94 protein-coding genes, 2 tRNA genes and 3 pseudogenes (1 of these 99 cut by a window edge) are annotated in these 115343 nt (G+C 61.8%); 53 read left to right on the top strand and 46 right to left on the bottom strand.

Going from position 1 to position 115343, the window contains the following annotated elements; genetic code table 11:
• Together ACI2JX_RS13475 and ACI2JX_RS13470 are read right to left on the bottom strand one after the other, a co-directional pair.
• Positions 1-167: the start of an RHS repeat-associated core domain-containing protein gene (locus tag ACI2JX_RS13475; RefSeq protein ID WP_404690261.1), read on the bottom strand. It extends 718 nt beyond the left edge of the window; the window shows 167 of its 885 coding nt (coding positions 1-167); it begins with the start codon at positions 165-167; the stop codon falls past the left edge of the window.
• Positions 168-314: 147 nt separating this feature from the next.
• Complete coding sequence (locus tag ACI2JX_RS13470) at positions 315-1109, bottom strand: RHS repeat-associated core domain-containing protein (protein WP_404690260.1); 795 nt, start codon at positions 1107-1109, stop codon at positions 315-317.
• Between the two features lie 604 nt (positions 1110-1713).
• On the opposite strand from ACI2JX_RS13470, the pseudogene ACI2JX_RS13465 reads away from it, so the two are divergent.
• Positions 1714-2196, top strand: a pseudogene (locus ACI2JX_RS13465) (SRPBCC family protein); the annotation flags it as partial.
• 157 nt (positions 2197-2353) lie between these two features.
• Here the strand turns inward: ACI2JX_RS13465 and ACI2JX_RS13460 are convergent.
• From ACI2JX_RS13460 to ACI2JX_RS13425, 8 genes are all read right to left on the bottom strand, one after another.
• Positions 2354-3226 carry an RHS repeat-associated core domain-containing protein gene (locus tag ACI2JX_RS13460; protein ID WP_404690259.1) on the bottom strand — a complete coding sequence of 291 codons (873 nt, stop codon included), beginning with the start codon at positions 3224-3226 and terminating at the stop codon, positions 2354-2356.
• Between the two features lie 164 nt (positions 3227-3390).
• Positions 3391-3678 carry an RHS repeat-associated core domain-containing protein gene (locus ACI2JX_RS13455; RefSeq protein ID WP_404690258.1) on the bottom strand — a complete coding sequence of 96 codons (288 nt, stop codon included), beginning with the start codon at positions 3676-3678 and terminating at the stop codon, positions 3391-3393.
• Positions 3679-4405: 727 nt separating this feature from the next.
• Positions 4406-5176, bottom strand: a complete 771-nt coding sequence (locus ACI2JX_RS13450) for an electron transfer flavoprotein subunit beta (RefSeq protein WP_392463917.1) — start codon at positions 5174-5176, stop codon at positions 4406-4408.
• Positions 5177-5186: 10 nt separating this feature from the next.
• On the bottom strand, positions 5187-6419 hold the full coding sequence (locus ACI2JX_RS13445) for an electron transfer flavoprotein subunit alpha/FixB family protein (protein ID WP_404690257.1): 1233 nt from the start codon (positions 6417-6419) through the stop codon (positions 5187-5189).
• Positions 6419-8368: a dimethylglycine demethylation protein DgcB gene (dgcB, locus tag ACI2JX_RS13440; protein WP_264235281.1), complete on the bottom strand. Its 1950-nt coding sequence runs from the start codon at positions 8366-8368 to the stop codon at positions 6419-6421. The genes ACI2JX_RS13445 and dgcB overlap by 1 nt, the downstream gene beginning before the upstream one ends.
• Positions 8369-8558: 190 nt before the next feature.
• Positions 8559-10619, bottom strand: coding sequence for a dimethylglycine demethylation protein DgcA (gene dgcA / locus ACI2JX_RS13435; RefSeq protein WP_186552774.1), 2061 nt, complete (start codon positions 10617-10619; stop codon positions 8559-8561).
• 15 nt (positions 10620-10634) lie between these two features.
• Positions 10635-11165 carry a DUF5943 domain-containing protein gene (locus ACI2JX_RS13430; RefSeq protein WP_264235280.1) on the bottom strand — a complete coding sequence of 177 codons (531 nt, stop codon included), beginning with the start codon at positions 11163-11165 and terminating at the stop codon, positions 10635-10637.
• 213 nt (positions 11166-11378) lie between these two features.
• Positions 11379-12356 (bottom strand): dipeptidase, encoded by a 978-nt coding sequence (locus ACI2JX_RS13425; protein ID WP_186552776.1) that lies wholly within the window; start codon positions 12354-12356, stop codon positions 11379-11381.
• 284 nt (positions 12357-12640) lie between these two features.
• Between ACI2JX_RS13425 and ACI2JX_RS13420 the strand changes: the two genes are divergently transcribed.
• A complete protein-coding gene (locus ACI2JX_RS13420; RefSeq protein WP_186552777.1) occupies positions 12641-13042 on the top strand; it encodes a lysozyme inhibitor LprI family protein in 402 nt (133 codons plus the stop codon).
• 103 nt (positions 13043-13145) lie between these two features.
• Here the strand turns inward: ACI2JX_RS13420 and ACI2JX_RS13415 are convergent, their stop codons facing one another.
• Positions 13146-14093, bottom strand: a complete 948-nt coding sequence (locus ACI2JX_RS13415; protein WP_368972644.1) for a GlxA family transcriptional regulator — start codon at positions 14091-14093, stop codon at positions 13146-13148.
• Between the two features lie 147 nt (positions 14094-14240).
• Here ACI2JX_RS13415 and choX point away from each other — a divergent pair, with 147 nt between their 5' ends.
• The 5 genes from choX (at position 14241) to ACI2JX_RS13390 (ending at position 18352) form a co-directional block, all read left to right on the top strand.
• Positions 14241-15185: a choline ABC transporter substrate-binding protein gene (gene choX, locus ACI2JX_RS13410; protein WP_368972645.1), complete on the top strand. Its 945-nt coding sequence runs from the start codon at positions 14241-14243 to the stop codon at positions 15183-15185.
• Positions 15186-15350: 165 nt separating this feature from the next.
• Complete coding sequence (locus tag ACI2JX_RS13405) at positions 15351-16235, top strand: 3-keto-5-aminohexanoate cleavage protein (protein ID WP_404690256.1); 885 nt, start codon at positions 15351-15353, stop codon at positions 16233-16235.
• A gap of 134 nt (positions 16236-16369) precedes the next feature.
• A complete protein-coding gene (locus ACI2JX_RS13400) occupies positions 16370-17335 on the top strand; it encodes an L-carnitine dehydrogenase (protein WP_404690255.1) in 966 nt (321 codons plus the stop codon).
• A 10-nt stretch (positions 17336-17345) separates the two neighbouring features.
• Positions 17346-17816, top strand: a complete 471-nt coding sequence (locus ACI2JX_RS13395) for a thioesterase family protein (protein ID WP_404690254.1) — start codon at positions 17346-17348, stop codon at positions 17814-17816.
• Between the two features lie 278 nt (positions 17817-18094).
• Entirely contained in the window at positions 18095-18352 is a 258-nt protein-coding gene (locus ACI2JX_RS13390) for a hypothetical protein (RefSeq protein WP_186552783.1), read from the top strand.
• 176 nt (positions 18353-18528) lie between these two features.
• Here ACI2JX_RS13390 and ACI2JX_RS13385 read toward each other — a convergent pair whose 3' ends face one another.
• Complete coding sequence (locus ACI2JX_RS13385; protein WP_186552788.1) at positions 18529-19635, bottom strand: GlxA family transcriptional regulator; 1107 nt, start codon at positions 19633-19635, stop codon at positions 18529-18531.
• Between the two features lie 470 nt (positions 19636-20105).
• Positions 20106-21482, bottom strand: a complete 1377-nt coding sequence (locus ACI2JX_RS13380; RefSeq protein ID WP_368972648.1) for an L-serine ammonia-lyase — start codon at positions 21480-21482, stop codon at positions 20106-20108.
• Between the two features lie 442 nt (positions 21483-21924).
• Between ACI2JX_RS13380 and ACI2JX_RS13375 the strand changes: the two genes are divergently transcribed.
• The 3 genes from ACI2JX_RS13375 (at position 21925) to choV (ending at position 24983) form a co-directional block, all read left to right on the top strand.
• A complete protein-coding gene (locus ACI2JX_RS13375; RefSeq protein ID WP_404690253.1) occupies positions 21925-22872 on the top strand; it encodes a choline ABC transporter substrate-binding protein in 948 nt (315 codons plus the stop codon).
• 87 nt (positions 22873-22959) lie between these two features.
• Positions 22960-23808, top strand: coding sequence for a choline ABC transporter permease subunit (choW, locus tag ACI2JX_RS13370; RefSeq protein ID WP_264235381.1), 849 nt, complete (start codon positions 22960-22962; stop codon positions 23806-23808).
• Positions 23805-24983: a choline ABC transporter ATP-binding protein gene (gene choV, locus ACI2JX_RS13365; RefSeq protein ID WP_186552791.1), complete on the top strand. Its 1179-nt coding sequence runs from the start codon at positions 23805-23807 to the stop codon at positions 24981-24983. Before choW ends, choV begins: the two co-directional genes overlap by 4 nt.
• Positions 24984-25231: 248 nt before the next feature.
• Here the strand turns inward: choV and hisF are convergent, their stop codons facing one another.
• The 6 genes from hisF to ACI2JX_RS13335 all read right to left on the bottom strand — a co-directional run bounded on the left by hisF (position 25232) and on the right by ACI2JX_RS13335 (position 30117).
• Complete coding sequence (gene hisF, locus ACI2JX_RS13360; protein ID WP_264235267.1) at positions 25232-26002, bottom strand: imidazole glycerol phosphate synthase subunit HisF; 771 nt, start codon at positions 26000-26002, stop codon at positions 25232-25234.
• A 9-nt stretch (positions 26003-26011) separates the two neighbouring features.
• Positions 26012-26749, bottom strand: a complete 738-nt coding sequence (gene hisA / locus ACI2JX_RS13355; protein WP_404690252.1) for a 1-(5-phosphoribosyl)-5-[(5-phosphoribosylamino)methylideneamino]imidazole-4-carboxamide isomerase — start codon at positions 26747-26749, stop codon at positions 26012-26014.
• 27 nt (positions 26750-26776) lie between these two features.
• Positions 26777-27037 (bottom strand): DUF2164 domain-containing protein, encoded by a 261-nt coding sequence (locus ACI2JX_RS13350; RefSeq protein WP_186552794.1) that lies wholly within the window; start codon positions 27035-27037, stop codon positions 26777-26779.
• Positions 27038-27676, bottom strand: a complete 639-nt coding sequence (hisH, locus tag ACI2JX_RS13345) for an imidazole glycerol phosphate synthase subunit HisH (RefSeq protein ID WP_186552795.1) — start codon at positions 27674-27676, stop codon at positions 27038-27040.
• Positions 27677-28270 carry an imidazoleglycerol-phosphate dehydratase HisB gene (gene hisB / locus ACI2JX_RS13340; RefSeq protein ID WP_186552796.1) on the bottom strand — a complete coding sequence of 198 codons (594 nt, stop codon included), beginning with the start codon at positions 28268-28270 and terminating at the stop codon, positions 27677-27679.
• A 188-nt stretch (positions 28271-28458) separates the two neighbouring features.
• A complete protein-coding gene (locus tag ACI2JX_RS13335) occupies positions 28459-30117 on the bottom strand; it encodes an OFA family MFS transporter (protein ID WP_264235265.1) in 1659 nt (552 codons plus the stop codon).
• Positions 30118-30537: 420 nt separating this feature from the next.
• Here ACI2JX_RS13335 and ACI2JX_RS13330 point away from each other — a divergent pair, with 420 nt between their 5' ends.
• The 6 genes from ACI2JX_RS13330 (at position 30538) to ACI2JX_RS13305 (ending at position 36056) form a co-directional block, all read left to right on the top strand.
• Positions 30538-32790 (top strand): AsmA family protein, encoded by a 2253-nt coding sequence (locus tag ACI2JX_RS13330; protein WP_404690251.1) that lies wholly within the window; start codon positions 30538-30540, stop codon positions 32788-32790.
• On the top strand, positions 32787-33854 hold the full coding sequence (gene mutY / locus ACI2JX_RS13325; RefSeq protein WP_264235263.1) for an A/G-specific adenine glycosylase: 1068 nt from the start codon (positions 32787-32789) through the stop codon (positions 33852-33854). Before ACI2JX_RS13330 ends, mutY begins: the two co-directional genes overlap by 4 nt.
• A complete protein-coding gene (locus ACI2JX_RS13320; RefSeq protein WP_186552800.1) occupies positions 33851-34123 on the top strand; it encodes an oxidative damage protection protein in 273 nt (90 codons plus the stop codon). The genes mutY and ACI2JX_RS13320 overlap by 4 nt, the downstream gene beginning before the upstream one ends.
• 91 nt (positions 34124-34214) lie before the next feature.
• Positions 34215-34290: transfer RNA gene (locus ACI2JX_RS13315), tRNA-Phe, on the top strand.
• A gap of 214 nt (positions 34291-34504) precedes the next feature.
• Positions 34505-35518 carry a polyphosphate kinase 2 gene (gene ppk2 / locus ACI2JX_RS13310; RefSeq protein WP_264235262.1) on the top strand — a complete coding sequence of 338 codons (1014 nt, stop codon included), beginning with the start codon at positions 34505-34507 and terminating at the stop codon, positions 35516-35518.
• Positions 35519-35612: 94 nt separating this feature from the next.
• Positions 35613-36056, top strand: coding sequence for a hypothetical protein (locus ACI2JX_RS13305; RefSeq protein WP_186553220.1), 444 nt, complete (start codon positions 35613-35615; stop codon positions 36054-36056).
• 155 nt (positions 36057-36211) lie between these two features.
• On the opposite strand, the gene gabP is transcribed toward ACI2JX_RS13305, so the two are convergent.
• Entirely contained in the window at positions 36212-37606 is a 1395-nt protein-coding gene (gene gabP, locus ACI2JX_RS13300; protein WP_186552802.1) for a GABA permease, read from the bottom strand.
• Between the two features lie 672 nt (positions 37607-38278).
• Between gabP and ACI2JX_RS13295 the strand changes: the two genes are divergently transcribed.
• From ACI2JX_RS13295 to ACI2JX_RS13250, 10 genes and pseudogenes are all read left to right on the top strand, one after another.
• Positions 38279-39052: an ABC transporter ATP-binding protein gene (locus ACI2JX_RS13295; protein WP_186552803.1), complete on the top strand. Its 774-nt coding sequence runs from the start codon at positions 38279-38281 to the stop codon at positions 39050-39052.
• 11 nt (positions 39053-39063) lie between these two features.
• Entirely contained in the window at positions 39064-39819 is a 756-nt protein-coding gene (locus ACI2JX_RS13290) for an ABC transporter substrate-binding protein (RefSeq protein ID WP_404690250.1), read from the top strand.
• 55 nt (positions 39820-39874) lie between these two features.
• Entirely contained in the window at positions 39875-40570 is a 696-nt protein-coding gene (locus ACI2JX_RS13285) for an ABC transporter permease (protein WP_264235259.1), read from the top strand.
• Positions 40567-41256 (top strand): ABC transporter permease, encoded by a 690-nt coding sequence (locus ACI2JX_RS13280; RefSeq protein WP_264235258.1) that lies wholly within the window; start codon positions 40567-40569, stop codon positions 41254-41256. Before ACI2JX_RS13285 ends, ACI2JX_RS13280 begins: the two co-directional genes overlap by 4 nt.
• Positions 41257-41356: 100 nt before the next feature.
• Positions 41357-42583: a methyltransferase gene (locus tag ACI2JX_RS13275; protein ID WP_404690249.1), complete on the top strand. Its 1227-nt coding sequence runs from the start codon at positions 41357-41359 to the stop codon at positions 42581-42583.
• Between the two features lie 306 nt (positions 42584-42889).
• Entirely contained in the window at positions 42890-43138 is a 249-nt protein-coding gene (locus ACI2JX_RS13270; protein WP_404690248.1) for a hypothetical protein, read from the top strand.
• Positions 43139-43236: 98 nt separating this feature from the next.
• Positions 43237-43312, top strand: a tRNA-Thr gene (locus tag ACI2JX_RS13265).
• 162 nt (positions 43313-43474) lie between these two features.
• Positions 43475-44794, top strand: coding sequence for a tyrosine-type recombinase/integrase (locus tag ACI2JX_RS13260; protein ID WP_404690247.1), 1320 nt, complete (start codon positions 43475-43477; stop codon positions 44792-44794).
• A gap of 929 nt (positions 44795-45723) precedes the next feature.
• Positions 45724-46705, top strand: a pseudogene (locus tag ACI2JX_RS13255) (integrase domain-containing protein).
• Positions 46702-46977, top strand: coding sequence for a hypothetical protein (locus ACI2JX_RS13250; RefSeq protein WP_404690246.1), 276 nt, complete (start codon positions 46702-46704; stop codon positions 46975-46977). The pseudogene ACI2JX_RS13255 and the gene ACI2JX_RS13250 overlap by 4 nt, the downstream one beginning before the upstream one ends.
• Before the next feature lie 78 nt (positions 46978-47055).
• On the opposite strand, the gene ACI2JX_RS13245 is transcribed toward ACI2JX_RS13250, so the two are convergent.
• The 4 genes and pseudogenes from ACI2JX_RS13245 to ACI2JX_RS13230 all read right to left on the bottom strand — a co-directional run.
• On the bottom strand, positions 47056-48012 hold the full coding sequence (locus tag ACI2JX_RS13245; RefSeq protein ID WP_404690245.1) for a hypothetical protein: 957 nt from the start codon (positions 48010-48012) through the stop codon (positions 47056-47058).
• Between the two features lie 49 nt (positions 48013-48061).
• The gene (locus ACI2JX_RS13240; RefSeq protein WP_404690244.1) at positions 48062-49378 is read right to left on the bottom strand and encodes a hypothetical protein; all 1317 of its coding nucleotides are present in this window, start codon (positions 49376-49378) and stop codon (positions 48062-48064) included.
• Positions 49379-50524 (bottom strand): nucleoid-associated protein, encoded by a 1146-nt coding sequence (locus tag ACI2JX_RS13235; RefSeq protein WP_404690243.1) that lies wholly within the window; start codon positions 50522-50524, stop codon positions 49379-49381.
• Between the two features lie 589 nt (positions 50525-51113).
• Positions 51114-51227 (bottom strand): annotated as a pseudogene (locus ACI2JX_RS13230) (type II toxin-antitoxin system RelB/DinJ family antitoxin); the annotation flags it as partial.
• A 125-nt stretch (positions 51228-51352) separates the two neighbouring features.
• Here ACI2JX_RS13230 and dsdA point away from each other — a divergent pair.
• Positions 51353-52711, top strand: a complete 1359-nt coding sequence (dsdA, locus tag ACI2JX_RS13225; RefSeq protein ID WP_404690242.1) for a D-serine ammonia-lyase — start codon at positions 51353-51355, stop codon at positions 52709-52711.
• 372 nt (positions 52712-53083) lie between these two features.
• The gene (locus ACI2JX_RS13220) at positions 53084-53758 is read left to right on the top strand and encodes an outer membrane protein (protein WP_404690241.1); all 675 of its coding nucleotides are present in this window, start codon (positions 53084-53086) and stop codon (positions 53756-53758) included.
• A 133-nt stretch (positions 53759-53891) separates the two neighbouring features.
• On the opposite strand, the gene ACI2JX_RS13215 is transcribed toward ACI2JX_RS13220, so the two are convergent.
• The 14 genes from ACI2JX_RS13215 to tagH all read right to left on the bottom strand — a co-directional run bounded on the left by ACI2JX_RS13215 (position 53892) and on the right by tagH (position 72524).
• The gene (locus ACI2JX_RS13215) at positions 53892-54308 is read right to left on the bottom strand and encodes a hypothetical protein (protein WP_404690240.1); all 417 of its coding nucleotides are present in this window, start codon (positions 54306-54308) and stop codon (positions 53892-53894) included.
• Complete coding sequence (locus ACI2JX_RS13210) at positions 54308-55198, bottom strand: NAD synthetase (RefSeq protein ID WP_404690314.1); 891 nt, start codon at positions 55196-55198, stop codon at positions 54308-54310. Before ACI2JX_RS13210 ends, ACI2JX_RS13215 begins: the two co-directional genes overlap by 1 nt.
• A gap of 151 nt (positions 55199-55349) precedes the next feature.
• Positions 55350-56276 (bottom strand): type VI secretion system-associated lipoprotein TagQ, encoded by a 927-nt coding sequence (gene tagQ, locus ACI2JX_RS13205; protein ID WP_264235247.1) that lies wholly within the window; start codon positions 56274-56276, stop codon positions 55350-55352.
• Positions 56277-56353: 77 nt separating this feature from the next.
• Entirely contained in the window at positions 56354-58126 is a 1773-nt protein-coding gene (locus ACI2JX_RS13200; RefSeq protein ID WP_404690239.1) for a formylglycine-generating enzyme family protein, read from the bottom strand.
• Entirely contained in the window at positions 58119-59321 is a 1203-nt protein-coding gene (locus tag ACI2JX_RS13195; RefSeq protein WP_404690238.1) for an ABC transporter permease, read from the bottom strand. The genes ACI2JX_RS13200 and ACI2JX_RS13195 overlap by 8 nt, the downstream gene beginning before the upstream one ends.
• Complete coding sequence (locus ACI2JX_RS13190) at positions 59321-60037, bottom strand: ABC transporter ATP-binding protein (protein WP_404690237.1); 717 nt, start codon at positions 60035-60037, stop codon at positions 59321-59323. Before ACI2JX_RS13190 ends, ACI2JX_RS13195 begins: the two co-directional genes overlap by 1 nt.
• Complete coding sequence (locus ACI2JX_RS13185) at positions 60037-63051, bottom strand: serine/threonine-protein kinase (protein WP_404690236.1); 3015 nt, start codon at positions 63049-63051, stop codon at positions 60037-60039. Before ACI2JX_RS13185 ends, ACI2JX_RS13190 begins: the two co-directional genes overlap by 1 nt.
• Before the next feature lie 7 nt (positions 63052-63058).
• On the bottom strand, positions 63059-63778 hold the full coding sequence (locus tag ACI2JX_RS13180; RefSeq protein WP_404690235.1) for a PP2C family protein-serine/threonine phosphatase: 720 nt from the start codon (positions 63776-63778) through the stop codon (positions 63059-63061).
• Positions 63775-64431: a type VI secretion system-associated protein TagF gene (tagF, locus tag ACI2JX_RS13175; RefSeq protein WP_404690234.1), complete on the bottom strand. Its 657-nt coding sequence runs from the start codon at positions 64429-64431 to the stop codon at positions 63775-63777. Before tagF ends, ACI2JX_RS13180 begins: the two co-directional genes overlap by 4 nt.
• On the bottom strand, positions 64428-67931 hold the full coding sequence (gene tssM, locus ACI2JX_RS13170; RefSeq protein WP_404690233.1) for a type VI secretion system membrane subunit TssM: 3504 nt from the start codon (positions 67929-67931) through the stop codon (positions 64428-64430). Before tssM ends, tagF begins: the two co-directional genes overlap by 4 nt.
• On the bottom strand, positions 67928-69235 hold the full coding sequence (locus tag ACI2JX_RS13165; protein WP_264235240.1) for a DotU family type VI secretion system protein: 1308 nt from the start codon (positions 69233-69235) through the stop codon (positions 67928-67930). The genes tssM and ACI2JX_RS13165 overlap by 4 nt, the downstream gene beginning before the upstream one ends.
• Positions 69236-69241: 6 nt before the next feature.
• Complete coding sequence (gene tssK, locus ACI2JX_RS13160) at positions 69242-70576, bottom strand: type VI secretion system baseplate subunit TssK (protein WP_264235239.1); 1335 nt, start codon at positions 70574-70576, stop codon at positions 69242-69244.
• Positions 70577-70591: 15 nt separating this feature from the next.
• On the bottom strand, positions 70592-71089 hold the full coding sequence (gene tssJ / locus ACI2JX_RS13155; RefSeq protein WP_186552830.1) for a type VI secretion system lipoprotein TssJ: 498 nt from the start codon (positions 71087-71089) through the stop codon (positions 70592-70594).
• A gap of 49 nt (positions 71090-71138) precedes the next feature.
• Complete coding sequence (gene tagH, locus ACI2JX_RS13150; protein WP_264235238.1) at positions 71139-72524, bottom strand: type VI secretion system-associated FHA domain protein TagH; 1386 nt, start codon at positions 72522-72524, stop codon at positions 71139-71141.
• Between the two features lie 396 nt (positions 72525-72920).
• On the opposite strand from tagH, the gene tssA reads away from it, so the two are divergent.
• The 13 genes from tssA to ACI2JX_RS13085 all read left to right on the top strand — a co-directional run bounded on the left by tssA (position 72921) and on the right by ACI2JX_RS13085 (position 91861).
• A complete protein-coding gene (gene tssA / locus ACI2JX_RS13145; protein ID WP_368971775.1) occupies positions 72921-73958 on the top strand; it encodes a type VI secretion system protein TssA in 1038 nt (345 codons plus the stop codon).
• A 72-nt stretch (positions 73959-74030) separates the two neighbouring features.
• On the top strand, positions 74031-74546 hold the full coding sequence (gene tssB / locus ACI2JX_RS13140) for a type VI secretion system contractile sheath small subunit (RefSeq protein ID WP_186552833.1): 516 nt from the start codon (positions 74031-74033) through the stop codon (positions 74544-74546).
• Between the two features lie 11 nt (positions 74547-74557).
• Positions 74558-76051, top strand: coding sequence for a type VI secretion system contractile sheath large subunit (gene tssC / locus ACI2JX_RS13135; RefSeq protein ID WP_264235236.1), 1494 nt, complete (start codon positions 74558-74560; stop codon positions 76049-76051).
• A 66-nt stretch (positions 76052-76117) separates the two neighbouring features.
• Positions 76118-76606: a type VI secretion system tube protein Hcp gene (locus tag ACI2JX_RS13130; RefSeq protein WP_186552835.1), complete on the top strand. Its 489-nt coding sequence runs from the start codon at positions 76118-76120 to the stop codon at positions 76604-76606.
• A 123-nt stretch (positions 76607-76729) separates the two neighbouring features.
• Positions 76730-77245 (top strand): type VI secretion system baseplate subunit TssE, encoded by a 516-nt coding sequence (tssE, locus tag ACI2JX_RS13125; RefSeq protein WP_264235235.1) that lies wholly within the window; start codon positions 76730-76732, stop codon positions 77243-77245.
• A complete protein-coding gene (gene tssF / locus ACI2JX_RS13120) occupies positions 77242-79104 on the top strand; it encodes a type VI secretion system baseplate subunit TssF (protein WP_264235234.1) in 1863 nt (620 codons plus the stop codon). Before tssE ends, tssF begins: the two co-directional genes overlap by 4 nt.
• A complete protein-coding gene (gene tssG / locus ACI2JX_RS13115) occupies positions 79068-80120 on the top strand; it encodes a type VI secretion system baseplate subunit TssG (protein ID WP_264235233.1) in 1053 nt (350 codons plus the stop codon). Before tssF ends, tssG begins: the two co-directional genes overlap by 37 nt.
• On the top strand, positions 80113-82788 hold the full coding sequence (tssH, locus tag ACI2JX_RS13110) for a type VI secretion system ATPase TssH (RefSeq protein WP_404690232.1): 2676 nt from the start codon (positions 80113-80115) through the stop codon (positions 82786-82788). The genes tssG and tssH overlap by 8 nt, the downstream gene beginning before the upstream one ends.
• Positions 82789-82799: 11 nt before the next feature.
• Positions 82800-84737, top strand: coding sequence for a type VI secretion system tip protein VgrG (locus ACI2JX_RS13105; RefSeq protein WP_392463989.1), 1938 nt, complete (start codon positions 82800-82802; stop codon positions 84735-84737).
• Positions 84738-84748: 11 nt separating this feature from the next.
• On the top strand, positions 84749-85180 hold the full coding sequence (locus ACI2JX_RS13100) for a DcrB-related protein (RefSeq protein ID WP_404690231.1): 432 nt from the start codon (positions 84749-84751) through the stop codon (positions 85178-85180).
• A gap of 9 nt (positions 85181-85189) precedes the next feature.
• Entirely contained in the window at positions 85190-89617 is a 4428-nt protein-coding gene (locus ACI2JX_RS13095) for an RHS repeat-associated core domain-containing protein (protein WP_404690230.1), read from the top strand.
• A 1-nt stretch (position 89618) separates the two neighbouring features.
• Positions 89619-90050: a hypothetical protein gene (locus ACI2JX_RS13090; RefSeq protein WP_404690229.1), complete on the top strand. Its 432-nt coding sequence runs from the start codon at positions 89619-89621 to the stop codon at positions 90048-90050.
• 140 nt (positions 90051-90190) lie between these two features.
• Entirely contained in the window at positions 90191-91861 is a 1671-nt protein-coding gene (locus tag ACI2JX_RS13085) for an FMN-binding glutamate synthase family protein (RefSeq protein ID WP_404690228.1), read from the top strand.
• Between the two features lie 391 nt (positions 91862-92252).
• Here the strand turns inward: ACI2JX_RS13085 and ACI2JX_RS13080 are convergent, their stop codons facing one another.
• Positions 92253-93572 (bottom strand): OprD family porin, encoded by a 1320-nt coding sequence (locus ACI2JX_RS13080; protein WP_264235225.1) that lies wholly within the window; start codon positions 93570-93572, stop codon positions 92253-92255.
• A gap of 438 nt (positions 93573-94010) precedes the next feature.
• Between ACI2JX_RS13080 and ACI2JX_RS13075 the strand changes: the two genes are divergently transcribed.
• Positions 94011-96113 carry a TonB-dependent receptor gene (locus tag ACI2JX_RS13075; protein ID WP_404690227.1) on the top strand — a complete coding sequence of 701 codons (2103 nt, stop codon included), beginning with the start codon at positions 94011-94013 and terminating at the stop codon, positions 96111-96113.
• A 574-nt stretch (positions 96114-96687) separates the two neighbouring features.
• Here ACI2JX_RS13075 and aguA read toward each other — a convergent pair.
• Both aguA and ACI2JX_RS13065 read right to left on the bottom strand, forming a co-directional pair.
• On the bottom strand, positions 96688-97794 hold the full coding sequence (aguA, locus tag ACI2JX_RS13070) for an agmatine deiminase (protein WP_186552847.1): 1107 nt from the start codon (positions 97792-97794) through the stop codon (positions 96688-96690).
• A gap of 175 nt (positions 97795-97969) precedes the next feature.
• Positions 97970-100870 (bottom strand): aminotransferase, encoded by a 2901-nt coding sequence (locus tag ACI2JX_RS13065; RefSeq protein WP_404690226.1) that lies wholly within the window; start codon positions 100868-100870, stop codon positions 97970-97972.
• Positions 100871-101040: 170 nt separating this feature from the next.
• On the opposite strand from ACI2JX_RS13065, the gene ACI2JX_RS13060 reads away from it, so the two are divergent.
• From ACI2JX_RS13060 to ACI2JX_RS13050, 3 genes are read left to right on the top strand one after another with little or no spacing between them, the layout of a single operon-like run.
• Positions 101041-102855 carry an ATP-binding protein gene (locus ACI2JX_RS13060; RefSeq protein WP_404690225.1) on the top strand — a complete coding sequence of 605 codons (1815 nt, stop codon included), beginning with the start codon at positions 101041-101043 and terminating at the stop codon, positions 102853-102855.
• Positions 102852-104264 carry a sigma-54-dependent transcriptional regulator gene (locus tag ACI2JX_RS13055; RefSeq protein ID WP_404690224.1) on the top strand — a complete coding sequence of 471 codons (1413 nt, stop codon included), beginning with the start codon at positions 102852-102854 and terminating at the stop codon, positions 104262-104264. The genes ACI2JX_RS13060 and ACI2JX_RS13055 overlap by 4 nt, the downstream gene beginning before the upstream one ends.
• Complete coding sequence (locus tag ACI2JX_RS13050) at positions 104261-104716, top strand: YiiD C-terminal domain-containing protein (protein ID WP_404690223.1); 456 nt, start codon at positions 104261-104263, stop codon at positions 104714-104716. Before ACI2JX_RS13055 ends, ACI2JX_RS13050 begins: the two co-directional genes overlap by 4 nt.
• Here the strand turns inward: ACI2JX_RS13050 and cysQ are convergent.
• Both cysQ and nudE read right to left on the bottom strand, forming a co-directional pair.
• Positions 104705-105532, bottom strand: coding sequence for a 3'(2'),5'-bisphosphate nucleotidase CysQ (gene cysQ, locus ACI2JX_RS13045; RefSeq protein WP_404690222.1), 828 nt, complete (start codon positions 105530-105532; stop codon positions 104705-104707). The genes ACI2JX_RS13050 and cysQ overlap by 12 nt on opposite strands.
• On the bottom strand, positions 105529-106095 hold the full coding sequence (nudE, locus tag ACI2JX_RS13040) for an ADP compounds hydrolase NudE (RefSeq protein ID WP_186552853.1): 567 nt from the start codon (positions 106093-106095) through the stop codon (positions 105529-105531). Before nudE ends, cysQ begins: the two co-directional genes overlap by 4 nt.
• Positions 106096-106159: 64 nt before the next feature.
• On the opposite strand from nudE, the gene yrfG reads away from it, so the two are divergent.
• Complete coding sequence (gene yrfG, locus ACI2JX_RS13035) at positions 106160-106825, top strand: GMP/IMP nucleotidase (protein ID WP_404690221.1); 666 nt, start codon at positions 106160-106162, stop codon at positions 106823-106825.
• A 176-nt stretch (positions 106826-107001) separates the two neighbouring features.
• On the opposite strand, the gene lysM is transcribed toward yrfG, so the two are convergent.
• Complete coding sequence (gene lysM / locus ACI2JX_RS13030; RefSeq protein ID WP_264235216.1) at positions 107002-107442, bottom strand: peptidoglycan-binding protein LysM; 441 nt, start codon at positions 107440-107442, stop codon at positions 107002-107004.
• 174 nt (positions 107443-107616) lie between these two features.
• On the opposite strand from lysM, the gene fdhD reads away from it, so the two are divergent.
• The 5 genes from fdhD to ACI2JX_RS13005 all read left to right on the top strand — a co-directional run bounded on the left by fdhD (position 107617) and on the right by ACI2JX_RS13005 (position 113307).
• Entirely contained in the window at positions 107617-108444 is an 828-nt protein-coding gene (gene fdhD / locus ACI2JX_RS13025; RefSeq protein ID WP_186552856.1) for a formate dehydrogenase accessory sulfurtransferase FdhD, read from the top strand.
• An 8-nt stretch (positions 108445-108452) separates the two neighbouring features.
• Entirely contained in the window at positions 108453-110792 is a 2340-nt protein-coding gene (locus ACI2JX_RS13020; protein WP_404690220.1) for an FdhF/YdeP family oxidoreductase, read from the top strand.
• A 215-nt stretch (positions 110793-111007) separates the two neighbouring features.
• Positions 111008-111493 (top strand): glycine zipper domain-containing protein, encoded by a 486-nt coding sequence (locus ACI2JX_RS13015; protein WP_186552858.1) that lies wholly within the window; start codon positions 111008-111010, stop codon positions 111491-111493.
• 229 nt (positions 111494-111722) lie between these two features.
• On the top strand, positions 111723-112535 hold the full coding sequence (locus ACI2JX_RS13010) for a protein-glutamate O-methyltransferase CheR (RefSeq protein WP_264235214.1): 813 nt from the start codon (positions 111723-111725) through the stop codon (positions 112533-112535).
• A gap of 118 nt (positions 112536-112653) precedes the next feature.
• Positions 112654-113307, top strand: coding sequence for a response regulator (locus tag ACI2JX_RS13005; RefSeq protein ID WP_404690219.1), 654 nt, complete (start codon positions 112654-112656; stop codon positions 113305-113307).
• On the opposite strand, the gene ACI2JX_RS13000 is transcribed toward ACI2JX_RS13005, so the two are convergent.
• Positions 113297-113731 carry an acyl-CoA thioesterase gene (locus ACI2JX_RS13000; RefSeq protein WP_404690218.1) on the bottom strand — a complete coding sequence of 145 codons (435 nt, stop codon included), beginning with the start codon at positions 113729-113731 and terminating at the stop codon, positions 113297-113299. The two genes, ACI2JX_RS13005 and ACI2JX_RS13000, sit on opposite strands and share 11 nt — an antisense overlap.
• Before the next feature lie 104 nt (positions 113732-113835).
• On the opposite strand from ACI2JX_RS13000, the gene ACI2JX_RS12995 reads away from it, so the two are divergent.
• Positions 113836-114300: a hypothetical protein gene (locus tag ACI2JX_RS12995; RefSeq protein ID WP_189661656.1), complete on the top strand. Its 465-nt coding sequence runs from the start codon at positions 113836-113838 to the stop codon at positions 114298-114300.
• Positions 114300-114572 (top strand): type II toxin-antitoxin system RelE/ParE family toxin, encoded by a 273-nt coding sequence (locus ACI2JX_RS12990; RefSeq protein WP_404690313.1) that lies wholly within the window; start codon positions 114300-114302, stop codon positions 114570-114572. The genes ACI2JX_RS12995 and ACI2JX_RS12990 overlap by 1 nt, the downstream gene beginning before the upstream one ends.
• Positions 114573-114637: 65 nt before the next feature.
• On the opposite strand, the gene ACI2JX_RS12985 is transcribed toward ACI2JX_RS12990, so the two are convergent.
• A partial coding sequence (locus tag ACI2JX_RS12985; protein ID WP_404690217.1) for a phosphoenolpyruvate carboxykinase (ATP) occupies positions 114638-115343 on the bottom strand: 706 nt, incomplete at its 5' end.

Below are 115343 nucleotides of genomic sequence, written 5' to 3'. Positions count from 1 at the left end.
AAACCTTTCTCGCACAACTGCCCGGTATATCCAATTGCGGGGGATGCTTCAGCAGGTTTGGTATATCCAAACGGGGTGAATTGAATTGCCTCCTGTACGCCTTCTGTGATCGATGTAATGACACTCGATTGGTGATCAGTTTGAAGAATTGATAGTGAACGGGCCATAATAGACTCCATAGGCACGACGAGGGGTCGGCTCAACGTTTGTTAATCGATAGACACATTACATCTTTAAGACTAGGCACCCGTCATATTTGGATCTCAAACTTACTCTTTCTTGCCGGCCTAGCCCCCCAGCAATTTTCTGCTCATTCATAATGACCCCTTTCTCCACGCATAAGCTGGTGGAGTCTCATCAGCTAACCGCTTCTCAATACCGTGGATCGCATCATCATAGCCACTGTCTATTTCGCGAATCTCCCTAAGGGTTCTAGCATTGGACTCTAGTTGCGCGTTCAATCGATTAAACTCAAACTCAAGCGCTAAGAGCTTATTGTCATATTCCGCTCGTTTCATATACAGTTGCGCGAGCTCGGTAAGACGTTTTAAACTCTCACCAGAATGTGGATCGCCGCTAGGAGAGCGGTCAGCTTTAACAAGATATTCAGTATCAACTATTGCGTCGCTCAGTTTATTTACATACTCTTGGAAATTACGCCTCCCTTGATCCACGTCATGAAGCTGCTGATACAGCTTCATATTCATTGAATGCTCAACCGCTAAGCGATTATTTCCATCCGAGATATTCTCTGCGCTCCTAGAAAAACTCCTTTTTCTGGTTCTGTTTCGCCCGGAAAAGTCCTGCCAATTGACAGGGTCACCTTCACAGTAGGCATAGGCATTAATTCCACCCTTTCCAAACGGACTCAGGCGATCCGGCGAATGGAATCGCATCAGTTTCGTATTGAAGGCGCGGTAGCCATTACCTAGCAGATACCAGCCCAGATCAGGCTCACGTAATTGCCCGGTAAACCCGAGCAAGGGGGACGTGGATTTTGCAGGGCAATATCCATAGGGGGTGTAAGCATTACTGGAACGCCCAGTTGCCCCAAGCGCCATAAATGGACTTAAAAGGCGATCTGTCGCTAGCAACTGCTGGGTGGCCATTGCGGAGTCTTCAGGTTCGGAATCTTGCCAGCAGGCTATCAGTGCAACGCTTTTAGCGAACCTGACAAAAATGCCAGGTCGATGGAGTGGGCGGAATGGGCGGCCTCAAAAAAGCCCGTCAGGTTCAGCACCCAAGCCGCTGGTTAAAAAACAGACAAAACTCTGTAGCCCATGAGCGGCAACGGGCCCAGCGGTAACCCAACACCTTATCCACAGAGCAACCAACTGAGTTTGTAGACAACTAGTGCCGCAACTAAACAGTGCTGTGGATAACAGGGATAAGCCCCTATGTGTGCTGGTTATCCAGCCCATTAGACAGAGGCTGTCAATTAATGAACAATCACGCGCACACGTTGATAGCTACGGGCTGTAGGGATCATCGAACAGTTTATCCACAAGGCCGCTAACAGTGTTTGTGGGTAATTACACGCCAACGCACTGAGCGCAAAGAACTAGGGCCCGTAACGGGGGCTGCTTTGCAGCCCAATCGCAGGCTGCGCCAGCTCCTACAGAAAGCTGGGTCAACCACACGAACGGGGTATGCAGATACCTGTGGGAGCAACTGTCTTTCTGTGAGAACCGACCTTGACGGCGATGGATGCTTAACCGCCTCGTGCGCAGGTCGCTGCTCAAGGGCATTGTGTCGATGACCATGGACGGCAAGCAGGCCTGCCAAAAACTGATGGGCCGGATCAAGAACCCCGACCTCGGCTCGATGCGCATCCTGCACCTGCCGCACTCGTGGAACCACTGCATGGGTGATCACATCATCGTCTTCACCGTATGGCCGATCAGCGCGCAGGAAACCATGGTCACCACCAAGTGGTTGGTGCACAAGGATGCGGTGGAGGGGGTGGATTACAACCCCGATGACATGCGCAAGGTGTGGGATGCCACCAACGATCAGGATCGGCGCTTGGCGGAGGAAAATCAGCGGTGGATCAACTCCACCGCCTATCAGCCGGGGCCTTACTCGAAGACTTACGAATTTGGCGTGGTTAACTTTATCGACTGGTATAGCCAGCGGGTACTGGAGAATTTGGAGGCGGAGCCAGCCGCTTATCTAAAAGAAGTAAGTGAACAATAAAAACTACGCCCCAAGGCTACCCGGCCTGGGGCGTATTTAACTAGCTGAAAACAACACGACTTACAATCTCGCGTATCATTTTCAGCTGCCTTCCTATGATCTGAAAACAACGAATACGCACTACGCCTTGTATTCCGCCTTCTGACTGCAAATAAGATCACTGCTCTCTGACCCAAGCCATAGTCGATATAATTTCTTGTTCTGCAAATAGAGCTCTTTGTTGCCAAGCGTCCCTCTCCCGGCGTGTATCATTCAGCTCATTCATTAACATTCTGGCCTCTACAGAGTTCAACGCTGAATCCTGTCTACTATAGGCACGGCTCAAACTCTGGCCTTCAGGGATCGGTGTAAGGGGAGGCGTATACATGTCAATAATGGTCTCCCGTGGAATAGTACCTGCACTGCGTTGCGGCTGGCTAATATCCGTGAATAGCCCGCGACTTGAATTATACATTGATATCCCGCCAGCTATAGTGTTTGCCGTATTCATCAAAGAATCGTATCCTGCAAAGAAGGACCCGGTCGCAACAATTGAAGCCGCGGTTTCAGTAAAGCCAGTCACTGTGATCAATGGATTTTGGGTGTCGGGATTATAGTGTGATCCGATGGCGCTACTTATGTTTCCAATAGCGGGAGCAGCCGACCCAAAAAAGTTGGCTTTAAAACCAACTAACGCCTGCCAAACGCTGGTGAGCATTGACATTAAAGTCTTACCACTCCGGTCATGGAAGTTAACAGGATCCCCACCACAATACGCATAGGAATTGATCCACCCAAGCCCAAATGGGCTCAAACGATCTGGCGAATGAAAACGCATCAACACCGGATTATAGGCGCGGTAGCCATTACCAAGCAGATACCAGCCCAGCTCACGCTCGCGCAGCTGCCCGGTAAACCCGAGCAAGGGGGATGGGGATTGTGCAGGGCGGTATCCGTAGGGGGTGTAGGCACTATGGAACTGGCCGCCTGCACCCAGCAGTGAAAGCGGGGTTTGGAGTTGATCTGTTGCCAGGATTTTAATTTTCGACATAATTTATAATCCGCATCCTGACCATTTTATACAGTACAGGAATATCTCTATCAGCTCTGTACATTGCAAATAAGCTAGCTGCGTGTGATGCCGCATCGTCCCAGATTAATTGGCCTGGAACGGGTTCATCTTGCATTCCGCTGCGGTCATGGCGATTTATTGGATCACCATGGCAAGGCATAAGGATTGATCCCACCTGCACCAAACGGATTTAACTGATCCGCAGAATGAAAACGCATCAGCACTGGATTGTAGGCTCGATGACCGTTGCCAAGCAGATACCACCCTAATGCACGCTCAGGCAGTTGCCCGGTAAACCCCAAAGAAGGAGCGGTATCTTGCGCAGGTCGATAGCTGTATGGGGTGTAAGCAGCCCAGGAACGGCCGCTTGCACCCATCGTCATAAGCGGGCTTAAAAGGCGATCTGTCGCTAGTAGCTGCTGGGTAGCCATTCTGGAATCTCCAGGTTCGGAATCTTGCCAGTAGGCTATCAGTGCAATGTAGTTGGCGAACCTATCAAAAATGCCAGGTCGATAGACCGGGCCGGAGTGGGCGACGCTATCAAAAAGCGCCCAGTGCAACATTGAAGGCGCTGGTTAAAAAACAGACAAAAGCCTCTAGCCCATGAACGGCAATGGCTCCAGTGCTAACCCAACACCTTATCCACAGAGCAACCAACAGAGTTTGTAGACAACTGTTGCCAAGACCCAACGGCGCTGTGGATAACAGGGATAAGCACCTAGTTCCTATTAATATCCAGCCCGTTAGATAGCGACTGATCAATTAATGAGCAATCACGCACACACGCTGATAGCCGGGGGCTGCAGGGATCATCAAACAGTTTATCCACAAGGGCGCTCACAGGGTTTGTGGGTAATTTCAGGCGAACGCAGTTGAGCGCAAAGAATTAGGGCCAGTAACTGGGGCTGCTTTGCAGCCCAATCGCAGGCTGCGCAGCTCCTACAGAATGCTGGGTCAACCACACGAAAGGGGTATGCAGAACCCTGTGGGAGCTGGCGCAGCCTGCGATGGGCCGCGCAGCGGACCCATTGGCCGTAAGTGACAGGCCTTATTTGATCATTTTTTACTCAATCTCCTGAAGGCCCCGTGCTCAGAGGGTTTGAGCAATGCGCAAACACTTTATCCACAGAGGGGCCAACAGTCTTTGTGCACAACCCTTCAGCGTAAGACCCCCTCCTCCACCAGCAGCTTGAGAATAGCCTCGGCCCCTTCCTGTGGAGAAACATCCTTGAGCACCTTGCCGCCGCCGCCACTGGCCTTGGCTGTGGCGGCCTTCATGCGGTCTGCACCGCTCTTGGCCTTGATTACCTTGAGCCGTTTGGGGCGGGGTCTAGCGGGCTGCAGCTCGGCATCGGTTAGCAGCTCATCCTCGACCACAGCCACGTTCCGCGCAGCCAGCACACCCCGTCGCGCCGGGCCAAAAGCACTCTGGCGCGGCTTTGGCGCAGCGTTATCCACAGTCGCCAGCAACGGCAGGCGTACTTTCAGACGACGCCGCTGGCCTCGCGGCAGGGCTTGCAGCACCTGGGCGGTGCCATTGTCGATCGACTCTACTTCTGCGAGCCCCACGATCAGCGGCCAACCGAGCTTCTCCGCCAACAAGAACGGCAACATCCCCGAACCTTCGCCGGTTTCCGCCTGGCTGCCGGTGAGCACCAACTGGGCGCCAGCATCACGCAGGTAATCCCCGAGCACGCCCAGCACATCGGCGCCAGCGGGCTGCTCCAGCACATCCAAGTGGTCCAACCCCATGCCCAGATAGGCGCGCAGTGCCTCTTCCCGAGGGTCGCCGGCATGCACGACCTGCAAGTTATCCCCAGCCAGTTGCAACCCCAGCTCCACGGCGCGCGCATCCTGTTCGGCGCGGCGGGTGCGGCCGGAGCTTGGGTGGGCGCCGATGGAGACCAGGCTGATGACTTTCGTACTCATGCTCATGCCCTTATGCCGCGTCGCGTTGGCCGGCGCTGCGGAAGTTGTCCACAGCCTCGATCAATGCTTGAAGAATCGCCGCGCTGTCGCCAATCACCGACAGGTCAGCCCGTTTGATCATGTCGCAGCCGGGGTCCATATTGATCGCCACCACCTTGTCGCAGGCGCCGATGCCCTGCAGGTGCTGGATTGCGCCAGAGATACCCACAGCCACGTAGACCCGCGCAGTAACCCAGGTACCGGTAGCACCTACCTGGCGGTTACGCGGCATGAAGCCGTCGTCCACCGCCACCCGCGAGGCGCCTTCGGTGGCGCCAAGGGCGGCAGTGGCCCTGTGGAAAAGCGCCCAATCCTTGACGCCGTTGCCGCCAGAGACGATGAACTCTGATTCGGCCATGGCGATCGCAGCAGGGTCGACCGCCACCGGGCCGAGGTCTTCAATCCGCGACAGGCTGCGCGCAATGCTTGTGGACAACTCGACCGGCAGGGCTTCATGGCGAGTCTCGTTGACCGGTTCGGCGCATTCGGCGCCAGCCAGTATCAACCGGGCGATGCCGCGCTGCAGGTCTTGCTGGCCGGAGCCGGCGCGGCCGATGCACTGGCCATCCTTGACCTGCCAAACCCGCGTCGCCGGGCGCTCGCCCAGTGCCGCGCCGAGGCGCCGACCCAGTTCGCCGCCACCGGTACGGCTGTCGGGCAGCAGCCAATGGCGCGGGGTGAACTGGTTATCCACAGCGCGCAGGCCTTGCACCAGTTGCTCAGGGGCATAGCCCTGGAACGCTTCACCGTCGATGACCAGCAGGCGATCAACCCCGGCTGTGGAAAAGTTATTTTCCTTGTGTTCGCCAAAGACGATGGCCAGCACCGCCCCCTCGCTGCCCGCCAGGCTGTGGGCCAGGCCCAGCACGTCGCGGTCGTGGCTGCCGAGGCGACCACCGACCATGTCCGGCACTACGGCGATGTAGAAGGCAGGGTCGGCCACCTGATGCAGCGGCAGCTGCACTTCAGCCGCCGCGCTGCGCCGCCCGCCCACACCTGTGCCGTGCTGGGCACCGCTGCGGTCGAGCCGCTTGAGGCCGTTAGGGCCGATGAACCCTGCGGCAATCGCATGAGGGTTCTTCCGGAGGATGCCGTTAGGCCCCATCCAGCTGGTCTGTTGCGTCTGCATCGCCGCATGCAGCGGGTGCAGGCGGTTGCGGGCGATCCACTCAGCGCGTGGGTCGCGGCGGATGATGTCGCTCATCAGTGCACCTCCGCAGGTTCACGTTTGGCTACTGGGGGCTTTGCGGCGGGGGCGTCGTCTTCGATCAGCACGTCAGCCACCAATTCGGCGAGATCCTTGATTTGTGGACGCGGCTCGACCACGCCTTCGAGCATTGCCGTGCACTGTGGACAACCCACGGCCACCAGCTGCGCCTCGGTCTCGCGGATATCGTCCATGCGCATGTCTGGGATCCGTTGCTTGCCCGGAATGTCAGTGATCGGCGCGCCGCCGCCACCGCCACAGCAACGTGAGCGGAAGCCTGAACGTTGCATCTCGCGCACCTCGATGCCAAGCGCCTTGAGCACTGCACGGGGGGCTTCGTACTCGCCGTTGTAGCGGCCCAGGTAGCACGGGTCGTGATAGGTCACGCTGCCGCCTTTGTGCTGACCGAGGTTGAGTTTGTTGGCGGCAATCAACTCGGCGATATAGGTGCTGTGGTGCTGCACCTGGTAGTCGCCGCCAAGGGCGCCGTACTCGTTTTTCAGCACATGGAAGCTGTGCGGGTCGCAGGTGACGATGCGCTGGAACCGGTACTTGGCCAGCGTCTGGATATTGCGCTTGGCCAGCAGCTGGAAGGTCGCTTCATCGCCCAGACGGCGGGCCACATCGCCACTGTCGCGCTCTTCCAGGCCGAGCACGGCAAAGTCCACACCGGAGGCCTTGAGTACTTTGACGAAGGCGCGCAGGGTGCGTTGATTGCGCATGTCGAAGGCGCCATCACCGACCCAGAACAGCACCTCGGTGCTCTGCACATCCGCCAGCAATGGCATGTTCAGGTCGGCGGCCCAGTTCATCCGCCCGCCCGGGTTGAAGCCGCCAGGGTTGTCGGTGGCGATCAGGTTGTCGAGCACCTCGGCGCCTTTGTTCGGGGTCGCGCCCTTCTCCAGGGTCAGGTGACGACGCATGTCGACGATGGCATCGACGTGCTCGATCATCATCGGGCACTCCTCGACGCAGGCACGACAGGTGGTGCACGACCACAGGGTTTCGGCGTCGACCAGGCCATTGACGATCGGCTGGTGCGGATGGCCGCCATGCTCGCCAATGGGCTTACCTGGATACGGGCTGCCCGCGAACGTGGCATCGGTGCCACCGGCCAGGCCAATGACCATGTCCTGGATGAGTTTCTTCGGGTTCAGCGGCTGGCCTGCGGCGAACGCCGGGCACATGGCCTCACACTTACCGCACTGCACGCAAGCGTCGAAACCGAGCAGTTGGTTCCAGGTGAAATCGACGGGTTTTTCCACCCCCAGCGGTGCGTTGGGGTCTTCCAGATCGAGCGGCTTCAGGCCAGTGGAACGGCCACCGCCGAAGCGCTCGGCGCGCCGGTGCCAGGCCAGGTGCAGGGCGCCAGCGAAGGCGTGCTTCATCGGCCCGCCCCAGGTCATGCCGAAGAACAGCTCGGACACACCCCACAGCACACCCAGGCCAAGCACGCCGACCATCACCCAGCCACCGGTGCCGGCAGGCAGGATGCCGGCAACCGGCAAGGTGGCGATGAAGAAGCTGGCAGCGAACACCAGCAGGCTCTTGGGCAAGCGCATCCACGGGCCCTTGGACAGGCGCGCAGGTGGGTTGAGCCGACGCTTGAAGACGAAAATGGCGCCTGTGAACATGATCACCGTGGCCACCAGCAGCCCGTAGCCGAGGATCTTGCTCTGCAGGCCAAAGCCGTGCACCAGGATCGCCAAAGCCGCCGACAGGACAAAGCCGCCGGCCGTGGCCACGTGGGTCTTGGACATGTACTTGTCGCGCTCGACCACGTGGTGCAAATCGACCAGGTAACGGCGCGGCATGGCCAGCAACCCGCCGAGCAGGTTGACCTTGGACGGTCGCCCGCGGCGCCACATGCGCACCCGGCGCACGGCGCCGAGCACCGCCAGCGCAAGGGCAGCGAACAGCAGGATGGGTAGAAGGGTGTTCAACATGGGAGGCTCCCACAACAGCTGAATGCTTGCGCCAATTCTCATGATGGGCGCGGACCCTGTGGGAGCGGGCTTGCCCGCGAATGCGTCAGATCAGACAACACTGTTGTTCATGCTGACGCTTTCGCGGGCAAGCCCGCTCCCACAGGGGGCCAGTCCCGCCCCGACAGGAGCGGTGTTCATGCCGCCAGGATCAGAAATCCTTGCACAGGCGCAAGGCGTCGTAGATCGCCGCATGCACGTTGCGTTGGGCCACACAGTCGCCGATGCGGTACAGCAAGTAGCCTTCGCCCGGCTGGCTGAGGATCGGCTGCGGCTTGATGGCGAACAGCGCCTCCACGTCGATCTGGCCCTTGTTGCGCGAGTCTTCCTTGAGCGCGTAGTACAGCGCCTCGTCAGGCCGCACACCGTTCTCGATCACCACCTGGTCGACCACCCGCTCCTCTTTGGCGCCGGTGTACTCGTTCTCCAGCACTGCCACCAGCTTGTCGCCCTCGCGGTAGACCTTGTCCAGCATCAGGTCGCCGGTCATGATCACTTCCTTGGGGTACATGCTGCGGTAGTAGGTCGGGAAGCTGGTGCCGCCAATGGCTACGCCCGGCTTGATGTCGTCGGTGACGATCTCGACCTGAGAACCTTTGTCCGCCAGGAAGTCGGCTGTCGACATACCGGTGAATTCGCAGATGGTGTCGTACACCAGCACGTTCTTGCCCGGCGCAACCTTGCCGTCGAGCACGTCCCAACTGCTGACCACCAGCCCTTCGGCAGCGCCCCAGTGCTCGTTCTGCTCGACGAACGGATGACCGCCCACCGCCAGCACGATCACATCCGGACGCAGATCCTGGATAGCCGCCACGTCGGCTGCCGTGCCCAAGCGCAGGTCGATCTTCAAGCGGGCGAACTCCAGCTGATACCAGCGGGTGATACCGGCGATCTGATCGCGCTGCGGAGCCTTGGCGGCAATGGTGATCTGCCCGCCGATCTGTTCTTTCTTCTCGAACACGGTGACGTCATGACCACGCTCGGCGGCCACCCGTGCCGCCTCCATCCCCGCAGGGCCGGCGCCAACCACCACCACCTTGCGTTTAGGCCCGGTGGATTTTTCGATAATGTGCGGCACGCCCATGTATTCACGGGAGGTCGCGGCGTTCTGGATGCACAGCACATCCAGGCCTTGGTACTGCCGGTCGATGCAGTAGTTGGCACCGACGCACTGCTTGATCTGGTCGACCTGCCCCATCTTGATCTTGGCGATCAGGTGCGGGTCGGCGATGTGCGCACGCGTCATGCCGACCATGTCGACATAGCCGCCCTCAAGGATGCGCGTGGCTTGGTTCGGGTCCTTGATATTCTGCGCATGCAGTACCGGGACCTTGACCACCTCCTTGATGCCGGCCGCCAGGTGCAGGAACGGCTCTGGCGGATAGCTCATGTTGGGGATGACGTTGGCCAGGGTGTTGTGGGTGTCGCAGCCCGAGCCGATCACGCCGAAGAAGTCGAGCATGCCGGTGGCGTCGTAATACGCGGCGATCTGCTTCATGTCCTCGTGGCTGAGGCCATCGGGGTGGAACTCGTCCCCGCAGATGCGCATCCCCACGCAGAAGTCGTCACCCACCTCGGCGCGCACCGCCTTGAGCACTTCCAGGCCGAATTTCATCCGGCCTTCGAAACTGCCGCCCCATTCGTCGGTACGCTTGTTGACCCGTGGGCTCCAGAACTGGTCGATCATGTGCTGGTGCACGGCCGACAGCTCAACACCATCCAGGCCGCCTTCTTTAGCGCGACGCGCGGCTTGCGCGTAGTTGCCGATCACCCGCCAGATCTCTTCCGGCTCGATGGTCTTGCAGGTGGCGCGGTGTACCGGTTCACGGATGCCCGACGGCGACATCAAGGTCGGCCAGTTGAAGCCATCCCAACGCGAGCGACGGCCCATGTGGGTAATCTGGATCATGATCTTGGCGCCATGCTTGTGCATGGCGTCAGCCAGGTTCTGGAAGTGCGGAATAATGCGGTCGGTCGACAGGTTGACCGATGACCACCATTCTTGCGGGCTGTCGATGGCCACCACCGACGAGCCGCCGCAGATGGCCAGGCCGATGCCGCCCTTGGCCTTCTCTTCGTAGTATTTGACGTAGCGGTCGGTAGTCATGCCGCCATCAGTGGCATACACCTCGGCGTGCGCGGTGCTCAGCACACGGTTGCGGATGGTCAGTTTGCCGATCTGGATCGGCTGGAACATTGCTTCGAAGGCCATGACGCTCTCTCCGGCTTACAACGGTCTTGTAACGAACAGGCCATCTTCGTGGCCCTCTTCCGAACCGCCATAGACCTGCTCGGCCACAGTGCGGATCGAGCTGCCGCGGGCAGCGAGAATCTGGTCCATGGCGCCGGCAAACCAGCCAGTGAACATGTAGTCGACCTTGCGCCCGACCTTGCCGTACACGTAGACGAACGCCGAGTGCTTGAGCTTGACGCTGCAAGTGCCCTTGTCCAGGTCGATGTCCTGGATCTCGAACAGGCCCCAGCCGCGTTGCGACAGACGCTTCATGTAGTGCTCGAACACCGCCACACCTTCCAGGCCATGGCATTCGGCTTCCTTTTCACACCAGTGCCAGGCCGACTTGTAGCCCGCCTTGTAGAGGATCTCGGCGTAGGCGTCGGCGCCCAGCACTTCCTCGATGCCCATATGGTTGTTGACGAAGAAATGCCGTGGCACGTACAGCATCGGCAGGGCGTCGCTGGTCCAGACACCGGTCTCGCTGTCGACTTCGATAGGCAATTGCGGGGCGATCTTAGCCATGGAAACTTAACTCCATAAAAATGTTCGATTCGATCAAAAGCCGCGTTGGCTCTTGCTTTTATAAACAGCCGCTGTGAGTGCTGTTGGGGCCGTAGCGAGCGCGTCGAGCGCAAGGAAGGGCCGAAGCGAAAAGCGAGACAGTGCCGAGGCACGGCGAGCTTTTCGTGAGGGCCTGACGCAGCGATCGGCGCGCGCAGTAGGCCCCAGCAGTGCTCACTCGCCCCAGACGTCCTTGAGGACACTGACCCAGTTCTCGCCCATGATCTTGCGCACCACGCGCTCGGGGTGGCCGCGCTTGAGCAAGGTCTCGGTGAGGTTGGGGAACTCGCCCACAGTGCGAATGCCCAGCGGGTTGATGATCTTGCCGAAGTTGGTCAGGCGACGGGCATAGCCCTTGTCGTGGGTCAGGTACTCGAAGAAGTCCTGGCCGTGACCCTGGGTGAAGTCGGTGCCAATGCCGATGGCGTCTTCACCGACGATGTTCATGGTGTACTCGATGGCCTCGGCGTAGTCGTCGATGGTCGAATCGATGCCCTTGGCCAGGAACGGCGCGAACATGGTCACGCCAACGAAGCCGCCGTGGTCGGCGATGAACTTCAGTTCTTCATCGGACTTGTTGCGTGGGTGTTCTTTGAGGCCCGAAGGCAGGCAGTGCGAGTAGCAGACGGGCTTTTTCGATTCGAGGATGACCTCTTCAGAGGTCTTGGAACCGACGTGGGACAGGTCGCACATGATGCCGACGCGGTTCATCTCGGCGACGATCTCGCGGCCAAAGCCCGACAGACCGCCATCGCGCTCGTAGCAACCAGTGCCGACCAGGTTCTGGGTGTTGTAGCACATCTGCACGATGCCCACGCCCAGCTGCTTGAACACGTCGACGTAGGCGATCTGGTCTTCGAAGGCGTGGGCGTTCTGGAAGCCGAACAGGATGCCGGTCTTGCCCAGCTCCTTGGCCTTGCGGATGTCGGCGGTGGTGCGCACCGGCATCACCAGGTCGCTGTTGTCGCGAATCAGCTTCTGACTGGAGGCGATGTTGTCGACGGTGGCCTTGAACCCTTCCCAAACCGACACCGTGCAGTTGGCTGCGGTCAAGCCGCCTTTGCGCATGTCTTCGAACAGCTCGCGGTTCCACTTGGCGATGATCAGGCCATCGATGACGATGCTGTCGGCGTGTAATTCGGCTGGGCTCATCAGGCTGTCCCCTTTTATTGACTTGGTCTGCGCCGAACGTTGTGTCGGCGCTTTGGGGCCAGCATATGCCTGCACGACCGGGGAGCCGGATGCAAAAACGACAGGGGGTTTGCCGAAAGCGTCAATCCGCGACAAGTGCCCTGCGCCGCACCCTGCGGTGTTGAGAGCGACTCTCGATAAGGGCATTTTCTGAACTTGATGAACATTTCGTCAGAGAGCTATCGTCCGCGGCCGGGCTGAGCGAGAATCAGCCCCGATTGCTCAGCCGGGTGAGGAGAAAACCGATGAAATCAATGGCATGGCTGGTTCTGACGGCCGTTGCGCTGGGCGCCCACGCCGGCGAGGAAGAAAGCACACCTTGTGACAATGTCGACAGCGACCAGCAAGGTTATGCCTGTGCGGCCTATAACAAGCAGACCGCCGAGCGTGAACTGAAAGCGGCGTTCGACGATTTGATCCAGCGCATTCGCGACCAGTATCCAGATGAAGGCGAGAAGGTCGAGGCGTTGACGGCCCGTTTCCAGGCTGCCGAGACCCTGTGGACGCAGGTGCGTGATGCCGACTGCAAGGTCGAGACCTATGCCGAGAAACAGGGCACCAAGGCGTTCCAGGCGGCTTGGGATACCTGTGTGGCGCAGCGTAGCGATGATCGCTCGGAGTATCTGCAGTCTATTGGTCAGCAGTAGGCTGCGCTGACGCTATCGCGGGGCAAGCCCGCTCCCACGTACTACTGACTCAGCGTGGGAGCGGGCTTGCCCCGCGATAGCGTCAGTGCAGACCACGAGTATCTCATGACACCGCACTGAGCTGCCGATCCTCGCGCGGACAGCGGGCAAACCTGGCCCGATAGCAACGGGTGAAATACGACGCCGATTCAAACCCACAGGCAATGCTCACCTCCAGCACGCTCATGTCGGTCTGGCGCAACAACTGCCTGGCCTTGTCCAAGCGCAGGCGCAGGTAAAACCCGCTCGGGGTGTCTTCCAGGTGCAGCTTGAACAACCGCTCCAACTGGCGCCGGGTAATCTGCACCGCCTCGGCCAGCACCTGGGTATTGAGCGGCTGCTCGGTATTGCGCTCCATCTCGCCAATCACCTTGACCAGCTTCTTGTTGCTGATCCCATAGCGTGAGGCGATCTGCATGCGCTGGTGATCCTGACGCGGGCGAATCCGCCCAAGCACGAACTGCTCGGACACCTGCACCGCCAATTCACTGCCATGGGCCTGGGCGATCAGGTCGAGCATCAGGTCAATCGAAGCGGTGCCGCCGGCACAGGTAATCCGCCGCCTATCTATTTCGAACAGCTCCTGCGTCGCCTGCAAACGCGGATAGCGTTCCTTGAACGCCTCCAACGCCTCCCAATGCAAGGTGGCTCGGTGGCCATCGAGCAAGCCCGCCTCCGCCAGCAGCATGGCCCCGGTATCGATCCCGCCCAGGATCACCCCTTCATGATCGAAGCGACGCAAGCCTTGTTGCAGCCCTGGGCCAAAATGCGCCAATGGGTCGAAGCCCGCCACTACCAGCAGCATCCGCCCCGGCGCCTCTTGCCCCAGCGCCGCATCGGCATTCACCGACATGCCATTGCTGGCCTGCACCGCCCCGCCGTCTAAGCTGAGCACGCGCCAGTGGTACAGCGGCCCACGAAAGCGATTGGCCACGCGCAGCGGTTCCACGGCGCTGATAAAGCCCATCGCCGAAAAGCCCGGCAGCAACAGAAAGTGGATGGTGTCCGGCATCGAATGCTCCACAGCAAAAGGTGGTCGCTTGGGTGCAAGTGTTGGTCGCCAGGGTGCGAATTTCCACCCTGTACGCCGCGTAGCTTATACACACGGCCCGCAGAGGCCGCCCACCATAACAATATGCACTGCCGATGGAGAGCCACCATGCACAGCTTGATCCGCCGCAGCCTGTTATCCCTCGCCCTCACCAGCAGCTTGGCAAGCCCAGTATTCGCCGCAGAGCCTGCGGCCTGTCAGAAGGTGCGCCTGGGCGTGGTCAACTGGACCGACGTCATCGCCACCAGCGCCATGGCCCAGGTGCTGCTCGATGGCCTGGGTTACCAGACCAAGCAGACCAGCGCCTCGCAGCAGATCATCTTTGCCGGTATCCGCGACAAGCGCCTGGACATGTTCCTCGGCTACTGGAACCCGATCATGAACCAGACCATCACCCCATTCGTCGAGGCCAAGCAGGTCAAGGTGCTGGCCGAGCCGAGCCTGAGCGATGCGCGGGCGACCCTGGCGGTGCCCAAGTACCTGGCCGACAAAGGCCTGAAGCGCTTTGCCGACATTCACAAGTTCGACAAAGAGCTGGGCGGCAAGATCTACGGCATCGAGCCAGGCTCGGGGGCCAATACCCAGATCAAGGCGATGATCGCCAAGAACCAGTTCAACCTCGGCAAGTTCCAGCTGGTCGAGTCCAGCGAAGCCGGCATGCTCGCCGCCGTCGACCGCGCTGTGCGGCGCAAGGAAGCGGTGGTGTTCTTCGGTTGGGCGCCGCACCCGATGAACGTCAACATCGACCTGGTCTACCTGGGCGACAGCCAGGATGCCCTGGGCCCGGACGAAGGCCGCGCCACGGTATGGACGGTCACTGCGCCGGACTACGCCGAACGCTGCCCGAACGCCAGTCGGCTGCTGGCCAACCTGACCTTCAGCGCCGAGGACGAGAGCCGCATGATGCAGCCGCTGCTCGACCACAAGGACGCCCTGGAATCAGCCCGCCAGTGGCTCAAAGACCACCCCGAAGACAAGGCGCGCTGGCTCGAAGGCGTGACCACCTTCGACGGCAAGCCTGCGGCGGACAACCTCAAGCTCACTGCCAACTGACCGCCATCGCGGGGCAAGCCCGCTCCCACGAGCGAACCTGAGGGTAGCGCTCACACACCGACCGCGTGGGAGCGGGCTTGCCCCGCGATGAGGCCACTACTGCACCCCCATTTCTTCGTCGCCCTGCAGCCACGAAATGCCTCGACACGCCTGAAGGAAGCCAACATGAACCACGACATCATCATCACCTGCGCCCTCACCGGCGCCGGCGACACCGTAGCCAAAAGCCACCTGGTCCCGGTCACGCCCAAACAGATCGCCGAAGCCGCCGTCGAAGCCGCCAAGGCTGGCGCCACTGTGGTCCACTGCCACGTCCGCGACCCGCAAACCGGCCGCTTCAGCCGTGACGTCAACTTGTACCGCGAAGTCATGGAGCGCATCCGCGAAGCCGACATCGACATCATCGTCAACCTCACCGCCGGCATGGGCGGCGACCTGGAAATCGGCCCCGGCGAACGCCCCATGGAGTTCGGCCCAGGCACCGACCTGATCGGCCCACTGGAGCGCCTGGCCCACGTCGAAGCGCTGCTGCCGGAAATCTGCACCCTCGACTGCGGCACGCTCAACTTCGGCGATGGCAATGCCATTTATGTCTCCACCCCCGCGCAACTGCGCGCCGGCGCCAAGCGCATCACCGAACTGGGGGTCAAAGCCGAGCTGGAAATCTTCGACACGGGCCATCTGTGGTTCGCCAAGCAGATGATCAAGGAAGGCCTGCTCGACGACCCGCTGTTCCAGCTGTGCCTGGGCATCCCATGGGGCGCGCCGGCCGACACCACCACCATGAAGGCCATGGTCGACAACTTGCCACAAGGCGCGACCTGGGCCGGTTTCGGCATCGGCCGCATGCAGATGCCGATGGCCGCCCAGGCGGTGCTGCTCGGCGGTAACGTGCGGGTCGGGCTGGAAGACAACCTGTACTTGGACAAGGGCGTACTGGCCAGCAACGGCCAGCTGGTCGAGCGCGCGGTGGAGATCATCAGCCGCCTCGGTGCCCGCGTCCTGACCCCGGCCGAAGGTCGGGAAAAAATGAACCTCAAGCGCCGTTGATGCCATTGGCAGCAGGCCTGCCCATGAAACAGACAGCGCGCAGATGGCACCGGCTGCGCCGGTGTTCGCGGGCAAGCCCGCTCCCACAGGATTAGCGTCAAGCCAATTTTCTCTGTTTACCCTGAGGACTCGACATGCCTTTCATCACCGAGATCAAAACCTTTGCTGCGCTGGGCAGTGGCGTCATCGGCAGCGGCTGGGTTGCCCGGGCGCTGGCCCATGGCCTGGACGTGATCGCCTGGGACCCGGCGCCCGGCGCCGAAGCGGCCCTGCGCCAGCGCATCGCCAATGCTTGGCCGGCACTGGAGAAACAAGGCCTGGCCCCCGGCGCGGCGCAGCAGCGCCTACGCTTTGTGCCAACCATCGAGGAATGCGTGCGCGATGCCGATTTCATCCAGGAAAGCGCCCCGGAGCGGCTGGAGCTAAAGCTGCAACTGCATGCCAAGATCAGCGCCGCAGCCAAGCCCAATGCGATCATTGGTTCGAGCACTTCGGGGTTGCTGCCAAGCGAATTCTTCGAGTCCGCGACTCACCCCGAGCGCTGCGTGGTTGGCCATCCGTTCAACCCGGTGTACCTGTTGCCGCTGGTCGAAATCGTTGGCGGCCGCAACACCGCACCCCAAGCCATCGAGGCGGCGAAAGCCATCTACACCGCGCTGGGCATGCGCCCGCTGCACGTGCGCAAGGAAGTCCCTGGCTTTATTGCCGACCGTCTGCTCGAAGCGCTTTGGCGCGAGGCCTTGCACCTGGTTAACGATGGCGTGGCGACCACCGGTGAAATCGACGACGCGATCCGCTTCGGCGCGGGCCTGCGCTGGTCGTTCATGGGCACCTTCCTGACCTACACCCTGGCAGGCGGCGACGCCGGGATGCGTCATTTCATGGCCCAGTTCGGCCCTGCCCTGCAGCTGCCTTGGACCTACCTGCCAGCGCCGCAGCTGACCGACAAACTGATCGACGATGTGGTCGATGGCACCGCCGAGCAACAAGGCCAACGCAGCATCGCTGCACTTGAGCGCTATCGTGATGACTGCCTGCTGGCGGTGCTCGATGCGGTCAAGACCACCAAGGCCAAGCACGGCATGGCTTTCGGCGAGTGAGGAGGCAACGATGCCGGCACTGATCACCTATCGCACCCCAGTGTTGCAGGACTGGGTCGACTACAACGGCCACCTGCGCGATGCCTACTACCTGCTGATCTTCAGCTACGCCACCGATGCGCTGATGGAGCGTATCGGCCTGGACGCCGACAGCCGTGGTCAGAGCGGGCACTCGCTGTTCACCCTGGAGGCGCATATCAACTACCTGCATGAGGTGAAGCTCGCCAGCGAGGTGTGGGTGCAGACGCAGATTATCGGGTTCGATCGCAAGCGCCTGCACCTGTATCACAGCCTGCACCGGGCCGGCTTCGACGAGGCCCTGGCGGCCAGCGAGCAGATGCTGCTGCATGTGGATCTGGCAGGGCCGAAGTCGGCGCCGTTCGCTGAGCTCAGCCTGGCACGGTTGCAAACGCTAGTAGACGAACAGCAGGACCTGCCCGCTGCACAATTCGTCGGCCGGGTGATAAAACTCCCGAGTTAAAACATTCACCTAGCCCAAAAAATAACCCCGCAAAGCCGTGAGCTAGCGGGGCCAAGAGCGAGCAACATCCACCGTGACGTGCGAGGGTGACCAAACCCTGCGTTGCCGTGAATGACCCCAGTGTGCTGACTTCCCAGGCAGTTGATTTAGCCGGGAACGACCTGTTCATAGCCAAAGCAGTCATTGCGACATTCTGTCCTTGCCGGTACGCGGGGTTGGTCACAGAATCGACTGACAATCACAGCAGCACTCTCTTAGCGATAAAAGGGACAACAGCCATGATGCATGCGGATTTGATTGATCAGGACGACCTGTTGGGCCACCTGCGCGCGCGGGGCTTCGACATTCCGGCCGGGGCCAGTGCCGAGCAGGCCTGCGAAGCGGTGGTGCGCGGGCTGACCGAGCCTAATGCGCGGGCGCTCAAGGGCATGGTCGAGCAGATGTATACCGGTAGCGCGACGATTCTGCCGGCGGTACGCCAAGCAATCGAGCAGCAGCTGCTGCCAGCGCTGGCGCAGTACAGCAAGCGCGCTTGAGGATTTGCGAGGGCTGCGCCCTCGTTCGCGGGCAAGCCCGCTCCCACAGGGTGTGCGCAGATCTGAAGCCTGCGCAATTTCTGTAGGAGCGGCGGTTGGTGTTATTGACTACAAACCCTGAAACCGCCTCCGGCTCCTGTGGCAGCGGGCGTGCCCGCGAAAGGCACGACGCGCAGTCAGAGCCTCACACTGGCAAACGTCGACTCGTTGCGCGCCTGGCTGAGTGCGGCCAACGGCCCGCTGTGCGGTGACAGCGCCATGGCCTGCGGGATCGGCATCATCGCCACCTGCTGGGCGGTGTTGGAGCCAACGCGCTCATCGCGCGGCGGAATGCCGAAGTACTCGCGGTAGCACTTGGAGAAGTGCGGCGTGGAGACGAAGCCACACACCGAGGCCACTTCGATGATCGACATCGGCGTCTGCTTGAGCAACTGGCGGGCGCGGATCAGTCGCAGCTTGAGGTAATAGCGCGATGGCGAGCAGTGCAGATATTTCTGGAACAACCGCTCGAGCTGCCGGCGCGATACCGCCACATACACCGCGAGCTCGTCGAGATCGATCGGCTCTTCGAGGTTGGCCTCCATCAGCGCCACGATCTCCTGCAACTTCGGCTGATTGGTGCCGAGCATGTGCTTGAGCGGCACGCGCTGGTGATCTTGCTCATTGCGGATGCGCTCGTAGACGAACATCTCGGAGATGGCTGCCGACAGTTCGCGACCATGATCGCGGCTGATCAGGTGCAGCATCATGTCCAGCGGCGCAGTGCCGCCAGAGCTGGTGAAGCGGTTGCGGTCGAGGGTGAACAGGCGGGTGCTCATGTTGACCCGCGGGAAGGCTTCCTGCATCGATGCCAGGCATTCCCAGTGCACGCTGCAATCAAAGCCATCGAGCAGACCGGCACAGGCCAGCGCCCAGCTGCCGGTACACACCGCACCCAGGCGGCGCGACTGGCGGGCCTGGGCTTGCAGCCAGGTGACATGCTCGCGGGTGACGGTGCGCTGGATACCCACGCCGCCGCAGACGATCACGGTATCGATCGGCGGCGCGCTGTGCATCGCTGCATCCGGGGTGATCTGCAGACCGTCACTGGCCCAGACCTGGCCACCATCGACCGTCAGGGTGTGCCAGCGATACAGCTCGCGACCGGAGAGTTGGTTGGCCATGCGCAGCGGCTCGACAGCCGATGCCAGGGAAATCAGGGTGAAGTTGTCCAGCAGGAGAAATCCGATGGACTGGGGAGCTGTGCGGTTCTGGGTTTGGGTCCCGGAGGTGTACGACGTCATCGCGATTTCTCCTCACACAAATGCAGGGTATGCCTCAGGCGGGCACTGTTCTTGTAATGGCCCCAGTTCGTTTGCGGGGGCTTTGCCAATTCCAACGCAAATGGCATGCCTGAAATTGAACGCGCATCCAACAAAATCCAAAAACGACCTTCAAGGCCTGTGGATCCACAGTTTTCCTACAGCGCTGTAAGATGCTCAAACTTGCGTTGTAGGGCTTTTCCTTCGTAACAGTGAGCATTTCGGTAGCAGTGCCTGGGTACATATCAGTGAGCGACATGTGGCCCTGTCACCGCACCAGTATCAGCCTGCTGCACAGTTAAGTTGAAAATGCTGATGACCGGCGCACCAAATTGAGGCGGGTTGATTTCAGCGTGTAACCCAATCGCGGGCAAGCCCACTCCTACAGGGGTTACACCGAACCCTGCAGGAGCGGGCTTGGCCGCGAATCGCAAGCGCGACAGGGTCGCGGATCAACATTCGATCGCACTGACGGCGAGGCCACCGCGCGAGGTTTCCTTGTATTTGTCATGCATGTCGGCGCCGGTATCGCGCATGGTGCGGATGACCTGGTCGAGCGAAATGAAGTGCTCGCCGTCTCCGCGCAGGGCCATCTGCACGGCGTTGATCGCCTTGACTGCGGCAATCGCGTTGCGCTCGATACACGGCACCTGAACCAACCCGCCAACCGGGTCGCAGGTCAGCCCCAGGTTGTGCTCCAAGGCGATTTCGGCGGCGTTCTCCAATTGCCCCGGCGTGGCGCCGAGCACCTGGGCCAAGCCTGCGGCAGCCATCGCGCAGGCCGAACCGACCTCCCCCTGACAGCCCACTTCAGCACCGGAAATCGAAGCGTTCTTCTTGCACAAGATGCCCACCGCTGCGGCGCCGAGGAAGAAGTCCACCACGTTGCTGTCATCGACCACGTCGGAGAAGCGCATGTAGTAGTGCAGCACCGCCGGGATAATCCCCGCCGCACCGTTGGTGGGCGCGGTGACCATGCGCCCGCCTGCGGCGTTTTCTTCGTTGACCGCCAGGGCGAACAGGTTGACCCACTCCATCGCGCTCATGGTCGAGCCGATCACGTTGGGTTTGCCGATCTCTTGCAGGCTGCGGTGCAGCTTGGCCGCACGCCGGCGCACATTGAGCCCGCCGGGCAGCAGGCCCTCGTGCTTGAGGCCGTTGCTCACGCACTCCTGCATGGCCTCCCAGAGCGTGAGCAGCCCGGCGCGAATCTCCGCTTCAGTGCGCCAGACCCGCTCGTTGGCCATCATCAATTGCGACACGCTGAGGTCGTTTTGCTTGCACAGGCGCAGCAGCTCGGCGGCGCTGTTGAAATCGTAGGGCAGCACCGTCTGGTCGGCATCCAGCACGCCGCTGGCGGCTTGCGCGGCATCGACCACGAAGCCGCCGCCGACCGAGTAGTAGGTGTCCTGGTGCAGCTCGCCGTGCTCCCCCTCGGCGATCAAGGTCATGGCGTTGGGGTGATACGGCAGGTTCTGCTCGAGTAGCTGCATGTCACGGGCCCAGATGAACTCGATGGGCAGGCGGTTATCCAGCTTGAGGATATTGGTTTCGCGCAGGTCGGCGATGCGCGGGACGATCTGGCTCGGGTCGATGGCGTCCGGCCATTCGCCCATCAGGCCCATGATAGTGGCGTTGTCGGTGCCATGACCGACCCCAGTGGCGGACAACGAGCCGTACAGGCGCACCTCGATACGTCGCACCTGCTCCAGCTCGCCACGCTCACGCAGGCCCTGGACGAACAGCGCGCCGGCGCGCATGGGGCCGACGGTGTGTGAGCTGGAAGGCCCGACACCGATCTTGAACAGGTCGAACACGCTGATGGCCATTGTCGAATCACCTCTTGATGGGCTTGTCTGACCGCGCCATGTGGGCGGCCCCGCAGCTGCTAGTCTGAAACCGGCGAGCTGCCGCTAATGCACGCATCATCGGGCTTTTACCTTCCCCTTCGCCGTCTGCAACCGACGTACTTTTGTCCGACCGCGCCGCACTGATCCGGCCCTGTTTGCGCCGCTTTCGGGCGATCGAATGACGTAAAAACGCGGCCGTAGGGGTGGAAAAATCCATATGCGACATCGCCCGTACTGGAAGCGACCCATCCTGTACTGGTTACGACCCTACCAGTAGGCGATTGCCCAGCGCTGGAGGATTATCGAAAGCGACTCGTATTGCACGGCCTCGCATCCTGCCCTCTGCAGGCCTGGTTGACCGGACCCTGAGAAAGCTCGGCAACCCTCGCGAACCCGAAGAAAAAACTACAGGAGTCCATCCATGAAAGGTTCACCCTCGCTGTTGCTGGTCGCGTTGCTTGCCGCACCGTTGCTGGCTCAGGCCGCCGAACCCGAACAGTGTCAGACGGTACGTTTCTCGGATGTCGGCTGGACCGACATCACCGTGACCACCGCCGTGACCAGCGTCGTGCTCGAAGCCCTGGGCTACAAGACCCACACCACCATGATCTCGGTACCGGTGACCTACAAGTCGCTGGCGGCTGGCAAGGATTTGGACGTGTTCCTCGGCAACTGGATGCCAACCATGGAGAACGACATCAAGCAGTACCGCGACGCCGGCACCGTCGAGACCGTGCGGGCCAATCTGGAAAACGCCAAGTACACCCTGGCAGTACCGCAGGCCCTGTACGACAAGGGTCTGAAGGATTTCGCCGACATTGCCAAGTTCAAGAGAGAGCTCGGCGGCAAGATCTACGGCATCGAGCCCGGCAACGACGGCAACCGCACCATCCAGAGCATGATCGACAAGGACGCCTTCGGCCTGAAAAGCGCCGGTTTCAAGATCGTCCAGTCCAGTGAGGCGGGCATGCTCTCGCAGGTGGATCGCGCGCAGAAACGCGGCGAGGCGGTGGTGTTCCTCGGCTGGGAACCGCACCCGATGAACAAGCGCTTCAAGATGCAGTACCTGACCGGTGGCGACGAGTTCTTCGGCCCCGACTTCGGCAAGGCGACGGTACTGACCAATACCCGCAAGGGCTATGCACAGGAGTGCAGCAACGTTGGCCAGTTGCTGAAGAACCTGTCGTTTACCCTCGACATGGAAAGCGAGCTGATGGGCAAGGTCCTGGACGACAAGCAAAAGCCCGACGCGGCCGCCAAGGCGTGGCTTAAAAACAACCCACAAGTGCTCGACACCTGGCTGGCCGGGGTGACGACCGTGGACGGCAAACCGGGCTTGGAGGCGGCCAAGGCAAAGCTTGCGCAGTAACCGACACACAGTAGCAGTAGGCACTACCTCGCAGCGGCACCGTGGCCGCTGCGGACTGATTCCAATCTATGCAGGTGGAAGCTCGCTATCATGCTCATTGATCAGAAAATACCCCTGGGACAGTACATCGCGTCGTTCGTCGAATGGCTGACCCAGAACGGCGCCGAGTATTTCGACGCCATCGCCCAAGGCCTGGAATTCATGATCCATGGGGTCACCAGTGCCCTGACCTGGTTCAACCCCCTCGTCCTTATTGCCCTGTTCGCTGCCCTGGCTCACCTGATCCAGCGCAAATGGGCGCTCACCGCCTTTGTCGCCCTGTCGTTCCTGCTGATCCTCAACCTGGGGTACTGGCAAGAAACCATGGAGACCCTTGCCCAAGTGACCTTCGCCACCGTGGTGTGCGTGGCCATCGGCGTGCCACTGGGCATCCTTGCCGCGCACAAGCCGATGTTCTACACCGGCATGCGCCCGGTGCTCGACCTGATGCAGACAGTGCCGACCTTCGTCTACCTGATCCCGACCCTGACCCTGTTTGGCCTGGGGGTAGTGCCGGGGCTGATCTCGACCGTGGTGTTCGCCATTGCCGCGCCGATCCGCCTGACCTACCTGGGCATTTGCGACGTGCCGCAAGAGCTGCTCGATGCCGGCAAGGCCTTTGGCTGCTCGCGCCGTCAGCTGCTGACCCGCATCGAACTGCCCCACGCGATGCCGAGCATCGCCGCGGGCGTGACCCAATGCATCATGCTGTCGCTGTCGATGGTGGTGATCGCTGCCCTGGTAGGCGCCGATGGCCTGGGCAAACCTGTAGTCAACGCACTGAACACCGCCGATATCTCCCTCGGCTTCGAAGCGGGCCTGGCGATCGTGCTGCTGGCGATCATGCTCGACCGTATCTGCAAGCAACCGGAAGTCACGGTAAGGGGTGAGGCATGAGCATCATTCGATTCGAAGACGTCGACGTCATCTTCTCCAACAAGCCGCGCGAGGCCCTGGCCCTGCTCGACAAAGGCCTGAGCCGCGAGCAGATCCTCAAGCAGACTGGCCTGGTGGTGGGGGTGGAAAAGGCCAACCTGGACATCAACAAAGGCGAGATCTGCGTACTGATGGGCTTGTCTGGCTCAGGCAAATCGAGCTTGCTGCGCTGCATCAACGGTCTCAACACCGTCAGCCGCGGCAAGCTGTTCGTCGAGCACGAAGGCAACCACATCGACATCGCCCACTGCACCCCGGCCGAGCTGAAGATGATGCGCACCAAGCGCATTGCCATGGTGTTCCAGAAGTTCGCCCTGATGCCTTGGCTGACGGTGCGCGAGAACATCAGCTTTGGCCTGGAGATGCAGGGCCGGCCGGAAAAAGAGCGGCGCAAGCTGGTTGATGAAAAGCTTGAGCTGGTGGGCCTGACCCAGTGGCGCAACAAGAAGCCCGACGAGCTGTCCGGCGGCATGCAGCAGCGCGTGGGCCTGGCCCGGGCACTGGCGATGGATGCCGATATCTTGCTGATGGACGAACCGTTCTCGGCACTCGACCCGCTGATCCGCCAGGGTTTGCAGGACGAACTGCTGGAGCTGCAGCGCAAGCTGAGCAAGACCATCGTGTTCGTCAGCCACGACCTGGACGAGGCGCTCAAGCTCGGCAGCCGCATCGCCATCATGAAAGATGGGCGGATCATCCAGTACAGCAAGCCTGAGGAGATCGTGCTCAACCCTGCAGACGAGTATGTGCGCACCTTTGTCGCCCATACCAACCCACTCAATGTGCTGTGCGGGCGCAGCCTGATGCGCACGCTGGACAAGTGCAAGCGGATCAATGGTTCGGTGTGCCTGGATCCGGGTGGTGATTCGTGGCTGGACCTGGGTGAAGGCAATTCACTCAAGCGTGCGCGCCAGGGCCAGAATGGCCTGGATATGCAGAACTGGGCGCCGGGGCAGGCCGTTGAGGGGCTGGATCGCAAACCGACCCTGGTGCATGCGGATATCGGCATGCGCGAAGCGCTGCAGATTCGCTATCAGACGGGGAACAAGCTGGTGTTGCAGGAGAACGACAAGGTGGTCGGGATTCTGGGCGATACCGAGCTCTACCACGCGCTGCTGGGCAAGAATCACGGCTGATGCCCGTGGAAACGGGTGCGTGGAAGCAGGCGCGCGGGAGCTTCGTGGGAGCGGGCTTGCCCCGCGATAGCGATGGTGAATGTTCCACTGCAATCGCGGGGCAAGCCCGCTCCCACGCAGCCGGCTCCCAACCAGCAGATCTTACGCCCCACCCTGCGCAGCAGCTCCCACGAAGCAGCTGCGACGCACCCCACCCCACGTAGCAGTCGCACTGCATAGCGCTCTTGCGAGCGCTATGCAGGTCAGTCTTAGCGAACGACGATCCCGCGCGCAGCCATATAGGCCTTGGCCTCAGGCACGGTGTACTCGCCGAAGTGGAAGATACTCGCTGCCAACACCGCGCTCGCATGCCCTTCCAGAATCCCGTCAGCCAAGTGCTGCAGATTACCCACACCTCCCGAAGCGATCACCGGAATCCCCAGCGCGTCGCTGATGGCGCGGGTCACGCCCAGATCGAAGCCATTTTTCATGCCGTCCTGATCCATGCTGGTCAGCAGGATCTCACCGGCACCCAGGCCTTCCATCTTCTTCGCCCATTCCACCGCATCCAATCCGGTCGGCTTGCGCCCACCATGGGTGAAGATCTCCCAGCGCGGCGCTTCGCCCGACGCAGACACCTTCTTGGCATCGATGGCAACCACGATGCACTGCGAACCAAAGCGCTGCGCAGCCTCGCCGACGAACTCCGGATTGAACACCGCAGCAGTGTTGATCGAGACCTTGTCGGCACCGGCATTGAGCAGGTTGCGGATGTCTTGCACGGTACGTACGCCACCGCCGACGGTCAGCGGGATGAACACCTGGCTGGCCATGCGCTCGACGGTATGCAGGGTGGTGTCACGGCCATCGACGCTGGCGGTGATGTCGAGGAAGGTGATCTCGTCGGCACCCTGTTCATCGTACCGACGCGCGATCTCAACCGGATCCCCGGCATCGCGGATGTTCTCGAACTTGACGCCCTTGACCACCCGGCCGTTGTCCACGTCCAGGCAAGGGATGATGCGCTTGGCCAGTGCCATGTCGTGTCCTCAGCCTTGGTATGTGTCGCAGAAGGCCTGGGCCTCGGCGACGTCCAGAGTACCTTCGTAGATCGCCCGGCCAGTGATCGCGCCGATGATGCCCGGAGCCTTGGCGTCGAGCAGGGCCTTGATGTCACCCAGGTTGTGGATGCCGCCGGAGGCGATCACCGGGATCTGGGTGGCTTCGGCCAGGGCCTTGGTGAACGGCACGTTGCAGCCCTGCATCATGCCGTCCTTGGCGATGTCGGTGTAGACGATCGCCGAGACGCCATCGGCCTCGAAACGCTTGGCCAGGTCGATGACCTGCACCGAGCTGACTTCGGCCCAACCATCGGTGGCAACGAAGCCATCTTTGGCATCCAGACCAACGATGACCTTGCCTGGGAAGGCCTTGCACGCCTCGGCGACGAACTCAGGCTGCTTGACCGCCTTGGTGCCGATGATCACGTAGCTGACGCCGGCCTTGACGTAGTGCTCGATGGTTTCCAGCGAGCGAATGCCGCCGCCGATCTGGATCGGCAGGTGCGGGTAGCGCTTGGCGATGGCAGTCACCACGTCGCCATTGACTGGCTGGCCTTCGAAGGCGCCATTGAGGTCGACCAGGTGCAGGCGACGGCAGCCACCCTCAACCCATTTGGCGGCCATGCTCACCGGGTCATCGGAGAACACCGTGGAGTCTTCCATGCGGCCTTGGCGCAGGCGTACGCAGGCACCATCCTTGAGATCGATAGCGGGGATAATCAGCATCTTGGGAACCTGTCTAATCGGTGGATTTCAGGGCTTCTCTAACGCCCACAGGTCGCTTTCGATGCTCTCGAACCGCTCCTTGAGGTGCAGCTGAACATCGGCAATCGCCCTGTTGTAGTAGTGGGGTGCAATTTCCTTGCTGAACAGGTCAAGGACCTCGGCCACCTCGAACGACCCCAGCTCAAGCTCGAAGCGGTCTTCCAGGAAGCGCTTGAGCGTGTCGAGCGCTTCGCGCTCCTGCTCGGGGGCCAGGGTAATGATCGGGGCCTTGGTCCGCGACTTGCTCATTTACCAGCGCCCATCCCAGGCGACGAAGTTCTGCAGCAGCTGCAAGCCATGGGTATGGCTCTTCTCTGGATGGAACTGCACGGCAAACCGCGAGCCCTCGGCCAGCGCTGCGGCAAAGTCGACGCCATAGTGGCCGCGACCGACCACTTGGCCGGGCTTGCCAGCATGGATGTAGTAGCTGTGGACGAAGTAGAAGCGGGCACGATCGGGGATGTCATGCCACAGCGGATGCTCGACCGCATGGCTGACTTCGTTCCACCCCATGTGCGGCACCTTCAGGTGCTCGCCATCTTCTTGCAGGTCTTTGCCGAAGAAACGCACCTGGCCAGGGAACAGGCCGATGCAATCGACACCGTCGTTCTCTTCACTGTGCTCGAGCAACGCCTGCATACCGACACAGATACCGAGGAACGGCCGGTCCTGGCTGACTTCGCGCACCAGGCTGTCAAAGCCCAGGCGGCGGATCTCGGCCATGCAGTCGCGAATCGCGCCGACACCTGGGAACACCACCCGGTCAGCCTCGCGGATCACCGCTGCATCGCTGGTGACCAGCACTTTGCCAGCGCCAACGTGCTCAAGCGCCTTGGCCACCGAGTGCAGGTTGCCCATGCCATAGTCGATTACGGCTACCGTCTGCATTTACAGGCATCCCTTTGTCGACGGCATCTGCCCGGCCATGCGCTCGTCCTGGGTCACGGCCATGCGCAGCGCACGGCCGAAGGCCTTGAACACGGTCTCGATCTGGTGGTGGGTGTTGTGCCCACGCAGGTTGTCGATGTGCAGGGTCACCAGGGCGTGGTTGACGAAGCCTTGGAAGAATTCCTGGAACAGGTCGACATCGAAACCGCCGACCGAGGCGCGGGTGTACGGCACATGCATCTGCAGGCCTGGGCGGCCGGAGAAGTCGATGACCACGCGCGACAGCGCTTCGTCCAGCGGCACGTAGGCATGGCCGTAGCGATAGATGCCTTTCTTGTCACCGATGGCCTGGGCGAATGCCTGGCCGAGGGTGATGCCGACGTCTTCGACAGTGTGGTGATCATCGATGTGCAGGTCGCCCTTGCACTCGATGTCCAGATCGATCAGCCCATGCCGGGCGATCTGGTCGAGCATGTGTTCAAGGAAAGGCACACCGATATCGAATCGGGCCTTGCCACTGCCATCGAGGTTGATCGAGGCCTTCACCTGGGTTTCCAGGGTATTGCGCTCGACGGAAGCCTTACGTTCGACCATCACCAGCTCCGCAAAATCATTGGGCGAAAAGGCTGCCATTATAGGCCTAGAACGCGCCCGCTTGAAACGCGGATGACATATGGCTGTGCAAAGCAGCGCGGGGCAAGCCCGCTGCCACGCCGTCACTCCAGAGCTGAAGCGCAACGTGGCAGCGGGCTTGCCCCGCGATAGAGCTGCTGCTGTCTACATCAATGGAACAGTACAGCGGTCTTCTGCAAGGTCACCCAGATGCCCCAGGCCAGCGGAATAACCACCACGGCCCACGCCACCAGCACCAACGGCAGGCTGCCCGGCGCCGCATGCCATTCCAGCGAACGCGCACCATCGGCGCCTTTGTCATGGCTCAGCGCCCGCTCAGCGGCGAGTTCTGCATCAGTCATGAAGTACTTGTCCGCCACCGGCCGCACCAGTGCATTGCAGATAAAGCCCAGCACCAGCAGGCCAGCGAGGATGTACAAGGTCATGTCGTAGGCCGCAGCCCGCTCCACACCCGCCGCCAGCTGCGATTCACGCAGATAGGTGATCAGCACCGGCCCAAGCACGCCCGCCGCCGCCCAGGCAGTCAGCAGACGACCATGGATCGCACCGACCATTTGCGTACCGAACAGGTCCGCCAGGTACGCCGGCACCGTGGCGAAGCCGCCGCCATACATCGACAGGATGATGCAGAACGCAGCGACGAACAGCGCCACGTTGCCCAGGTGGCCCATGTTCGGCACCAGGCTGTAGAGGCCCACGCCCAGGGCGAAGAAGGCGAAGTAGGTGTTCTTGCGGCCAATGTAGTCGGAGAACGACGCCCAGAAGAACCGCCCACCAATGTTGAACAGGCTCAGCAGGCCGGTGAAGCCTGCGGCGATCGCGGCAATCTGCGCCAGTTGCGCGGCGTTCAGCTCACTGAAGCTCAGCTCGTTGCCCAGCAGCTTCCCGGCGAACACCTCCTGCAACAGTGGCGAAGCCATGCCGAGGATGCCGATACCCGCCGAAACGTTCAGGCACAGCACCAGCCAGACCAGGGCGAACTGCGGAGTTTTCCAGGCCACGCTGACATGCACATGGCGGTCAGTGACCATCGCATTGGCCTTTTTCGCAGGTGGCGTCCAACCCTCAGGCTTCCAGCCGGTCGGCGGCACGCGATAGGCCAGGGCACCAGCGGTCATGAACACCAAGTAGATCACCGCCATGGCGACGAAGCTCTGCCACACGCCGACTTCCTGCGCGCTGCCGAAATGGCCCATCAGCGCAGTGGCCAGGGGAGCACCGACCATCGCCCCGCCGCCAAAGCCCATGATCGCCATACCGGTCGCCATGCCGCGCTTGTCCGGGAACCACTTGATCAGCGTCGACACTGGCGAGATGTACCCCAGGCCCAGGCCGATCCCGCCGATCACCCCCGAACCCAGCCACATCAGCCACAGCTGATGGGTCTTCACCCCAATCGCCGAAATCAGCAGGCCGCCACACCAGCACAGCGCCGACACCAGGCCAGCCTTGCGCGGGCCGGCATGTTCCAGCCAACCGCCCAGCACGGCGGCGGAGCAACCGAGGAACACGAAGAACAGCGTGTAGATCCAGCTCAGCATCGAGATCGGCCAGTCGCACTCGGCGCTGAACAGCCGGGCGACGAAGCCCATGTCAGCCGAGCAGGCAACTGGCGCGGTGATGCCGATGGCCTGCGAAAGTGGCAGCCAGAACACCGAGAAGCCGTAGGCCATGCCGATGCACAGGTGGATCGCCAGGGCGGCCGGCGGTACCAGCCAGCGGTTGAAGCCCGGGCGGGCGATGATGCGCTCCTTCGACAGGAAGCTGGGCGCACGCACCAACTCCCCTGCCGTGATACTGCTGTTCATGGGTTGTTCCTCTTGTAGGTGGGCTGTGCTTTGCGGATGTGACGTGCGGCTCTTATCCAAGTGCACCAAGGCATGGCCCGGCCGTTAACGTGGCGGCATCCGCGACAAAAGGTCGCGTTATGCTCCGAAAGCGGCGCAAGATTACCAGCTGAATCGCTCAATGAAAGCAAACTGATATCGTTATTTTTTCAACAGCTGAGCCCATTCGAGGAACTGTCCGGGTGGCGGCGGTCGAAATCCCGCGCGTTATCCACCCGCGCTGACCCTATCGCGGGACCAGCCCGCGCCTGCACGATCCTGTGTAATCTGCTCAATTAGTAGGAAATGCCCTGTATCTCTAGTCGAATACTCAGGGCAGCTAGTCGCGGCGCTATACTCTGGCGCTTGAATTTTCAAAAATCGGACTACAAGGACTCGCCCATGAAAGCGTTCGGCAAAATCCTGGGGCTGGGACTTCTCGGGTTGCTGCTGATCATCGTGGCACTGGGCTTCGCCCTGACCCACCTCTTCGATCCCAACGACTATAAAGACGAGATTCGCCAACTGGCGCGCGACAAGGCCCACGTCGAGCTGACCCTCAATGGCGATATCGGCTGGAGCCTGTTCCCCTGGCTCGGCCTGGAATTGCATGAAGCCAGCATCGCCACCCTGAACAAGCCTAAGGAGCCGTTCGCCGACCTGCAGATGCTCGGTCTGTCAGTGCGCGTGCTGCCTTTGCTGCGCCGCGAAGTGCAGATGAGCGATGTCCGGGTCGAAGGCCTGAACCTGAACCTGATCCGCGATGAGAACGGCCACGGCAACTGGCAAGACATCGGCAAGCCGCTGCCTGCGCAAGATGCCAGCGCCAGCACGCCCAACGCCCCCGCTGCAACGCCCGCGGGCGAGCCCGCAGCTGCCGACAACGCCAGCGAACGCTCGGTCAAGCTGGATATCGACAGCTTGACGGTGAACAACGCCCGGGTGCAATACACCGATGCCAAGACTGGCCAGAGCGTCAGCGCCGAGAGTATCCAGCTGAGCACCGGCCCGGTGCATGAAGGGGCGAACATTGCCCTGAAGGCCAGCGCCTTCCTCAGCGCCGCGCAGCCGAACATCAAAGCCCGCACTGAGCTGACCGGCGAACTGCGCTTTGACCGTAAGCTCAAGCGCTACAACCTCGAAGACATGCGCCTGTCCGGCGAAACCTCGGGCGAACCGCTGGCTGGCAAGACCTTGACCTTCAACGCCCAAGGCCAACTGCTGGTCGATATGGCGGCCAATGTCGCCTCGTGGAATGGCCTGAAGATCTCCGCCAACCAGCTGCGCGCGCTTGGCGAGCTGAATGTGCGCGAGCTGGACAAGACGCCACAGGTCAGCGGCGGGCTGTCGATTGCCCAGTTCGACCTGCGCACTTTCCTCGACGGCATCGGCCAGCCGCTGCCCGCCACTGCCGATCCAGCCGCTTTCGGCAAGCTGGAGCTGGTCAGCCGCCTGGCGGGTAGCCCTAACAGCCTGGCGCTGGAAGACCTGGCGGTGAAACTGGACGACAGCACCTTCAGCGGCCGCGTGGCAATCGAAGACTTCGCCAAGCAAGCCCTGCGCTTGCAGCTAAAAGGCGACAAGTTCGACGCCGATCGCTACTTCCCGGCCAAGAGCGAACAAGCCAAGGGCGCCACCGCTGCGCGCCAGGCCGAAGTCAAGCAGCAGCAAGCCACCGCCGTGGCCGGCGCTGGCAGTTCACCCCTGCCTAACGCCCCGACCCAGGTGGCCTGGAGCAACGACAAACTGCTGCCGGTCGATCGCCTGCGCGCACTCGATCTACAAGCCGAGCTCAGCTTCGGCGCGCTGACCCTGGACAAGCTGCCCATCACTGACGCCCAGCTCAAGGCCAAAGGCCAGGGCGGCCTGGTCACCCTGGAAACCCTGCGTGGCGGGCTGTACAACGGCAGCTTCGAAGCCAAGGGCACCCTCGATGTACGCCCGGCGGTGCCGCAGATCGGCGTCAACACCAAGATCAACCGGGTGCCGGTCGAGCACTTCATCAAGTCCGAAAGCCCTGACCAGACGCCGCCAGTCAAAGGCCTGCTGACCCTCAACAGCGACCTGACCGCCACCGGCAACAGCCAGAAGGCCCTGGTCGACACGCTCAATGGCAACGCCAGCTTCACCATCAATGATGGTGTACTGGTCAACGCCAACCTGGAGCAGCAGCTATGCCAGGCCATCGCCACCCTCAACCGCAAGTCGCTCAGCGGTGAGCCGCGCGGCAAGGACACGCCGTTCGAGGAACTGCGCGGCAGCCTGGTTGTGCGCAATGGCGTGGCCAGCAACCCTGACCTCAAGGCGCGCATCCCCGGCCTGACCGTCAACGGCCAGGGCGACCTGGACCTGCGCGTGCTGGGCATGGACTACCGGATTGGCGTAGTGGTCGAAGGCGATCAGCGTGCCATGCCCGACCCGGCTTGCCAGGTCAACGAGCGCTATGTCGGCGTCGAAGTGCCGCTGCGCTGCCGTGGCCCGCTGGAGCTTGGCGCCAAGGCCTGTCGCCTGGATCAGGACGGCCTGGGCAAGGTTGCCGCCAAACTCGCCGGCAACCGCCTCAAAGACAAGATCGATGAAAAGCTCGACGAGAAACTCGGAGACAAAGTGAGCCCTGAATTGAAAGACGCACTCAAGGGGCTGTTCAAGCGATGAGCCCCCAGCAGTTCTCCAGCGCAGTGCTGGAGTGGTACGACCAGCACGGCCGCCACGACCTGCCCTGGCAACAGGGCATCAACCCCTACCGGGTGTGGGTGTCGGAAATCATGCTGCAGCAGACCCAGGTCAGCACCGTGCTCAACTACTTCGACCGCTTCATGCAGGCCCTGCCGACCGTGCAGGCCCTGGCTGAGGCGCCGGAAGACGAAGTGCTGCACCTGTGGACCGGGCTTGGCTACTACACCCGCGCGCGCAACCTGCAAAAAGCCGCCCAGATCGTGGTCAACCAGCATGGCGGCGAATTCCCGCGTAGTGTCGAGCAGCTGACCGAGCTGCCTGGCATTGGTCGCTCCACGGCCGGCGCCATTGCCAGCATCAGCATGGGCATCCGCGCGCCGATCCTCGACGGCAACGTCAAGCGCGTACTGGCCCGCTACAGCGCCCAGGGCGGCTACCCGGGGGAGCCGAAGGTGGCCAACGCGCTGTGGGCCACTGCCGAGCGCTACACCCCACACGCCCGCGCCAACCACTACACCCAGGCGATGATGGACCTGGGCGCGACCCTGTGTACGCGCAGCAAGCCCAGCTGCCTGATCTGCCCGCTCCAGCGCGGCTGCCAGGCGCACTTGCTCGGCCAGGAGACTCACTACCCCGAGCCCAAGCCGCGCAAGACCTTGCCACAGCGGCGCACGCTGATGCCGATCCTGGCCAACCAAGAAGGCGCCATCCTGCTCTACCGGCGCCCTTCCAGCGGCCTGTGGGGCGGCTTGTGGAGCCTGCCCGAGCTAGACAGCCTGGAGCAGCTCGATGACCTGGCCTACCAGCACGGCCTGCGCCTGACCGGCAGCCAGGCCCTCGATGGCCTGACCCATACCTTCAGCCACTTCCAGCTGGCCATCGAGCCTTGGCTGGTCCGCGTCGATCCGCTCGGCGCGCACGTGGCCGAGCCTGACTGGCTCTGGTATAACCTCGCCACCCCGCCGCGCCTGGGCCTCGCCGCCCCGGTCAAGAAGCTGCTCAAACGCGCGGCCGACCAATTGATTGCAGGAGAGCCCCGATGACCCGCACCGTGAACTGCCGCAAATACCACGAACAGCTGCCTGGCCTTGAGCGCCCGCCGTACCCAGGCGCCAAAGGCCAGGACATCTTCGACAACATCTCGAAGAAGGCCTGGGATGAGTGGCAGAAACACCAGACCCTGCTGATCAACGAGAAGCGCCTGAACATGATGAATGCCGAGGACCGCAAATTCCTCCAGCAGGAGATGGACAAATACTTCTCCGGCGAGGATTACGCCAAGGCTGACGGCTACGTGCCACCGGCCGAATGACCCAGCAAAATCGTAAGCGACGGAATTAATTTAAAAAATTTTCAAAAAGTCGTTGACGCAAACCTGAAAAAGCCTTTTAATGCGCCCCGTTGCCCAGATAGCTCAGTCGGTAGAGCAGAGGATTGAAAATCCTCGTGTCGGCGGTTCGACTCCGTCTCTGGGCACCAAAACACTAAAACCCTGAATCGAAAGATTCAGGGTTTTTTTATTGCCCGAGTTTTATCCAGCCCCCACCAACCACCCTGTGGGAGCGGGCTTGCCCGCGAATGGCTGCACAGCAGCCACCCCCTCCCATCCCCTCCTTGACCCGAATCAACTAGCCGCTCGCGAAAACGCCTTAGCATGCCAGGTGGACACTCGAATCGACCCGCAAGGACTTCCATGAGCGACGAATCCACCCCGCTTCTTTCCGCCGCGCCAAGCGTCGAGGCCACGCCCAGCGTCACCCCACCCCCGCGCACGCGCCGCCCTCGCCAGCGCAAGCCAGCGGCCAAGGCCACAGGCGAAAGCTCGATCATCACGGTCAGCCAGCAGCCTGCCGCGTTGCAGGTGGCCACTGCGCGCAAGGGCAGCAACGAGGACAGCACCTCGGCGCGCTTGCCGGCCAACTACCCGTATGTCACCCGTCTGCGCCGCAACGACTACGAGAAGGCCAAGCACGCCCTGCAGATCGAGCTGCTCAAGGTGCAAAGCTGGGTGAAGGACACCGGCCAGCGCGTGGTGGTGCTATTCGAAGGACGCGATGCAGCTGGCAAGGGCGGCACCATCAAGCGCTTCATGGAGCATTTGAATCCGCGTGGCGCGCGCATCGTGGCACTGGAGAAGCCTTCCGAGCAGGAAAAGGGCCAGTGGTATTTCCAGCGCTATATCCAGCACCTGCCCACTGCGGGGGAAATGGTCTTCTTCGACCGGTCTTGGTACAACCGCGCCGGGGTCGAGCGGGTGATGGATTTCTGCACGCCGGTGCAATACCTGGAGTTCATGCGCCAGGCGCCTGATTTGGAGCGGATGCTGTGCAACAGCGGGATCTTGCTGTTCAAGTACTGGTTCTCGGTCAACCGCGAGGAGCAGCTACGGCGCTTCATCTCGCGGCGTGACGATCCGCTCAAGCACTGGAAGCTGTCGCCGATCGACATCAAGTCGCTGGATAAATGGGACGACTACACCGCCGCCAAGGAAGCGATGTTCTTCCACACCGATACCGGCGACGCGCCATGGACGGTGATCAAGTCCGATGACAAGAAGCGCGCGCGGATCAACTGCATCCGGCACTTCCTGCATTCGCTGGATTACCCAGGCAAGGACCTGAGCGTGGCGCACGCGCCGGATCCGTTGCTAGTGGGACGTGCATCGCGGGGCTTCGAGGAGGATGAGCCCCCAGCAGCGGCGAGCTGATGTAGCTGGGGCTGGGTAACCCACAATACTTGGGTTTGTACGGCAATTAGGCTTCAATACGCGCAATTTCCAGACTTACCGAAGGATTGCGCCCATGGCCTCTAACAGCAAACAACAGAAACGCGCCAAGCGCGCCGCCTCCAAGGCCAAGCAAAACCGCATGGTGCGTGGCGGCCAAGCGGTCAAGGCCAGCGCTGGCGATAGCGCCAGCATCGAGCAGGTGTTCAACAAGGCCATGGAGTCGGACAGCTACAAGGAGCTGTTCGAGAAGATGAAGGTGGCCCAGGAGAGCGGCCTGGTCGCGATGATCTCGGTGTTCCTGGTCGACCCGCTGCTGGCGCTGGTGCTCAAGGGCCACAAGGAAGAGCACGCCACCGACTACATCGTGCTGGTGTTCACTGCCTATCGCACCTGGCTGGACGGCGCCGACGAAGACACCACCATGGCCTGGCTGGAGAGCGACGAGTTCCAGCAGGCCTACATCGCCGCATCCGAGGTGGTGGCCAAGCAGCAGCAACAGCAAAAACAGTTTGGCTGAAGCGCTTTAACGGCCCCTCCTCGCGGTGTAAGCCCGCTGCCACAGGTAGCATGCAATCCTGTAGGAGCGGGCTTGCCCGCGAACAGGCCCGCACAGAGCAACAAAAAGGCCGCACCCTTCACAGGGCGCGGCCTTTTGCGTTCAAGCAGCCTGGATCAGTTATCCAGCGCCACCCGACCCGCCGCTTCATCAGCCTTGCGCTTGCGATGCACCAGTAGACCCGCTGCCACCACACCAATGCTCAGCAACGCGGTCGCCACGATCTCGGCGCGATGATCCGGACGGATCGCCATCACCACCAGCACGGCAATGATGAAGGCAATGGTCGCCCAGGTCAGGCCGGGGAACAGCCACATCTTGAAGTCGATCTTCTCACCACGCGCTTCGCGCTGGCTGCGCATGCGCAGTTGCGATACGGCAATCACCAGGTACACCAGCAAAGCGATAGCACCGGAACTGGCCAGCAAGAACTCGAACACTTGCGCCGGTGCGACGAAGTTGGCGAACACGCAAAGGAAGGCCGCAGCAGTAGACAGCAACACTGCCCAGTGTGGCGTACCGGCCTTGGTCGTGCGCTGGGCCACAGCCGGGGCGTCGCCCCGCTTGCTCAGCGAGAACAGCATGCGCGAGGAGGTGTACAGCGCCGAGTTCAGGCAGCTGGTAACGGCGATCAGCACGACGATATCAACGATCAGCTTGGCATTCGGCACGCCGATCATGCTCAGCACGGTCTGGTACGAACCGGTCTCGGCCAGGGCTGGATCGTTCCACGGCACCAGCGCGACGACCAGGAAGATCGACACCAGGTAGAACAGGCAGATACGCCAGATCACCGAGTTGGTGGCGCGGCTGATCTGCTTGCCTGGATCCTTCGATTCGGCAGCAGCGATGGTAACGATCTCGGTCCCCATGAACGAGAACATGGTGGTCAGCATGGCTGCCAGCACGGCGCCCAGGCCATTGGGCATGAAGCCTTGGGTGTCGAACAGGTGGCTGACACCGCTGACCTGGCTGCTGGGCACCATGCCGAACATGGCGGCGCAACCGACGACGATGAAGCCGATGATCGCCAGTACTTTGAGCAAGGCGAACCAGAACTCGAACTCGCCGTAGTTCTTCACGCTGCACAGGTTGGTCAGGGTCAGCGCCAGGGTGATCAGCAGCGAGAACGCCCACAGATCGACCGCAGGGAACCAGGCATGCAGGATGGCTGCGGCGGCGTTGGCTTCCAGCGGGATTACCAAGACCCAGAACCACCAGTACAGCCAGCCGATGGTGAAACCTGCCCAACGCCCGATGGAGCGGTCGGCATAAGTGGAAAACGAGCCGGTGTCAGGCGAGGCAATCGCCATTTCGCCCAGCATGCGCATCACCAGCACCACCAGGGTACCGGCGGCGGCGTAGGCCAGCAGTACGGCAGGGCCGGCAGCGGCAATGGCGTGGCCGGAGCCGACGAACAGACCGGCGCCGATCACGCCAGCAATGGACAGCATGGTCACATGCCGTTGCTTGAGCCCCTGAGCGAGGTCGTTGGAATTGTTACCGCTCATAAAACTACCTTTGTAAGGAGGTGGACTACACGAATGACGGCCAGCACGCCTGGGGTGAAAGTCGGCGTCGCTGCATTCAGTGATTTCCAGATGGCAATTACCGGGCCAGGTGAGAATGGCTTTCGTCTGAAATCTTTCAGCAGGCAGATATGGCGCGGCTTGCAGGGCATTCGGCCAGGCTTTGACCGAAAGGCCGCCAAACCCCCATGCCAAGTCCAGATTACAGAAATACCCACTTACAAACGCACCAAAGGTGCTCCTCGGTAACACCTGCGCACAATAACCAGGCAGAAAAGTGCAACCTTCGGCGCAACCCTCAAGTAGGCGTCGAATCCTTCGCGGGCAAGCCCGCTCCCACAGGGTTTGGCGCAATCCCTGAGGTTTATGGGGTATTTGTCAGAGCGGGCTAGCCGCGAAGAGGCCAAAAACGGCTTCCCAGGCTTAGCCAAAGCTGGCACCATCGCGCCTTTTTTCATCAAGGCTCTGGTGCTGGGCGCAAAGGTCTGCGGACATCCTCGCGACGTTGCGCTGCAGCGATGCGACAAACTGTCCCGCCAGCGACCCGAGCCCCCTGCGACCCGGTTGGATGTCACTGAGCCGCTATGCTAGCGTGGCGCTCGCCAGGAAGGCCGCCAACAGCTGGGAACGCACCCGAACACATGAGGACCGCACATGGCCGAGGCCACGCCCGCGCTAGAAATCCGCAACCTGCACAAACGCTACGGCGAGCAGGAAATTCTCAAGGGCATTTCGCTGACCGCCCGTGACGGTGACGTGATCTCCATCCTGGGGTCGTCCGGCTCCGGCAAGTCCACCCTGCTGCGCTGCATCAACCTGTTGGAGAACCCGCACCAGGGGCAGATCCTCGTCGCCGGCGAAGAGCTCAAGCTCAAGGCTGCCAAGAATGGCGACCTGATCCCCTCCGACAACCGCCAGATCAATCGCCTGCGCAGCGAGATCGGCTTTGTCTTCCAGAATTTCAACCTGTGGCCGCACATGTCGATTCTCGACAACATCATCGAGGCGCCGCGCCGGGTGCTGGGCCAGAGCAAGGCCGAGGCGATCGAACACGCCGAAGCGCTGCTGAACAAGGTTGGCATCTACGACAAGCGTCACAGCTACCCCGCCCAGCTTTCCGGTGGCCAGCAACAGCGTGCCGCCATTGCCCGTACCTTGGCCATGAAGCCCAAGGTCATCCTGTTCGACGAGCCGACCTCGGCGCTCGATCCGGAAATGGTCCAGGAAGTGCTTAACGTTATCCGCGCATTGGCCGACGAAGGCCGTACCATGCTGCTGGTGACGCACGAGATGAACTTTGCCCGCCAGGTGTCCAGTGAAGTGGTCTTCCTGCACCAGGGCCTGGTAGAAGAGCAAGGAACGCCGCAGCAGGTCTTTGAAAACCCGAACTCGGCGCGTTGCAAGCAATTCATGTCCAGCCACCGCTAACGGAGCAATACATGCAGACCTACAAGAAATTCCTCCTGGCCGCCGCCGCCACCCTGGTCTTCTCGGCCAACGCCATGGCCGCGGAAAAACTGCGCATGGGTATCGAAGCGGCCTACCCGCCGTTCAACAACAAGGATGCCAGCGGTAACGTCGTGGGCTTTGACAAAGACATCGGCGACGCCCTGTGCGCGAAGATGAAAGTCGAGTGCTCGGTGGTCACCTCCGACTGGGACGGCATCATCCCCGCCCTGAACGCCAAGAAGTTCGACTTCCTGGTGTCGTCGCTGTCGATCACCGATGAGCGCAAGCAAGCGGTCGACTTCACCGACCCCTACTACTCGAACAAGCTGCAGTTCATCGCGCCGAAGAACGTCGACTTCAAAACCGACAAGGCCTCGCTCAAGGGCAAGTTCATCGGTACCCAGCGTGCAACCCTGGCCGGCACCTGGCTGGAAGACAACTACGGCGATGATATTCAGATCAAGCTGTACGACACCCAGGAAAACGCCTACCTGGACCTGCTGGCGGGCCGTATCGACGGCATCCTCGCCGACAAGTACGTGCAGTACGAGTGGCTCAAGAGCAAGGACGGCCAGAACTACGAGTTCAAGGGCGAGCCTGTAGAAGAGTCCGACAAGATCGGCATCGCCGTGCGCAAGGGTGACGACAAGCTGCGTAACGACCTCAACGCCGCCCTGAAAGAAATCAAAGCCGACGGTACGTACAAGAAGATCAACGACAAGTACTTCCCGTTCAGCATCGAATGATTCGCCCCGACCGGCACGCCCTTGCGGCGTGTCGGTCCCTAGAACGCATCTACCCATGAATATCGACCTGCACGGATTTGGTCCGGCCTTGTTGGCTGGCACCTTCATGACCGTAAAACTGGCGCTTTGCGCCCTGCTGCTGGGGCTGGTCCTGGGCCTGCTCGGCGCACTGGCCAAGACTTCTTCGATCAAGCCACTGCAATGGCTTGGCGGCTTCTACTCGACCCTGGTTCGCGGCGTACCTGAGCTGCTGTGGGTCCTGCTGATCTATTTCGGTACTGTTGGCCTGGTCAACAGCCTGGGCGAAGCCCTGAATATCCCCGGCCTTGAGCTCAGTGCCTTCGCTGCGGGCGTAATCGCCCTGGGCCTGTGCTTTGGTGCCTACGCCACGGAAGTGTTCCGTGGCGCGATCCTGGCGATTCCCAAGGGCCACCGTGAAGCGGGCTTGGCCCTGGGCCTGTCCAAGGGCCGCATCCTGTCGCGGATCATCCTCCCGCAAATGTGGCGCATCGCCCTGCCGGGCCTGGGCAACCTGTTCATGATCCTGATGAAAGACACCGCGCTGGTGTCGGTGATCGGCCTGGAAGAAATCATGCGTCACTCGCAGATCGCGGTGACCGTGAGCAAGGAGCCGTTCACCTTCTACATGGTTGCGGCCTGCATCTACCTGAGCCTTACCGTGATCGCCATGACCGGCATGTACTTCCTGGAAAAACGCGCCGCTCGCGGCTTCGTGAGGGCCGAACAATGAACTGGGAAGTCATCATCAAATGGCTGCCACGCCTCGCTCAGGGCGCAACCCTGACCCTGGAGCTGGTGGCTATCGCGGTCATCGCCGGATTGATCCTGGCGATCCCGCTGGGTGTCGCCCGCGCTTCGCGGCACTGGTACGTACGCGCCTTGCCCTACGGCTACATCTTCTTCTTCCGCGGCACCCCGCTGCTGGTGCAGCTGTTTTTGGTCTACTACGGCCTGGCCCAGTTCGATGCAGTGCGCAGCAGCTCGCTGTGGCCCTACCTGCGCGATCCGTTCTGGTGCACCGTGCTGACCATGACCCTGCACACTGCCGCCTACATCGCCGAGATCCTGCGTGGTGCGTTGCAGGCGATCCCCAAGGGTGAGATCGAAGCGGCGCGCGCGCTGGGCATGTCGCGGGCCAAGACACTTTTCTACATCATGCTGCCACGCGCCTCGCGCATAGGCCTGCCGGCGTATAGCAACGAAGTGATCCTGATGCTCAAGGCCAGCGCCCTGGCCAGTACCGTCACCCTGCTGGAACTGACCGGCATGGCACGGACCATCATCGCCCGCACCTACTTGCCGGTGGAGATCTTCTTTGCTGCCGGCTTGTTCTACCTGCTGATCTCGTTCTTGCTGGTGCAAGGGTTCAAGCTGCTGGAACGCTGGTTGCGCGTGGACGCCTGCCAAGGGCGCTGAGTCAGTAGCGGCCTCATCGCTCCTACTGACTCCGTAGGAGCGGGCTTGCCCCGCGATGAGGCCATCACTGACACCCTTTGACTTCCTACGCCCAACGCCCATGAAAACCACGCCGGTGCTCCACAGCGCTCAACTCCTCGAACGCTTCCAGGCCCTCGACTCATTCATCGTCGAGCACCAACACCTGTGGCAACCAAGGCCGTTCACCTCATTACAGCTACCCTGGGAAGCCCAACACCCACAGCTTTCGACCTGGTTGCGCCAACGCTCGCTAGAAGACGCCGACGCCCAACTCGACCCCAGCCAACTGCCCGCCCCTTTCCCCGAGCTTGCCACCCAAGCCCAGCACCTGAGCGAGCTCGGCGAGCTACCTGATGCAGGCCTGCCCCCCGCCGGCCAGCGCCTCGACGTCGGCGTGCCGGGCCGCAAATGGCAACAGATCGAAGCCTTCAGCCGTCGCCTGAGCTTTCGCCAGGACACCCAGCACTGGCTGGATTGGTGCTCAGGCAAAGGCCACCTCGGCCGCCGCCTGTTGCAGCCCGGCCAACAGCTGACCTGCCTTGAATACGATGCCGCGCTGGTGGCAGCCGGCCAGGCCTTGAGCGATCACCATCAGCTCCCGGCCATCCACCAGCATCAGGATGTCATGGCCGCAGACAGCGCCCGTCATCTGGATGGCACCACAAGCGTGGTCGCCCTGCATGCCTGTGGTGATCTGCATGTGCGCCTGCTGCGCCTAGCCGCCGAGCAGGGCTGCCAGCACGTCGCCGTGGCCCCCTGCTGTTATAACCGCATCCAGGCCGAGCACTACCAGCCGATGTCCACAGCCGCCCGTGCCTCGACCTTGCAGCTGGACCTGGATGACCTCGGCCTGCCCTTGAGCGAAACAGTCACCGCTGGCGCCCGCGTACGCCGCCAGCGAGATACCTCGATGGCACGGCGACTGGGTTTTGACCTGCTGCAACGCGAGCAACGCCAAAGCGACGACTACCTGCCAATCCCGTCCCTGCCCGTCAGCTGGCTGGAAAAGCCCTTTGCCCAGTACTGCCGTGAACTGGCCGAACTCAAGCAACTGACGCTCAGCGGCGAACCCAACTGGACTGCATTGGAGGCTGCCGGCTGGCAACGCTTGGCGCACGTGCGCAACCTGGAGCGAGTGCGCAACTTGTTCAGACGGCCCTTGGAGCTGTGGCTGGTGCTCGATCGTGCGCTGTTCCTGCAAGAACAGGGGTACAACGTGCAGGTTGGCTTGTTCTGCGAGTACCCACTTACCCCTCGCAACCTGATGCTGATGGCCGAGCTAAAAGCTGGAAAAACCTGTGGATAAGTCTGTGCACAAGCTTTTGATGAACACTGCATAATTTCGGATCCAAGGTGCTATTTAAAGCCTCTCGCTTACCTCTCGAATCTTCAAACCCAACAAAAACAGGCCTTTGCGCAAAGACCAGCGGTGACGACCAACGGCATGCCTTCAGCGCAACGCTGGCATGCCCCTTGTGCATAAGCGTTTTGCGGCATAGCGCGAAATGGGAGCTGGCAACGTGCCCACCGAACAAATCCACTAGGTTACAATTGCCATCACTGCGCACCTTGCACCCAGAAAAAACCAGACTTACGAACGGACTTCGAAATCGTGATCCAAGCCAAACCCCTCGCCCTGCTGAGCTTCGCCCTGGCCCTCGGCGGCTGCGCCAACAACGCCCCGACGCCAAAAACCACTGACCTGGGCTGGAATACGCCTGGCATGCAGCTGGGCGGCGACCATGGCCTACCGCTGCGCACCGAGACGTCTTGCCGCAAGCGCGGTTGCGACAACGACAAGCTGTTTTTCAACCCCGCCACGCCCGAGCCAAGCGTCAATACCATCCACCGCGGCTGGTAGGAAATTTCTCCTTTCAGCGCGGTAACTTAGGTCTTTATGCAAAGATCGCACGGAAGGTATTTACAGCCGCCAACCGATCGCTATAATGACGCCCCTGTGCCGGTATAGCTCAGATGGTAGAGCAACTGACTTGTAATCAGTAGGTCCCGGGTTCGATTCCTGGTGCCGGCACCATTCAAGGTTCCATAGAAAGCTTTCAAAATCTCTGGAACCCCCGAAAAACCCGCCTTCTGGCGGGTTTTTTCGTTTTGGCGTTCCGTCGGATTCCGAGGGTAGCCAGCGCTAATAAGGGTACTTTTAAGGATACCTACCAATTCGACATTGGAAAGTACCCTTATGGCTCGCACAACGGCTCCCCTTACCGACAACGCCTGCCGCACTGCAAAGGCTCGCGAACGTGAGTACAAGCTTTTTGACGGCGATGGCCTTTACCTGCTCGTGAAGCCCAACGGTCGCAAAGGCTGGCGGCTGAGGTACGTGAAGCCCGATGGTCGCGAGGGCCTGACCTCACTCGGCAATTACCCGGTGGTCGGGCTGGCTGACGCTCGCCACAAGCGCTTCGAGCTCAAACAGCAGCTCGCCAACGGCATTGACCCTATCCAGTCCAAGCAGCAGGCCAAGGTGCAGGCCGTAATCAATGGCCGTACCTTCGAAAGCGTTGCGCTCGATTGGTATGCCGGGATGGTGCCGAAGTGGGCGCCGGGCCACGCCAAGACTGTGCTCAGCCGGTTGAAGACTCACGTATTCCCTTTGCTCGGTGCCAGGGCAATCGTCGAGCTCGATACCCACGACCTCATGCAGCCTCTAGAAGCCGTGACGAAACGCGGCACCATCGACGTGGCGCTTAGGATCAAGAACTACCTTCAAAGCATCATGCGCGAAGCGAAACGGCTGCGGCTGATCACCGCGAACCCGGCTCACGACCTAGACGGCTCGATCAGAGCACCACGGGTTACACATCGACCCGCACTACCCTTATCGCGGCTGCCAGAGCTGCAAGCACGCATCGACGACTACAAAGGTCGTCCACTCACACGCCTTACCGTGATGCTGTCGCTGCACGTGTTCGTACGCTCCAGTGAGCTGCGCTTCGCCCGCTGGAACGAGTTCGACCTCAATCGCGGCATCTGGGAGATCCCCGACACCCGCCCGGCGCTCGACGGCGTACCGTTTTCCACAAGGGGTACGAAAATGGCCGGAGACATTCACGTTGTACCCTTATCGCCGCAAGCAGTGGCCTTGCTTGAGCAGATCCACGCGATCACCGGCAAGTTCGAGCTGGTGTTCGCGGGGGATGCCAAGCCGTGGAAACCGATGTCCGAGAACACGGTGAATGCCGCGCTCAGGACGATGGGCTACGACACCAAGGTGGATATCTGCGGCCACGGGTTCCGAGCCATGGCGTGCAGTGCGCTGGTCGAGTCCGGGCTGTGGTCGGAGACAGCTATCGAGCGGCAGATGAGCCACAAGGAACGCAACAACGTGCGGGCCGCTTATACCCACAAGGCCGAGTTCCTCGAAGAGCGCCGGATGATCATGACCTGGTGGAGTCGGTTTCTGGAGGCGAACCGCGAGGACCATGTGACGCCGCATGAGTTTGCCAAGCAGACGGGCGAGAACGTCACGCGCCTTCGCAGTGCCAAGAGGACCGAATAACCCGCCGCGCCACCACCTCAACTTGCTGTGAAGTTACCCACAGCACCGCATGAAGCTCCTCCGCGCGGGTCCTTTCAAACGGGGCTGCAAAGCCGCCCCGTTTGAAAGGACCATACCTAAGAAAAAAACTGCTGGCACAGCTTACGTCTGTGGAAAACCACTGATGTCCACCGGGGGATAGTTTTATCCACAGGCGCTAAATCCCTGATATCGCGCTGCTTGACGAATATTGTCCACAAGCGTAGACCGGGAGTCGCAAGAGCTGTCGATGACAGCACCCCAGGTGGCCCGAACCTTAAAGGTCACGCCGCTCCCGCGGTGATTCACCCGCAAGTACGATTCGCGTCCGGCAGCTCGTACGGTCACTACCCATGTGATGGATGCCAACTAAATATCGTTGCCCCTGCGGCAACCACCCTACCCATCTGCTCAGCAGCAACCCATCCGCTTGGCCATTTCGCGTGCGCCAACCTGCGCCCTTCTCTTTCTCCTGGAAAGAGACGGGCGCGTCTAACACTGCTGCAGCCCCATCGCATTTGGCTTTGCGGCAACTTCACTCGTGACAATCGGCGTGACAAACGCCGATGTCACCAGCAACAGCGCTGTAGATGATGGTGCCGCAGACCAAGGAATGGACTGCACCTGACTGACAGTCAGGCATGCCCCGGTCATCGCATTGCTGCGTTCACCCGACTCAGGATCTCGCGGCACTGGTCTCGTCAGCCAATGCAGCCTCTACCCGCCCACCGGTAACGGTGCCCAGGAGGTCAGATCATGAGATGCCCTTGCTCCCGGACGTAAGGAGCCGCCAGTCCCGCGTTAGAGGACATCCCCACAGGTCGCAGGGGCCTTGATCCCTGATAACACTCAACATTCTTGGCGGGATGACGTGGGGCGAGGATCGGATAACAGGCGATGAGGTGATCGACATGGCATTGGTAGGTAGACGCGATGGTCGTAATTTCGGCTACGGCAGGCAATTGAGTTACGCAGGACCTCAGGCACTGAAAGACATGTTCGGCGGTGGCCACTACGGCACGGTCAAGGCGCACAGTGATCGATGGTTGGCATTCGTGAAGTGGTGCCGCTCCGATCAGGGGCCCGGTATCAATGATGCGCGGCAGATTGATCGAAAGGTATTGGCCGACTATGCGGCGTATCTGCGCGACATTGTTAAGAGCGGTGATCTCGCCGTCAGCACCGCGCAAAACCGACTATCCAGCGTTAACAGGACCATGGCAGCGCTTCGCGGTGATCAGCATGTGAAACTGCCAAGTCCAAGCAAGGCGTTGGGTATGCAGCGCAGCGAAGTTCGACACTCGGTGCCACAGGGCCAAGACCGCAAACAGGTTAAGCAGATTGTCGATGTGCTTTGCCGCGATCATCAGCTACGGGCCGCTGCAATCGTTCTGTTGGCGCGAGCCACCGGCATGCGCTTGCGTGAGGCCATCCTAGCCGACTTGCCACGGCTGAGCCGTGAGGCTAACGACCCTAGGCAGGATCAATATCCAGGATGGCACCAAAGGCGGCCGAGCTGGCGCCTCAGCGACACGATGGATTGCGGTGGACCACCATGTTCGAGACGCACTTGGGTTTGCACGGCAGGTGTCGCCTGCGAGTAGCCGCAACCTGATTGCGCCAGACGAAAGCTATCTGAATGTCCTGCAGGAAATCATCCGCCCAGCGCGGGACGTCCTGCATGCACACAAGCTCAAAGGCTTTCATGAGCTACGAGCGGCGTATGCATGTGAACGCTATGAGCAGATCACCCAACACCCCGCGCCTATCAACGGCGGCCAATGTTGCCAGGCAGATAGGAACCTAGATCGTGAGGCCCGAAGGCAAATCAGCTATGAGTTGGGGCACGGTCGGATCGATGTGGTCGCGGCCTACATTGGAGGACAGACATGAGTAAGCCATTCGACATGGAGCTGTTCTTGGCAGGAATGCTGACGGGGTCGCACGTGACAAAGCAACGTCATTTACGTCAGGCGAAATTAATCCAATATGAGATTTCGAAGCGTTGGAAAAAAGAGATGCCATGGGCCTGGCACAAAAAACATCTAGCTTGGTTTCTTGGAAGCCACATGAGCCAGTATAGTGAGGCAACGCGGTATTACTATTTACTGACAATCCGGCTAATCACCCGACGCCTAGGAAAGTCATGGGTCTTTCACCTATAGGTCAGAGCAGCTCATCAAAAAATCATGTGACTAAATCACAGCCTCAGCCAACCGAAAAATATCTAGCCAGCTAAATTTCTAGCCATCACCGCGAACTGAAAGCCTTCCTTTTCCCTCTAACCAACGCTGAATTGGATCTTTTTGCATACCATTTACAAAAAATCTTTCGATATCATCCAGCCGTGACCAAAGTATTTTTTCAAAAAAATTCTGACATCGTTTCCCATGATATTCGGTGGATTCGATATACTGCTCCCCCGCCATCAGGTAATTACCATTACCAATAAATTCACACGTACTTTGAGAAACGGAATCAATACTACAGGCAAGTTGAGCACGCCCCTGAGGGGTTAATTCATTCCAATTAAAAAACGGAGAGTGCTGCAGCTTAGTCAAAAGACCAATTATTAGTTTGGCTGCATAATGCTGATCATTTCGCCAATCACCAGTACTGCCCGCCGTTTTATACCAACAAAACTCTCTAACCAGCAAACCATCAATAGGACTTTTTAATACAGCCACCGCGCCATCTTTGAAAGGGCTACCTGGCAAAATCTCAGAATACTCATAGATAGCATTATCAATAAAGACCCTACATCCTTTACCCGACCTTTCCAAACTCACCGCTCGTGTTACCGCCCCTCCCAAAATAAAATGACCGATAGATCGATTAACTTTACTCGGCTCAACAATCTCACCATACGCGATGCCGCCTCTAGAGAGCAGCCCCGTACTTACAGAGCTCCACATAAAATCCCGAGCCGCATCCAAAACAGCCAAAACGTTTTCAGACCAAATATAAGCGCAATCCGATAGCTGTGCTACTTTAACTTTTTTATGAGAGGCGCCGATTGATGCTAGGCAGTGCCGGAACTTTGTCAGCAACTGACCGCAGAATAAATTTGCTGTAGGAAGGGGGGAAGATGAAAGCCCCCAAGCATTAAAGTCACGCTCGCTGAGAGTGACCTGATCTTGTGTTAGAGCGCCTACCCCCAGCATATCTACAAAGAAAACCGCCCCTTGATACTGCCTCATATCGCACCTATCTCTTGTAGTCCACACCGAAAGATATACCGGGGTTATATTACCAGCCCGCTAACAGCCATCGCCAACCCGCCCTATTATTTTCAAAAAACCCCAAGCTAAAATGGCTTACGTAGCCATAAGACGAAATAGAGCTATATGAAACACCAAAATAACTGACAACGTAAATCAAAATATGCTGCGCATAAATTATGGCATCATGACTGGTCAGTACGGTATACATAACACCGAGAAGAAAAATCGCAATTGACATATAGTTGATGAGCCTCAGCCTACTCACTGCTCTGTCAATCAGATCTAATAGCTTTTTCTTGGCTTCCTCAGCGCTAACTCTAACTGCATCTTCATTCTTAATTATTTCGTATCTCTTAAGAGATCGCTGCACTTGCTCCCTCAGCGCCCCGTAAGCTTCGCAATGAATATTGTTCGCAACAAAAGTCAAAAAACTCACGCTGAGCAAGCCTGCGCATACAAATAGAAGCGAAAAAAAGTCTGCGTTTTTTATCAATGCCGCAATTGCGATTAAAGCACCAGGTATCGCAAATGCTTTAGCTTGGCTGGAAGATATCGAGTCATTGATTTTCGAAATATAATCTGTCGATTTTTCTTCGATTTCCGAGAGTAACTTGTTTACCGAAAACTTATGAAGATACACATCATAATTTTCGTGATATTTTTTCTTGAGTCTACTTCCTTGCTTGAGCAACCATGAAAAAACTGGCTCTGCGCGCTCCTCTTCTAACAATTCAGCAAGCGATGCCCTTAATACATCCCGTCGTTCTTTCTGATGTCCATCAGTTATTGCTATCAGATCGGACAAATTAGAAATATCTTTACTTCCCCCGCAGCTTTTGAATCCATCCACGACTTGAGAAAAATCAATTTTCCGTGGATTTACCTCGTACATCTTTGCACCTTTTTCAGTGCTAATAAAGAATATCAGAGTTGAATCGACGCCCTCGTTTCCTCCGTGATCTTTTAATGATGACAACAACGTCCGCCACTGATAATAATACTTAATGCTCTCAATAGTCTGAGATTTTTCTTCTTGACCGCTGAAAACTTTACTTTCGATTATGTAAAAATTTTCCGCTAAATCTTTTCGAGAAATTGAACTTTGCCAAAAATCCATCACACTAGGATAAAATGGTGATTTGGCAGGCCAGGAGTCAACGCTTAAATCAAGAGACAAATAACAACCATCATCTGACTTGGCGATAGACTTCTCACCTGTATAACCCAGATCGCAGACAGCGGCGTACAAGGCTTCCAGATTTGTGGAATCAGAATAAACTTCCAGATAGCCATCATCCATCTGGAGGGTGGAAGCCTCAAGTAATGCTGCTATCTGCTTCATTTATTCCTCAGTTTTACCGATTGCCATACGAATATTCTCCCGATCTTCCTGAGACAAGGGGATCATCATATATGTCAAATCCTCATCCACAATTACAGGCTTATCGGTACCCGAATAACCTATAGATTTGGCTTTAACCGAGACAGAGTAGTTGTTTTGATAATCCTTAATCTGGATTGACACCCCTTTATTCAGAGCATGCCTAGTAGCTTCAAATACATGATTAATTTGATGCCCATTTTCGTTAGCATATTCTGAGAACTGCCCAACTGACGCATGGCCATCTGGCAACTGCTTGTCGATTATGTGTTGGATGTCTAGCAAAGCAACCTGCTTACCAATATTCTTTTCGATATGCTCATATACTTTCTCAGTTATTTTTTCTTGCACTGAACTCTTAAGAGCACTTGAAATAGAAAACTGCTTAATGGCTTCAAAAAGATTTGCAACGCTTTGCTTGTTAGATACCGCACTATCACAACCTAGGGCAGATTTAAAAAACTCTGACTTTGATCTTCCTTCTATGAAGTGAAGATAAGCCGCACCGGCTTTCTCTGGATAAATAACAGAAAAAAGAGTTAAATCAAACATCGCAGCCTGCCTTAGTGCATCAGTATCGATAGGCTGCAACCTCTTAGGCTCTAAATTTTCTTCATCAAACTCAAATGCACCCTTTTTATCCACCATCACAATCATGAGACGGCCATGATCATCCTCATCACCAAAATTCTTGTAATGAATGAAAACAAGATTACCGCCTGAGAGAGACGCCCGCTCTGCTTCATTAGCGTAGCTTGTAAGCAGCCTCATCTCCGCCACAGCAAAATCCCCAAATTTTAGATCGTCGTCGATATATCTTTGGAGATTTTGCGGAGTCTGATTTGATGGAAGGCCTGAGAAATAGCTATGAAATTTATTTTTCTTTCTAAATTTCTTTTCAACCTGTTCAATAAAATCTACAGCTGCAGGATTCTTGAGATTCCAAACTGTACCCATCACGTACTTGAACGGTTTACCCTGCAACTCGACATCTCGTTCTAATGAGGCCGTAATAGCTGCTACAATTTCAAAGCTTGGAGGAGAAACCAAACTATCATCTACAGATTCTAGTTCACTTTGGTTCATAGAAGTCGATAAGGTATTCAATCCGCTATCCCCGCTGATTAGCCTGCAATAGTCTGACTTCTAGGTCAGAGATTACGACACGGGCATCATTTGCAACTGCAACTGAAGGACATCCATGCCGACTTCACTCTGTATACACCTCCAGCCAATGATGGCCAAGCGTCATCACTCAATCTCAGGCTGTATAAACGTACAGTTCCGTAGACTTTTCAACAACTGCTTTCCGTGCGGATATCCGGTTTTTTTTGCCGGCAGCAGGGCGTTTACCGACTCCATTTCCAGCTAATTGCCGTCCCTGAAGGGCCTTGACCACCTCTCACATAGGCACGACTCACTCCAATGAAGGCAACTCTCTGAGGGATAGGGCGAGTGCTGAAGGATATTTTTAGAGATATTTCCTTATAGATAATAAAATAAATCTGATATAAATCAGACTCTTATATTATTTTTCGACTCCTGGTGCCGCACCATACACAGCATCAAAGGCTCACCTTCGGGTGGGCCTTTTTTGTTCTCAGCTGCCCCACCCTTCAATCAAATCACCCGGGCATACGCTCAGCCGCCTTACGATAAACCTCCTCCCGCTACGTTTATCCACAGCGACCCAAGGCTATAGGTCATCCAGCGAAACCTTCACCCGCTCAGGCGCAGCAAACCGATCGCGTACCGTTGCCAGTAACGCCTCATCGTCCTCAGTCATGGGTACAGGTTTGAAGGGTAACTGCAAAAGCGCCACCTACCGTTGACCGCAAATCATCTATCCCCTGATCATCAACCCTTTGTCACTCTGCGCACTGTGCCTTCTAATGCAGTACAGGTTTCAGACTGACCAAGCACAGGGACCCCGTCATGATTCTGGGAAGCACGCTCGAACAGTGGTATGCCCGTTTTCCGTTGATCCGTGATCTGGTCGCGCTGCAACAGACCACCTGGTTCAACCCCGCCGTAGCACCGACCGCACAAGCCCTGGGTGATGTAGGGCTGACGGCGGCAGATGTGGCCGATGCCAGCGCGAGGCTGACGCGGTTCGCATCCTACTTACAACGTGTGTTCCCAGAAACGCAAAACAGCGGCGGCATCATCGAGTCCGACATCATGCCGCTGACTCGGCTGCAGCCATTGCTAAGCGAGCGCTACGGCCAGACCTTGACCGGCGCGCTATGGCTCAAGCGCGACAGTCACCTGCCCATTTCAGGCTCGATCAAGGCGCGCGGCGGCATCTATGAGGTGCTCAAGCATGCCGAAGACCTGGCCCTGGCCGCCAAGCTGATCACGCTCGATGACGACTACGCGCTGCTCGACAGCGAGCGGGCGCGGGCGTTCTTTGGCCAGTACACGATTGCCGTCGGCTCGACCGGCAACCTGGGGATGTCGATCGGCATCATGGGCGCCGCGCTGGGATTCCAGGTGACCGTGCACATGTCGGCAGATGCCAGGCAGTGGAAGAAGGACACGCTGCGCGCGCACGGGGTGACGGTGGTGGAGTACGCCAGCGACTACAGCGTGGCGGTTGCCCAAGGGCGCCAGCAAGCCGAGGCCGACCCTGGCTGCTACTTCGTCGACGATGAAAACTCGGTCAACCTGTTCCTCGGCTACTCGGCGGCCGCCGAGCGCCTGAAACTACAATTGGCGGCGGCGAACATTCGCGTCGATGCACAGCACCCGCTGTTCGTCTATCTGCCTTGCGGCGTTGGTGGCGCACCCGGGGGCGTGGCCTTTGGCTTGAAGCTGGCGTTTGGCGATGCGGTGCATTGCCTCTTCGCAGAGCCGACCCATTCGCCCTGCATGCTACTGGGCGTATACACCGGGCTGCATGACCAGGTGAGTGTGCAGGACTTCGGCATCGACAATGTGACTGCCGCTGATGGCCTGGCGGTGGGCCGCGCTTCGGGGTTCGTCGGCAAGGCCATGCAGCGTTTGCTCGATGGTTTCTACACGGTCAGCGACGAGGAAATGTACAGTTTGCTGGCGCTGATGGAGCGCAGCGAGGGTCTACGTCTTGAGCCTTCGGCACTGGCCGGCGTGCCGGGTATTGCGAGAGTCCTAGCTGAGCAGCAGGGTTACCGGGTGCGCCTGGGGCTGGATCGCCAAGCCATGGCCAACGCCACCCACCTGGTGTGGGCAACCGGGGGCAACAGGGTGCCTGACGATGAAATGCAGGCGTATCTGGCCAAGGGCCGTGAACTGCTGGCCCAACCACAAGCTTGAGGGAAACCGTGCTCAACCTTGCGCCGCGTATCAGCTCCCGGCTGAACAGCAGCCAGTTCGCCAACCTGCATACCTTTCTGGTGGCGGCTCGGCACCTGAGCTTTGGAGGATATGGACTTGGCTGAGCATCGCCCAGCGCATTGCGCTAAGTCATGCAGGTAAAACTGGTGCTAAGCAACTTGGCAGAGGGCAGGTTGCGAGTGACTGTGTGTTTGCCGAGGGTTCAGCCTAAGCACGGCACCGCCCACTGATGCAGAGCGTTCGGCACGAAGCTGTCGGCGGATCTCGCTAGATATCAGATTTCTCCTACAGCCAGCACTCCAAGCAGCTCCTTACCGTATTACGCACTATTCACAGTGCAGGATACGCCCGATGAAAGCTGCTTTCGCCCTCCATGCCATTGGTCTTGCCATCTTGGCGACTTCCACCCAGGTCCTGGCCGATGACACCTACCTCGCTTTGCGACTGCAAAACGCTAGCCAGAAACTGCATGATGCCGAACTGACCAGCCCGCGTGTTGACCATCGCATCAAAAGCCCAAGCAATGATCGTGACTTAAATGGCGCTATCGCACTGGGCCGCGGCTTCGACGATGGCTGGCGTGCGGAGGTTGAGTACACCCTGCGCAAAAACAGCCAGTTTGACTCTCACTGGTCGCCCTTTGATGCCAACGTCAATCGCATGGAGGTCAACTCCCAACGCCTGATGCTCAACGGGTTCAGGGATTTTGCCCTGACCGACAAATTATCGTGGTACCTGATGGCGGGCGCGGGCGTTGCGCATGTCCAGTCTGAGGGCTACCAGGGCAACCCTTCGCGCCAGTTCGCCAAGAACGGCCAGAACAACTTTGCCTGGAGTTTGGGCTTGGGCATGGACTACGCCCTGACCGACAAAATCACCCTAGGCAGTGGTTACCGCTACGTGGACATGGGCAAGATCGAGACCGGCCGCAACACCTTCGCCAATCGGATCAACGCACGTGACGAGCAGCTCAAGGGCAAACTGACCGAACAGAGCTTGTTCGTCGAAGTTCGTCTATCGCTCTGAGCCCATTCACTGATTACCTGCTGATAGTTACAACGCCGCTTCGGTGATAGCCCGAGCGGCTTTTGCACGTTGCGCGATTGTGCTGACACACATCACTCCCGCCAGGTGAATGACGCAACAGTTGCCACGCATCTCAAGACCTGGCAGCGCGCAACGCGATTAAATCAGCCCGCATCTGGCGATGCCGCTTGCCATTGAACACCAACATGGCCAGCAGAGGCAGCGCCAACAAGATTGCCAATAGCACTGTATTCAAACCGCTGCCCAACAGACTCAAGGCCATCAGCAGCGCCACGAGCGGGACGGGCAAAACAACCCACATGGCCCACTTGAGGCCGCGGATCATCGCGAAGTGCCCAGCGCAGAGCAACAGCGCTAGCGTTGCAGTGCCCATCAGGGTGTACAACGGATTATCCGCATGATTGCGCCAGTGACTATCGATCCACATAGCCAGTGACAAAGCCCCCGACATCACACAGGTGAAAAAGCCCAACAAGAACGTTGGGAAGTAACGCCGCATGAACGCCTGGAACTCGCCAAACTTCATCATCACTCAAACTCCTCATACAGGCCCACAGCGATGCTCTGCACCGTGGCACTGCCCGCTAGACCAAAAGTGGCACCAAGAGAGTCACGCAAAAGCGTCTGGGTGGCATGGTTGATCTGCGTGGGCGTGTAGCGCTTGGTCATGGTGCCTGCAGCCTGCTGTAACTTGAGCTGCTTGGGCGTGAGACTGGGATGCTTGATCGAAAGCAGCTCATCGGTCAGCGCCTTGCGCTGCTGCCGGCTGAGTGATCGGGTCAGCTCAAGCCAGCTACGCCCGGTCGCGGCCTTGTGCACCTGAAGGTATTTGAGCGTGGTCAGCCCCGAAGCCCCGACGCCCAGCAGCGACGCGCCATCGAGTACCTTGGAAGCCGCCTGGTACCACTGGTTTTCATCCAGTGCATCGTTGGCTGCCGGATTGGTCACTTCGCGCACCGTACGGATAACCCCAATGGCGCACTGGGCAGTACTGGCTGCGGCTGCTGTACCGCCAACATAGGTCAGCACCAGGCTGGTACCTGCAGTGAACGGCGCGGCGATGGTACCGCTGAAAACCACCCACCAGCCTATGAATGCACCGGCACAGGAAAGCGAGGTGTTGATCGCTTCCTTCACCACCCGCGACTCACGCGGATTGTTTTGCAACTGCTCGGTGTACTGCGCGGGGGTCTGGTATTTGTTGATTTCCCGCAGAATCACGCGTTTGGGCCTGATACTGCAGATTGGCTGGAATTCACGCAGGGTAATGACATTGAAGTCAGCGTCAATGTACACAACCCCTGCCCCAACTATTCGGGGGTCGGCGTCGATCGCTGCGAACATTTTCGGCAAATTGATTCGTGCCTGGATTCGCTGACGCGCGAGAAACTGCGAGGTATTACCCAATGGGTTTGCCAAAAGGTCTGTCACGAGTGCTGTCCTTGCAGGAGTAGGCGGGTGTGCCTCATAGGGAGGCGGGCTTGCCCCGCGATGAATCCGCGTGCTGACGGACTCGATCGCGGGGCAAGCCCGCTCCCACGAGGTACTTAACTGCCTTGAAGATCAAGCATCAAACGTTCGGGCAAGGCACCGGCGCCCAGTCACCCATGTCTGGGTTGCGGCACATGCCATTGACCTGATCCTGGCCAGCCTTGGCCACTTGCTGGGCCTCGGTTTTCTTGCTGGTGGCGTTCTGCAGGGTCTTCTCGGTAGCGACGGCTTCTTTCGGCACATCAGGCAGCTTGGTCTTCTTCACCGCCTTGGCCTTCTTGCCGGTGGTCGCGGCTTTCGGCGCTTCGGCCGCTGCCACCACGGTCACATCGGCGCGCTGTACACCCACCTGCTTGAGGTCCTGCTCGTAGGCTTGGGTGTAGTTGTTGAGGTTCTCACCCAGGCGACCGCTGACAGCGCTGATCAGGTTATTCGACTCTTGCAGGCCAGCAACGATCTCGGCCAGACGCTTGCGCCCTTCGGTGTCATTGATGCGGTTGGCCTTGCGCCCTTCCATGAGGTTGGCGAACTCACGCTGGTAGCAGCTCTGCGAAGCCTTGGCGTAAGTGGTGGTGCGGTCCATGTCGGCCGCGCTCTTGTCGATGTCGGTCGCGTACGAGGCGATGCGCTGCTTATCGTCACTGATCTGTTTCTGACGCTCGGTGTAGTAGCCCGCCGCGCCACCGACCAGGGCCCCACCTGCGGCGCCAATGGCGGCATTGCGGCCGCGCTTGTCACCGTCGACCAGGGCGCCGGTCAGCGCGCCGCCGACCGCGCCGAGCAGGGCACCGGTGGCGACCGATTTGGTCATGTCGGAGTCGGTGGAGCGCAGGTGCTGCACAGGCTCGTAGCAGCTTGGGTAGTACTCGACCTTGGTGCTGGCACCGACCTTGGAGACCGGCGAGCCAGCACAGCCGGCCAACAGTACGGTGCTGAAGCCTGCGGCCAGGAGCAGTGCGGTACGGGCCTGGGCGGCATTGATCAGAGCGTTACGGGTGAAAAGCATGGTCAGGTTCTCGCTTGGGTTGTACAGGTCCGGGTGGCGTCATGCCGCCCGGGATGGCTTGCTTGCATTGCAGTCGTTCAAGGGCGCGGGGCGGCCGATGCCAGCAACTCCTTGAGGATCGTCGCCGGATCGGCCCGCCGTTGCTGGCGGTACTCCCCGACGTGGCGGACGAACAGGGTGGCGCGGCTCTCCAGGCTCTTGCCCAGGACCGGCTTGAGATTGAGTTCTTGCTTGACCCGCTGGAACTGCGCCTGGATCACCGCGTCGGTGTAGCGCGTGCCGCTGGCCAGGTTGTCGATATAGATCGCCACCGCGCCATCGAGGGCGCTGCGGCCGTTGGCGATGGCGGCGCCGTACATGCGCGCGCTGGTCTGATCGCCAGCCGCTTGCGCCTTGGACTGGGTGTTGCGCAGGTTGGTCAGGCGAATGTTGTAGTTGTTGATGGTTTCGGCCACCAGGGCTGCGGACTGGATCAAGTTGCCGGCGGCCTCCTCGCGCTGCTGGGCGATCAGCGAGACGTTGCGCTTGAGCTCTTCGTTGACCAGGCCCAGTTCAGCTTGCAGGCGCGGGTCGGTGGCGCTGGCGATGATCCCGTCCAGGCGCTTGGTCGGGTCCTGGGCGTCATCGATGGCATCGGTCAGGCTGGCCAGGCGACCCTCCTTTTGCCACTGCTCGAACAGCTCCTGATAACGCGAACGCGGCGCCGACAGTGCGCCAATGGCCAGGCGAAAACCGGTGGTCTCGTTGCGCTGCTCGGTGCCGTCGGCGCCAAACAGCGGGTACTCCCGGCGCATGCCAGTAAACAAGGTGCCCTCGCCTTCCAGGTAGTTGCCGCCCTTGACCACGAAGCCGCCAAAAGCGCCCTGGCGGCGCCCGGCATGGACCAGCTGGAACGACTCCTGCACCATCTCCGCAGCGTTGCCGATCACATCGAACAAGCCCAACGGGTTAGGCAGCTTGGTGCCGATTGGCAACAGTCGCGCAGCCTGGCCTGTGCCGCCGGCGACCTGGTTGAACACCGCCCAGTCGGCCAACGGCCCTTCGCTGTCGCTGCCCTCGACTTTGCGCGGGAACAACCGGCCCTCCAGCTCCTGGCGACTGACCAGCGAGCCACCGCGCGCGGCGAACTCCCACTCGACCTCGGTCGGCAGGCGCACGAAGCCAGTGCCGCCATCTTCGGCTTTGCTACCACGGCCACTGACCGGCAACAGCGCGCGGTGATGCTGCATCAGCCAGGCGCTGTACACCGCAGCGAAACGCTCGGCCTCAAAGCGCGACAGCTTGACCTTGGGCAGGCGCCCGGCCATGTCGGTGACTGGCGCGCACGCCGGCGGCTGCTCGCCACTGGCCAGCGCCTGGGCCTGGGCCATCACCTGGGCATACTGGCGGGCGGTGACTTCGTACTTGCCGATGAAATACATCATCGGTTTGAGCGGGCTTTTCGCGTCGACCTTGGGCAGGTTCGGCGAGACCTGCTGTTGCCACTGCGGGGCCAAGTCGGCCAGGCTGAACTGACCGTTGATGAAGTCGCGCCGATAGCCAGAAATGAACGACTGCTTGTAGCCCGCCTCGCCTTCGCTGAAGGGGTAACCCAGGCTCACCTCACGATCGTCGAGGCTGCCTTGGGCCAATACATAGACAGGGCGGAAGACGATTTCGCCGCCACAGGGCAGCGGCAGGCTGACATCTCCGGCCAAGGGTTTGGGGTTGTCCAACTTGTCAGCGGCGAGCGGCTGGCCAGTCTCAGCCTTGGCAGCTGCCTTGGGCTGTTCATCCTCTGCCTGAGAGCAGGCGCCCAGGCTGAGGGTGGCTAGGATCAGGGCCAGCGCCCCGAGGCGAAATTCAGACATCACGGATTCCTTCGCAAGCATCGATCCGCGCCACCCGCCAGCCACCCAGGGCGGCAGCCAAGGTGCTGGCCGAGAGGACGGCGAGCAGCGCGACGAGGTAGTGCAGGGGCAGCAGGCGGCTGGCGTACTCGCCCGGCACCTGGGTGAACATTCGATTCAGGCCGAGCTCGGCCAGGGCATACAACAGGCCGCCAAGGGCCGCGGCGAACACCCCGCTGTACAACGCCTGGAGCACCACGAACAGCAGCAGTGCGCCAGTGCCGAAGCCAAGCAGGCGTAGCACCGCCAACTCGCGCTGCTTGCGCTCGACCGCCGCCACCGCGCCTGCGCCGATGGCGGCCGTAGCGCCAGCGACAGCCAGGGCCGCGATGATCCAGAACACCAGGTCAAGATTGCGACTCAGCGACTGCACCTGGGCGATCTGCGCCGCCTGGGTCGACACCAGCCATTTGCGCTCGGCAAAGTACTGGCGCAGCGGCTCGACATCGTTCAGCGAACGGGCATACAGGCGAAACGCCGGATACACCCGCTGGGTGGCATTGGCCTCACGCTCACCGGCCCAGTCCAGGGCAGGCACGGCGCGGCCATCGCGATAATCTTCGGCGGCCTCCAGCAGCGTCAGCGAGGCAAATAGTCCATCGCGTTCAAAGGCTGCTAGCGGCAACACCGCCAGCACCTGCAGCTCGCTCTGGCGCCATTGCAACTGCCCCGCCTGCTGGCGGCTGAAGCTGGCCAATAGCGAGTCACCGGCCTTGACCCCAAGCTTTTCTGCCGCAGTGAAGCTGAGCACCGCTTGTTGCAGGCCGGTTGGCACTGGCGTCCCTTGCAGCAACGGGTCACCGTCAGCGGTGGGGAGCATTTCCACCGTCACCGCGCGGCCCTGTGCCGGTAGCCGCAACTCGGCTGTCGCGGCGATCTGCCGGGTCCGGGCAATGGCGAATGCCACCTCATCGCGGGTAGCCAGATTGGCGATGAACGCGGCATCGAAACGACCACCGCCCAAGGGGATGATTTCGCGCACGCCAGGATCGCGCTGCAAGCGCTCGGTCAGGCTACCGACCAAGCCGAACTTGAGTCCGAACAGCACCAGCAGCGGCGCAATCACCGCCACCAGCGCCAACACGCTGCAGGCCGACAGCCGTGCATCGCTGCGATAGTCCTGCCAGGCCAGGCTGGCGATCAGCCACGGGCGCATCAGGCGGCCCTGTCCAAGGTCGCCGTGACACCACCCTCGGCATCACGCCGACAGCTCATGCGCAGCACCCGCAGGCCAGCGTCACGGGCCAGTTGCTCGTCATGCGTGGCGATCACGCAGGTCACCCGGCGTGCCTCGGCCTGACGCAGCAACAGGCCCATGACCCGCTCGGCGTTGAGCGGATCCAGCGCCGCCGTCGGCTCATCGGCCAACAGCAGCGCCGGCTGATGGGCCAGGGCGCGGGCGCAACTGACGCGCTGGCGTTGGCCGAGCGACAACGCCCCCGGGCGTTTTTCCAACTGGTCGTGGACATCAAGCGCTTGCGCCAGGCGCTCGACACTGCCGTCCTCGTCCAACCCCAGCAGTTGCCGAGGCAGGCGAATATTGCCGCGCACATCGAGAAAGCCCAGCAGCCCACCGGCCTGCAACACATAGCCCAGATGGCGGCTACGCAGGGCGGCCAGACGGTCGAGCCGACGACTGCGCCAGAGCGCGGCGATATCTTCCTCGCGGCCATCGAGGGCGAGGCTGAACGCCTGCGCAGCATCAGGTTCGAGCACCAGCGCGAGCAGGTCGAGCAAGGTGCTTTTGCCACAGCCACTGGGGCCGACCAACGCCACCCGCTCACCCGCCGACAAGCACAGCCGCTCGATCTCCAGGCTGTAGCGCTGGCTACCCTCGCCACGCGTCTTGCGCACCTCGTGCAGGTTGATCATCACGGCAGCGTCGACAGCGGGACACGGTACAAGGCGTCACCCGGCTCGGCGTTGCCGAAACGCACCCAGTTGGCCATGTCGTTGTGGAAGGTTTCGTAGAGACGGATCTTCGAGTCGAGCTCGTCGATGAAGTCTTGCTGCTCGGCGACCGACAGCGACAGCCACAGGTCCTGGCTCATGCTCAGCGACTTGCTGCGGTACGGCAGCCCTTCCAGGTACTCGCCGAGCACCCCGCTCTGGGCCAGATTGGTGCCCTTGCTCAGTGCCCCAGGATCGCGGCTCATGTAGGCACTGGCGCTGGCGATTTCATTGAAGAAATCGCCAGGCGAGCTACGGGTCTTGCGCGCGGCATCGACGATCAACTTGAGCGACTGCTGCAAATCGTTGAGCTGCAGCTTGGTCAGCATCACGCACACCTGCAAGGTGGGCAGCGCAGGGTTGGTCAGGTCGCGGTCGGCGGTCCAGGCGCTGACCAGTTGCGGCGCCTGGCTGGCGCTCTGGCGGCCAAGGAAATCCATGTGCATGGCATAGCCGACGGCCTGCGACTTGGCTGCCAGGCTCGACGCCGAGGTCAGCAATGGCACCGGCTGGGGCTGCTGGCTACGCACCTGGTGGACCAACTCGGCGAAGGTCGAGCCGATCTCGCGCACGCGCTCGCCAAAGGCGTTGACGTCACCGCCGGGCACCGACACATACAGGTCGCCGATCTGCGGGTTACTGTCGGCCGTCAGCACCCGGTACTGCTGCTCGGCGCCTGCATGATTCTTCTGCCCCGCCGGGGTGCGCAAGTGCAGGGCGTAGATCTTGATCTGCTTGCTCAAGGCGGCCTGGCGCACCTCGGCCTCGTTCATCTGGGTGCTGCTGTAGGGGTCGTTCTTGCGCAGCGCGCCGGCATCGCTGACCAACAGCACGATGCGCCCGCCATAGCCGTTCCAGTCCATGCCTTCAACGGCCTGCATGACCCCGGCAAAGGCATCTTCATTGAACGAGTGACTGGAAACGTTGGTGGCCTTCACTTGCGCCGCAGCTTTGAGGAAGCGCGCCGGATCGCGGCCCTGCTCCAGGCTCACCAAGGTCTTGCTCAGGTAGTCCAGCCCCGGGGTGCGCTTGGTGCTGTTGCGAAAGCCGATCAGGCCAAAACTGACGCTGTCCAGCTCGCCACGTACGGCCAACTGCTGTTGCAGCTCGCTGACCACTTGGCGCACGCGGTCGATGTAGGGCTGCATGGAAACCGAGGTATCCACCACCAGCACGATACCGGTGCGGAACCCCTTGCCATCGGCACCCGCCACCCCGGCGGCCTTCGGCGGGGTGTCACGAGCGCTGGCGCCCGGGTCGATCGAGGCGATGTTGAGCAGTTGCACCGGCTGGCCCTGAGCATCGAAGCTTTCGCGGAAATCGAAGATCGGCATCAGGTAGAACTGCTCTTGCGGCACAGCGCTGGCAGTCGGCTCCAAGGCCATGACCTGCGGCACCTGGTCGGGATGGTTCTGCGCCTTGAGCAACTGCTCGCGCGCCTGGCCGGTGTCATCGAGCAGGCGCTGCACGTCGTCGGCATTGCGCATGAACATCACCGGTGAGCGGCCTGAGCGCTCGGTGAGCTTGAGCACCAGGCTCTGTTTCCAATCACTGCTCGCGCTGGCCGGCAGCCAGCCATCGCGCTGACCATCGCTGGAGCTGCCGACCTCGACCCACGGCTTACCGTCGACCTCCTTGCGTTGGTAGACATAGAGCACGCTGAACGCTGGCAAACGCTCGCCAGCACTGCCGCCAGGCTGATCGAACAGCTGCGCGCCGGGCTGGCTGAGCACACGCTGGTAGAGGGTCTTCTTGCCGGGCATCAGCAACGGCCGCTGGTCATCGACGGCGGCGAGCGGTGTGCGCTCAGGCGTAGTTTGACTGGCTGTCTGCGCCACTGGCGATGGCTCTAGCGGCGCCTGCGCTGCGGGCTGCTGGTCGCCGCCGAGCAGCCAGAAGAACGCCCCACCCAGGCCCAGCGCAGCAGCAATGGCCAAGGCCAGGACTGCCTTGGCGGGTTTATTCGATGCCGATTTGACGGCTGGCGCAGGGGCACTGTCGACAGTGGCGGCGCTAACCGGCTCGGGCGCTGGCGGCGCCTTGGGGATCTCGATAGACACCGGCGTCAGCCCGGCCAGATCTGGCTTGGCCGGTGCCACTGGTGGTAGCGGCAGCGGGCGGATGACAGTGCTGTCAGTGCTTTCTGCTGGCAAGCGGTCCAGCGCTGCCAGCAACGCGGCAGCATCGGCGAAGCGCTCGTTCGGGTCCTTGGCCAGCAGCCCGCGCAGGATGTCCTGGTAACGGCCATGCTCGATGGGCAGTTCCGGCAGTGGCTCGGTCAAGTGAGCCAACGCCGTGGACAGCGCATCGGTGCCGTTGTACGGCAGCTTGCCGACCAGGATTTCATAGAGCACCACGCCCAACGCGTAGAGGTCGGCGCGGCCATCGATCTCAAGCCCGCGGGCTTGTTCGGGGCTCATGTAGCTGGGTGTCCCCACGGCAAACCCAGCCTGGGTGAACTGGGTACGATCATCCAGCGACTTGGCGATGCCGAAGTCCGACAGCACGGCGGTGCCATCGGCGCGGAACAGGATGTTGGCGGGTTTGACGTCACGGTGCACCAGCCCCTGGGCGTGGGCATAGCCCAGCGCCTGGGCGATCTGGCGCACATACAACAGGCCCTGCTGCGGCGTCAGGCCGTCGGCGATGCGCTCCTTGAGCGTACCGCTGGGCAGAAACTCCATGGCCATGTAGTACAGCTCGCCAACATTGCCGATGTCGTGAATGGTGGCGATGTGCGGATGCGCCAAGCGGGCCAGGGTACGGCCTTCACGCAGGAACCGCTCGCAGAAGGTCGGGTCGGCGGCCAGGCTCGCGGCCATGACCTTCAACGCCACCTTGCGCTGCAGTGAGCGCTGGGTGGCCAGGTAGACGCTGGCCATGGCGCCTTGGCCAATCTCGCCGTCGATGTCGAATCCGGGGATGTGCATGTCCATGCTCTGTTCAGTTCGCCTTTACGACCACAGCGGTGATGTTGTCCGGCGCGCCACGGGTCAGGCCCAGATGGACGAGGCTGCGCACCACTTGGTAGGGATCGGCGTGGCCGAGCACTTCGGCGATCTCGTGATCTTCGGCGGTCTTGTTCAGGCCATCGCTGCACAGCAGGTAGGTATCGCCCGGCTGCACCTGCAAGGTGACCGCCTGCAGCTCGAGGTGATCCTCGACGCCGATGGCGCGGGTGACGATGTTGCCGCGTGGGTGCACGCGCGCCTCGGCCTCGTTGAGCAGGCCACTGTCCTGCAGCTCCTGGACGTAGCTGTGGTCGTGGGACAGGCGCTCGATGCTGCCATCGCGCAGGCGGTACAGCCGACTGTCGCCGGCCCACAGGCCAATCGCCTGGTCACCGCGTGCGGCCAGCACGACGACGGTACTGCCCATCATCGCCACACCCCGGCGCAGCGTTTCCTCGCGCACCGTGCCATTGACCCAGGACAGCCCGTCGCGCACCTCATCGGCAAATTCGCCCAAGCAGTCGAGCATCGGCAGACTGCGCAGGCTGTCCACCGCCAGGCTGCTGACATACTCGCCCGCCGCATGCCCGCCCATACCGTCGGCCACCGCCCACAAGCCCGCCCAGGTCAATTCCAGGCAGGCGTCTTCGTTGATCTTGCGGACCATGCCGACATGGCTGTAACTGGCCGCGGTGTAATGCATGGCGGTCATCTGCAATCTGCCTCGTTGCCCAGGAGATACCCGGAGAAATCCTCACTGCGCGGCAACCCCACACAGCGCATCAGGCCGGCGGCGATCCGCTCCGAACCCCTGCCCCACCACAGGCTCGTGCCCTCGCAGGCACACTCGGCCAGGGCCAGTGCGCGCCCTTCAGGGGTGGTGACCTGCAGCCTGCGCATCGCAGTGAACGAAGCCCGTGCGCCCGGCAGCTGCGGCCTGGCACCCGGGAAAGGGCGCAAGGCCGCCTCGAACTGTTCGAACGAAGCCTGCGGCTCAAGCGTTGCCAGCAGATCGCTCTCCACCTGCTCGAACCACTCATCACCGCCAGACACTGCGGCTGCCAGCGACTCACCCGGTGCCAGCAGCTGCGCCACAGTCAGCGGAAAATAGCGCCCGACCCGGTCGATGCTCGGCATTACCACGCCGACCACCGCCGACTCGCCGCATACCCCCGCCGCCAGGGCAAAGCGCCACAGTGGGCTGACCAGATACGCCTGCAACCACTGCTCGCCCAACTGCTGCTGACTGGCCTGCAGGCCCGCCGCCAGCCATTGATCCCAGGGCTGGATGAAGCTCTGCGGCAAGCCGCGACTGACAAAATCGCCGCGACTGGCGAGCTTGCCGTAGAAGCCAAAATCGTTCACAGGCGCTCCGGCAGGCTGAAGCCACTGACGCGGCTGCGGAACGGGTTGAACGCGCTGCTGGCGCGCAACTCGTACGAGACACTGGCGCCATCGACGCGCAGGCGCAGGTTGAAGCGCTCAGGCGATCCGGCGGCCACCAGGTCGGACTGATCGAGCAGGCGGAACCAGGCCCACGGCCCCTCCATGGTCAGCCCGGAGCGGCCGCTGGCCGCAGGCGGCGAGATCGACAGGCGGACCACGCCAATGCTGTTGGGATTGGGCCATTGCAGCGCTACCGGCCGGCTCGGGCCGTGGTCGTAGCTGACCTGCTGGCCATCCAGATCGAGCAAGAACTGGGTGATCGAGGCATCCATCGCCACCGGTTTGAGCTCGAAACGTACCCCCGGCTGCATGCCGCCACTGGCACGGAAGTAGGCATCGCGAATGGCGGCGGCGCGCTGGAAGGTGGCCAGGACGTTGCTGTTGATACCCAGCTTCTGCGCCGCCCCCGGCTGCCAGCTCCACGGCATCGAGGAGGTGTTGACGTAGGGTTGCAGGTACTTGCGGAAGTAGTTGTCCATTACCCCACCCACCCCGAAGAACTGACCGAAATCTTCCAGGGTGGCATCGCGCGCACTGCCGGCCACTAACGGATAACGGCCGCTGAGCGACTGGCGGTAGACGTTGAGCACTTCGCTGTTCCAGGCGGCGTTGAGCTGGTTGCGCACCCCGCCCATGACAATGGTGTGGGTCGAGCCGAGCACCGAACTCACCAGGTTCTGCACCACCTCAGGCTGACGCGCAGCGCCCAGGGCGACCCGCTGCGCAGCGGCCTGGGCCTGGTTCTTGGCCTCGCCCAGCAGCGCGTCGCCACTGGCGCCAACCATGGCGCTGACCTGCACGTACAGGGCATTGAGGTCGCTGAGCAGTGCATCGATGGCCGCTGGCTGGCCTTCGCTGGTTTCCACCAGGGTGGCCAGCTCGGCGAAGTGCGCGGTCACCGGGTCCAGCTCACGCGCGGCGGGGTCGTCGCTGGGTAGCGGCGCATCACCCAACAGACCGCCCAGGCGCTGACGCAGCTGATCGACCCCGGCCTGCTCGGCCTTGGCCTGGACCTTGTCGAGGCTGGTCGGCTGCGCCAGGTTGGTTTGCTTGGCCGTCGCCTGCAGCAACTTCTTCATCGGCGAGGTCGGACCGGACAGCACCCGCAACACATCGGCGGCCTGCCCGACACTGGTGATCGGCACGAAGTCGAGGTCGGCCAGCAGCGCATCCCAATGACGGATGTAGTCCTGGTAATACAGCTGCTGCACATCGGCGGCCAACCGCTTGGCATCGCCCGACTCGCTGGCCTCGCGGCCCAGCACCCAGCGTTCTTCGGCCAGCGTCTCGCTGTGCGCAAGGCTCGCAGCGAGAAACGCCTTGCGGTAGCCCTCGACGGAGAAGATGCCCGGCAGCGGCTCGTCCAAAGGCTTGCCACTCTTGCGTCGGAACACTAGCGCCGCATCGCGCCCGGCAGCGTCGCTGATACGAAAATCGCTGACCCCAGCCGGCAGTTTCTGCCGTTTGACCCGGTCATAGACGCGCTGGGCCACCGGTAACTGCTGCAGCTGGCGGCGCACGTCCTCGACCAGGCGCTGGTCCAGGCGGGCATTTGGCGGCCGGCGCTCGAACAGCGCCTGCAAGTGCTGCTCCAGGGCCTGGCGCTGCTCGGGCGCCAGGTCGCGCGGCAGGCTGCGCTCCCAATCGAGGCTGATCCAGGCCTTGATGAACTCAGGGTCGTAATGCTCGCTGTCGGCGAGCATCAGGTAAGCCTTGAGGCCCTCGTAGAGGTAATCGGACGGGCCACCGGCATACAGCTGCTCCTCGATGCGCGTCACCAGCCGGGGGGCGAACACAGCGATCAGCAATTTGCGAAAGACGCTGTTCGATTCGCCTTCGAGCATGTCGCCCTGGTACAGCCCCAGGCCCTTGGCCCAGCTTGGCGGGTTGTCGGCCAGGCCGCGCACGGCATTGAGCAGCCCCAGCACTTCAAGCACGTTGCGCTGCGCCGGGCTCAACTCCTGAACACTTCTGCCCAACGGCTTGAGCCGGCTGTCGACTTCGGCGATGTACTGCTGGTTGGCGCGATAGCTGAGGGTCCACAAGGTGCCGACCACCAGCACCAAGGCCACGCTCAGGGCCAACGCGCCGCGGGCGATCCACTTGCGCCGGCGCTCGACCTGCGGGTTGTTGCCGACCAGCCCGCGCTCGGCGAAGGCTACGGCGCTGAACAGACGCTCGATGAAATAACTGCGGCCGGTACCGCTCTGGCGGGCCAGGTGGGCGCGGTCCAGGCCCATGCTCTGGGCCATGCTGCCGATCAGCCGGTCGATCGGGCTGCCTTCCTGGGTACCGCTGGTGAAGTAGACGCCGCGCAGCAGTGCGCGGTCTTCGAAGGCGTTGGGTTTGAACACGCCATCGAGGAAGGTCTTGAGGTTACCGCGCAAGGCGGCGAACTGCTGCACGAAGCCGTAGACCAAGTCACGCCTGGCCGGGTCGCGCTCCTGTTGCAGGCGCTCGACCAGACGCTGGTTGAGGCGCTGCTCGAGCAATCCGAACTCGCTGCCGAACTGGGCCAGCGGGCCTTCGCCGTGCTGGCCGTCGTCCAGGCCAAAGGTCATGCCCCAGACCTGGGCGCGCTCGTCCTTGCCAAGGTTGTCGAAGAACTCCATGAAGCCCGGCACCAGGTCGAGCTTGGTCAGCATCAGGTAGATCGGGAAGCGCACGCCCAACTGGCTGTACAGCTCCTGGATCCGCGTGCGGATCGCCACCGCATGCGCGGCGCGCTCGGCCTCGCTGCCCAGCAGCAGGTCAGACAGGCTGATGGCGATGAACGCGCCATCGATGGGTCGGCGCGAGCGCTGGTTCTTCAGCAGGTCGAGAAAGCCCAGCCAGGCCGCCTTGTCGACTTGCGCGTGGCTGTCCTGGGTGGTGTAGCGGCCCGCGGTGTCGAGCAGCACCGCCTGGTCGGTGAACCACCAGTCGCAGTTGCGTGTACCGCCCACACCACGAATGGCGCCCTCGCCCATCTGCGCCGCCAGTGGAAAGTGCAGGCCGGAATTGACCAGCGCCGTGGTCTTGCCCGAACCGGGTGGGCCGATGATCACGTACCACGGCAGCTCATACAGGTTGCGCCGCTCATCGCCCCCCAGGCGGGCCTTTTTCAGCAACTGCAAGGCTTCGTCCATGCGCTGGCGCAGGGTCGCCAGCTCTTCGGCGGTGGCGACGCTGGCAGGGTCGGGCGCGCTCTCTGCGGCCAGGCTCTGGATCACCTTGGCCGCCTGCCGGCGGGCCTGGACGATGCGCCACAGGCGATAGCCGAGCCAGCCGGCGAACAGCAGGATGATCAACACCCAGCGCGGCGCCGCTGGCACCAATACATCGAGCAGCGGGCCGACGAACCAGATGATCAGGCTCAGGGCCAGCAGGCCCAGCAGCGGAATCACCCAGCGGATGACAAAACTGAAAAACGCCTTCACTCGACGCCCTCCGCCAAAACGGTGATTTCAACCCGGCGATTCTTCGCGCGGCCTTGGGCGCTGTCGTTCGACGCCAGCGGTTCGGTGTCGCTCAGGCCTTGCGCGGTGAAGCGCTCAGGCTGGCCGGTACGCGCCGCGAGAATGTCGCGCACTTGTTCGGCGCGGGCTTGCGACAGTGCCCAGTTGGAGGGGAAGCGCAGTGTCGCGATCGGTCGGTTGTCGCTGTGCCCGGAGACCCGCACGTTGCCCTTGACCTTGGCTACGGCCTCGGCGATGCGCAGCATCAGCGGCTCGAAATCGCCCTTGATGCTGGCGCTGGCGGAGGCAAACAGTTCATCGCCACGAATGGTCACCACCGAGCGGTCGACCGCATCCTCGACGCTGACTCGCCCGGCCTTGATGTCGTCTGCCAGGAACCCCGCCAGGCGCGGGCGCTCCACCGGTTTCGCCTGGACCACTGGCCGATCCATCGCCTGCACCGGGATTTCCCCCAGCGCATGGATGCCACGAAACACCGGCTCGGCATCGGCGGCCAGCTTCAGGCGCAGGCCGAACAGCACCAGCAGCAGCAGGGCCAGGGCCACCGCCAGGCCAACCCAGGGCGGTACGAACTGCGCCAGGCGATCACGCGTCACCGTCACCCCACGCCAATGCGGCGACAGTTCGCGCTCGACATCACCGCGGGCACTACGAATCGCCGAGGCGGTGCGTTCGCGCAGCGCTTCCAATTGCGCCCGGCCGCCGTTCATCACCCGGTAGCGACCTTCGAAACCGAGGCTGGTGCACAGGTACAACAGCTCCAGCAGGTTCAGCCGCTCACGCGGGCTCTGCAGGCAATGTTCGAGCAGCTGGAACACCTTCTCGCCGCCCCAGGCCTCGTTGTGCACGGTGATCAACAGGCTCTGCTTGCTCCAGTCACTGCTGCTGCCCCAAGGCGTGCTGAGCACCGCCTCATCGAGCGCGGTGCACAGGGCGTAGCGCGCCAGCAGCACCTCGTTGCGCGCCACCCCGGCAGCCTCGGCGCGCTCCTCGAACTGGCGCAGGTAGGCCAGCAGTTGCGCGCGCAAACTGGCCGGAGCCGGGTGCGCAATGGTGTTGCGCAAGCGGGTGAGCAGCGCCAGCAGCGGCCCCGCCGCCTGCTCCAGCGGATTGAGCCCCTGGGCCTGGCCCGGCGCCAGTGGCTCGGCGGGCAGGTTCAGCGGCGCCGGGGCCGGCTGGACCGCTGCGGCCGGTTGCGGGCCTCGGCCACCGGGCCTGGGCATGAACTGGGTGCGGTCGAACGCCTGCGGATCGTCGGAGTGCATCGCGGCTTATCCTCGAATGGCCCAGAAGGCCAGGCTCAGGCCGGGGAACTCGCCGGCGACATAGAAGGCGAAACCACCGGAATGCTGCAATTGCTTCCAGTGCTCGCTGCCGCGGTCCAGCTCAAAGTAGGTCGAGCCGGCATGGAACGGGATCTGCCGTGGCGCCACCGGCAACGGCAGCAGGCCGATACCCGGCAGTTGCAGGTTGACCATGTCGCGGATGTGCTCCACCGAGCCGACCTTGCTCTGCTGGCCGAACCGGCTGCGCAGGGTCTCGCTGGGCACATCGGCGCGCACCACCAGGATGAAGCTGGCGCTGTCGAGCAGGCTGCGGTCGGCGAGCATGGCCACGTGAATGCCGTAGGCCTTCTCGATGATCGGGATGGCGACCGCCTTGCTGTCGATCAGCATCGACAGCGCTTCGCGCAATGCGCTCATGACTGGTGCGAAGGTCGCCGCCAGATCGTCGTGCTGGTACACCGGATAGCTGGCCGGACGCCGGCCTTCACTGCAGAAGGTGGCGAACTCACCGGCCAGGCTGACCAGCTCGCTGTACAGCCGCTCGGGGTGCAGCGGGCTGAGCTGGTTGAGGTGCTCGAGCAGTGGCTGGGCGCGGTTGACCAGTTGCAGCAGCATGAAGTCGGCAATTTCCGAGGCGCCGCCGTTGGCCGAGGCCACCACCCGCCCGGCCAACGCCTCGCCACGCTGGTGCAGCAGGCCCAGCAGTTCGCTGCGAAACCCTGAGAGCACGTTGTTGGCACTCACGTCCAGCAGCGGCGCAATGTAGTTGTCGTCGAGCACCAGGGCGCGGTCGGCGCGCTTCTCACGGATACGCACCACACCCAGCGCGGCATGATCGCTGACCCCATCGACCTCACTCAGCAAGCGCAGGGCGCGGCTGCCCAAGGCCAGCGGCGCACGGTTCTCGAACGGGGCGTTATCGTCACGCACCTCGCTGATACGGCTGACGTAGCGCGCACCTTCGGCAGCTTCGCCTTCGTCGACGGTATCGCGGGCGCCGGCGCGCTTGAGCGGCAGGCCCAGGTAGATCAGGCCATCGCGCAGGTCATCAGGAATCTCCAGCGGCGGCGGCGGCAGGTCATCGCGAGGGATATCGAACGGCGTGCCGTCAGGCAGCAGGCCACGCGCGCTGAGGATCGCCAGCTTGCCCTGGGCCAGCAGGCCCTGGTCGATCAGCAGCTCGGAGAACCCCCAGGCAGCGCAGGACAATGGCCGGCTGCGGGCATCGATGAAGTTCTCCAGGTAGCGGTCTTGCTGCTGGAAGTGCTGGGTCGTGATGAACATGCCTTCCGACCAGACCACGCGATTGTTCCAGGACATGGGTTCTCCGATTGCCTAGCGGGCAGACTCAATGGGTTGGACGGCCACGGCGCTGCGCACGGCGCGCACATCGAGGCTGATCTGATAATCGCGCGGTGGCACAGGGAGCACGCTGCGCCACTGGGCCTGGTCGATTTCGCGGTAGCCGACCACCAGGCCAATCTGGCGGGTGGCTGGGTCAAGGGGACGCTCGACGCTCAATTGTTCACCGGGCTGCAGCAGCACCTCGTCCTGGTCGAGCAGGTCGGCGGCCAAGGTCGCCTGGGCGCGCTCGGCCAAGGCGAAGTAGTCGGCGCGGGCAAACGCCGCGCTGTTTTTCAGCTCGTAGATACGCACCCGGACTGGCGCAGGTATACCGCTGGCACCTGGGTTGAGCCCTTCGGCGGCGCTGAAGTACAGGGTCACGGCATGGCCGGCGGCGGCCTGTTCGGCCACGGGCGCTACGCTCGCATCCTTGCTGCAGGCACTGAGCAGTGCGAGAGCCGCGACTGCGATCAGTCTTGTTGCATTCATCCTCGTCCTCATGACGTCTTGGTGTTCTTCCTGTCCTGCTGCATGTGCCTCAGGAGCGTTGCAAGCGAGCGCTGTGAGCCTCGTAGGCGCGGCTGAACTCGCGACCGAACAAGTCTTGGAAATCGTCTTCGGCCTCGCGCGAAATCTGCCCGTAAAGCTCGGTGAACTGCTGCCAGCAATGGGCTTGGCGCGAGCCACCGAACAGCTTGGCCAAACCTGCGGCGGGGGCTAAGCGCGCCTCCAGCCGAGCAGGTTCGAAGCGCGTCAGCAGGTGCTTGATCGCGGCTTCCACGCCAGCCATGACGGCCAACTGATGGGCGCGCAGGTCATCGAAGCTGTCGCGTACCGCCTGGTCCGGAGCGAGAAACGCCTGATTGCCATGGCGCAGCAGCAACAGCAGGGCTTCGTCAGCGTTGGGGGCGAACTTCAGGGGGTTGTTCTGCACCGGGGCGATGGAGGTCTGTTGCATGCGGAACTCACCCTTGAGGCTGCTGCGTGCACGCAATACGTCGATCAACCCTTCGACCATCAGCCGGTAGCTGCGACCAATGGCTTCCATCTGCGCCGTGGCGTCACCGCCATCGATGCGCAGATGTTCGATACCCGCACCACGCAGGAAGGCCTGCAGCAGCGCATCGCCTTCGACCGCCGCAGCCGCTGCACGCGGCGCAGGCTCGGGTGCCTGCTGGGGCAGCTGTTGCGCCACAGGCGCAGTAGTTTGCGCTGGCGCCAGCGGCGCAGCGGCCGGGGCAGGCGGCACAGCTTGCGCCGGTGCGGCAACCGGCGGCAGGTCATCGAGCAGGTGCCAGTCCGCTGGGATCACCCCTGGCCCGGCAGGTGCGGGCGCAGCCTCAGCTGGCGTGGGTGGCGCGAGCGGCGTGGGTGGGCGGAAATCGTGTTGCTGGGCAGGCAGGTGATCGGCTTGACTGGCCGCAGGCACGGAAGATGGGCCGAGAAAGTCGAACAGATCTGGCAGGGTGTCGTGGCTCGAAGCCCCCTGCAAGAACGCCGCGGGTGCCGGGGCAATCGGTGAGCTGGAGGCACTCGCCTGATTGGCCATCAACGCTTCGAAGCTCTGCGCTTGCGGCTGACCGCCAGCGCCCAGGGAAAAGCCCGCATCGACCCGCGCCTGGATCTCGTAATCGCCAATCCGAATAACTTCGCCATCCATCAATGGCTCACTGTTGCCACGGCGCAGGCGAATACCGGCGTGAACTAACTCCACACCATTTGTACTGTTATCTGTCAGATAGTACCGGCCATCCCTGAATTGGATGACGCAGTGCTGTGAAGATACCAAGCGTTCAGGATCGGGCAGTACCCAGTCATTATCCGGGCCACGTCCAATAGTGATGGCACTACTTTCCACGACCTTCTCCGAGCATTGTCCCGGGGTGATCTTGTGGTAACTAGTAATTGTTAGGCAAAGTGCCACCACGCCTCCTGCATATATTGCAACGCTCGATTCCATTCAATTGAGTGTTTCAGCACAATCGTCCAAAAAACTCAGTAAACCCTTTGAATTTGCTGGTTATTCTTGCGGTTATTTGCGCTTGGGCCGTGAATTCTAACCACACGAAACTCGCACTTTGCTGGCAGTCGACCAATGGCGCTCAACACCTGCCAACTCGATCACACCCCCACTCGAGGGCGGCTAGCTTACCTTGACAGCAATTTGGAAATAAACCATAAATGCGCAACTTGAGAGTGCCAAAGTGATATCGCCGTGATGTCAACTTCGCATTCTTTGACAAGTTTGTGCGCCAGTTCACATAACGCAACTCGCGCAAGTCAAGCCCTCACCACGGGCCGATATGGAGATCGAATTCTGGTGAACTCGCCGTTGCTGCTCGCCGCTGTTTCCGCAGACTTTCCTTGCGGCGACGACCTCGAATACGACCCGGATTTCCTGCAACTGGAGCGCGATGCCCAGGGCCGGCCCGAGCGTGTCATGGGCGATGCCATCCAGCCGGCCGAGCCACCACAGTGGCGTGCTATCGAAGCGTCTTGCAGCGCCTTGCTGCAACGCAGCAAAGACCTGCGCATCACCCATTTTTTGCTGCAGGCCAACCTCGCCCTGCACGGTTTGCCGGGCCTGGCTGCCAGCCTCGAACTGATCCGCGATCTGCTCGATGAGTACTGGCTGCACGTGCACCCGCAGCTCGATGCCTCCGACGACAACGACCCTACCGTGCGCATCAACGCCCTCGCCGGGCTGACCTGCGATGCCAACATCGCCCTGCTGCGCGAGGCGGTGCTGGCCCGCTCGCGCGCCTTCGGCCCGGTGAGCCTGCGTGCGGCACTCAATGCCGCTGGTGTGCAGCACTTCGCCAGCGAGCAGCTGAGCGTCGAAGAACTGGCTGCGGCCCTGCGCGACGCCGATCCCGAGCAACTGGCACAGACCCGCCAGGCCCTGGCCGCAGCCCGCGAAGCCTGCGAGGCCATCGAGCGGCGCGTCAGCGATCAGGTCGGTTCGGCCAGCGGGGTCGACCTCAGCGCCCTCAAGCAGCCACTGCGCCAGGCGCAGCAAGTGCTTGGTGATTACGCGCCAGGCGGCGAACTGCCACTGGGCGAAGCCCAGAGTGGCGCTGACGACAGCCCAGACAGCGACCAGCAAAGCGCCGCGCAGCCTGCGCAAAGCCTGCGCCCGTCAGCTCGTCCCGGTGAGGTCAGCAGCCGCGAAGAGGTGCTGCAAAGCCTGGACCGCCTGCTCCAGTACTACGCCCGTCACGAGCCGTCGAGCCCGTTGCCGGTGCTGCTGCGCCGGGCCAAGAACCTGGTCAATGCCGACTTCGCGACCATCGTCCGCGACCTGATCCCGGACGGTCTCTCGCAATTTGAAAACCTGCGCGGTCCAGAGGCCGACTGAGCTCCCACGCGCACCGCTTAACCGACGCCCGCAACAGACGAAGCCGCCGCACCGGCGACCAGGAGGAACAACGTGGCGAACACCAGCTCCCAGAAATTCATCGCACGCAACCGTGCGCCGCGGGTGCAGATCGAATACGACGTCGAGCTGTATGGCGCCGAGAAGAAAGTCCAATTGCCGTTCGTCATGGGCGTGCTCTCGGATCTTGCCGGCAAACCCGCCGAGCCGCTGCCGGCTGTGGCCGAGCGCAAGTTCCTGGAGATCGACGTCGACAACTTCGACTCGCGCCTCAAGGCCATGCAGCCACGGGTAGCGTTCAACGTGCCCAACGAGCTGACCGGTGAAGGCAACCTGAGCCTGGATATCACCTTCGAGAGCATGGACGACTTCAGCCCTGCGGCCGTGGCGCGCAAGATCGACGCGCTCAACCAGCTGCTCGAAGCACGCACCCAGCTGGCCAACCTGCTGACCTACATGGACGGCAAGACCGGCGCCGAGGACATCATCCTCAAAGCGATCAAAGACCCTGCCCTGCTGCAGGCCCTGGCCAGCGCGCCAAAGCCTGCCGACGTTGACCCAAGCGCCTGAGGAGACCGCCCATGAACGATCCATTGCGCGACACCCAGTCGCAACCGGCCACCACCCAGGAGCCGAGTGAATTCGCAGCGCTGCTGCTGCAAGAGTTCAAGCCCAAGACCGAGCGCGCCAAGGAAGCCGTCGAAAGCGCCGTGCGCACCCTCGCCGAGCAGGCCCTGGCACAGACCAACCTGGTCTCCAACGATGCCATTGGCTCGATCGAGCAGATCATCGCCGCCATCGACGCCAAGCTCACCGCCCAGGTCAACCAGGTCATCCATCACCCCGATTTCCAGCAGCTGGAAAGCGCCTGGCGTGGCTTGCACTACCTGGTCAACAACACCGAGAGCGACGAGCAGCTGAAGATCCGCGTGCTCAACATCTCCAAGAACGACTTGCACAAGACCCTGAAGAAATTCAAGGGCACCGCCTGGGACCAGAGCCCGGTGTTCAAGAAGCTCTACGAAGAAGAGTACGGTCAGTTCGGCGGCGAGCCTTATGGCTGCCTGGTCGGCGACTACTACTTCGACCAGTCGCCACCGGATGTCGAGCTGCTCGGCGAGATGTCCAAGGTGTGCGCCTCGATGCACGCACCGTTCATTTCCGCCGCCTCGCCGACGGTGATGGGCATGGGTTCGTGGCAGGAGCTGTCCAACCCGCGTGACCTGACCAAGATCTTCACCACCCCGGAATACGCCGGCTGGCGCTCGCTGCGTGAGTCGGAAGACTCGCGCTACATCGGCCTGACCATGCCGCGCTTCCTCGCACGCCTGCCCTACGGGGCCAAGACCGACCCGGTGGAAGCCTTCGCCTTCGAAGAAGACACCGACGGCGCCGACAGCAGCAAGTACACCTGGGCCAACGCAGCCTACGCGATGGCGGTCAACATCAACCGTTCGTTCAAGCACTACGGCTGGTGCTCGCGCATTCGTGGCGTTGAGTCGGGCGGCGAAGTGCAGGGCCTGCCGGCGCACACATTCCCCACCGACGACGGTGGCGTGGACATGAAGTGCCCGACCGAAATCGCTATTTCCGACCGCCGTGAGGCAGAGCTGGCGAAGAACGGCTTCATGCCGCTGCTGCACAAGAAAAACACTGACTTCGCCGCATTCATCGGCGCCCAGTCGCTGCAAAAGCCGGCCGAATACGACGACCCGGACGCCACCGCCAACGCCAACCTGGCTGCGCGCCTGCCGTACCTGTTCGCCACCTGCCGTTTCGCCCATTACCTCAAGTGCATCGTTCGCGACAAGATTGGCTCGTTCAAGGAAAAGGACGAGATGCAGCGCTGGCTGCAGGACTGGATCCTCAACTACGTCGACGGCGATCCGGCGCACTCCACCGAGACCACCAAGGCCCAGCACCCACTGGCGGCTGCCGAAGTGGTGGTCGAGGAAGTCGAGGGCAACCCGGGTTACTACAACTCGCGCTTCTACCTGCGCCCGCACTACCAGCTCGAAGGGCTGACCGTGTCGCTGCGCCTGGTTTCCAAGCTGCCATCGGCCAAGAGCGCCTAAACCTCGCGAAGGGGCGGCATCACCGCCCTCTAGCACTGCCAAACGACGCGACATTCCGGAGACATCATGGCTGTAGATATTTTCATCAAGATCGGCGACATCAAGGGCGAGTCCATGGACAAGGCCCACAAGGACGAGATCGACGTGCTCAACTGGAGCTGGGGCATGTCCCAGTCCGGCAACATGCACATGGGCGGTGGCGGCGGTGCCGGCAAGGTCAATATCCAGGACCTGTCGATCACCAAGTACGTCGACAAATCCAGCCCGAACCTGATGGCCCACTGCTCCAGCGGCAAGCACATCGACAAGGTCAAGCTGACCGTGCGTAAAGCCGGCGGCGAGAGCCAGGTCGAGTACCTGATCATCAACCTTGAAGAAGTGCTGATCAGCTCGCTGAGCACCGGCGGCTCGGGCAGCGATGATCGCCTGACCGAAAACGTCACCCTGAACTTCGCCAAGGTCACTGTCGACTACCAACCGCAGAAGGCCGATGGTTCCAAGGAAGGCGGGCCGATCAAGTACGGCTGGAACGTGCGCTCCAACGTCAAGATCTGATCTGGGCGTCGGCCTTTTCGCGGGCAAGCCCGCTCCCACAATGGCCATCGGTTGCCCCTGTGGGAGCGGGCTTGCTCGCGAAGCAGGCGACGCGGTCCCGAACTGTTCCAGCGGAGTTTTTCCGTGGTAGCCAACATCGCCGCCCGCGACCTTCTGCAACCCTCGTTACTGGATCGTCTGACCGACGACGAGCCCGGCAACCTGCAGGAAGCCGCCGACAAACGCGTGCTGTCCTTGCAACAGCTCAAGGCCTCGGTGCTGCGCGATCTGACCTGGCTGCTCAACACCACTTCGCTGCTCGACACCCAGGCGACCCTGCACACACCAGCCGGTGCCTCGGTGATCAACTACGGCCTGCCCGCCCTGGCCGGCAACAGTGCCTCGAATATCGACCTGGCCGCCCTGGAGCGCATCATCCACCAGGCCATCGCCACCTACGAGCCACGCATTCTTGCCCACACCCTGAAAGTGCGGGCCCAGGCGGCGCCCGGCGAGATGAACGCCAACGCCCTGAGCTTCGAGATCGAAGGCGACCTGTGGGCACAACCGGCCGCCCTGCCCTTGCTGCTGCAGACTGACCTGGACCTGGAGTCGGGCCATGTGCGCGTGGCCCCCGCCGACCGCCGGAGACGTGCATGAACCCGCGCCTGCTCGAGCTGTACAACCAGGAGCTGCAGCACATCCGCGAAAGCGCGGCAGAGTTCGCCAAGGAATACCCGAAGATCGCCGGCCGCTTGACCCTGTCCGGCATCGACTGCGCCGACCCGTATGTCGAGCGGCTGCTGGAGGGTTTTGCCTACCTGACGGCGCGGGTGCAGTTGAAGCTCGACGCCGAATACCCGACCTTCACCCACAACCTGCTGGAAATCGCCTACCCGCACTACCTGGCGCCGACGCCGTCGATGACCGTGGTGCAGATGCAGACCGACCCCGACGAAGGCTCGCTCAGCGCCGGTTTCCAGCTGCCGCGGGGCAGCGTGCTGCGCGCCAACCTTGGCCGCGATACGCAGACCCCCTGTGAGTTTCGCAGCACCCAGGACGTCACCCTGTGGCCCCTGCACGTGGCCCGCGCCGAGTACTTCGGCAACCCCGGCGCGGTGCTCGGCCGGCTTGCCAGCAGCGAACCCAAGGCCCGCGCCGGGCTGCGCCTGACCCTGCGCAGCGGCGCGGAAGTGCCGTTCGCCAGCCTGCCATTGAAGCACCTGCCGCTGTACCTCAACGGCGCCGACGAAACGCCGTTTCGCCTCTACGAGCAACTGCTGGGCAATGCCTGCGCGGTGTTCGTTCGCCAGCCAGGGGCTGACTGGGTCGAGCGCATCCCCGTCGAGCAAGCCTTGCTACCCTGCGGCTTCGATGACCAGGAGGCGGCGCTGCCGGTGGTGCCCCAGGCGTTTCAGGGCTACCGCTTGCTGCAAGAGTACTTCGCCCTGCCGCAGCGCTTTCTGTTCGTCGATTTCGCCGGCCTGGAGCGCGCGGTCAAACGCTGCAGCGGCCAAGAGCTGGAGCTGCTGATCTTGTTCGAGCGCTTCGACCAGAGCCTGGAAAGCAGCGTCACGGCCACCCAGTTCGTGCCCTTCTGTACCCCGGCGATCAACCTGTTCCCGCGTCGGGTCGACCGCATTCACCTGAGCGACAAGGTCAACGAACACCATGTGATTGCCGACCGCACCCGGCCGACCGATTTCGAGATCCACTCGCTGCACCGGGTGACTGGCCATGGCACCGGCGCCGATCAGGAATTCCTGCCGTTCTACGCCGTACGCGATCCGTCGCGCTATGGCCGCGAGCAGTCCTATTACATCGTGCGCCGTGAGCCGCGCGTGCTGTCCAGCGAACAGCGGCGCAATGGCACCCGTTCGAGCTACATGGGCAGCGAGACCTTCGTCAGCCTGGTCGACGGCCAACAGGCGCCGTATCGCCACGACCTGCGCCAGCTGGGCATCAGCGCGCTGTGCAGTAACCGCGACCTGCCGCTGTTCATGAACATCGGCGACGGCCGCAGCGACTTCAGCCTGGCCGACAGCGCCCCGGTGTCGGCCGTGCGCTGCCTGGCCGGGCCGAGCCGCCCGCGCGCCAGCCACGCCCACGACAACCGCGCCTGGCGGCTGATCAGCCAGCTGTCGCTGAACTACCTGTCACTGACCGAGCAAGGCCAGGGCGCAGCCGCCCTGCGCGAGTTGCTCCGGCTGTATGGCGACAGCCAGGACAGCGCGCTGCAATTGCAGATCGACGGCCTGCGCGAGGTCAGCAGCAGAGCCTGCACCCGGCGCCTGCCGATGCCCGGGCCGATCGTTTTCGGCCGTGGCCTGGAGATCACCCTGGCGTTCGACGAGAACGCCTTCCGCGGCACCGGGGTGTTTCTGCTCGGCGCGGTGTTCGAACGTTTCCTCACCCGTTACGTGTCCATCAACAGCTTCACCGAAACCGTGCTGCGCACCACTGAGCGCGGCGAGATCATGCGATGGAAAGCCAAGCCCGGACGCCGACCGACCCTGTGAACACGCTCGAGGCCATGCAGGCCGAGCCCTGGGAGTACGATTTCTTCCAGGCCCTGCGCCGGCTCGAAGCAGAACACCCCGACCTGCCGCGCTTCGGCCATTCGCTGCGCCTGGCCGATGAGCCGGTGCGCCTTGGCCAGCGCCTGGACTGCGCGTTCGCCCCGGCAACCCTGGCCTCGGTAAGCCCAGCTGAAGAACAGCGGCCTGCGCGCCTCGAGCAGTTCTTCTTCGGCCTCGGCGGCCCCAACGGGCCACTGCCGCTGCACCTCACCGAACACATGCGTGAACGCCAGCGCAATCACGCCGACCACACCAGCAAGCGCTTCCTGGACATCTTCCACCACCGCCTGCTGAGCCTGTTCTACCGGGCCTGGGCCGAGGCGCGGCCAACGGTCAGCCACGACCGCCCGGGTGATGACTACTGGGCCGCGCGCCTGGCCGCCCTGAGCGGCCGTGGCCTGCCGGCCCTGCAAGGCCAGGGGCCTTTGGCCGATACCGCCAAGCTGCATTTCTCCGGCCACCTGGCCGCGCAAACCCGCTACCCCGATGGGCTGTGCAGCATTTTGGCCAGTTACTTCGGCGTGCCGGTGAAACTTGAAGAGTACGTCGGCCAATGGCTTGAGCTGCCCGAGCGCAGCCAGCTCGGCGTGCGCGCCAATCGCCTGGGGGTGGATCTGTGCCTGGGCCGCTACGTCTGGGACCGCCAGCACAAGTTTCGCCTGTGCCTGGGCCCGCTGACCCTCGACCAGTACCACGCCCTGCTGCCCGGCGGCAGCGCATTCATCGAACTGGCCGCCTGGGTCGCTGAGTACCAGGGCCACGAGCTGGACTGGGATTTGAACCTGATTCTGCAACGCGAGCAGGTCCCCGCCCTGCAACTCAATGCAGGCCAACGCCTGGGCTTCGATACTTGGCTCGGCCAGCCAGCACGCGATGCCAACGATCTCAAGCTAGCCCGGTATTACGCCGAGCAGCCACTCACACCACCGGGTACAAGGAGTCAGCAACATGGGTGAAATCAGCCGCGCCGCGCTGTTCGGCAAACTCAACAGCGTCGCCTACAAGGCGATCGAAGCCGCCACCGTGTTCTGCAAGCTGCGGGGTAATCCGTACGTGGAACTGGCGCACTGGCTGCACCAGTTGCTGCAACTCCAGGACTCGGACCTGCACCGCATCGTACGCCAGTGCAACATCGAACCTGCGCGCCTGGCGCGGGATTTGACCGACGCGCTGGACCGCCTGCCACGCGGCTCGACCTCGATCACCGACCTGTCATCGCAAGTCGAGGAAGCGGTCGAGCGCGGCTGGGTCTACGGCAGCCTGATGTTCGGCCAAAGCCAGGTGCGTACCGGCTACCTGTTGCTGGGCATCCTCAAGACACCAAGCCTGCGCAACGCCCTGCTGGGGCTGTCCAGCGAGTTCGCCAAGATCAAGGTCGAGGCTTTGAGCGAGCGTTTCGATGAGTATGTCGGCGACTCGCCCGAAAACAACCTGGGTGCCAGCGACGGCTTCACTGCCGCCGCTCCCGGCGAGGCCAGCGGCGCTGTAGCGCCCGCGGCAATGGGCAAGCAGGAAGCGCTCAAGCGCTTTACCGTCGACCTCACCGAGCAGGCCCGCAGCGGCAAGCTCGACCCCATCGTCGGCCGTGACGAAGAGATTCGCCAACTGGTCGACATCCTCATGCGCCGCCGGCAGAACAACCCGATCCTTACCGGTGAGGCTGGAGTTGGCAAAACGGCGGTGGTCGAAGGTTTCGCCCTGCGTATCGTCGCTGGCGACGTACCGCCAGCGCTCAAGGACGTCGAGCTGCGCAGCCTGGATGTTGGCCTGCTGCAGGCCGGTGCGAGCATGAAAGGCGAATTCGAACAGCGCCTGCGCCAGGTGATCGAGGATGTCCAGGCCTCGCCCAAGCCGATCATCCTGTTCATCGATGAAGCGCACACCTTGGTCGGCGCAGGCGGCGCAGCCGGTACCGGGGATGCGGCCAACCTGCTCAAACCGGCACTGGCGCGCGGCAGCCTGCGCACCGTGGCTGCGACCACCTGGGCTGAGTACAAGAAGCACATCGAGAAAGACCCGGCCCTGACCCGGCGCTTCCAGGTGGTGCAAGTGGCCGAGCCGAGCGAAGACAAGGCGCTGCTGATGATGCGCGGCGTTGCCTCGACCATGGAAAAACACCATCAGGTGCAAATCCTCGACGAGGCCCTGGAGGCCGCGGTCAAGCTGTCGCACCGCTACATCCCGGCGCGTCAGTTGCCCGACAAGTCGGTCAGCCTGCTCGACACCGCCTGCGCACGCGTGGCGATCAGCCTGCATGCGGTCCCGGCCGAGGTCGACGACAGCCGCCGACGCATCGAGGCCCTGCAGGTAGAGCTGCAGATCATCGCCCGCGAAAGCGCCATCGGCGTCGACACCGTCCAGCGCCAAGCCAAGGTCGAGGCCAGCCTGAGCGAAGAGCGCCAACGCCTCACCGAGCTGGAAAGCCGTTGGGCCGAAGAAAAAGCCCTGGTCGATGAGCTGCTGGCCACTCGCGCGCAATTGCGCGAACACGTCGGCGTGGTCGATCAGCAGATCGACGTTCAGGGCAGCCATGCCCTGCGCGAGCAATTGATCGACCTGCAACAGCGCCTGAGCGCGCTGCAAGGCGAGTCGCCGCTGATTCTGCCAACCGTGGACTACCAAGCGGTGGCTTCGGTGGTCGCGGACTGGACCGGCATTCCGGTCGGACGCATGGCGCGCAACGAGATCGAGACGGTGCTCAACCTCGACAGCCACCTGGCCAAGCGCATCATCGGCCAGGACCACGCCCTGCAGATGATCGCCAAGCGCATCCAGACCTCGCGCGCAGGCCTGGACAACCCGAACAAGCCGATTGGCGTATTCATGCTCGCCGGCACCTCTGGGGTAGGCAAGACCGAGACCGCCCTGGCCCTGGCCGAAGCGCTGTATGGCGGTGAGCAGAACCTGATCACCATCAACATGAGCGAGTTCCAGGAAGCCCACACCGTGTCGACCCTCAAGGGTGCGCCACCCGGCTATGTCGGCTACGGCGAAGGCGGGGTACTGACCGAGGCGGTGCGTCGTCGGCCGTACAGCGTGGTGCTGCTCGACGAGGTGGAAAAAGCCCACCCGGATGTGCACGAGATCTTCTTCCAGGTGTTCGACAAGGGCGTCATGGAGGATGGCGAAGGTCGCCAGATCGATTTTCGCAATACCCTGATCCTGCTCACCACCAACGCCGGCACCGAGCTGATCGCCAGCACCTGCAACGACCCGCAAGCGCTGCCCGATCCCGAGTCGGTCGCCAGCGCGTTGCGCAAGCCGTTGCTGGAAATATTCCCGCCGGCGCTGCTCGGCCGGTTGGTGACCATCCCTTACTACCCGCTCAGCGATGCCATGCTCAAGGCCATCACTCGGCTGCAACTGGAGCGCATCCGCAAGCGCGTGGAGAGCACCCACAAGGTGGGCTTCGCCTACGACGAAGGCGTGGTCGAGCTGATCGTCTCGCGCTGCACCGAGAGCGAAAGCGGCGGACGCATGATCGACGCGATCCTGACCAATGGCCTGCTGCCGGACATGAGTCGCGAGTTCCTCACGCGCCTGCTCGAAGGCAAGCCGCTGGCCAGCGTCAGCATCAGCCGCCGCGACAATGACCTGCACTACGACTTCAGCGCCGCCAGCTGACAGGACCTTTCATGCTGTTCAAGCAACTCACGCGCCTGGCGCAGATCAACAGCCCTCTGGGCCCAGACGTGCTGCTGCTCAGCGAGATGGGCGGCAGCGAAGAACTCGGCCGCCTGTTCGACTATGAGCTGCAACTGACCAGCGACGATCCGGCGATCGACCTCAACCAACTGCTCGGCAAGCCGATGAGCCTGTCATTGCAGCTGAGCCTGGGTGGCTCGCGCTATTTCCATGGCATCGTCGCGCGCTGCAGCCAGTCGGTCGACCGTGGCCAGTTCGCCAGCTATCGGGTGACCCTGCGCCCGTGGCTGTGGCTGCTGACGCGCACCAGCGACTGCCGGATCTTCCAGCACCTGAGCGCGCCGCAGATCATCAAGCAGGTGTTCCGCGACCTGGGTTTCTCCGATTTCGAGGACGCCCTGAGCCGCAGCTATCGCGAACGCGAATACTGCGTGCAGTACCGCGAGACCAGCTTCGAGTTCGTCAGCCGGCTGATGGAGGAAGAAGGCATCTACTACTTCTTCCGCCACGAACAAGAGCGCCACGTACTGGTGCTGGCCGACGCCTACGGCGCCCACCACAAGGCGCCGGGCTACGAGTCGGTGCCCTTCTATCCCCCGGATGGGCAGCACCGCGAACGCGACCATATCAATGACTGGCACCTTGCCCAGGAAGTGCAGCCAGGCTCGCTCGAGCTCAACGACTACGACTTCCAGCGCCCCAGCGCACGCATCGACGTACGCTCGGCGATGCCACGCCCGCACCAGGCCGGCGACTATCCGCTGTTCGACTACCCCGGCGCCTACGAACAGTCGCAGGACGGCGAGCACTATGCGCGCACCCGCTTGGAGTCGCTGCAAAGCCTGCACGAGCGGGTCGAGCTGCGCGGCAACGCCCGCGGCCTGGGTAGCGGCCATCTGTTCAGCCTCAGCGGCTTTACCCGCCAGGACCAGAACCGCGAGTACCTGATCGTCTCTGCCCGTTACTACGTGGTCCAGGAGCGCCTGGAGACCGGCGGTGGCAGCGGCTCGGCGCAGTTCGAAAGCAACCTCAGCTGCATCGCTGCGCAGCAGAGCTATCGGCCGGTTTCGAGCACCATGCGACCGATCGTCAAAGGTCCGCAGACCGCCGTGGTAGTAGGCCCTGCCGGCGAAGAGATCTGGACCGACCAGTACGGCCGGGTCAAGGTGCATTTCCACTGGGACCGGCATGACCAATCCAACGAAAACAGCTCCTGCTGGATTCGTGTGTCCCAGGCCTGGGCTGGCAAGAACTGGGGTTCGATGCAGATCCCACGAATTGGCCAGGAGGTGATCGTCAGTTTCCTCGAAGGCGACCCTGACCGACCGATCATTACCGGGCGCGTCTACAACGCTGAACAAACGGTGCCTTACGACCTGCCCGGCAATGCCACCCAGAGCGGCATGAAGAGCCGTTCGAGCAAGGGCGGCAGCCCGGCCAACTTCAATGAAATTCGCATGGAAGACAAGAAGGGGGCCGAGCAGCTGTACGTGCATGCCGAGCGCAACATGGACACCGTGGTCGAGCAGAGCGAGACCCTTTCGGTAGGCATCAACCGCACCCAGAGCGTCGGCATGCTGGAGACCATCACCATCGGCCAGGATCGCTTGCGCGCAGTGCGCCGCGACGAGGTCCTGCTGGTCGGCGCGAGCAAACGCGACAGCATCGGCAACAGCTACCTGCTGGAAGTGGGTGACAACCTGCGGCTGGTCTGCGGCAAGAGCGTGATCGAGCTCAATGCCAGTGGGCAGATCAACCTCAGCTGCGTGCAGTTCAGCTTCCACGCCAGCAAAGATGCCGAGATCAACACGGACGGCACCCTCGACCTGAACGTTGGCAGCGGTGCGCAAACCGCAGCGAATGAGCAAGGTGTGCAGAAAAAAATCCAGGACTCGGTCAAGGCCATGTTCCCCGACTCCAGCAAGTAACGAGATGCCCCATGAGCTACCGCCTCAACGAATTCCGCTTCGCCCTGCCTGACCCCACTGTGCAGGACTCCACGATCAATATCCTGCGCTTCGAGGCCTTGGGCACCTCCTTGATCGTCAGCCGTAGCCTGTTGGCCGAGGGCGAGACCCTGCACAGCAACTTCGATGGCCAATTGCAGCGCCTGCAACAGCAGGTCAAGGACCTCAACTTCCAGCCCGCCCAGGCGGTGCGCGTGGGCGCCACAGGCATTGACGCGATCGAGCTGAGCAGCCAGTTCAGCAAGGGCCAGGAGAAGGTCTACCAGTACCAGCTGGCTTTTGTGCTGCCCGGCACTCGCCGGATGTTCGCGCTCAGCTACGTCAAGCCGCAGCCGCTGGGCGAAGCTGAGGCAGCGCATTGGCTGGCGATCAAACAATCGCTCGACTTCGACAACCTCGGCTGATCCCCTTCCATGTCTGACGCTCTGTGGGCGGCACGCGAAGGCGATGCCCTGTTGCACACCTCGATGATGGCCGACATCGTCGGCGGCGTGCTGGAAGTTGCTGCCACCGTGGCCATCGGCGCCCTGGCGACGGCAGCCGTCGCTGCGGCCCTGGGCATCACCGTAGCCACTGGCGGGCTGGGCTGCTTCGTGCTCGGCGCAGTGGTGGGCCTGGTGGTGGGTGTGGCCATGGCGGCGACCGGCGCCGACACTGGGCTCAGTCGATTATGTGAGGGTATCGGCAATTTTTTGTTTCCGCCCTCGGTGCAGGCGACCATCGCTTCAGGCTCACCCGACACCAAGACCAACGGTAAACCGGCAGCCCGCGCAGCAGGTGTGGTTATCGCGCCCCCCGCGCCACTGGAAGGCGGCGCAGAGGGTGCCGATGAGCCTGAGGAAACCTTCCTGGACATGGCCAAGGGGTTCTTCTCGCAGATGTGGCGCCCCACCGTCGCCAGCCCCGCCGCCAACACCCAGGAAGCCAACGACGACAAGGTCGTGTGCAGCAAGCACCCGCCGATGCCGCCGCAATACCTTGCCGAAGGTTCGAGCAAGGTCTTGATCAACGGCCATCCGGCTGCGCGCAGTGGCGACCGCAGCACCTGTGAAGCGGTGATCGTCGACGGTGGGCTGGTGTCGAACAATGTGCGCATCGGCGGCGAGCCTATCGTGGTCCGCGAGATACGCAGCGGCAAGACGCCTGGGATCGGCCTGGCGATCACTGCCTTGATGCTGTTGCGCGGGCGTGGTGGCAAGTTCTACAGCCGGTTTGGCTGCATGCTGATCGGTGGCGTGAGCAGCTATGTCAGCGGTCAGGTCACCAGCGCCCTCACCTCTGCCATCGTCGGCTCGCCGAATCCGGTCCACGCGCCCACTGGCGCCAAGTTGCTCAACGGCGAGGAGGACCTGGACTTCAACCTGCCAGGCCCGATCCCGCTGCCCTGGCAGCGCTACTACAACAGCCGCGATGAACGCCGCGACGGGCTGTTTGGCCCCGGCTGGAGCGTGGCTTACGAAGTCTTCGTCGAGTTCAAGCGTGACGCGGGCACAGAACGCCTGCTGTTCACCGATGAGCAAGCCAGAATCATCGACATGGGGCAGATCCCCAAGGGCGATGCGGTATTCAGTGCCAGTGAAGGCTTGAGCGTGCGTCACGCCCTCAATGGCGAACTGCTGATCGAAAGCCTGCAAGGGGTGTACCGGCTGTTCGAGCCTACGCCAGGCAACCCTGACCGCCTGCGCCTGAGCCAGCTGGGCGACCGCAACGACAACCGCCTCTACCTGGACTACGACGACCTCGGCCGTCTAGCACGCTTGCGCGACAGTAGCGGGCAGATCGAGATCCACCTGCGCTATTGCAGCCAGTGGCCACAGCGGCTGCTCGCGGTTGATCGTCACTACCCTCAGGCAAATCAGCCCCAGCCCAGCCGGGAAACACTGGTCAGCTACCGCTATGACGCCTACGGCAACCTGGCCCTGGTTGAAGACGCCCTGGCCCGCCCCACCCGACAGTTCGGCTACGATGGCGGCGCTCGCCTGACCCTGCACCAGACCTACGACGGCCTGCAGTGCTGCTATGAGTGGGCGAGTTTCGACGATGGTTGGCGGGTGGTCCGACACTGGACCAACGAAGGCGACGAGTATCGCTTCGAGTATGACCTTGGCGCGGGCATTACGCGTATCACCGATGGCCTGCAACGGGTCTCGACCCGTCGTTGGAACCCGCAGTATCAGGTCACCTCGTTCACCAATGCGCTGGGCGACACCTGGCACTTCGAGTGGAACGATGAGCGCCAACTGCTCGGCGCCCAGGCGCCCGATGGTGGCCAATGGCAGTACTTTTATGACGAATCGGGCAACCTGGCCGAGAGTATCGACCCACTGGGGCGCAGCGAGTCGTTTCAGTGGCTGGAGCACTGGGCCTTGCCGCGCGCGCGCACCGACAGGGCGGGCAATCGTTGGCAGTATCGCTATGACCCGCGTGGCAATCGCACCCGTGAGACCGACCCGCTGGGCCAGGTCACACGCTACCGCTACGACGCGCACGGCCAGGTTGTGGAAATCATCGATGCGGCAGGCAAGCACAAGCAACTGCACTGGAACCCACTGGGCCAACTCAAGCGCTATACCGATTGTTCTGCTGCAACAACCCGCTTCGACTACGATCACCGCGGCCACTTGCAGGCAGTGACCAATGCCTTGGGTGAATGCACCACCTATGAGCGGGATATCCGTGGCTACCTGACCGCCATCGTGCAGCCTGACGGTCGTCGGGAGCACTTCGAGCACGACGCCCTGGGCCGGCTGGTGCGCTACAGCGATACGGGCGGGCAGACCAGCCTCTACAGTTTCAATCGGCAAGGCAAAGCCTGGAAAAGCATCGACCCCCTCGGTCATCAGGTGGAGTACCGCTACGATCCCTACGGTCGCTTGACTGCCCTGAGCAATGCCAACGGCGAGCACTATCGGTTCAGTTGGGACCCGCTCGATCGCTTGATTGACCAGCAAGAGCTGGACGGCGGTGGACGCCGCTACCGCTATGACGCCACGGACAACCTGATCGCGCTGGAGTTTTACCCCTCGCCCGAGTTCGCCGAGGCGAACCCAGCGGCAATCGTCCATCAGTACACCCGCGATGCCGGTGGGCGAATGGTCGCCAAGACCACCGACGATGGTTTTACCGAGTATCGCTACGACGCGTTGGACCGACTGCTGGAAGTGCTCGGCACTGACCGAGACGGTAACACGCAACGGGTAGCGTTCGCCTATGACGCCTTGGGGCAAAACACCGAGGAGCACACTGCAGGCGGGGTACTGAGGCGGGTCTACGATGAACTGGGCAATCCCCTGCAAACCCAGTTGCCTGACGGCCGCTGGCTCAATCGGCATTTCTACGGCAATGGCCATCTGCACCACATCAACCTCGACGGCCTGGTGCTCTGCGACTTCGAACGCGACCGCCTGCATCGGGAAACCTTGCGCGTGCAAGGTCGCCTGGCGACGCAAAGCGAGTACGACCGCAGCGGGCGGCTGCACCGACGCCAATCTCGCCAGCTCGACCAAGCCTCCCAGCTGCTGGCGCCGTTCCAGGACAGCTACCAGTGGAGCTTGGCCGATGATCTGGCGGGGCATTTCAGCCAGCAGCCCGGCCAACAGCACCAGCAGTGGCTACGCCACGATGCCGCCGGCCGGATAATCGCTCGCCAGGATGCTCACGATGGCACCCATGAAGCCTTCACCTACGATGCTGCCGCCAACCTGATAGACCCCGCGCAGGCGCCGGCCAAACCGGTTCGCCATAACCGCCTGAGCCACTACCAGGACAAACGCTACCGCTATGACGCCTTTGGCCGGTTGCTGGAAAAACGCAGCCGTCGCTGGGGCACGCAGCACTTTCACTATGACGCCGAGCACCGTCTGGTACGGGTCGACAGCCATCAGGCAGGGCGCGAACGCGTGCTGCGCATGCGCTATGACCCGCTGGGACGCAGGCTGGAAAAAACCGAGTACGACGGCCAGGGTCGGCTGTTGAACCAGACCTGCTTCACCTGGGAGGGCCAGCGCCTGCTGAGCGAGCGACGCAATGGCCGCGCCAGCCTCTACGTCTATGCCAACGACGGCTTCGAGCCACTTGCGCGCATCGACGGCCAGGGCCAGACGCAGCAGGTCTGCCACTTCCATAACGACGTCAATGGCCTGCCGAACAAGCTGACCGACGACCAGGGCCAGCTGCTCTGGCAAGCGAGCTATCAGGTGTGGGGCAATACCTTGCGCGAGGAGCGCGAGGCGCGCTTCATCGACGAGCAGAATCTGCGCTTTCAGGGCCAGTACCTTGATCGCGAAACCGGCCTGCACTACAACCTGCACCGTTACTACGACCCCGATATCGGGCGCTTCACCCAACCGGACCCGATTGGCCTGTACGGTGGCCTGAACCTGTATGCCTATGGGCCCAACCCGTTCACCTGGATCGACCCGCTCGGCCTGGATGGCATCTTCACCCGAACGGTGTTCGAGGCGCCTTCTGGCAATGTGCATACGGTCTATCAGCAGGAGATCGACTGGGACTTGAAGGTCAATACACGTAATGGCGTGAAAACCAACCGTCAGCTGGTGCTGGAAGAGCAGCGCAGTCCGATGATCATCAAGAACGGCAAGTACGAGGTGGTCCACCTGCACCACTCCAAGCAGAATGGCATCGGATCCTTGTTCGAACTGTCGGCCGATACCCATAATCGGTTCCAAAAGAGCAAGGCGCTGCATCCGCACTTGCCCAATGCTCACCCACACAATCCGGTCAACCGTAGCGCGTTTGACATTGACCGTGAGGCATACTGGAAACAACGTGCCACTGCCTCCATCAAGGGCGGTGGCAAACCAAACCGCTGTGGAGCCTGACATGCTTTCCGAAAAACTGATCAACCACTGCAAGACCAAAGGCTGGTGGTTCGATGATGCCTCTGAAGAATACCGCCAAGCGTTGCTTGGCCTTGGCCTCCCCATGGACTCTGATTTCGTGCGCTTCTTCCTGCATGCCGAAGACGGTCCGACCTTTCTCAGTCGTCATGTGGAGATGTTTCAGGTGGGCTGGTTCCTGGTGAACTCCAGCTATATGGGTAGTATCAAGGCTGCCCATGTGATGGGGCTGCCAGAAGCATACCTGCCACTGGACGGGTTCCACTCCGAACACGGTTTCTTCTACAACCGCGATACAGGCGAAGTGCTTGAGCTGGAGGCCGGCCCGTTGCTGGCCGATTTCCTGGCAGGCAAAGTGAAACCTCAGTGGCCAGATTTCAACGCCTTCCTCGAATGGTATTTCGAACTGGATTGATCGCATTGCAGGTGGTCTTAGCGTAAGCAATCCATTGAACACAAGCTGCGCGCGCGCAAGAGTCTTTTACCGAAACCCCTGGTTTTCCGCGCGCCTGCTTTGCCTATCCTAGGTCGGGTCATCCTGCCTACGATGGACCCATGAAAGAGTCGCTCCCCAGCCGCTACGCCTGCCTGGCCGCCTGCCTGATCTTCACCTTTGCCAGTATCCCTTTGCTCGCCCAGCACAGCTGGCTGTGGCCGTTTTGCGTGATCACTGCCCTGCTCAGCCTGGTCGGCCTCAACGACCTGCGCCAGAGCCATCACGCGGTGCGGCGCAACTACCCGATCCTGGGCAACATCCGTTACCTGATCGAAACCATTCGCCCGGAAATCCGCCAGTACCTGATCGAAGGTGATGACGACAAGCTGCCGTTCTCCCGCGCGCAACGTTCACTGGTGTATGCCCGCGCCAAGAACGAGAGTGCCGAGAAAGCCTTTGGCACGCTCAATGACGTCTACAAGACCGGTTTCGAGTTCATCAGCCATTCGATGCTGCCGGTGCAAACGCCGGATCCGGCGTCGTTTCGCATCCGTATCGGCGGGCCGCAGTGCCTGCAACCCTATGCGGCATCGATCTTCAATATCTCGGCGATGAGCTTCGGCGCCCTTAGCGCCAACGCCATTGCCGCCCTGAACAAGGGCGCACGGCTGGGCCGCTTCGCCCATGACACCGGCGAAGGCAGTATCAGCCCCTACCATCGCGAGCACGGCGGCGACCTGATCTGGGAGATCGGCAGTGGCTACTTTGGCTGTCGCACCGACGAGGGCCGGTTCGATCCGCAGCGCTTTGCCGAGCAGGCGCGCGATGGGCAAGTGAAGATGATCGAGATCAAGCTCAGCCAAGGCGCCAAGCCTGGCCACGGCGGGATCTTGCCGGGGCATAAGGTCAGCCCGGAAATCGCCGCCACCCGTGGCGTGCGCGAAGGTGAGGACTGCATCTCGCCGGCCGCCCACAGCGCCTTCCGCACCCCGGTCGAGCTGCTGCGCTTCGTCGCGTTGCTGCGGGAACTGTCTGGCGGCAAGCCGGTGGGCTTCAAGTTTTGCCTGGGGCATCCGTGGGAGTTCATGGCCATCGCCAAGGCCATGCTGGCCACCGGCATTACCCCGGACTTCATTGTCGTCGACGGCAGTGAAGGCGGCACGGGCGCGGCGCCGCGAGAGTTTTCCGACAATATCGGCGTACCGCTGCGGGAGGGCTTGATGTTCGTGCACAACACCCTGGTCGGCTTGAACCTGCGTGATCGGGTACGCATCGGCGCGGCGGGCAAGCTGGTCAGCGCATTCGATATCGCCAGCGTATTGGCCATTGGCGCCGACTGGGTCAACTCGGCGCGCGGCTTCATGTTCGCCATTGGCTGCATTCAGTCGCAGAGCTGCCATACCAACAAATGCCCGACTGGCGTGGCGACCCAGGATCCTCTGCGCCAGCGTGCGCTCGTGGTGCCGGAGAAGGCCGAGCGCGTGGCCAGCTTCCATCGCAACACCTTGCATGCCCTGGCCGAGATGCTCGCCGCAGCGGGGCTTGAGCATCCCTCGGAGCTCAAGCCCAAGCACCTGGCGCGGCGTATCAGCCCCAGTGAAATTGGCCTGTTCTCGCAGCTGCATACCTTCCTCAAGCCAGGCGAATTGCTCAGTGGCTCGATCGAAAGTGAGTTCTATGCGCGGATGTGGCGGATGGCGCGCAGTGACAGCTTTGCGCCAGAGACGGGAGAAATTGACAAGGCGCCAGCCGTGGCTACGGTACGCCGCAAACAAACAGCCCCGGCATGACTCGCCATTTTGGGGCCGCGTTGCGGCCCTTCGCGGGCGAGCCCGCTCCCACAGGAATAGCGCTGCTTGAAGACTGGCGCTGTACATGTGGGAGCGGCGCGAATCTTCAGAGCAGCGTTAATCCTGTGGGAGCGGCGCCAATCTTCAGAGCAGCGTTAATCCTGTGGGAGCGGCGCCAATCTTCAGAGCAGCGTTAATCCTGTGGGAGCGGGCTTGCCCGCGAAGGGCCGCAACGCGGCCCCAAAGCAGACGACACGTAGTGCCCACAGGAACAGCGCCAATCTTCAGAGCAGCGCCAACCCTGTGGGAGCGGGCTTGTCGGGGCGCCGAACCGCCGCGAAGGGCTGCAGAGCAGCCCCAAAGCAGACGACACGTATCTAACTGATCAAGATCAGAAGATGCTGATCGGGTACTCGACGAATACGCGGACTTCGTTACCGTCGTCGTTGTAGCCGTTTTGCTGAACGGCGTTGTTGGTACGCACGAACGAGCTACGCAGCTTGATCGACAGGTCCTTGGCCGGGCCGTCTTGAACGACGTAACGGATCTGGTTGAAGATCTCGCGCTCTTTACCCTCGCCGAAGCCTTGTGGGGCACCGACTTTACGGGTGTTGATGTTGTCACCAACAACGTAGGCAACCTTGTAGGTCAGGCCCGGTACGCCGAAGGCGCCGAAGTCCAGGCCATAGCCCAGCTGCCAGGAACGCTCGTCTTCAGCGTTGAAGTCAGACCAGTAGGAGTTGGCCAGGTAGATGGTCGAACCACCGTCACCCACGCCACCCTCGTTCTGGTACCAGCCGTAGTTGTAGCCGGTGCTGCCGGTGCTGCGCTGGTGCGCCAGGGTGAACGAGTGCGGGCCGTAGGCGTAGGTAGCAGCCAGGCTCCAGATGGTGTTGGAGTCGCCATTGAGGCTGGCGGCGCGTACGTACTTGTTGTCGATGTCCGACTTGTAGCCGTTGAAGTCCAGGGTCAGCGACTGGTCAGCGGCAATCGGGAAGACGTAGTTCAAGCCCAGGTAGTGCTTCTTCATCACGTCTTCGTTGTCTGCGGTGTACAGCGAAGCGGTGAAGTTGTCGGTAACTTTGTAGCTACCACCGAGCACGTTGATCGACTTGAGGCCACCGCCGTCACGGCGCTCGGCGCTCTTGCGCGCTTCCTGGGTGAAACGACCGGCGTTCAGCTCCAGGCCTTCGATCTCCTTGGAGGTGATCAGGGTACCGGTGAAGCTTTCTGGCAGCAGACGGGCATCGTCGTATTGCAGAACCGGCAGGGCTGGCATCTGGTCACCGTACTTGAGCACGGTGTTGGAGATGCGGAACTTCACGGCCGCGCCAGCGCGGGCCAGGTTGTGCGGCGAGTTGGTTTTTTCGCCGTCGAAGGTAGGGTCGGAGCGCTTGAAGAAGTCGACGCCGCCACCTTGGTTGCGACCTTTACCACCGTCCAGACGCACCGCGTACAGGCCGAAGGCGTCAACGCCTACACCGACGGTGCCTTGGGTGAAGCCGGAGGAGAAGTTGGCGATGAACGCTTGACCCCATTGGGACTGATCGTTGGTGCCGTGTTTCTTGTCACGATTGATGAAAGCGTTACGCAGGAGAACGTTTGCGTGGCTGTCTTCGATAAAGCCCTTGCTGTCGGCCTGCTCGTTGGCCTGTGCCTGGGTCGCGGCGATCATCGCCAAGGCGACCAGGCTGATCCTGGTTTTCAACATGTTATTTTCCTTATTTCTTAATCAAAAACGCTCTGCATTTTGACGCCAGGAACCAACGCCCCTTCGTAGGTTCGACGCTATGCGGATCCAACTGGAAGGCCCCACCGATACTTGCCTGGCGGGCCTTGTGCAGCTGCATGGCCAAGTCATGGCCGGCAGGCGTTGGCCGAATCCTATCCGCCCGCGCTTGAGGATGTCAAAAAATCGTGAAATGCAGGTCGATATAACCAAAATCACGCTTAGGTCTGGTGCATTTCAATGCATATCTGCCATTGCCTGGGGCAATCTGTCTCTTGTGCTGACATCCTGACTGTGGCCTGGCATTTACAAACTGATACATATGTAAAGACGAGTCTTTACAAATACCCAAGCACGAGTAAATAGCACGCATTATCATCCGCACCCTTTTTCCAATTACTGCCTTATGCGGATGTTTCCATGCGTGCTGCCTGCCGTCTTTCTCCTGTAACCCTCGGCCTGTCGCTGCTGTGCAGCGCAGGCGTTGCCCATGCTGCTACCACTACCCTGCCGGAGTTGTCGGTCACCGCCGACAGTGAACGCGAGCGCGATAACCCCAGAGTGAAAGAAGTAAGCACCGCGACCCGCACCTCGACCCCGGTGCGTTACGTGCCGCAGGCGATCGACACCCTCAAGACGCAAAATGTGCTGGACTACGGCAGCAGTTCGCTGGGCAAGGCACTCGAAGGCATCCCCAACGTCAGCAGCAGCGCCGACACGCGCTTCGACAGCGTGCGAATCCGCGGCTTCGATAGCAGCAACGACTTCTATCTCGATGGCGTGCGCGACGACAGCCAGTACATTCGCGACCTGCACAACATCGAGCGGGTCGATGTGCTCAAGGGCCCAGCGGCAGTGCTGTATGGCCGGGGCAGCCAGGGCGGTATCGTCAACCGGGTGAGCAAGGTGCCAGAACATGGCCGCCGCTCGAGCATCGAGGTCCAAGGCGGCAGCGAGGACCTGCGCAGCCTGTACGCCGACCTCAACGCCGACCCTAGCGATGACATCAGCCTGCGCCTGAACCTGGGCAACCAGGACAACAACAGCTTCCGCGACGGTATCGATGGCAGCCGCCAGCTGTTCGCCCCCTCCATGAGCTGGCAGCTGAGCGAAGATCTCAACTGGCTGGTGCAGTACGAATACAGCCGCTTCAACCGCACACCTGATCGCGGCATCCCAGGCGTCAATGGACGCCCGGCCGACGTTGGCCGCGACACCACCTATGGCGATACCCAGCGCGACTTCATCGACGACAAGAGCCAGTCGCTGCGCTCACGCCTGAACTACCAGCTCAGCGACACCTGGCAGCTGCGCCATACCCTGAGCCTGTTCCAGCTCGACAGTGATTTCGACAACACCTACGTGACCGCCTACAACGCCAGCAATAACACCGTCACTCGCCAGCGTTGGCAGCAGGACCTGAAGACCCGCAACCTGTTCAACAACCTCGAAGCCGAAGGCAACTTCGCCACCTGGAGCCTGGAGCACAAGCTGCTGGTGGGCCTTGAGTTCGGACATCAGCGCCGCGATCCTTTGCTGTACACCGCCGCAAAGCCTAAGGACGGCGGCACCCTGGTTCCGAGCCTGGACCTGAACAACCCCGACCGTAGCCTGCAACACAACGGCCGCATGGTGGTGTCGAGCAACAACCACAGCGTGGTCGACAGCCGCGGCCTGTACTTGCAGGACCAGATCCGCCTGAACGATCAGTGGCAGATCCTCGCTGGCGTGCGCTTCGATCAGTTCGAGGTGGAAACGACCAACCAGATTCGTAACCTGAGCGAAAAACAGGACAGCAACACCACCAGCCCACGGCTGGGCGTGGTGTATTCGCCATGGCAAGACCATTCGTTCTATGCGTCCTGGAGCAAGACCTTTTCGCCGGTTGGCGGCGGGCTGATCGGCATCACCCCGGGCGCGCCTGGTAATGCCAACGACACCGGGCCAGAGCTCAGCCGGCAGAAGGAAATCGGCGTCAAGAGCGACTGGCTGGACGACCGCCTGACCACCACCCTCGCCGTCTATGAACTGGAGCTGTACAACCGCCGCACCCGCGACGCGAACAACCCCGAGCTGATTCAACTGAGCGGCCTGCAACGGTCACGCGGTATCGAGCTGACCGCCACCGGCAATATCGTTGGCAACTGGTACGTGCGCGGCGGGATCGGTATCCAGGACGCGATCATCGTCGAGGACAACAACGGCCAGGAGGGCAACCGGATCAACGACGTGGCCAAGCGTAACGGCAGCCTGTTCATCACCTGGAAGCCAGAGTTGGGCTGGTACGCAGAAACCGGCCTGACCCTGGTGGGCGAGCGCTATGCCGATAACCAGAACACCACGGTGTTGCCGGGCTATGGCCGCTGGGATGCACTGGCAGGGTTCCGTACACGCGACTGGGATGTGCGCGCGGCGTTGAACAATATTGCCGACAAGACCTACTACGCCTCGGCAACCAGTGCGGCGCAGATTCAGGTGGGCGATCCGCGCAGCCTGGTGGTGACCGGCACGTACAATTTCTAAATTTGCAGGGTGCTTACCGGCCGCGACTGATCACTGTTAGACCTGTTTCGTCTGTTTCGGGGCCGCTTTGCGGCCCCAAACTCTCAAGTGAACAGCACTCCTGTAGGCACGGCCGTGCAACTGACACCCACAAACAAAAACGCCACCGCATGATCGCGGTGGCGTTTTTCATTCATCCGTAAGTACTACCCGGTCAATGCCAGACAGCCATCAGAGCCTCAAGCTCTGCTTCACTGATCAAGCCTTGCGGATAGCGCCCATCCAGCAGACGTCGCGGGTCGGTCGTCCTGACCCGTTTGCTTCCATGGTGTCTCAACCACTGCGTCAATATTTTGAGCGATTCGTGATTCACTGCCGATGGGGGCAAAGCCGACTCACTTGCTGCATTCATCTCTACACAAACTCCCTGGGCCCGTGAGCGGCTAACTTACGTGGGTTTTGTTACAGATCGGAGTAGTCCTATCTGTTTGAAACACAATGGAAAACAATACAAAACGTATGCCATTCCCCGCGCCAGCCGTCGCACCAACAAAAAAGCCCGTCATCGCGACGGGCCTTTTCATTTGCCAAGAGGTTAGCGCTTGATCGGCGCCGGTTGCTGCTGGGTCAGGCAGTGAATGTTGCCACCGCCCAGAAGCAACTCACGACCCGGGATCATCACCACTTCATGATTTGGGAAGACCTTGGCCAGAATCGCTCTAGCTTCAGCATCTGCCGGATCGTCGAAGCTCGGCGCGATGATCCCGCCATTGACGATCAGGAAGTTCACATAGGAGCCAGCCAGGCGCACCGATGGATCACGCTCCTGGCTGCCGGCGACCTGATCGACCCCGGCGCACTCTTCTTGCGTCGCGAACAGTGGTCCAGGAATGGGCATCTTGTGCACCACGAACTCGCGCCCTTTGGCATCACGGGTGTTTTTCAGCACCTCGAAGGCCGCGTGGCAGCGGGCGTAGTTGGGGTCGTTGGAATCATCGGTCCAGGCCAGTAACACTTCACCTGGGGCGACGTAACAGCAGAAGTTGTCGACGTGGCCGTCGGTCTCATCGTTGTACAAGCCATCTGGCAGCCAGACGATGGTATCGACTGCCAACTGCTCGCGCAGGATCTGCTCGATCTGCTCGCGGTCCAGGTGTGGGTTGCGGTTGCGATTGAGCAGGCATTCCTCGGTGGTGATCAGGGTGCCTTCACCGTCGACGTGGATCGAGCCGCCTTCGAGCACGAAACCTTCGGTCTGGTAGCGCTGGCAGCGCTCCATTTCCAGCACCTTGGCAGCCAGCTCTTCATCGCGGTTCCACGGCGCATAGAGGCCGCCGTCGAAGCCGCCCCAGGCGTTGAAGCCCCAATCTACACCGCGCACTTCGCCGTGGTCATTGATGACGAAGGTTGGGCCGGTGTCGCGCACCCACGCATCGTCGTTGCTGATTTCCACCACGCGGATGTTCGGCACGTCGAGTTGGCGCCGAGCGTTCTCGTATTGGCCGGCGGAAACGCCGACGGTCACCGGCTCGAAGCGGGCGATGGCCTTGGCCAGGGTGACATGCGCAGCCTGTGCTGGCTTGCCGCCCAGACGCCAGTTGTCAGGGCGCTCCGGCCAGACCATCCAGACCTGGGTCTGCGGCGCCCATTCGGCTGGCATGTGGAAGCCGTCGGCACGCGGGGTCGAATTGAGGGTTTTCATCAGTAGCCTCTGGAAAAACTGTCGGAGGGTCTGGGTCGCGCTGCGGCCCGAGGGTCAATGACCCGCATTTATATCCGATAAATATCGGCTTTAAAAGCGATCAAAGAGACCGTTTAGATATAAAAAGCTCGATCTAACCGATATGAATCGATTTGACCGAGCCATTCGCCCGCTGTTAGAGACCTTCAGCCAAGATCCTATCCACACAATCGACGAAGTAATCCACACTCGCCCGCGTGGTACACATCGGCGGTTTGATCTTGAGGATGTTCAAGTAATCGCCGGTTGGCTGCATGAAGATGCCCAGATCGCGCAAGCGATTGCACAGCATCATGGTCTCCTCACTGGCCGGCTCCAGTGTGTCGCGATCGCGTACCAGTTCCAGTCCCAGATAGAAACCCGAACCATGGGCGGCGCCGGCCAGCGGATGTTTATCGACCAAAGCCTGCAAGCGCGCCTTGAAGTAGGCGCCGACCTCACGGGTGTTCTGCCACAGGCCCTCGTCGTGCATCACGTCCAGCACTGCCAGGCCGATCCGGCAACTGACGGGGCTGCCGCCTGCGGAGGAGAAGAAGTAGCCCTCGGCTTCCAGCGCCTCGGCGATTTCGCGGCGAGTGATCACTGCGCCCAGCGGCTGGCCGTTGCCCATGCCCTTGGCCATGGTGATGATGTCCGGGACCACGCCCTGCTCCTCGAAGCCCCAGAAATACTCGCCCAGCCGACCGTAGCCGACCTGCACCTCGTCGGCGATGCACACCCCGCCACGGGCGCGCACCTTGGCGTAGGCATCGCGCAGATAGCCTGCCGGCAACGAGATCCCCCCGGCGTTGCCGTACACCGGCTCGCAGATCATGCCGGCCAGCTGGCGCCCGCGCGCATCGAGGTCGGCAAGCTTGGCATCGACGTCACGCAGGTAGTCGGCGGCGCTGTCCGGCCCGCGATAACGGCCACGGAAGGTGTTCGGCGCCTCGACCGGGTGGACCCAATCCGGCCGGGTTTCCAGCGCTTGCGGGTTATCGGCGATAGAGGTGGAAATAGCATCGGTGGCCACCGACCAGCCGTGATAGGCCTCCAGCACGCTGAGCAGGTCGCGCCCGCCGCTGTAGGCCCAGGCCAGGCGAATTGCCAGGTCGTTGGCCTCGGTGCCGCTGTTGACCAGAAACACCCGGTCAAAGCCAGGCGGCGCCAGGGCCAGCAGGCGCTCGGAGAACTCGGCGATGGCCGCGTAGTGAAAGCGCGAGTTGGTGTTGAGCAGCGACCACTGGCGCGCCGACTCTGCGGCCATACGCGGGTGACCATGGCCGAGCACCGCCACGTTATTGAGCATGTCCAGGTACGAGCGGCCATGCATGTCGATCAGGTAGTTGCGCCAGCCCCGCTCGATACGCGGCGGCTGGGCATAGTAGTGCTTCTGCGAACGGGCAAAGCTGGCGTCGCGACGGGCCAGCAGCGCTTGGGCGTCGGGCAATGGCTCGGCATCGCAGGCAAAGCCGAGCAAAGGCTGCGGCGACGGGCACAGGGCCAACCAGGCGGCGGCTGCCGACGGCTTGGCGAAGAACGGCGGCTGCAGCGCATCTTCGCGACACAGCTGCACACTCAAAAAGCCACAGGCCGTACCCAGCGTCTGCCCCTGTGTCACCACCTGGCCATCGGCCGGAGTGTCTTCCAGGCCCTTGAGCCACAGGCTCCAATCGGCCGTGCGCAAGCGTCCACGACCCTCGCCAGTGCGCTGCCAGATGCCGTCCTGCGGCGCTTGCACCAGACTGCCAGATGGCACTCTCAACTCCACGCCAAGCGCGCAGGTGGCGGGCTCGTCGGGCCGATCGATATGGGTCTGCGACAAGCGATACTGGCCATGCAGGCTGCACGCAGCGCCGAGCTGCGCGGCCAGTACGGCCTGGTCAAAGCCGGCCTGCTCCCAGTTACCCGCCTCGCAATGCGGGCTGAGCACGCCAAGATCGACCTTGGTCACCGCCTGACCTGCCAACTCCGGCAGCAAAGGCGCGCAGCCAGATAGCTGAACAGATGGCAGCTGGCGACCGGCGGCTTGCACAATCGCCGCTTCCATCAGCGCCGCGGGCACGGCATTGGCGGTGTCGAAGATTTGCCATTCATGGGCGATGTTGTCGCGGGTGTACTGGTTGTCCGGATCGACCGCCAGCTGCTGTTCACTGCTCAGCACCAACACCGCAGCGCGCATCCGTACCAGCGGCCAGAGGGCACGCAACTCTGCATCACTGAGCGGATTGACCGCCTGATAAGCGCTGACCGCCGGCAGGATGCGCAGCGGATCGCCCTCGGCATGGTGCAGCAACGCTGCACAGGTCACCGATAGATCGGCAATGCGCCAGGTACGCAGCAGGTCGCCGAAATCGATCACCCCTTGCAGCTGCCATTGGCGCTGGGCGTCGCGGCTCCAGACCACGTTGTCGTCGGTGATATCCAGATGCACGGCCTGGGTCGGCAGTTGATCGACCAGGGTTGCCAAGGTTTGCCCGGCCTCACTCGCCACCCGTGCGACCTGCTCGCGGCGGGTTTCATCACGCAACACTGGCAGCAGATGCGCGATCAGTGCCTGGGCATGGCGCGGGTCCCACTGCAAGGTGCGCTCAAGCCCCGGATGGTCGAAGTCGGCCAGGGCCTGGTCGACCCGGGCACAGAGTGCGCCGAGCTCGGCCATCAGCCTGGCTGGCAGGTGCTTGAGGCGGGTCAACGGCTGGCCTTCGATGTAGTCGAGCAGGCGCACGCGCAGCGGTTGGCCTTCGCTGTCCAGCGCCAGCAAGGCTGAACCATTGCGCGCGGGACGCACCACCGGCACCGGCAAGCCCTGCTCACTCAGGTAGGCCAGGGCGGCATGCTGGGCCTGCAACTCGACCTCGGCATAGCTGCCATGGCACACCTTGAGCACGTAGCGCGCGTGACCGCTGTCGACACGGAAATTCAGGTCCTGCTGGCTACCCAATGATTGCAGGCTGCCCTCAAGGTCGTAGTGCGCCCTCAGCAAGGCATGCGCCTGGGCTTCGCTCAGCGAAGGACTGGGCTGGCTGGAACGTTGAATCAGGGTGCTGAGGGGCATGTGCAAGTGACCTCGGTTTTTTTGTCGCTTATATCGCCACTGCTGCGGGCGATATTCAAGAGGCGTGTGCGTAAAGACGACGGAGCACCTGAACCCGCACAATCCGCGAGCGCCCAAGGAAGGCCCCAAGTAGCGCATAATTGCCGCAGACTCTTCTGGCATAACTGGCGATGATGCAGATTTCCACCCCACCTCGGCGCCCCCGCTGGCGCAGCCTGGCGATACTTGCCGTGTGCCTGGCACCGCTGCTCTGGCCGCTGCATCACCTGGCCGAGCGCTACTACCAGGACGAACTGGCTTCGCAGAATCGCCAGACCCTCGACCTCTACGTGGCCAACCTGCTCGGCACCCTGCACCGCTACGAGACCTTGCCGCAGATCCTCGGCGACCTGCCGGCGCTGCGCCAGGTGCTGGCCGATCCGTTCAAGCTGGAGGCGGTGACCAACGCCAACCGCCTGCTCAAGGGCATCACCCAGCAGACCGGCGCCGAGGTGATGTACCTGATGGATGTCAGCGGCAACACCCTGGCCGCCTCCAACTGGGACAAGCACGACAGCTTCCTGGGCCGTAACTTCGCCTTCCGCCCGTACTTCATCGAAGCGATGGAGGGCCGCCTGGGGCGCTTCTTCGGCCAGGGCACGACCTCGGCCAAGCGTGGCTACTTCTTCGCAGCCGCCGTGCATGATCGCGACAAGGTGATCGGCGTGCTGGTGGTGAAAGTCGACCTGGACCACACTGAAACGCTGTGGGGGCGCACCCCCGAACAACTGTTGCTGACCGACCAGAACGGCGTGGTGGTGCTGACCTCGCGCCCCGACTGGCGCTTCCGTGCCACCCGCGCCCTGACCGACGCCGAACGGGCCGCCATGCTCGCCATCCAGCCTTATCCGACCCAGGCCCCGCAGCCGTTGAACCTCAATCCGGATGCCTGGCTGATCCAGACCCGCGACATCAAGGAAACCGGTTGGCAGGTGAGCATCCTCGCGCCTCACATCCTCATCGATCGCTCGGTGCAGACGGTCATGGCCATCGGTGGCGGCGCGTTGTTGGTACTGATTCTGCTGACGGGTCTGGTGATGCAGCGGCGGCGCCACTACATCGACCGGATCGACTTCGAAGCCCGGGGCCGCCAGCAGTTGGAAAAGCGTGTGGCCGAGCGTACCGCCGACCTCGAAGGGCTCAATACCCGGCTCAAGAGCGCCGTGCTGGAACGCGAAAATGCCCAGCAGGAGCTGGTGCGCGCCCAGGACGAACTGGTCCAGGCGGGCAAGCTGTCGGTGCTAGGCACCATGTCGGCAAGCATCAGTCACGAGCTCAACCAGCCGCTGGCGGCGATCCGCAGCTATGCCGAAAACGCGGAGATCCTGCTTGACCACGAGCGCACCGAGGATGCTCGCGGCAACCTCAAGCTGATCGGTGAGCTGACCGGACGCATGGCCTCGATCATCGCCCACCTACGCGCCTTCGCCCGCCGCGACCGCCATGCCCCCGAGAGCGTGGCCTTGCAGCCAGCCCTGGATGACGCCCTGGCCCTGCTGGCCAAGCGTCGCAGAGCGATGGCGGTGGAACTGATCCGCGACTTGCCCGATGCGCCGTTGTGGGTCCAGGCCGGCGAAACCCGCCTGCGCCAGGTGCTCGGCAACCTGCTGGCCAACGCCCTCGACGCGCTCACCGAAAAAGCCAACCCGCGCCGGCTGTGGCTGAGTGCCGAACGGCGCGATGAGTACGTCTACCTGTACATTCGCGACAATGGCCCTGGCTTTACCCGCCAAGCCCTGGAGCACGCCAAAGAGCCGTTCTTCACCACCAAGACCCGTACCCAGGGCTTGGGCCTGGGGCTGGCCATCTGCGAAAGCCTGATGCGCACCCTCGGCGGCGAACTGCTGCTCGGCAACCACCCGGAAGGTGGCGCCCTGCTCACGTTGCAGATGCGCGTCGCCAAGCCCGGCGCGACCTTGCCCACTTCGGAGGACCCCTCGGCATGACGTCCGAGACATTGATCGACAGCCGTACCCAGGTGATCCTGGTCGACGACGACCCACACCTGCGCCAGGCGCTGGGCCAGACGCTGGACCTGGCCGGGCTCAAGGTGGTGACCCTGGCCGACGCCCAAGGCCTGGCCGAACGCATCGAGGCGGACTGGCCCGGCGTAGTCGTCAGCGATATCCGCATGCCCGGCATCGATGGCCTGCAACTGCTGGAACACCTGCGCGGGCGTGACCACGAGTTGCCGGTGTTGCTGATCACCGGTCACGGCGACGTGCCGCTGGCGGTGCAGGCGATGCGCGCGGGGGCCTATGACTTCCTGGAAAAACCCTTCGCCAGCGATGCCCTGCTCGACAGCGTACGCCGTGCCCTGGCCTTGCGTCGGCTGGTGCTGGACAACCGCAGCCTGCGCCTGGCCTTGAGCGACCGCCACGAGCTGTCCACCCGCCTGGTCGGCCAGTCGCCGGCCATGCAGCGTCTGCGCGAGCAGATCGGTGCCCTGGCCGCAACCCGCGCCGACGTGCTGATCCTCGGCGAAACCGGCGCCGGTAAGGAAGTGGTAGCCCGTGCCCTGCACGACCTGTCCAGCCGCCGTGACGGCCCGTTCGTGGCGATCAACGCCGGTGCCCTGGCCGAATCGGTGGTCGAGAGCGAGCTGTTCGGCCATGAGCCCGGCGCCTTCACCGGCGCGCAGAAACGCCGCATCGGCAAGTTCGAATTCGCCAACGGCGGCACCTTGTTCCTCGACGAGATCGAGAGCATGAGCCTGGACGTGCAGGTCAAGCTGCTGCGCCTGTTGCAGGAGCGGGTAGTCGAGCGCCTGGGTGGCAATCAGCTGATCCCGCTGGATATCCGCATCATCGCCGCGACCAAGGAAGACCTGCGCCAGGCCGCCGATCAAGGGCGTTTTCGCGCCGACTTGTACTACCGCCTGAACGTGGCCCCGCTGCGCATTCCGGCCCTGCGCGAACGCGGCGATGACATCCTGGTGCTGTTCCAGCATTTCGCCGATGCCGCCAGCCAGCGCCACGGCCTGGCGCCGCACACCCTGCAACCGGCGCAACGCGCGGTGCTGTTGCGCCACGACTGGCCCGGCAACGTGCGTGAGCTGCAAAACGCCGCCGAACGCTTCGCCTTGGGCCTGGAGCTGGCGCTCGATGGTCAGGTGGCGGCTGCCCCGCAGGTGAGTGCGCCCGTGCTCAGCGGCAACCTCAGCGAACAGGTCGAGCAGTTCGAGCGCTCGCTGATCGCCGCTGAGCTGACCCAGCCACACAGCTCCATGCGCAGCCTCGCCGAAGCGCTGGGCATCCCCCGTAAAACCCTGCACGACAAACTGCGCAAGCACGGCCTGAGCTTCGCCGACAGCAATGGCAGCGGGCCTGACGACCACGAGGACAACCGCCCATGAGCAGCGACAGCCAATACCTGCAAGCGGTGTTGCACAGCGACATCCCGCTGACCCGCGAAATGGGCCTGCAAGTGCTCAGCTGGCAAGACCACTGCTTGCAGCTGCAACTGCCGCTGCAAGCCAACGTCAACCACAAGAGCACCATGTTCGGCGGCAGCCTGTACTGCGCGGCGGTGCTGGTGGGCTGGGGCTGGCTACACCTGCGCTTGCGCGAGGCCGGCATCGACGATGGGCACATCGTCATTCAGGAGGGGCAGATCAGTTATCCACTGCCGGTCACCGGCGCGGCGGTCGCTCGCTGCCAGGCGCCAGACGACAGCACCTGGCAGCGCTTCGTGACGATGTACCAGCGCCGTGGCCGCGCTCGCCTGACGCTGGCAACGGTGGTAAGCAACAGTGGCAGCGACGAGCCCGCGGTCAACTTCAGCGGGCAGTACGTGCTACATCGCTGAGGCGAGCTGGATCAACGCCTGGCGCCACTGCGCGGCGCTGGGCAGGGCGAGGAAAAATGGATTGAGCAACGATTCACGCGGTGGATAGCGAAACGGCTGGGCGTCCAGGCCGATCACCTCGCCGCCTGCCCCTTCCAGCACGCCCTGGGCGGCCGCAGTGTCCCACTGCGAGGTCGGTGCCAGGCGCGGATAGCAATCGGCGGCGCCTTCGGCCAGCAGGCAGAACTTCAGCGAGCTGCCGATATTGGCCAGTGCCAACTCGCCCACGGCACCCCTCAGGCCGGCTAGCAAGGCTTCCTGCTGAGGGCTGGAATGGCGGCGACTGGCGACTACGGTGAACTGGCCATCGGCTGGCGGCGTGTTGCGCACCTGGATCTGTTCAGCGTGAGCGCCTCGATCAACGCGCCAGGCGCCCAGCTCACGACCGCCGAAGTAACAGCGGCCATTGGTCGGCATCGCCACCACACCGAACACCACTGCACCGTTGTCGATCAGGGCGATGTTGACGGTAAACTCTTCACTGCCGGCGATGAATTCCTTGGTGCCATCCAACGGATCGACCAGCCACCAGCGGCTCCAGCTTTGCCGCTCGGCCAGGGAGATCTCGCAATCTTCCTCGGACAGCACCGGGATCTCAGGCGCCAACGCTTGCAGACCGTCGGCAATGACCCGGTGAGCGGCCAAGTCAGCTGCGGTGACCGGTGAATCGTCAGCTTTGGCGGTGACCGCCACGTCTGCGCGCCAGTACGGCAAGATCGCCTCGCCAGCAACCAGGGCGAGCTTCACTACTTCGTGCATCAGCTGTTGGTCGTTCATGCGCTGAGCAGCCCACGTTGAGTCAGCATGTCACGCACCAGGTACAGCGCCGCCAAGGCTCGGCCTTCAGTGAATTGCGGATGCATGGCCAAGGCCGACAGCTCGCGCAAGTTGACCTTGTCGACCCGCATCGGCTCAGGCTCATCGCCTTCCAGGCGTTCTTCATAGAGGTCGGTGGCCAACACCACCTGGATCTTTTGACTCATGTAGCCGGGCGAGAGCGACAACTCGGTCAGATGTTCCAGCTGGCGTGCGCCGAAACCGGCTTCTTCCTTGAGTTCGCGGTTGGCCGCGGCCAGCACATCCTCGCCCGGTTCGATCAGGCCTTTGGGCAGCGACAGCTCATACTCATCGGTGCCGCCGCAGTATTCTTCGACCAGCACCGCATGCTCGGCATCGAGCATCGCCACGATCATCACCGCACCGTAGCCATTCCCCCGCCCGACCAGCCGTTCGTAGGTCCGCTCGGTGCCGTTGGAGAAGCGCAGCTGTACCGCTTCGACCCGGAACAGGCGGCTACTGGCGACGATTTCGCGGCTGAGGACGGTGGGTTTCTGGCGCATGGGGCGGCTCCTTGGCGTGAACGGGTTACTATACCGTGGCTTGCCGACTGATCGAGAGTTTCCCATGCCGCAAATTCAATGGTCCGATATCGATACCGTCCTGCTGGACATGGATGGCACCCTGCTCGACCTGCATTACGACAATCAATTCTGGCTGCAGCACCTGCCCCAGCGCTACGCCGAGCTGCATGGCGTGAGCCGGGCCATGGCCGAGATGGAGTTGCAGCCATTGTTCGAAGGCAATGCCGGTACGCTGAACTGGTACTGCATGGACTTCTGGAGCCGCGAGCTGAAGCTGCCGGTCTGTGAGCTGTCACGCGAGCTCGCTCACCTGATCGCCCTACGCCCGGATGCCGACACGTTCCTTGCTGCGATTCGCAAGGTGGGCAAGCGGGTGATACTGATCACCAATGCCCATCGCGATTCGCTGTCGCTGAAGCTGGAGCGCGTCGAGCTGGCGCCGTATTTCGAGCGGCTGATCAGCTCGCATGATTATGGCTATCCCAAGGAGAGCCCACAGTTCTGGGACGCATTGCAGGCAGATATCGGCTTTGAGCCTGCGCGCAGCCTGTTTATCGACGACACCCTGGCGATCCTGCGCAGCGCGCAGCGCTTTGGCGTAGGGCATCTGCTGGCGGTGCGCCAGCCGGACAGCAAGGCAGCGCCACGCGATACCCAGGAGTTCGCAGCGGTTGAGGATTATCGGGAATTGCTGGTGGGGATCGAGTAAGCGAAACAAACACTCATGGATTGCACAGGATCCTGTGGGAGCGGGCTTGCCCGCGAACAAGGGCGCAGCCCTTGCCCGTACATAGAGCTTGATCGCCCTGGCCTCTTCGCGGGTAAACCCGTCCTACAGAACTGCTGGGCCCCCGCGAAGGGGTTAAAACAAACGATGAATAGCCTTCAATCCGGAATCCGCAGCACCTGCCCTGGATAAATTTTGTCCGGATGCGACAGCAGCGGCTTGTTGGCCTCGAAGATCTTCTGGTACTTGTTCGGGTCGCCATACACCCGTTTGGAAATAGCGCTCAGGGTGTCGCCCTTCTCGACCGTGACGAATTTCGCCGCCTGGGCGATCGGTCCGGTCACGGTGATCTGGTCATCGACGCTGGCCACACCACTGATGTTGCCCGCTGCGAGAATGATCTTTTCTTTCTCCTCCTGGCTGGCCACCTCGCCCTTGAGGATGATCTTGTCGCCCTCTACAGTGGCGGTGATGTTCGGATTACCCAGGCCGACCTTGCTTACATGCTCTTTGAGTTGCTCATCGGCATTGGCATTGCCAGGGGACAGCAGGTCGATCAACTTCTCGCCGGCTTCCTTGACGAAACTGAACAGGCTCATGACGCGCTCCTTGTTGATGAATCCTCGGAAGCACGAGTCTAGGCCAGGTTTGCCAACCTCGCCCTGCTGCGACCCATCGACGCGCTCTATCAAGGCATAGACCCTAGCGATTAGACGGCGCCAGCCCACGGGCCTAGGCTTGTGCTGGTAAAAAGCTGCCAGTGATCCGCCCTGATGAACAGCAAACCTCCGGTCTGCTCGGCGTCCACGCCTTTGTCCCTGCCTGCCGCCAGCAATACCTACGACTATCTCCAACTCAGCGATGACGCGCGCGCCAGCACGCCGCTCGCCGAGGAAGTCGCCTTGGCCATCGCCTATAACGGTCTCAATCAGGCCGTGATGCTGGTCAGCCCTACCGATATGGAAGACTTTGCGGTGGGCTTTAGCGTCGGCAGCGGGATCGTCGAGGGCACGGCGGAAATCTATGACATGAAGTTCTCAGGCTCAGGCTCGGCGTTGTATGCCGACCTGGAGATCTCCAGCCGCGCCTTCTGGAACCTGAAGAACCAACGCCGCCAGTTGGCCGGCACCAGCGGCTGCGGCCTGTGCGGTGTCGAAGCCTTGGAGCAGGCGCTGCCAGAGCTCGACAAACTGCCTGGTGCGCCGCTGCCACCCGCCCATTGGCTGAAGGACCTGCGGCAACGCATCGACCAGTTCCAGCCGCTGGGCCAGCACTGCGGCGCGGTGCACGCCGCGCTGTACATGGACAGCAACGGCGAGCTGTTGATGGGCCGTGAGGACATCGGCCGGCACAACGCCCTGGACAAGCTGATCGGCGCCCTGCTGCGCCAGCAGATCGATACCCGCGGCGGCCTGGCCATCGTTACCAGCCGCTGCAGCCTGGAGTTGATCCAGAAGGTCCTGCGCGCGGGCATTCAAACCCTGGTCAGCCTGTCGGCGCCCACCGGTCTTGCCCTGCAATGGGCGCGCAAGCACAACCTCAATCTTATTCACCTGCCTAAACACAGTGCACCACGGGTGTTCAGCCCTGTGGCGGAGTAGTCGTAGACGTGACCTCGCATCAGCAACTCCCACAAGAACAAATCACTCCCCGCTACAAGCCCTACCACGGCGCCGCCGGAGGCTGGGGCGCCTTGCGCAGCGTGGCCAAGGCCTGGGTCGCCAGCGACAACGCGCTGAAGAACATCCGCGCGCTGCTCAAGACCAACCAGAACGGCGGCTTCGACTGCCCGGGCTGCGCCTGGGGCGACTCGCCGGAAAGCGGCATGGTCAAGTTCTGCGAGAACGGCGCCAAGGCAGTCAACTGGGAAGCCACCAAGCGCCGCGTCGATGCCGCGTTCTTCGCCCGGCATAGCGTCACTTCGTTGCTCGAGCAGAGCGACTACTGGCTGGAGTACCAGGGCAGGCTCACCGAGCCGATGGTCTATGACCCAGCCAGCGACCGCTACCAGCCGATCGACTGGGACAGCGCGTTCGCCTTGATCGCCCGCCATCTGAACAACTTGGCCAACCCCGACCAAGCTGAGTTCTACACCTCCGGCCGGGCCAGCAATGAGGCGGCGTTCCTCTATCAGCTGTTCGTCCGTGCCTATGGCACCAACAACTTCCCTGACTGCTCGAACATGTGTCACGAGGCCAGCGGGGTCGCCTTGGGCCAGAGCGTCGGAGTCGGCAAAGGCACGGTGACGTTCGATGATTTCGAGCACGCCGACGCGATCTTCGTCTGGGGCCAGAACCCGGGTACCAACCACCCGCGCATGCTCGATCCGCTGCGCGATGCGGTAAAACGCGGTGCCCAGGTGGTTTGCGTCAACCCGCTCAAGGAGCGTGGCCTGGAGCGCTTCCAGCACCCGCAGAACCCGTTGGAGATGCTCACCAACAGCGACCGGCCGACCAATACCGCCTATTTCCGCCCAGCCCTGGGTGGCGACATGGCATTGCTGCGCGGCATGGCCAAGTTCCTCTTGCAGTGGGAACGCGAGGCCCAGGCCAAGGGTGAGCCAGCGATCTTCGATCATGTGTTCATCGCTGAACATGGCCACGGCATCAATGAATACCTGGCCGTGGTCGATGCCACCCCCTGGGAGCAATTGCAGGCCCAATCTGGCCTGACCTTGGCCGAGATCGAACAAGCGGCGCGCATGTACTGCAAAGGCAAGCGGGTGATCATGTGCTGGGCGATGGGCATCACCCAGCACCGTCACTCGGTGCCGACCATCCAGGAAATCGTCAACCTGATGCTGCTGCGCGGCAACATTGGCCTGCCAGGTGCAGGTTTGTGCCCGGTGCGTGGCCACAGCAACGTGCAGGGCGACCGCACCATGGGCATCAACGAGCGGCCACCGGCATTGCTGCTCGACGCCCTGCAAAAGCGCTTCGACTTCGCCGTGCCGCGCCACAACGGCCACAACACGGTCGAGGCGATCCACGCCATGCTCGAAGGTCGAGCCAAGGTCTTCATCGGCCTGGGCGGTAACTTCGCCCAGGCGACCCCGGACAGCGAGCGTACGGCTCGTGCCCTGCGCAATTGCGAGCTGACCGTGCACATCAGCACCAAGCTCAACCGCAGCCATTTGGTCCATGGCAAGCAAGCACTGATCCTGCCGTGCCTGGGGCGTACCGATATCGACCTGCAAGCCGAAGGCCCGCAAGCGGTGACGGTGGAAGATTCGTTCAGCATGGTGCATGCCTCCAATGGCCAACTGCACCCGCTGTCAAAGCAAATGCGCTCGGAGCCTTCGGTGGTCGCTGGTATCGCTGCCGCCACGCTTGGCAAGCAGCCGGTCGACTGGAACTGGTTGGTAGCCGACTACGACCGCATTCGCGAGCTGATCGCCGACACCATTCCAGGCTTTGCCGATTTCAACCAACGCCTGCGCCATCCTGGTGGTTTCTACCTGGGCAACAGCGCCGGCAGCCGCAAATGGCAAACCGCGACCAAGCGCGCCAACTTCAAGGCCAACCTGTTACCCGACAGCTTGCTCGACCCACGCGTGCGCGCCAGCGGCCAGCTACCGGACCTGATCATGCAATCGATGCGCTCGCATGATCAGTACAACACCACCATCTATGGCTTGGATGATCGCTATCGCGGCGTCAAAGCGCAGCGCGATGTGCTGTTCGTCAATGAGGCCGACATCATTCGTCTTGGCTTTGCGCCAGGGCAGAAGGTGGATATCGTCTCGCTGTGGGACGATGGGCTTGAACGTCGGGTGCAGGGCTTTACACTGTTGGCCTATGACATCCCGGCAGGCCAGGCAGCGGCTTACTATCCAGAAGTGAACCCACTGGTGCCGCTGGAGAGCATCGGCGACGGCAGCCATACGCCGACCTCGAAATTCGTCGCCATCAAGCTTGAGCGCGCTAGCGATAGCGGCCGCATCATCTAAGCCTCACCCGGGCGTAGAAGCCAAAAAAAAGCCCTGTCCGCAATGACCAGGGCTTTGTCTCAAGTAACCTATGACCGCCGAAAATCGAGAAAGTTTCACCGAAAAAACAGTAACTTAGAGAATTGTGTACAACTCGTGCTACTCGTCGGATTTCGATTGCCAGACGCCCCGCCGAGCCTCAAATTCGCCCTCGTCATCCCTATGAGGCTCTCTTGATGAAGAAGTACTCCTCGATTCTGTTGTTGTCTCTTGGCCTGCTCAGCGGCGTTGCCATGGCGGGCGGCACCACCGAAGCCGGTATTGGCGGCGCATTGGGTGGGGTACTCGGCTCAGTGGTCGGCCAGCAAATCGGTGGCAGCACCGGTGGCGCCATCGGCGCAGGCCTGGGCGGTGCGGCCGGTAGTGCAGTCGGTGCCGACAAACGCCAGCGCGGCGAAGCGGCAATCGGCGGCGCCCTGGGCGCGGCTGGCGGTAACGTGCTCGGCCGCAGCGTCGGCGGCACCAACGGTAGCTACATCGGTGCAGCCGCTGGCGGCGGCGCAGGTGGCGCCCTGGGTAACTACATGGGCAACAAGGCCGATGAAGACGAGCGCCATGAACGCCGCTATCGCCGTGGCTACGACGACGACCGTCGTCACTACGACCGCGGCCACCACTACGGCCATCGCAAGAACAAGCACAAGCGCCACTGGCGTCACTGATGCCTGAACGCTCAGGCGTGCAACCCTAAGCCAGGCACCTAAGGCCCCGCCCCTATCGGCGGGGCCTTTTCATTTGTCCCGCGCACAACAGGATTAAGGGTGGCCCCGATATGGAGGCAAGGTGCCACTAGCTATCATCCCCTATTGAATAATTACGCACAGGACGCGGGGAATGCGCACGATCATCGTCGATACCATAGGTCAGATCACGACCTGGGCCAGCTGAACCATGCCCAGTCGCTCCCGCCCGCCACTGCTCGATCAAGCCAACTACCAACAGATCCGTCTACTGGTCGAACAGGCCAGCGGCGTGCACTTGGCCGATGACCGTCGCGCTGTGGTCGCGGCGCGCCTGCACAAGCGCCTGAAGCTGCATCAACTGTCCGACTTCGACGCCTACCTGGCGCTGCTCAGCAACGCTCAGGACGATAGCGAATACAGGCACGTGCTGGGCCTGCTGGTGCCCCGAGACAGTTATTTTTTCCGTGAGCACCGTCACTTCGAGTTCCTCAACCATTGGCTGGCCGAGCTCGCTCACCCGCCCCGGCTGTGGAGCGCCGCCTGCGCGAGCGGCGAAGAAGCCTGGAGCCTGGCCATGGTGGCCGCCGAGCAGCACCCTGGCGCTGGCTGGCAGGTGCTTGCCAGTGATCGCGACGCAGCCTTGCTGGAGCAGGCGCGCGCGGGCATCTATGACGTCAGCCAGGCGCGCTATTTTCCCGAAGGCTGGCTGAGCCGGCATTGTCTGTGCGGTGTCGGCGAAATGGCCGGACGCCTGCGCATCGCCCCAGCTTTACGCGCGCAGGTGATGTTCGAGACGATCAACTTGATCGAGCCGTTCCCCGCGCACCTGGGCCGCTTCGATGTGATCTTGCTGCGCAACCTGCTCTCAAGCTTTGCCCCACGGTACAAGCTCGACGTGCTGCAGCGTGTGGTCGAGCATCTGACCCCAGGCGGTCTGTTGATGATCGGCCACAGCGAAAGCATCCACGACCTCGACCTACCCTTGCGGCCACTACTGCCCTCGGTGTTCGCGCGCCTATGATGAGCAGCACTGCCGCAGTGATCGGCAGACAGGGACTGAATGCGCCCCCGTGCCGCTGGGCGCTTGTGGATCGAGCAGGCATGCCGCCCCTCTTCTCTTGCGAAACAGGCCCTGATCCATGCCTTGTCGAATACTGCTTGCCGATGACTCGCCGCTGTTCCGCGCAGGCCTGCGCGCCCTGCTCGAACAGAAAAAACAATATGCCGTGGTTGCCGACACAGGCGATGCGATGAACGCCGTGGCCCTGGCCGAAAAGCTCAAGCCGCACGTGGTCGTACTGGACATGAGTGGCGAGTTGGACGGCCAGCAGGCGCTGCAAGAACTGTTCATTCGCGCCCCGAGCAGCCGTGTGCTGATGCTCTCGCCGCGCTCGGAACTGGAGCATGTGTTGAGCTGCCTACAGCTGGGCGCCCACGGTTTTTTGCTCAAGAACGCCACGGTGGCCGAGTTGGAGCAGGCGCTGCTGACCCTGCGCCAAGGCGGCCAGTACCTGTCCTCGAGCGTCTTGCCGATGGTCATCGGCCAGGCCCTCAGACATAGCCGCAAACGCACCGCCGCCAGCCTGTCTGCACCGCTGACCACCCGCCAGCTTGAAATCCTGCGACTGATCGCCCGCGGTGAAACCACCCGCTCGATAGCCGAAGGCCTGGGCCTGAGCGTGAAGACCGTAGAAGCTCATCGCTCGCAGATCATGCATCGCCTACAGATTCATGACGTCGCCGGCCTGGTGCTGTTTGCCGTGCGCGAGGGGATCATCCGCCTCAACGATTGAGCTGCAGGCCTGCGAGGATGATCTGCAACGCTTCTGGCAGTGCCACCGGCTCGCCAGAGGCGCGTTCGACGAACACCTGCACCAACGTGCCTGCCGCACAGGCATCCGGCTCTGCGGGACAGAACAGCGCCAATCGGTACTCCACTGTGCTGCCACCCAGGCGGGTGACGCCCAGGCCCACTTCGAGTACGTCGGGGAAGGCAGGCAATGCGTAGAACTCCGCCGCCGAGCTGATCACAAAGCCGGCCAGCGCACCTTCGCGCAGGTCCAGTTCGGCCTGTTCGACGAGAAACGCCTGGATCGCGGTTTCGAAGAAGCCGTGCACCGTGGCACCGGCGATATGACCGTTGAGGTCGTTGTCTTGCGGGCGGGTGAGGATGGGGTGGAAGTGGCTGAAGTCGGAGCGTTGGGGGGATTCGGTCATGGAATACCACAAATGTTGGTTACATGAGAGAGAAGCTTCCCACAAAGAGTTAGGAAGTCATATAGTCGCAATCAACTGTAGATTGCATAGCATGGTGCATCCCGATGAAACCGAGACATACACCCGTGCCGACCCATCAACTCGATCACGCCGACCTAAGGCGCATGGCTGAAACCGGACGTATCAATGGAACCCACATTGTGGGGCAGCCTGGCGGCTGGGCCATACAGGTCAATATCAACCATGACGAACATGTCCTGACGGCGCAACGAAGCGGCAACACCAGGCTGTTCAAGAAGCTTGAAACCTTGGTCAGCTACCTGCACGAACTAGGCATCGACCACTTCCAGGTGGATAGCTCGACCTACGACCCACTTCAAATGAGCACCTATCAACGACCTGATCGTGCATCGGCCCTGAAGCGTGCACATCAGGCCGCCGCATACGACGCCTGGTTTATCGAACAAGTCGAGGCAAGCCTGAACGACCCAACCCCTGCGATGGATGATGAACAAATAGAAAAAGAATTCGCCGCGCGCCGCCTCGCGTTGAAGGGTAAAACCCGTTGATGCATTTGCTTTGGCACACCAACGCTCAGAAAGACCGCTTGCGAATCATGGATGCCATCGCTGACGATAACCCTGACGCCGCCATTGTGTTAGACGAAGACTTTAGAGACAAGGCAAGAAGAGCAGCCCAGAACCCCCGCATTTATAAACAAGGTCGGTATCCAGGCACCCGGGAAATCGTGATTCGGCCAAACTACGTGATGGTCTACCGCATCTTGCAGGACAGCGTAGAGATCTTACGCATCATTCATGCGCGACGGCTGTGGCCATAAACCATGTCCCATGAACGAAAAAACCGCCCCAAAGGGCGGCTTTTTCATTCCACGCTAGCTACAGCTTACAGCTGTGGGCCAGCCGCCTTGATGGCGTCGGAAACCTCGAACTTCTTGAAGTTCTCGATGAACAGCTTGGCCAGGCCTTTAGCTGCTTCGTCGTAGGCCGCCTTGTCTTCCCAGTTGGTGCGTGGGTTGAGCAGGTTGGTCTCGACGCCTGGAACAGCCTTAGGCACGTCCAGGTTGATGATGTCCAGGTGCTCGGTCTCGGTACCTACCAACGCGCCGCTCTGGATCGCTGCGATCACTGCACGGGTGGTCGGGATGCTGAAACGCTTGCCAACGCCGTAGCCACCGCCGGTCCAGCCGGTGTTGACCAGGTAGACCTTGGAGTTGAAGCCCTTGATGCGCTTGATCAGCAGCTCAGCGTATTCGCCAGCCGGACGCGGGAAGAACGGTGCGCCGAAGCAGGTGGAGAAGGTCGACTTGATGCCGCCACCGGAACCCATTTCGGTCGAACCGACCAGCGCGGTGTAACCGGACAGGAAGTGATAGGCCGCCTGCTCGTTGTTCAGGATCGACACTGGCGGCAGTACGCCGGTCAGGTCGCAGGTCAGGAAGATGACCGCATTCGGCTCGCCGCCCAGGTTGTGCTCGGAGCGCTTGGCAACGTGCTCCAGCGGGTAGGCGGCGCGGCTGTTCTGGGTCAGGCTGACATCGGTGTAGTCGGCGTGCTTGGCATCGTCGATAACGACGTTTTCCAGCACGGCG

It is taken from the genome of Pseudomonas sp. NPDC088890 (assembly GCF_044900155.1).
Taxonomy (GTDB): Bacteria; Pseudomonadota; Gammaproteobacteria; order Pseudomonadales; family Pseudomonadaceae; genus Aquipseudomonas; species Aquipseudomonas urmiensis.
This window is presented reverse-complemented; position numbering and strand designations above follow the sequence as displayed.

Coding starts and splice junctions, on each gene's coding strand:
- ACI2JX_RS13080 (WP_264235225.1), bottom strand. CDS start 93,572: ATGTTGAAAACCAGGATCAGCCTGGTCGCCTTGGCGATGATCGCCGCG.
- ACI2JX_RS13405 (WP_404690256.1), top strand. CDS start 15,351: ATGAACCACGACATCATCATCACCTGCGCCCTCACCGGCGCCGGCGAC.
- ACI2JX_RS13350 (WP_186552794.1), bottom strand. CDS start 27,037: ATGAGCAAGTCGCGGACCAAGGCCCCGATCATTACCCTGGCCCCCGAG.
- aguA (WP_186552847.1), bottom strand. CDS start 97,794: ATGAAAACCCTCAATTCGACCCCGCGTGCCGACGGCTTCCACATGCCA.
- ACI2JX_RS13180 (WP_404690235.1), bottom strand. CDS start 63,778: ATGACCGCCATGCATTACACCGCGGCCAGTTACAGCCATGTCGGCATG.
- ACI2JX_RS12995 (WP_189661656.1), top strand. CDS start 113,836: ATGAAACCGAGACATACACCCGTGCCGACCCATCAACTCGATCACGCC.
- hisB (WP_186552796.1), bottom strand. CDS start 28,270: ATGGTCGAACGTAAGGCTTCCGTCGAGCGCAATACCCTGGAAACCCAG.
- dgcA (WP_186552774.1), bottom strand. CDS start 10,619: ATGGCCTTCGAAGCAATGTTCCAGCCGATCCAGATCGGCAAACTGACC.
- ACI2JX_RS13425 (WP_186552776.1), bottom strand. CDS start 12,356: ATGAGCCCAGCCGAATTACACGCCGACAGCATCGTCATCGATGGCCTG.
- ACI2JX_RS13100 (WP_404690231.1), top strand. CDS start 84,749: ATGAGCTACCGCCTCAACGAATTCCGCTTCGCCCTGCCTGACCCCACT.
- choV (WP_186552791.1), top strand. CDS start 23,805: ATGAGCATCATTCGATTCGAAGACGTCGACGTCATCTTCTCCAACAAG.
- ACI2JX_RS13060 (WP_404690225.1), top strand. CDS start 101,041: ATGATGCAGATTTCCACCCCACCTCGGCGCCCCCGCTGGCGCAGCCTG.
- ACI2JX_RS13380 (WP_368972648.1), bottom strand. CDS start 21,482: ATGGCCATCAGCGTGTTCGACCTGTTCAAGATCGGTGTCGGGCCTTCC.
- hisH (WP_186552795.1), bottom strand. CDS start 27,676: ATGCAGACGGTAGCCGTAATCGACTATGGCATGGGCAACCTGCACTCG.
- gabP (WP_186552802.1), bottom strand. CDS start 37,606: ATGAGCGGTAACAATTCCAACGACCTCGCTCAGGGGCTCAAGCAACGG.
- ACI2JX_RS13195 (WP_404690238.1), bottom strand. CDS start 59,321: ATGCGCCCGTGGCTGATCGCCAGCCTGGCCTGGCAGGACTATCGCAGC.
- ACI2JX_RS13200 (WP_404690239.1), bottom strand. CDS start 58,126: ATGTCTGAATTTCGCCTCGGGGCGCTGGCCCTGATCCTAGCCACCCTC.
- hisF (WP_264235267.1), bottom strand. CDS start 26,002: ATGGCACTGGCCAAGCGCATCATCCCTTGCCTGGACGTGGACAACGGC.
- tssC (WP_264235236.1), top strand. CDS start 74,558: ATGAACGATCCATTGCGCGACACCCAGTCGCAACCGGCCACCACCCAG.
- ACI2JX_RS13065 (WP_404690226.1), bottom strand. CDS start 100,870: ATGCCCCTCAGCACCCTGATTCAACGTTCCAGCCAGCCCAGTCCTTCG.
- ACI2JX_RS13460 (WP_404690259.1), bottom strand. CDS start 3,226: ATGTCGAAAATTAAAATCCTGGCAACAGATCAACTCCAAACCCCGCTT.
- ACI2JX_RS13280 (WP_264235258.1), top strand. CDS start 40,567: ATGAACTGGGAAGTCATCATCAAATGGCTGCCACGCCTCGCTCAGGGC.
- nudE (WP_186552853.1), bottom strand. CDS start 106,095: ATGCGCCAGAAACCCACCGTCCTCAGCCGCGAAATCGTCGCCAGTAGC.
- ACI2JX_RS13075 (WP_404690227.1), top strand. CDS start 94,011: ATGCGTGCTGCCTGCCGTCTTTCTCCTGTAACCCTCGGCCTGTCGCTG.
- ppk2 (WP_264235262.1), top strand. CDS start 34,505: ATGAGCGACGAATCCACCCCGCTTCTTTCCGCCGCGCCAAGCGTCGAG.
- tssK (WP_264235239.1), bottom strand. CDS start 70,576: ATGTCCTGGAACAATCGCGTGGTCTGGTCGGAAGGCATGTTCATCACG.
- mutY (WP_264235263.1), top strand. CDS start 32,787: ATGAGCCCCCAGCAGTTCTCCAGCGCAGTGCTGGAGTGGTACGACCAG.
- ACI2JX_RS13215 (WP_404690240.1), bottom strand. CDS start 54,308: ATGATGAAGTTTGGCGAGTTCCAGGCGTTCATGCGGCGTTACTTCCCA.
- ACI2JX_RS13420 (WP_186552777.1), top strand. CDS start 12,641: ATGAAATCAATGGCATGGCTGGTTCTGACGGCCGTTGCGCTGGGCGCC.
- ACI2JX_RS13190 (WP_404690237.1), bottom strand. CDS start 60,037: ATGATCAACCTGCACGAGGTGCGCAAGACGCGTGGCGAGGGTAGCCAG.
- ACI2JX_RS13450 (WP_392463917.1), bottom strand. CDS start 5,176: ATGAGTACGAAAGTCATCAGCCTGGTCTCCATCGGCGCCCACCCAAGC.
- ACI2JX_RS13005 (WP_404690219.1), top strand. CDS start 112,654: ATGCCTTGTCGAATACTGCTTGCCGATGACTCGCCGCTGTTCCGCGCA.
- ACI2JX_RS13320 (WP_186552800.1), top strand. CDS start 33,851: ATGACCCGCACCGTGAACTGCCGCAAATACCACGAACAGCTGCCTGGC.
- hisA (WP_404690252.1), bottom strand. CDS start 26,749: ATGCTGATTATCCCCGCTATCGATCTCAAGGATGGTGCCTGCGTACGC.
- ACI2JX_RS13455 (WP_404690258.1), bottom strand. CDS start 3,678: ATGGCTACCCAGCAGCTACTAGCGACAGATCGCCTTTTAAGCCCGCTT.
- ACI2JX_RS13390 (WP_186552783.1), top strand. CDS start 18,095: ATGATGCATGCGGATTTGATTGATCAGGACGACCTGTTGGGCCACCTG.
- lysM (WP_264235216.1), bottom strand. CDS start 107,442: ATGAGCCTGTTCAGTTTCGTCAAGGAAGCCGGCGAGAAGTTGATCGAC.
- ACI2JX_RS13085 (WP_404690228.1), top strand. CDS start 90,191: ATGAAAGAGTCGCTCCCCAGCCGCTACGCCTGCCTGGCCGCCTGCCTG.
- ACI2JX_RS13090 (WP_404690229.1), top strand. CDS start 89,619: ATGCTTTCCGAAAAACTGATCAACCACTGCAAGACCAAAGGCTGGTGG.
- ACI2JX_RS13095 (WP_404690230.1), top strand. CDS start 85,190: ATGTCTGACGCTCTGTGGGCGGCACGCGAAGGCGATGCCCTGTTGCAC.
- ACI2JX_RS13000 (WP_404690218.1), bottom strand. CDS start 113,731: ATGACCGAATCCCCCCAACGCTCCGACTTCAGCCACTTCCACCCCATC.
- ACI2JX_RS13430 (WP_264235280.1), bottom strand. CDS start 11,165: ATGGCTAAGATCGCCCCGCAATTGCCTATCGAAGTCGACAGCGAGACC.
- ACI2JX_RS13220 (WP_404690241.1), top strand. CDS start 53,084: ATGAAAGCTGCTTTCGCCCTCCATGCCATTGGTCTTGCCATCTTGGCG.
- fdhD (WP_186552856.1), top strand. CDS start 107,617: ATGAACAGCAAACCTCCGGTCTGCTCGGCGTCCACGCCTTTGTCCCTG.
- ACI2JX_RS13015 (WP_186552858.1), top strand. CDS start 111,008: ATGAAGAAGTACTCCTCGATTCTGTTGTTGTCTCTTGGCCTGCTCAGC.
- ACI2JX_RS13305 (WP_186553220.1), top strand. CDS start 35,613: ATGGCCTCTAACAGCAAACAACAGAAACGCGCCAAGCGCGCCGCCTCC.
- ACI2JX_RS13470 (WP_404690260.1), bottom strand. CDS start 1,109: ATGGCCACCCAGCAGTTGCTAGCGACAGATCGCCTTTTAAGTCCATTT.
- ACI2JX_RS13055 (WP_404690224.1), top strand. CDS start 102,852: ATGACGTCCGAGACATTGATCGACAGCCGTACCCAGGTGATCCTGGTC.
- ACI2JX_RS13260 (WP_404690247.1), top strand. CDS start 43,475: ATGGCTCGCACAACGGCTCCCCTTACCGACAACGCCTGCCGCACTGCA.
- yrfG (WP_404690221.1), top strand. CDS start 106,160: ATGCCGCAAATTCAATGGTCCGATATCGATACCGTCCTGCTGGACATG.
- ACI2JX_RS13395 (WP_404690254.1), top strand. CDS start 17,346: ATGCCGGCACTGATCACCTATCGCACCCCAGTGTTGCAGGACTGGGTC.
- ACI2JX_RS13445 (WP_404690257.1), bottom strand. CDS start 6,419: ATGAGCGACATCATCCGCCGCGACCCACGCGCTGAGTGGATCGCCCGC.
- ACI2JX_RS13400 (WP_404690255.1), top strand. CDS start 16,370: ATGCCTTTCATCACCGAGATCAAAACCTTTGCTGCGCTGGGCAGTGGC.
- ACI2JX_RS13165 (WP_264235240.1), bottom strand. CDS start 69,235: ATGCACTCCGACGATCCGCAGGCGTTCGACCGCACCCAGTTCATGCCC.
- choX (WP_368972645.1), top strand. CDS start 14,241: ATGCACAGCTTGATCCGCCGCAGCCTGTTATCCCTCGCCCTCACCAGC.
- tssF (WP_264235234.1), top strand. CDS start 77,242: ATGAACCCGCGCCTGCTCGAGCTGTACAACCAGGAGCTGCAGCACATC.
- ACI2JX_RS13375 (WP_404690253.1), top strand. CDS start 21,925: ATGAAAGGTTCACCCTCGCTGTTGCTGGTCGCGTTGCTTGCCGCACCG.
- tssJ (WP_186552830.1), bottom strand. CDS start 71,089: ATGAATGCAACAAGACTGATCGCAGTCGCGGCTCTCGCACTGCTCAGT.
- ACI2JX_RS13335 (WP_264235265.1), bottom strand. CDS start 30,117: ATGAACAGCAGTATCACGGCAGGGGAGTTGGTGCGTGCGCCCAGCTTC.
- ACI2JX_RS13240 (WP_404690244.1), bottom strand. CDS start 49,378: ATGAAGCAGATAGCAGCATTACTTGAGGCTTCCACCCTCCAGATGGAT.
- ACI2JX_RS13105 (WP_392463989.1), top strand. CDS start 82,800: ATGCTGTTCAAGCAACTCACGCGCCTGGCGCAGATCAACAGCCCTCTG.
- tssH (WP_404690232.1), top strand. CDS start 80,113: ATGGGTGAAATCAGCCGCGCCGCGCTGTTCGGCAAACTCAACAGCGTC.
- ACI2JX_RS12990 (WP_404690313.1), top strand. CDS start 114,300: ATGCATTTGCTTTGGCACACCAACGCTCAGAAAGACCGCTTGCGAATC.
- ACI2JX_RS13285 (WP_264235259.1), top strand. CDS start 39,875: ATGAATATCGACCTGCACGGATTTGGTCCGGCCTTGTTGGCTGGCACC.
- cysQ (WP_404690222.1), bottom strand. CDS start 105,532: ATGAACGACCAACAGCTGATGCACGAAGTAGTGAAGCTCGCCCTGGTT.
- tssG (WP_264235233.1), top strand. CDS start 79,068: ATGGAAAGCCAAGCCCGGACGCCGACCGACCCTGTGAACACGCTCGAG.
- ACI2JX_RS13275 (WP_404690249.1), top strand. CDS start 41,357: ATGAAAACCACGCCGGTGCTCCACAGCGCTCAACTCCTCGAACGCTTC.
- tagQ (WP_264235247.1), bottom strand. CDS start 56,276: ATGCTTTTCACCCGTAACGCTCTGATCAATGCCGCCCAGGCCCGTACC.
- ACI2JX_RS13295 (WP_186552803.1), top strand. CDS start 38,279: ATGGCCGAGGCCACGCCCGCGCTAGAAATCCGCAACCTGCACAAACGC.
- ACI2JX_RS13415 (WP_368972644.1), bottom strand. CDS start 14,093: ATGCCGGACACCATCCACTTTCTGTTGCTGCCGGGCTTTTCGGCGATG.
- ACI2JX_RS13250 (WP_404690246.1), top strand. CDS start 46,702: ATGAGTAAGCCATTCGACATGGAGCTGTTCTTGGCAGGAATGCTGACG.
- dsdA (WP_404690242.1), top strand. CDS start 51,353: ATGATTCTGGGAAGCACGCTCGAACAGTGGTATGCCCGTTTTCCGTTG.
- ACI2JX_RS13290 (WP_404690250.1), top strand. CDS start 39,064: ATGCAGACCTACAAGAAATTCCTCCTGGCCGCCGCCGCCACCCTGGTC.
- ACI2JX_RS13245 (WP_404690245.1), bottom strand. CDS start 48,012: ATGAGGCAGTATCAAGGGGCGGTTTTCTTTGTAGATATGCTGGGGGTA.
- dgcB (WP_264235281.1), bottom strand. CDS start 8,368: ATGTTGAACACCCTTCTACCCATCCTGCTGTTCGCTGCCCTTGCGCTG.
- ACI2JX_RS13330 (WP_404690251.1), top strand. CDS start 30,538: ATGAAAGCGTTCGGCAAAATCCTGGGGCTGGGACTTCTCGGGTTGCTG.
- ACI2JX_RS13050 (WP_404690223.1), top strand. CDS start 104,261: ATGAGCAGCGACAGCCAATACCTGCAAGCGGTGTTGCACAGCGACATC.
- ACI2JX_RS13385 (WP_186552788.1), bottom strand. CDS start 19,635: ATGACGTCGTACACCTCCGGGACCCAAACCCAGAACCGCACAGCTCCC.
- ACI2JX_RS13130 (WP_186552835.1), top strand. CDS start 76,118: ATGGCTGTAGATATTTTCATCAAGATCGGCGACATCAAGGGCGAGTCC.
- ACI2JX_RS13185 (WP_404690236.1), bottom strand. CDS start 63,051: ATGGACATGCACATCCCCGGATTCGACATCGACGGCGAGATTGGCCAA.
- ACI2JX_RS13010 (WP_264235214.1), top strand. CDS start 111,723: ATGCCCAGTCGCTCCCGCCCGCCACTGCTCGATCAAGCCAACTACCAA.